Source organism: Psychrobacillus sp. FSL H8-0483, from assembly GCF_038637725.1.
Taxonomy (GTDB): domain Bacteria; phylum Bacillota; class Bacilli; order Bacillales_A; family Planococcaceae; genus Psychrobacillus.
In genome coordinates this window covers 994,216-1,109,558 of record NZ_CP152052.1, presented here as the reverse complement: position 1 = coordinate 1,109,558, position 115,343 = coordinate 994,216, and the positions used below count along the sequence as shown (strand labels likewise).

110 protein-coding genes, 2 pseudogenes, 1 riboswitch and 1 other annotated feature (2 of these 114 only partly in view) are annotated in these 115,343 nt (G+C 36.5%); of the genes and pseudogenes, 24 read left to right on the top strand and 88 right to left on the bottom strand.

Annotation, left to right across the window (positions count from 1 at the left end; translation table 11 throughout):
• Positions 1-366 carry the 3' portion of a thermonuclease family protein gene (locus tag MHB48_RS05065; protein WP_342600461.1) on the top strand. Its footprint begins 357 nt before the window's first position, so 366 of the gene's 723 nt are visible here — the last part of the coding sequence; its start codon lies beyond the left edge, outside the window; it ends in the stop codon at positions 364-366.
• Between the two features lie 391 nt (positions 367-757).
• On the opposite strand, the gene MHB48_RS05060 is transcribed toward MHB48_RS05065, so the two are convergent.
• Positions 758-1,342: a phosphatidylglycerophosphatase A gene (locus MHB48_RS05060; protein ID WP_342600460.1), complete on the bottom strand. Its 585-nt coding sequence runs from the start codon at positions 1,340-1,342 to the stop codon at positions 758-760.
• A 217-nt stretch (positions 1,343-1,559) separates the two neighbouring features.
• Here MHB48_RS05060 and MHB48_RS05055 point away from each other — a divergent pair, with 217 nt between their 5' ends.
• The 3 genes from MHB48_RS05055 to MHB48_RS05045 are packed head-to-tail and all read left to right on the top strand — an operon-like array spanning position 1,560 to position 3,293.
• Complete coding sequence (locus MHB48_RS05055; RefSeq protein ID WP_342600459.1) at positions 1,560-2,282, top strand: esterase family protein; 723 nt, start codon at positions 1,560-1,562, stop codon at positions 2,280-2,282.
• Between the two features lie 60 nt (positions 2,283-2,342).
• Positions 2,343-2,858: a YjcG family protein gene (locus tag MHB48_RS05050; protein ID WP_342600458.1), complete on the top strand. Its 516-nt coding sequence runs from the start codon at positions 2,343-2,345 to the stop codon at positions 2,856-2,858.
• Positions 2,859-2,861: 3 nt separating this feature from the next.
• Positions 2,862-3,293 (top strand): GNAT family N-acetyltransferase, encoded by a 432-nt coding sequence (locus MHB48_RS05045; RefSeq protein WP_342600457.1) that lies wholly within the window; start codon positions 2,862-2,864, stop codon positions 3,291-3,293.
• Positions 3,294-3,350: 57 nt separating this feature from the next.
• On the opposite strand, the gene MHB48_RS05040 is transcribed toward MHB48_RS05045, so the two are convergent.
• The 7 genes and pseudogenes from MHB48_RS05040 to MHB48_RS05010 form a co-directional block, all read right to left on the bottom strand.
• Entirely contained in the window at positions 3,351-3,635 is a 285-nt protein-coding gene (locus tag MHB48_RS05040; RefSeq protein ID WP_342600456.1) for a hypothetical protein, read from the bottom strand.
• A gap of 102 nt (positions 3,636-3,737) precedes the next feature.
• Complete coding sequence (locus tag MHB48_RS05035) at positions 3,738-3,983, bottom strand: stage VI sporulation protein F (RefSeq protein WP_342600455.1); 246 nt, start codon at positions 3,981-3,983, stop codon at positions 3,738-3,740.
• A 32-nt stretch (positions 3,984-4,015) separates the two neighbouring features.
• A pseudogene (locus tag MHB48_RS05030) lies at positions 4,016-4,117 on the bottom strand (YjcZ family sporulation protein); the annotation flags it as partial.
• Positions 4,118-4,216: 99 nt separating this feature from the next.
• Entirely contained in the window at positions 4,217-4,582 is a 366-nt protein-coding gene (gene spoVAE / locus MHB48_RS05025) for a stage V sporulation protein AE (RefSeq protein ID WP_340918523.1), read from the bottom strand.
• Position 4,583: 1 nt separating this feature from the next.
• On the bottom strand, positions 4,584-5,591 hold the full coding sequence (locus MHB48_RS05020; protein WP_342600454.1) for a stage V sporulation protein AD: 1,008 nt from the start codon (positions 5,589-5,591) through the stop codon (positions 4,584-4,586).
• Positions 5,585-6,040: a stage V sporulation protein AC gene (gene spoVAC / locus MHB48_RS05015; RefSeq protein WP_342600453.1), complete on the bottom strand. Its 456-nt coding sequence runs from the start codon at positions 6,038-6,040 to the stop codon at positions 5,585-5,587. The genes MHB48_RS05020 and spoVAC overlap by 7 nt, the downstream gene beginning before the upstream one ends.
• Positions 6,040-6,435 (bottom strand): hypothetical protein, encoded by a 396-nt coding sequence (locus MHB48_RS05010; protein WP_342600452.1) that lies wholly within the window; start codon positions 6,433-6,435, stop codon positions 6,040-6,042. Before MHB48_RS05010 ends, spoVAC begins: the two co-directional genes overlap by 1 nt.
• A 131-nt stretch (positions 6,436-6,566) precedes the next feature.
• Between MHB48_RS05010 and MHB48_RS05005 the strand changes: the two genes are divergently transcribed.
• Complete coding sequence (locus MHB48_RS05005) at positions 6,567-7,079, top strand: CotY/CotZ family spore coat protein (protein ID WP_342600451.1); 513 nt, start codon at positions 6,567-6,569, stop codon at positions 7,077-7,079.
• A gap of 105 nt (positions 7,080-7,184) precedes the next feature.
• Here the strand turns inward: MHB48_RS05005 and MHB48_RS05000 are convergent, their stop codons facing one another.
• From MHB48_RS05000 to MHB48_RS04975, 6 genes are all read right to left on the bottom strand, one after another.
• A complete protein-coding gene (locus MHB48_RS05000; protein ID WP_342600450.1) occupies positions 7,185-7,574 on the bottom strand; it encodes a hypothetical protein in 390 nt (129 codons plus the stop codon).
• A gap of 63 nt (positions 7,575-7,637) precedes the next feature.
• Positions 7,638-8,990: a magnesium transporter gene (gene mgtE, locus MHB48_RS04995; RefSeq protein ID WP_342601299.1), complete on the bottom strand. Its 1,353-nt coding sequence runs from the start codon at positions 8,988-8,990 to the stop codon at positions 7,638-7,640.
• 167 nt (positions 8,991-9,157) lie between these two features.
• On the bottom strand, positions 9,158-10,078 hold the full coding sequence (locus MHB48_RS04990; RefSeq protein WP_342600449.1) for an RluA family pseudouridine synthase: 921 nt from the start codon (positions 10,076-10,078) through the stop codon (positions 9,158-9,160).
• A complete protein-coding gene (locus tag MHB48_RS04985) occupies positions 10,075-10,881 on the bottom strand; it encodes an NAD kinase (RefSeq protein WP_340918506.1) in 807 nt (268 codons plus the stop codon). The genes MHB48_RS04990 and MHB48_RS04985 overlap by 4 nt, the downstream gene beginning before the upstream one ends.
• Before the next feature lie 169 nt (positions 10,882-11,050).
• Positions 11,051-11,698, bottom strand: coding sequence for a GTP pyrophosphokinase family protein (locus MHB48_RS04980; RefSeq protein WP_340918504.1), 648 nt, complete (start codon positions 11,696-11,698; stop codon positions 11,051-11,053).
• A gap of 31 nt (positions 11,699-11,729) precedes the next feature.
• Positions 11,730-12,137, bottom strand: coding sequence for a hypothetical protein (locus MHB48_RS04975; RefSeq protein ID WP_342600448.1), 408 nt, complete (start codon positions 12,135-12,137; stop codon positions 11,730-11,732).
• A gap of 76 nt (positions 12,138-12,213) precedes the next feature.
• Here MHB48_RS04975 and MHB48_RS04970 point away from each other — a divergent pair, with 76 nt between their 5' ends.
• The 4 genes from MHB48_RS04970 to MHB48_RS04955 all read left to right on the top strand — a co-directional run bounded on the left by MHB48_RS04970 (position 12,214) and on the right by MHB48_RS04955 (position 14,786).
• Positions 12,214-12,789, top strand: a complete 576-nt coding sequence (locus MHB48_RS04970) for a CYTH domain-containing protein (protein WP_342600447.1) — start codon at positions 12,214-12,216, stop codon at positions 12,787-12,789.
• 48 nt (positions 12,790-12,837) lie between these two features.
• The gene (locus MHB48_RS04965) at positions 12,838-13,446 is read left to right on the top strand and encodes a lytic transglycosylase domain-containing protein (RefSeq protein ID WP_342600446.1); all 609 of its coding nucleotides are present in this window, start codon (positions 12,838-12,840) and stop codon (positions 13,444-13,446) included.
• Positions 13,447-13,569: 123 nt separating this feature from the next.
• Positions 13,570-13,968 carry a globin gene (locus MHB48_RS04960; RefSeq protein ID WP_340918495.1) on the top strand — a complete coding sequence of 133 codons (399 nt, stop codon included), beginning with the start codon at positions 13,570-13,572 and terminating at the stop codon, positions 13,966-13,968.
• Positions 13,965-14,786, top strand: coding sequence for a ClpXP adapter SpxH family protein (locus MHB48_RS04955; RefSeq protein ID WP_342600445.1), 822 nt, complete (start codon positions 13,965-13,967; stop codon positions 14,784-14,786). Before MHB48_RS04960 ends, MHB48_RS04955 begins: the two co-directional genes overlap by 4 nt.
• A 396-nt stretch (positions 14,787-15,182) precedes the next feature.
• On the opposite strand, the pseudogene MHB48_RS04950 reads toward MHB48_RS04955, so the two are convergent.
• The 11 genes and pseudogenes from MHB48_RS04950 to MHB48_RS04900 form a co-directional block, all read right to left on the bottom strand.
• A pseudogene (locus MHB48_RS04950) lies at positions 15,183-15,423 on the bottom strand (IS5/IS1182 family transposase); the annotation flags it as partial.
• Between the two features lie 736 nt (positions 15,424-16,159).
• The gene (gene pepF / locus MHB48_RS04945) at positions 16,160-17,980 is read right to left on the bottom strand and encodes an oligoendopeptidase F (RefSeq protein ID WP_342600444.1); all 1,821 of its coding nucleotides are present in this window, start codon (positions 17,978-17,980) and stop codon (positions 16,160-16,162) included.
• A 50-nt stretch (positions 17,981-18,030) separates the two neighbouring features.
• The gene (locus tag MHB48_RS04940) at positions 18,031-19,197 is read right to left on the bottom strand and encodes a competence protein CoiA family protein (RefSeq protein ID WP_342600443.1); all 1,167 of its coding nucleotides are present in this window, start codon (positions 19,195-19,197) and stop codon (positions 18,031-18,033) included.
• A 552-nt stretch (positions 19,198-19,749) separates the two neighbouring features.
• Complete coding sequence (gene mecA / locus MHB48_RS04935) at positions 19,750-20,415, bottom strand: adaptor protein MecA (protein WP_342600442.1); 666 nt, start codon at positions 20,413-20,415, stop codon at positions 19,750-19,752.
• Between the two features lie 216 nt (positions 20,416-20,631).
• The gene (gene spxA, locus MHB48_RS04930) at positions 20,632-21,027 is read right to left on the bottom strand and encodes a transcriptional regulator SpxA (RefSeq protein ID WP_340925117.1); all 396 of its coding nucleotides are present in this window, start codon (positions 21,025-21,027) and stop codon (positions 20,632-20,634) included.
• Between the two features lie 396 nt (positions 21,028-21,423).
• Positions 21,424-22,632, bottom strand: a complete 1,209-nt coding sequence (locus tag MHB48_RS04925) for a putative glycoside hydrolase (protein ID WP_342600441.1) — start codon at positions 22,630-22,632, stop codon at positions 21,424-21,426.
• A 113-nt stretch (positions 22,633-22,745) separates the two neighbouring features.
• Positions 22,746-23,687 (bottom strand): ATP-binding cassette domain-containing protein, encoded by a 942-nt coding sequence (locus tag MHB48_RS04920; RefSeq protein ID WP_340918481.1) that lies wholly within the window; start codon positions 23,685-23,687, stop codon positions 22,746-22,748.
• The gene (locus MHB48_RS04915) at positions 23,687-24,751 is read right to left on the bottom strand and encodes an ABC transporter ATP-binding protein (protein WP_342600440.1); all 1,065 of its coding nucleotides are present in this window, start codon (positions 24,749-24,751) and stop codon (positions 23,687-23,689) included. The genes MHB48_RS04920 and MHB48_RS04915 overlap by 1 nt, the downstream gene beginning before the upstream one ends.
• A 16-nt stretch (positions 24,752-24,767) precedes the next feature.
• On the bottom strand, positions 24,768-25,787 hold the full coding sequence (gene opp3C / locus MHB48_RS04910) for an oligopeptide ABC transporter permease (protein WP_342600439.1): 1,020 nt from the start codon (positions 25,785-25,787) through the stop codon (positions 24,768-24,770).
• The gene (opp3b, locus tag MHB48_RS04905) at positions 25,787-26,719 is read right to left on the bottom strand and encodes an oligopeptide ABC transporter permease (RefSeq protein WP_342600438.1); all 933 of its coding nucleotides are present in this window, start codon (positions 26,717-26,719) and stop codon (positions 25,787-25,789) included. The genes opp3C and opp3b overlap by 1 nt, the downstream gene beginning before the upstream one ends.
• A 191-nt stretch (positions 26,720-26,910) precedes the next feature.
• Positions 26,911-28,623: a peptide ABC transporter substrate-binding protein gene (locus tag MHB48_RS04900; RefSeq protein ID WP_342600437.1), complete on the bottom strand. Its 1,713-nt coding sequence runs from the start codon at positions 28,621-28,623 to the stop codon at positions 26,911-26,913.
• A 248-nt stretch (positions 28,624-28,871) separates the two neighbouring features.
• Between MHB48_RS04900 and MHB48_RS04895 the strand changes: the two genes are divergently transcribed.
• Both MHB48_RS04895 and trpS read left to right on the top strand, forming a co-directional pair.
• The gene (locus tag MHB48_RS04895; RefSeq protein ID WP_342600436.1) at positions 28,872-29,216 is read left to right on the top strand and encodes a DUF3899 domain-containing protein; all 345 of its coding nucleotides are present in this window, start codon (positions 28,872-28,874) and stop codon (positions 29,214-29,216) included.
• Between the two features lie 53 nt (positions 29,217-29,269).
• Positions 29,270-29,483: a binding site (T-box leader), on the top strand.
• Positions 29,484-29,527: 44 nt separating this feature from the next.
• Positions 29,528-30,514 carry a tryptophan--tRNA ligase gene (trpS, locus tag MHB48_RS04890; RefSeq protein WP_342600435.1) on the top strand — a complete coding sequence of 329 codons (987 nt, stop codon included), beginning with the start codon at positions 29,528-29,530 and terminating at the stop codon, positions 30,512-30,514.
• A 246-nt stretch (positions 30,515-30,760) separates the two neighbouring features.
• On the opposite strand, the gene MHB48_RS04885 is transcribed toward trpS, so the two are convergent.
• The 7 genes from MHB48_RS04885 to MHB48_RS04855 all read right to left on the bottom strand — a co-directional run bounded on the left by MHB48_RS04885 (position 30,761) and on the right by MHB48_RS04855 (position 39,156).
• On the bottom strand, positions 30,761-32,617 hold the full coding sequence (locus MHB48_RS04885; RefSeq protein ID WP_342600434.1) for an oligopeptide ABC transporter substrate-binding protein: 1,857 nt from the start codon (positions 32,615-32,617) through the stop codon (positions 30,761-30,763).
• Positions 32,618-32,677: 60 nt separating this feature from the next.
• Positions 32,678-33,595: an ABC transporter permease gene (locus MHB48_RS04880; RefSeq protein WP_342600433.1), complete on the bottom strand. Its 918-nt coding sequence runs from the start codon at positions 33,593-33,595 to the stop codon at positions 32,678-32,680.
• A gap of 29 nt (positions 33,596-33,624) precedes the next feature.
• Positions 33,625-34,587, bottom strand: coding sequence for an oligopeptide ABC transporter permease (gene opp4B / locus MHB48_RS04875; RefSeq protein ID WP_342600432.1), 963 nt, complete (start codon positions 34,585-34,587; stop codon positions 33,625-33,627).
• A 1-nt stretch (position 34,588) separates the two neighbouring features.
• Positions 34,589-35,536 carry an ATP-binding cassette domain-containing protein gene (locus tag MHB48_RS04870; protein ID WP_342600431.1) on the bottom strand — a complete coding sequence of 316 codons (948 nt, stop codon included), beginning with the start codon at positions 35,534-35,536 and terminating at the stop codon, positions 34,589-34,591.
• Entirely contained in the window at positions 35,533-36,546 is a 1,014-nt protein-coding gene (locus MHB48_RS04865; RefSeq protein WP_342600430.1) for an ABC transporter ATP-binding protein, read from the bottom strand. The genes MHB48_RS04870 and MHB48_RS04865 overlap by 4 nt, the downstream gene beginning before the upstream one ends.
• Before the next feature lie 411 nt (positions 36,547-36,957).
• Positions 36,958-38,193 (bottom strand): beta-ketoacyl-ACP synthase II, encoded by a 1,236-nt coding sequence (gene fabF, locus MHB48_RS04860; protein ID WP_340918447.1) that lies wholly within the window; start codon positions 38,191-38,193, stop codon positions 36,958-36,960.
• Positions 38,194-38,220: 27 nt separating this feature from the next.
• Positions 38,221-39,156, bottom strand: a complete 936-nt coding sequence (locus MHB48_RS04855; protein ID WP_342600429.1) for a beta-ketoacyl-ACP synthase III — start codon at positions 39,154-39,156, stop codon at positions 38,221-38,223.
• Between the two features lie 167 nt (positions 39,157-39,323).
• Between MHB48_RS04855 and MHB48_RS04850 the strand changes: the two genes are divergently transcribed.
• Positions 39,324-39,512 (top strand): YjzD family protein, encoded by a 189-nt coding sequence (locus MHB48_RS04850; RefSeq protein ID WP_342600428.1) that lies wholly within the window; start codon positions 39,324-39,326, stop codon positions 39,510-39,512.
• Between the two features lie 225 nt (positions 39,513-39,737).
• On the opposite strand, the gene MHB48_RS04845 is transcribed toward MHB48_RS04850, so the two are convergent.
• Positions 39,738-41,864 carry an AAA family ATPase gene (locus MHB48_RS04845; RefSeq protein ID WP_342600427.1) on the bottom strand — a complete coding sequence of 709 codons (2,127 nt, stop codon included), beginning with the start codon at positions 41,862-41,864 and terminating at the stop codon, positions 39,738-39,740.
• Between the two features lie 151 nt (positions 41,865-42,015).
• Here MHB48_RS04845 and MHB48_RS04840 point away from each other — a divergent pair, with 151 nt between their 5' ends.
• A complete protein-coding gene (locus MHB48_RS04840; RefSeq protein WP_342600426.1) occupies positions 42,016-42,711 on the top strand; it encodes a Crp/Fnr family transcriptional regulator in 696 nt (231 codons plus the stop codon).
• A 49-nt stretch (positions 42,712-42,760) separates the two neighbouring features.
• On the opposite strand, the gene MHB48_RS04835 is transcribed toward MHB48_RS04840, so the two are convergent.
• Together MHB48_RS04835 and MHB48_RS04830 are read right to left on the bottom strand one after the other, a co-directional pair.
• Positions 42,761-43,069, bottom strand: coding sequence for a metal-sulfur cluster assembly factor (locus MHB48_RS04835; RefSeq protein WP_340918433.1), 309 nt, complete (start codon positions 43,067-43,069; stop codon positions 42,761-42,763).
• A gap of 49 nt (positions 43,070-43,118) precedes the next feature.
• Positions 43,119-43,877 carry a prolyl oligopeptidase family serine peptidase gene (locus tag MHB48_RS04830; RefSeq protein ID WP_342600425.1) on the bottom strand — a complete coding sequence of 253 codons (759 nt, stop codon included), beginning with the start codon at positions 43,875-43,877 and terminating at the stop codon, positions 43,119-43,121.
• 132 nt (positions 43,878-44,009) lie between these two features.
• Here MHB48_RS04830 and MHB48_RS04825 point away from each other — a divergent pair, with 132 nt between their 5' ends.
• Positions 44,010-44,822 carry a Cof-type HAD-IIB family hydrolase gene (locus tag MHB48_RS04825; protein ID WP_342600424.1) on the top strand — a complete coding sequence of 271 codons (813 nt, stop codon included), beginning with the start codon at positions 44,010-44,012 and terminating at the stop codon, positions 44,820-44,822.
• Between the two features lie 21 nt (positions 44,823-44,843).
• Entirely contained in the window at positions 44,844-45,695 is an 852-nt protein-coding gene (locus MHB48_RS04820) for a DegV family protein (RefSeq protein ID WP_342600423.1), read from the top strand.
• Positions 45,696-46,118: 423 nt separating this feature from the next.
• Here the strand turns inward: MHB48_RS04820 and MHB48_RS04815 are convergent, their stop codons facing one another.
• The 8 genes from MHB48_RS04815 to MHB48_RS04780 all read right to left on the bottom strand — a co-directional run bounded on the left by MHB48_RS04815 (position 46,119) and on the right by MHB48_RS04780 (position 59,270).
• Positions 46,119-47,561, bottom strand: coding sequence for an alpha-amylase family glycosyl hydrolase (locus MHB48_RS04815; RefSeq protein WP_342600422.1), 1,443 nt, complete (start codon positions 47,559-47,561; stop codon positions 46,119-46,121).
• Between the two features lie 675 nt (positions 47,562-48,236).
• Positions 48,237-48,599 (bottom strand): YisL family protein, encoded by a 363-nt coding sequence (locus tag MHB48_RS04810; RefSeq protein ID WP_342600421.1) that lies wholly within the window; start codon positions 48,597-48,599, stop codon positions 48,237-48,239.
• Positions 48,600-48,658: 59 nt separating this feature from the next.
• A complete protein-coding gene (locus MHB48_RS04805) occupies positions 48,659-49,555 on the bottom strand; it encodes a fumarylacetoacetate hydrolase family protein (RefSeq protein WP_342600420.1) in 897 nt (298 codons plus the stop codon).
• A 46-nt stretch (positions 49,556-49,601) separates the two neighbouring features.
• Positions 49,602-50,792 (bottom strand): DUF418 domain-containing protein, encoded by a 1,191-nt coding sequence (locus tag MHB48_RS04800; protein ID WP_342601298.1) that lies wholly within the window; start codon positions 50,790-50,792, stop codon positions 49,602-49,604.
• 18 nt (positions 50,793-50,810) lie between these two features.
• Positions 50,811-54,524 (bottom strand): helicase-exonuclease AddAB subunit AddA, encoded by a 3,714-nt coding sequence (addA, locus tag MHB48_RS04795; protein ID WP_342600419.1) that lies wholly within the window; start codon positions 54,522-54,524, stop codon positions 50,811-50,813.
• Positions 54,511-58,005, bottom strand: coding sequence for a helicase-exonuclease AddAB subunit AddB (addB, locus tag MHB48_RS04790; RefSeq protein WP_342600418.1), 3,495 nt, complete (start codon positions 58,003-58,005; stop codon positions 54,511-54,513). The genes addA and addB overlap by 14 nt, the downstream gene beginning before the upstream one ends.
• 79 nt (positions 58,006-58,084) lie before the next feature.
• Positions 58,085-58,636 (bottom strand): signal peptidase I, encoded by a 552-nt coding sequence (gene lepB, locus MHB48_RS04785; protein ID WP_342600417.1) that lies wholly within the window; start codon positions 58,634-58,636, stop codon positions 58,085-58,087.
• A complete protein-coding gene (locus MHB48_RS04780) occupies positions 58,629-59,270 on the bottom strand; it encodes a TVP38/TMEM64 family protein (RefSeq protein ID WP_342600416.1) in 642 nt (213 codons plus the stop codon). The genes lepB and MHB48_RS04780 overlap by 8 nt, the downstream gene beginning before the upstream one ends.
• Positions 59,271-59,384: 114 nt before the next feature.
• On the opposite strand from MHB48_RS04780, the gene MHB48_RS04775 reads away from it, so the two are divergent.
• From MHB48_RS04775 to MHB48_RS04745, 7 genes are all read left to right on the top strand, one after another.
• Entirely contained in the window at positions 59,385-60,092 is a 708-nt protein-coding gene (locus tag MHB48_RS04775; RefSeq protein WP_342600415.1) for an AzlC family ABC transporter permease, read from the top strand.
• A gap of 4 nt (positions 60,093-60,096) precedes the next feature.
• The gene (locus tag MHB48_RS04770) at positions 60,097-60,405 is read left to right on the top strand and encodes an AzlD domain-containing protein (RefSeq protein WP_342600414.1); all 309 of its coding nucleotides are present in this window, start codon (positions 60,097-60,099) and stop codon (positions 60,403-60,405) included.
• Positions 60,406-60,504: 99 nt separating this feature from the next.
• A riboswitch (SAM riboswitch) is annotated at positions 60,505-60,611 on the top strand.
• A gap of 149 nt (positions 60,612-60,760) precedes the next feature.
• Positions 60,761-61,786 carry an ATP-binding cassette domain-containing protein gene (locus MHB48_RS04765; RefSeq protein WP_342600413.1) on the top strand — a complete coding sequence of 342 codons (1,026 nt, stop codon included), beginning with the start codon at positions 60,761-60,763 and terminating at the stop codon, positions 61,784-61,786.
• Positions 61,776-62,438 carry a methionine ABC transporter permease gene (locus MHB48_RS04760; protein ID WP_342600412.1) on the top strand — a complete coding sequence of 221 codons (663 nt, stop codon included), beginning with the start codon at positions 61,776-61,778 and terminating at the stop codon, positions 62,436-62,438. The genes MHB48_RS04765 and MHB48_RS04760 overlap by 11 nt, the downstream gene beginning before the upstream one ends.
• Positions 62,439-62,463: 25 nt before the next feature.
• Complete coding sequence (locus MHB48_RS04755) at positions 62,464-63,333, top strand: MetQ/NlpA family ABC transporter substrate-binding protein (protein ID WP_342600411.1); 870 nt, start codon at positions 62,464-62,466, stop codon at positions 63,331-63,333.
• A 15-nt stretch (positions 63,334-63,348) separates the two neighbouring features.
• Positions 63,349-64,554, top strand: coding sequence for a M20 family metallopeptidase (locus MHB48_RS04750; RefSeq protein WP_342600410.1), 1,206 nt, complete (start codon positions 63,349-63,351; stop codon positions 64,552-64,554).
• Between the two features lie 40 nt (positions 64,555-64,594).
• Positions 64,595-64,792 carry a hypothetical protein gene (locus tag MHB48_RS04745; protein WP_342600409.1) on the top strand — a complete coding sequence of 66 codons (198 nt, stop codon included), beginning with the start codon at positions 64,595-64,597 and terminating at the stop codon, positions 64,790-64,792.
• A 77-nt stretch (positions 64,793-64,869) separates the two neighbouring features.
• Here the strand turns inward: MHB48_RS04745 and MHB48_RS04740 are convergent, their stop codons facing one another.
• The 15 genes from MHB48_RS04740 to MHB48_RS04670 all read right to left on the bottom strand — a co-directional run bounded on the left by MHB48_RS04740 (position 64,870) and on the right by MHB48_RS04670 (position 82,054).
• Complete coding sequence (locus MHB48_RS04740) at positions 64,870-65,127, bottom strand: CsbA family protein (RefSeq protein WP_342600408.1); 258 nt, start codon at positions 65,125-65,127, stop codon at positions 64,870-64,872.
• A gap of 8 nt (positions 65,128-65,135) precedes the next feature.
• Complete coding sequence (locus tag MHB48_RS04735) at positions 65,136-66,308, bottom strand: PDZ domain-containing protein (protein WP_342600407.1); 1,173 nt, start codon at positions 66,306-66,308, stop codon at positions 65,136-65,138.
• An 82-nt stretch (positions 66,309-66,390) separates the two neighbouring features.
• The gene (locus MHB48_RS04730; protein ID WP_342600406.1) at positions 66,391-67,809 is read right to left on the bottom strand and encodes a S41 family peptidase; all 1,419 of its coding nucleotides are present in this window, start codon (positions 67,807-67,809) and stop codon (positions 66,391-66,393) included.
• A 71-nt stretch (positions 67,810-67,880) separates the two neighbouring features.
• Positions 67,881-68,459 carry a redoxin domain-containing protein gene (locus tag MHB48_RS04725; RefSeq protein WP_342600405.1) on the bottom strand — a complete coding sequence of 193 codons (579 nt, stop codon included), beginning with the start codon at positions 68,457-68,459 and terminating at the stop codon, positions 67,881-67,883.
• A gap of 161 nt (positions 68,460-68,620) precedes the next feature.
• Complete coding sequence (locus MHB48_RS04720; protein WP_342600404.1) at positions 68,621-69,925, bottom strand: peptidoglycan DD-metalloendopeptidase family protein; 1,305 nt, start codon at positions 69,923-69,925, stop codon at positions 68,621-68,623.
• Positions 69,926-70,089: 164 nt separating this feature from the next.
• Positions 70,090-70,977, bottom strand: coding sequence for a permease-like cell division protein FtsX (gene ftsX / locus MHB48_RS04715; protein WP_342600403.1), 888 nt, complete (start codon positions 70,975-70,977; stop codon positions 70,090-70,092).
• Positions 70,967-71,653 carry a cell division ATP-binding protein FtsE gene (gene ftsE / locus MHB48_RS04710; RefSeq protein ID WP_342600402.1) on the bottom strand — a complete coding sequence of 229 codons (687 nt, stop codon included), beginning with the start codon at positions 71,651-71,653 and terminating at the stop codon, positions 70,967-70,969. The genes ftsX and ftsE overlap by 11 nt, the downstream gene beginning before the upstream one ends.
• Positions 71,654-72,240: 587 nt before the next feature.
• Positions 72,241-72,579 carry a cytochrome c551 gene (gene cccB / locus MHB48_RS04705; RefSeq protein WP_342600401.1) on the bottom strand — a complete coding sequence of 113 codons (339 nt, stop codon included), beginning with the start codon at positions 72,577-72,579 and terminating at the stop codon, positions 72,241-72,243.
• A gap of 50 nt (positions 72,580-72,629) precedes the next feature.
• Complete coding sequence (locus MHB48_RS04700) at positions 72,630-73,499, bottom strand: YitT family protein (protein WP_342600400.1); 870 nt, start codon at positions 73,497-73,499, stop codon at positions 72,630-72,632.
• Between the two features lie 819 nt (positions 73,500-74,318).
• Positions 74,319-75,420 (bottom strand): peptide chain release factor 2 gene (gene prfB / locus MHB48_RS04695; RefSeq protein WP_340925115.1). Its coding sequence is split into 2 segments (ribosomal slippage): positions 74,319-75,347 and positions 75,349-75,420, totalling 1,101 coding nucleotides; the frame shifts between segments, so codons are not numbered across the junction.
• Positions 75,421-75,449: 29 nt separating this feature from the next.
• Positions 75,450-77,960 carry a preprotein translocase subunit SecA gene (gene secA / locus MHB48_RS04690; RefSeq protein ID WP_342600399.1) on the bottom strand — a complete coding sequence of 837 codons (2,511 nt, stop codon included), beginning with the start codon at positions 77,958-77,960 and terminating at the stop codon, positions 75,450-75,452.
• Between the two features lie 279 nt (positions 77,961-78,239).
• On the bottom strand, positions 78,240-78,797 hold the full coding sequence (gene raiA, locus MHB48_RS04685; protein WP_340918364.1) for a ribosome-associated translation inhibitor RaiA: 558 nt from the start codon (positions 78,795-78,797) through the stop codon (positions 78,240-78,242).
• Positions 78,798-78,903: 106 nt separating this feature from the next.
• Entirely contained in the window at positions 78,904-79,287 is a 384-nt protein-coding gene (locus tag MHB48_RS04680; RefSeq protein WP_342600398.1) for a PilZ domain-containing protein, read from the bottom strand.
• A 361-nt stretch (positions 79,288-79,648) separates the two neighbouring features.
• Positions 79,649-80,143, bottom strand: a complete 495-nt coding sequence (locus MHB48_RS04675; RefSeq protein ID WP_342600397.1) for a C40 family peptidase — start codon at positions 80,141-80,143, stop codon at positions 79,649-79,651.
• A gap of 222 nt (positions 80,144-80,365) precedes the next feature.
• A complete protein-coding gene (locus MHB48_RS04670) occupies positions 80,366-82,054 on the bottom strand; it encodes a methyl-accepting chemotaxis protein (RefSeq protein ID WP_342600396.1) in 1,689 nt (562 codons plus the stop codon).
• A 146-nt stretch (positions 82,055-82,200) separates the two neighbouring features.
• Between MHB48_RS04670 and MHB48_RS04665 the strand changes: the two genes are divergently transcribed.
• Positions 82,201-82,992 (top strand): SDR family oxidoreductase, encoded by a 792-nt coding sequence (locus tag MHB48_RS04665; protein WP_342600395.1) that lies wholly within the window; start codon positions 82,201-82,203, stop codon positions 82,990-82,992.
• 208 nt (positions 82,993-83,200) lie between these two features.
• On the opposite strand, the gene MHB48_RS04660 is transcribed toward MHB48_RS04665, so the two are convergent.
• From MHB48_RS04660 to MHB48_RS04580, 17 genes are all read right to left on the bottom strand, one after another.
• Positions 83,201-84,046, bottom strand: a complete 846-nt coding sequence (locus tag MHB48_RS04660; protein WP_342600394.1) for a VOC family protein — start codon at positions 84,044-84,046, stop codon at positions 83,201-83,203.
• Positions 84,047-84,433: 387 nt separating this feature from the next.
• Positions 84,434-85,498, bottom strand: coding sequence for a threonine/serine dehydratase (locus MHB48_RS04655; RefSeq protein ID WP_342600393.1), 1,065 nt, complete (start codon positions 85,496-85,498; stop codon positions 84,434-84,436).
• A gap of 174 nt (positions 85,499-85,672) precedes the next feature.
• Complete coding sequence (gene leuD / locus MHB48_RS04650) at positions 85,673-86,251, bottom strand: 3-isopropylmalate dehydratase small subunit (RefSeq protein ID WP_342600392.1); 579 nt, start codon at positions 86,249-86,251, stop codon at positions 85,673-85,675.
• A gap of 268 nt (positions 86,252-86,519) precedes the next feature.
• Positions 86,520-87,935, bottom strand: a complete 1,416-nt coding sequence (gene leuC / locus MHB48_RS04645; protein WP_342600391.1) for a 3-isopropylmalate dehydratase large subunit — start codon at positions 87,933-87,935, stop codon at positions 86,520-86,522.
• 19 nt (positions 87,936-87,954) lie between these two features.
• The gene (leuB, locus tag MHB48_RS04640; protein ID WP_342600390.1) at positions 87,955-89,055 is read right to left on the bottom strand and encodes a 3-isopropylmalate dehydrogenase; all 1,101 of its coding nucleotides are present in this window, start codon (positions 89,053-89,055) and stop codon (positions 87,955-87,957) included.
• 19 nt (positions 89,056-89,074) lie between these two features.
• On the bottom strand, positions 89,075-90,616 hold the full coding sequence (locus MHB48_RS04635) for a 2-isopropylmalate synthase (RefSeq protein ID WP_342600389.1): 1,542 nt from the start codon (positions 90,614-90,616) through the stop codon (positions 89,075-89,077).
• Positions 90,603-91,637, bottom strand: coding sequence for a ketol-acid reductoisomerase (ilvC, locus tag MHB48_RS04630; RefSeq protein ID WP_342600388.1), 1,035 nt, complete (start codon positions 91,635-91,637; stop codon positions 90,603-90,605). Before ilvC ends, MHB48_RS04635 begins: the two co-directional genes overlap by 14 nt.
• A 35-nt stretch (positions 91,638-91,672) precedes the next feature.
• Positions 91,673-92,185 (bottom strand): acetolactate synthase small subunit, encoded by a 513-nt coding sequence (ilvN, locus tag MHB48_RS04625; RefSeq protein ID WP_342600387.1) that lies wholly within the window; start codon positions 92,183-92,185, stop codon positions 91,673-91,675.
• Complete coding sequence (gene ilvB / locus MHB48_RS04620; protein WP_342601297.1) at positions 92,182-93,885, bottom strand: acetolactate synthase large subunit; 1,704 nt, start codon at positions 93,883-93,885, stop codon at positions 92,182-92,184. Before ilvB ends, ilvN begins: the two co-directional genes overlap by 4 nt.
• 444 nt (positions 93,886-94,329) lie before the next feature.
• Complete coding sequence (gene ilvD / locus MHB48_RS04615) at positions 94,330-95,997, bottom strand: dihydroxy-acid dehydratase (protein WP_342600386.1); 1,668 nt, start codon at positions 95,995-95,997, stop codon at positions 94,330-94,332.
• Positions 95,998-96,453: 456 nt separating this feature from the next.
• Positions 96,454-96,885 (bottom strand): hypothetical protein, encoded by a 432-nt coding sequence (locus tag MHB48_RS04610; RefSeq protein ID WP_342600385.1) that lies wholly within the window; start codon positions 96,883-96,885, stop codon positions 96,454-96,456.
• Between the two features lie 263 nt (positions 96,886-97,148).
• Positions 97,149-98,837, bottom strand: coding sequence for a methyl-accepting chemotaxis protein (locus MHB48_RS04605; protein ID WP_342600384.1), 1,689 nt, complete (start codon positions 98,835-98,837; stop codon positions 97,149-97,151).
• Positions 98,838-98,855: 18 nt separating this feature from the next.
• Positions 98,856-99,596 (bottom strand): NlpC/P60 family protein, encoded by a 741-nt coding sequence (locus MHB48_RS04600; protein WP_342600383.1) that lies wholly within the window; start codon positions 99,594-99,596, stop codon positions 98,856-98,858.
• 343 nt (positions 99,597-99,939) lie between these two features.
• A complete protein-coding gene (locus MHB48_RS04595; RefSeq protein WP_342600382.1) occupies positions 99,940-100,290 on the bottom strand; it encodes a flagellar protein FliT in 351 nt (116 codons plus the stop codon).
• Positions 100,290-100,688, bottom strand: a complete 399-nt coding sequence (gene fliS / locus MHB48_RS04590) for a flagellar export chaperone FliS (protein ID WP_342600381.1) — start codon at positions 100,686-100,688, stop codon at positions 100,290-100,292. The genes MHB48_RS04595 and fliS overlap by 1 nt, the downstream gene beginning before the upstream one ends.
• A 43-nt stretch (positions 100,689-100,731) precedes the next feature.
• Positions 100,732-102,252: a flagellar hook-associated protein 2 gene (locus MHB48_RS04585; RefSeq protein WP_342600380.1), complete on the bottom strand. Its 1,521-nt coding sequence runs from the start codon at positions 102,250-102,252 to the stop codon at positions 100,732-100,734.
• 17 nt (positions 102,253-102,269) lie between these two features.
• Positions 102,270-102,650, bottom strand: coding sequence for a flagellar protein FlaG (locus tag MHB48_RS04580; RefSeq protein ID WP_342600379.1), 381 nt, complete (start codon positions 102,648-102,650; stop codon positions 102,270-102,272).
• Between the two features lie 142 nt (positions 102,651-102,792).
• Between MHB48_RS04580 and MHB48_RS04575 the strand changes: the two genes are divergently transcribed.
• A complete protein-coding gene (locus MHB48_RS04575) occupies positions 102,793-103,602 on the top strand; it encodes a flagellin (RefSeq protein ID WP_342600378.1) in 810 nt (269 codons plus the stop codon).
• Between the two features lie 317 nt (positions 103,603-103,919).
• Here MHB48_RS04575 and MHB48_RS04570 read toward each other — a convergent pair whose 3' ends face one another.
• The 13 genes from MHB48_RS04570 to neuC form a co-directional block, all read right to left on the bottom strand.
• Complete coding sequence (locus MHB48_RS04570) at positions 103,920-104,276, bottom strand: hypothetical protein (RefSeq protein WP_342600377.1); 357 nt, start codon at positions 104,274-104,276, stop codon at positions 103,920-103,922.
• A 166-nt stretch (positions 104,277-104,442) separates the two neighbouring features.
• Positions 104,443-105,651, bottom strand: coding sequence for a flagellin lysine-N-methylase (fliB, locus tag MHB48_RS04565; protein WP_342600376.1), 1,209 nt, complete (start codon positions 105,649-105,651; stop codon positions 104,443-104,445).
• 228 nt (positions 105,652-105,879) lie between these two features.
• Entirely contained in the window at positions 105,880-106,773 is an 894-nt protein-coding gene (locus MHB48_RS04560) for an SGNH/GDSL hydrolase family protein (RefSeq protein WP_342600375.1), read from the bottom strand.
• A complete protein-coding gene (locus MHB48_RS04555; protein WP_342600374.1) occupies positions 106,770-107,723 on the bottom strand; it encodes a Gfo/Idh/MocA family oxidoreductase in 954 nt (317 codons plus the stop codon). Before MHB48_RS04555 ends, MHB48_RS04560 begins: the two co-directional genes overlap by 4 nt.
• Positions 107,720-108,655 (bottom strand): Gfo/Idh/MocA family oxidoreductase, encoded by a 936-nt coding sequence (locus tag MHB48_RS04550; RefSeq protein WP_342600373.1) that lies wholly within the window; start codon positions 108,653-108,655, stop codon positions 107,720-107,722. The genes MHB48_RS04555 and MHB48_RS04550 overlap by 4 nt, the downstream gene beginning before the upstream one ends.
• Before the next feature lie 366 nt (positions 108,656-109,021).
• Positions 109,022-109,846, bottom strand: coding sequence for an SDR family oxidoreductase (locus MHB48_RS04545; RefSeq protein ID WP_342600372.1), 825 nt, complete (start codon positions 109,844-109,846; stop codon positions 109,022-109,024).
• Positions 109,843-110,790, bottom strand: a complete 948-nt coding sequence (locus MHB48_RS04540; RefSeq protein WP_342600371.1) for a Gfo/Idh/MocA family oxidoreductase — start codon at positions 110,788-110,790, stop codon at positions 109,843-109,845. Before MHB48_RS04540 ends, MHB48_RS04545 begins: the two co-directional genes overlap by 4 nt.
• Positions 110,784-111,569 carry an SDR family oxidoreductase gene (locus tag MHB48_RS04535; protein ID WP_342600370.1) on the bottom strand — a complete coding sequence of 262 codons (786 nt, stop codon included), beginning with the start codon at positions 111,567-111,569 and terminating at the stop codon, positions 110,784-110,786. The genes MHB48_RS04540 and MHB48_RS04535 overlap by 7 nt, the downstream gene beginning before the upstream one ends.
• Complete coding sequence (locus tag MHB48_RS04530) at positions 111,566-112,282, bottom strand: acylneuraminate cytidylyltransferase family protein (protein ID WP_342600369.1); 717 nt, start codon at positions 112,280-112,282, stop codon at positions 111,566-111,568. Before MHB48_RS04530 ends, MHB48_RS04535 begins: the two co-directional genes overlap by 4 nt.
• Entirely contained in the window at positions 112,279-113,340 is a 1,062-nt protein-coding gene (locus tag MHB48_RS04525; RefSeq protein WP_342600368.1) for a nucleotidyltransferase family protein, read from the bottom strand. Before MHB48_RS04525 ends, MHB48_RS04530 begins: the two co-directional genes overlap by 4 nt.
• A gap of 3 nt (positions 113,341-113,343) precedes the next feature.
• Positions 113,344-113,967: an acetyltransferase gene (locus tag MHB48_RS04520; protein WP_342600367.1), complete on the bottom strand. Its 624-nt coding sequence runs from the start codon at positions 113,965-113,967 to the stop codon at positions 113,344-113,346.
• On the bottom strand, positions 113,960-115,039 hold the full coding sequence (gene neuB, locus MHB48_RS04515) for an N-acetylneuraminate synthase (protein ID WP_342600366.1): 1,080 nt from the start codon (positions 115,037-115,039) through the stop codon (positions 113,960-113,962). Before neuB ends, MHB48_RS04520 begins: the two co-directional genes overlap by 8 nt.
• Positions 115,036-115,343, bottom strand: partial view of a UDP-N-acetylglucosamine 2-epimerase gene (neuC, locus tag MHB48_RS04510; RefSeq protein WP_342600365.1) — the final stretch only. Its footprint extends 820 nt past the window's final position; only the last 308 of its 1,128 coding nucleotides appear in the window; the start codon falls outside the window, past its right edge; its stop codon occupies positions 115,036-115,038. Before neuC ends, neuB begins: the two co-directional genes overlap by 4 nt.

Below are 115,343 nucleotides of genomic sequence, written 5' to 3'. Positions count from 1 at the left end.
AGCGTTCAAGAAACGCTTTTGGAAGAAGGGTTAGCCCGTGTAGCCTACGTATTTCCTCCTAATACAAGATACTTAGACGTGTTTGAAAATGCTTCTGAATTTGCAAAGGATGCTCAAATCGGTGTATGGGAAACAAATAATTACGTTACTTCACGTGGTTTTAATGCCTCTGTTATTGAGGAGGATTTCAATGAACTGGTAACTGAGTCTCCTGGCAAATGTGAGATTAAGGGAAATATTAATCGACAAGGTAAGAAAATTTACCATATTCGAGGTGGGAAGTATTATGAACAAACTAATCCCGAAGAATGGTTCTGTTCCGAACAAGAAGCTCAAAATGCTGGATATAAAAAATCAGGGGAATAAGTAAAGTGCAAGCGCCTATGCCTACCCCGACTGGCAAACGGAGAATAGCGAGGAGTAGCTCCTCAGCCATCTGATTATAGAAAAGATTCGTGGACGTGACTGAGTCATGTCCACGAATCTAGAAAACCTGTATTGTTGTAGCAGTTGTCCAGCACACTGAAAAAGATAAAATATAAAGTGGATAAATGTATGCCCATTTTACTAAGTCTTGATAGTTATTGAGTAGAAAAGTATTTGTCTTCTTATTCCGTAAGTAAAGCGCAAAGTCCCTTAATAAAATTTACGGTTTTAAAAAGGAGCATTTAGCCCCGCATATAATCCATTAGAGGTTTTTGTGCATCAAACTACCATGAAAACTGGATCCATGGTAGTTTGATTTTATATACTATTTTTACGTTCTTGTACCTTCAATGTTGGATTCCGGTGCCGTTTCTTTTGGTGAAATGTCCGCAAATGTTTCATTTGCTTCTTCTAGATCTCTTGTGCGGTGTGCTAAACGAGAGGCAGCACATGCTGCAATACTTGCAACAAGATCATCTAAAAATGTATGAATACCTCCACCTATTTTTGTATCCAGTTTCGAAATTAAGCCAGTTTTATTTTTGTCTAAATGACCAAAAGTTGTAACTGCTATGCTCCCATAAGTATATACAGCACCTAATGCAATTGTTTCATCTACTCCAAATAAGCCTTCATCAGCTTCGACTATTTGTTGAAGTGGCGCTGATAACATTTTTTTCTCGGCAAGTTCATCCAGTTCAATGCCCACTAAAATTGCATGTTGCATTTCTCTCTTTTTTAACACACTTTTTATGGATTCGACACAATGCTCAATTGTTAGTCCTTTATTGTATGGAAATTGCATTTCATATACAATTGTAGCAATCTCATCGATTGTTACCCCTCTTCGTTTTAAAGCATCGTGTGTTGCTTGTTCAACTGTTCTTGAATGTACTCTTGAAGTTTGTTTATCCATCTTTGTAATCCCCTTTATCGTTTGGCTATCTCTTTAAAAAGGCTCTGTTATACGAATATGTTATTATGGACGAAATATATGCTTCTAAAAAACAACAGCGTACTTAAACAGAGCCTAAAAAAATGAAGAAAGGAACACCCTAATGCTTCTCTTATTATACCTCTAACGCAGTATATGATACAATTTCTGTATAACATGACATCTAGAGGAGGAACTTATGAACAGAGGAACACTGCAAGATATAACGATTTATAGCGAAGCACTTCAAGAAGAAATGCAATTGCTTATTTATTTACCACCAAATTATTCACCATTATACAAATATTCTGTTCTGATAGCTTCTGATGGGAAAGACTATTTTCAACTTGGTAGAATTTCTCGCATAGCAGACGAATTATATGAAAATGATGAAATTGAAAATTTAATAATTGTTGGTGTCCCCTACAAAAATGTAAAAGACCGTAGAGCAAAATACCACCCGGATGGTGAAAAGCATACTGCATATACCCGCTTTTTAGCACAAGAACTTGTACCATATATTGACGAGCACTACCCAACTTATCAAATTGGAATGGGGAGGGCCCTAATCGGGGATTCACTGGCTGCAACCGTATCGTTGCTTACTGCACTTAACTATCCTAATACATTTGGAAAAGTAATTATGCATTCCCCCCTTGTAAATGACTATGTATTAGAAAAAATAGAAAGCAATAAAGTAGTCCATGCTTTTTCTCTCTATCATGTCATAGGCAATGAAGAAACTGCAGTAAAAACTGGGGATGGATTATTAACCGATTTCATCACGCCAAATAGAAAATTGCATAAATTACTAATAAGTAAAGGATATTCGACGTTCTATGAAGAATTAAATGGAGACCATACTTGGAAGCTTTGGCAACCAGATGTAAAAAGATCACTAGTAAACAATTTCAGTTTATAACGATTTTATTGTTATAATTATTATGTGAGCTGAATAAAAATTACGAGGAGGGTATAAAAAATGAAATACGGTATTGTTGCTTTCCCATCAAAAAAGGTACAGGACTTTGCTAATTCTTACAGAAAGCGTTACGACCCTCATTATGCGTTAATTACACCTCATATGACGATTAAAGGTGTTTTTGAAGCAGATGAAAATGAAATCAAAACAATTGCTCAAAAAATTGCAGAGGTCGTAAAGGAACATAAACCATTTACATTGAAAACTGCTAAAGTGAGTTCATTTGCACCTGTTACAAATGCTATTTACTTTAAAGTCGAACCAACCGATGAGTTGTTATCATTGCATGAAGATTTACATTCTATCCGATTAAATGATTTAGAAAATTATGCCTTTGTACCTCATATTACAATTGCACAAAAAATGAATGCAAGTGAGCATGACGATATCTATCCGCAATTAAAAATGATTGGCGCAGAATTTGAGGAAGAAATTGATCGTCTTCACTTACTTTATCAATTAGAAGATGGTTCGTGGACTGTTTACGAAACATTTAGACTGTCTGGAGCTGAATAATCATTGGTTTTCGCAAAAATAGTAGAAACAGAAAAAGAATATAATGATGCGATATTAATAAGAAGAAAAGTATTTGTGGAAGAGCAAGATGTACCAGCTCATTTAGAACTAGACGAGTTCGATTCAGAAGCTGTACATTTTATTGCTTATGACGGAGAAACTCCCTTTGGTGCAGGTCGTATTCGCAAGATAGAGCCTTCTATTGGGAAAATAGAGCGAGTATGTATTCTTGAGAACTATCGAGGGAAAAATCTAGGGAACCTAATAATGCAATCTATGGAAGATTACGCAATTTCAAAACTCTTCCATAAGCTTAAATTAAATGCACAAAGCCATGCTTTACCCTTTTATGAAAAAAGAAATTATATTATGACATCACCAGAGTTTTTAGAGGCCGGTATACCACACCGTGCAATGGAGAAGAGCTTATCATAAGAAAAACCGCTAACTGAAAAATTTCGGTTAGCGGTTTTTGCTTGTTTTATACGATTGTTAAATATAAACGTTAACAATGTTACCTTTCCCATATATATCTGCAATAATTGGTGATAATTTTACTGGTTTCGGTTGGATAAAGCTTTTATATAATGGCAGTTGTTTAGATGGTTCTAGTTGTTCCGATAATTGCTTTTCTACTTGTTCCTCTAAATGATCCTGAAAGGATTTCATTTTCATACGAGAAACATTACTTATATAAGCAAAATTATATTCATCCATTAGCATCCGGTTCGCATAAATCTGCGCTTGTAATGGTTGAACTGGAATAATATAGCCCATTTTTTCAACCTCCATTTAAATATATATATACGCTATACCCATTTAAACTATTCAGTAAACCTAGCCTTTTTATTTACCAGAAATTTCTAATAAATAAACGAATTATAGCATTTTTTCTATATCAGATAAACTTAGCGAATTTCCTTTTTGTAAAATAGAATTCGTAAGTTGATCCTCTAATTCTTTGTTAACAGGTTTATTTGCTAGCTTGCCAACTTGACGTACTATTTTACGAACCTGACTTTCATCCGTAAAATCTGCATATGAGATGGCATTGGCAAGCGTAAAAAGATCTTCCATTGATACACCAGTTTTATTTTCAATCGCTCTAAAAAATGAATTTGACACTTAATTTTTCCCCCTCATCTATATATTTTGAATTAAGGGAGAAAGCTTGCTCCGACAATAATTAATAGAATGAATAAAACTACGATTAGTACAAATGTTGTGCTTTGTTTTCCACAATTATCGTAGCCATACCCTGGATTTACTCCACCACCACAGTAGCCGTACATATCTTTCCCTCCTTTCCTCTTCAAAGTATAATATGCAGGGGGTTCGAGGGAATAAGGGCGATTCAACTAGTACGTGGTTTTCTTCTTTTGAAAAATAAATGCACCAATGATACCAAATAATATAGCAGAACTAATTCCAGAGCTTGTTACTTCAAACATTCCGGTTAATACACCTATAAACCCATGCTTTTCGGCTTCAGCCATTGCACCATGAGTTAGTGAATTTCCAAACGATGTGATTGGAATAGTTGCTCCCGCCCCAGCAAAATCAATTAAAGGCTCATATAAACCAAAACCATCTAAAATGGCACCACATACAACTAGTGTACTTAAGGTATGTGCTGGAGTAAGCTTAAAGCCGTCCATTAATAGTTGTCCGATGACACAAATGAGACCACCGACAATAAATGCAGTAATTATTGATGAAATCATCTTATCCCCTCTTTTCCATTCGGCATTCTATGGCATGTGCTATACATGGGATTGTTTCCCCTTGTTGAAAAGTTAAAGGGGACAATAATGCTCCAGTAGCTACCAGTAATACTCGACTAAATACACCTTTTTTTAGTTGACCATAAATATGACTAAAAAATACGGCTGCTGAACAGCCGGCTCCACTAGCTCCTGCATTGAAAAAACTGTCTTCTCCATAAAATTGAGCACCTGCATCTTGTAAAATAACACCACTATCCTCATCTTGAAACATTTCCTTTAATATCGACAATCCAATTTTCCCTAAATCGCCTGTCATAATGATGTCATAATCAGCCATTTTACTATTAGTATTAGTTAAATGTCTTTCAATCGTATCCCTTGCAGCAGGTGCCATGGCTGCTCCCATATGTAGAGCATTCTTTTGTTTGCCATCCACCACTCTACCAATGGTTGCATGTGAAATAATTGGAGCATTCTTTGCTTGTTTCTGTAATAATGCAAAACCTGCCGCCGTAACCGTCCATTGAGCAGTTTTTGGTTTTTGTGCACCGTATTCAAGTGGATATCTAAATTGCCGTTCCACTGCTGGATGATGGCTTGAAGCCCCTGCTAAAATAGATTTTGCATTGCCTGATTCTAGTAGTAGACATCCCAAAATAATTGATTCCATAGAACTCGCACAAGCAGAAAAAACACCTAACAATGGAATAGATAGCTGCCTAGCAGCAAAATTGGTTGGGGACAGCTGATTAATCAGATCTCCACCTATAAATACATCGACGTTCTCTAGCTTTTCGTGTCCTTTCTTTACAGCTACCGAACAAGCTTTTTCAATAAAACGAGTATTGGCTTGTTCATATGTTTCATTAGGTTCATTTTCTAATGGAAGAATTTCATCAAACGAATCTGCAAATGGACTTTGTTTTTCCATTGGTCCTACAATTACACCTGTGCTTACTATACTTGGTTTGCCCATAAATTGAAGCGTTCCGGTTGTATTCACCATGAGATCACTCCCATTTTAACTAGAATAGTTTTAATTAGGGCTACAAAAAAGGCTGAAAGTACGCCAAATACAATTACAGAGCCAGCTAATTTGAACATATTTCCACCAACACCTAATACATAGCCTTCTGTCCTATGTTCCATGGAAGCAGAAATAACTGCATTTCCAAAACCGGTTACAGGTACTGCAGAACCCGCCCCACCAAACTGAGAAATTTTTTTATATAACCCTGTCCCTGTTAAAATCATAGCGATAAACACCATAGTTGCAACCGTTGGACCAGCAGCTGTTTTTTCTGTAAAGGAAAAAAAACGCATATAGAAAAAAGTGATAAGTTGCCCTATTGTACAAATAATTCCTCCAACTAAAAATGCTTTTAACGTATTTACAAATAATGGTACCTTCGGATTCTGTTCATCAACAATTTTTTCGAATTGCTTTTGATCCATTATGTCTCTTCCTTCGATAATGATTTTATTTTTTCAATCGCTTTTACCAGTTTATCTTCTTTTAATTGCTGATCGATTACTTTTTCAATCTCCCATTTAATTTTTAGATCTCCTGTGACCGTCACCTCTTTGTTTGGAAATTGCTCTTCTAATTCCTTCGTTATTTTAGTTGTTATTTTTTCCATTTGAAATCGTTTCATTCTTTTTATATCTAATGCAACAAGTAAATCATTTTTATCCATGAGACTTTTAAATCCATTTATTGATTCCTGTTTTTTTAGTACTTGTTCAACTTGTGTAGAATCACTCTCAGAATAGGTATTTTCCTTTTCTTCTGTATTTGAACACGCTGTGATGAATAGAAAAAGTAGAACTACGTACATTATTTTTTTCATGGAATACTTGCTCCTTTTAAAATAGTATGTACGCTGAAAAATGAAATATACAAGGTGTACTGAGGTATTTGCCCTTATCTAAATAGAGAAGCTACATAAATTAGAAAGAGGTAAGAAGGAGGTGAAATTTAATGGGTTGTGGAAGAGATGAAGATGTAAGAGATGGCAAAAGAAATGACCGCTGCGTTTGCGATGTGGTTCGTGCGATTAAAGACATTCAAGATCAAGCCACAGATGATTGTCCAGGTTGTCCTACTAGTTGCTTTTTAGAACCACTTGGAAGCCTTAGTCCTGCTCGTCGTAACCAAGCGGACACACGAGTTTTTATGTTATTAACGGAAGATGGTACACCATTTAAAGCATTTTTCAGGGATAGAGATATCTGTGATAACGATTGTATTTCTGTCTTTTTCAGAGTTGAAGATATCTTTGATAGATGTTGTGCAACTTTACGCGTATTAGAACCAATTGACAAAGATAGAAAAGAAGTAGATCTATTGAATGCTGATGGTACAAAAATTGATCTAAGAAAACTTTGTAAAGTACGAGATTTCAGATTAACAGGAAGTTGTGTCACAGTTGACTTAGATTGTTTCTGTGCAATTGAATGTGTAGCAGATGTATTTTTAGATGTATGTGACTGATCGTTTTAATACTGTAGTGTCTATTCCGTTCGGGTCATTGCCGAACGGTTTTTTCGATGCTTATTTTCAAAATAAAAAGCTACCCATGCTAAGGGTAGCCAATAATCATTTCATAATACTTCCACGCCAAACGATTTTTTTCACTTGATCCACTCGATAAGTGATTAGCTCTCCTGCACCAAGAAAAAATGTCACATGCTCGTCATCTACTTTTTCTACTTCCCCTTGCAGAATTACACCATCTTCCAGATGGAATAGGAGTGGTCTATATGCTTTACGTTGAAATGGTTTTGCTAAAAATTTCATCTTTTCTACTAGAGCAATTGTTTTAGCTGACATATTTTTTCGCATTTCGTATATCGATGTACTTTCATCTAGTACTTCCAAAGGTACTTCTAAAGGCACTTCAAAAGTCACTTCTACCCGCTCCCCAGGGGGTAGATGAAATACAGGAGGACCTGTTATAAAGAGTAAAGGGTCATTAAAAGAATTCACAGACACATCCTTTTTCCTTTACTTTATGCACCTATAATTAAAAATGTGAAAATTGCCTAATACTTATAAGGATGATATAAATAATGTTGCAAGACCGAGATATATTAAAATACTTACGACATCATTGATTGTTGTGATAAAAGGCCCCGATGCAACAGCAGGGTCGATTTTCATCCGATGAATTAGTAAAGGTATAAAAGATCCTCCTAGTGTCGCAATAAAAATAGATGCAAAAATAGCCGTCCCCACTAAAATACCAATTAATAAGTCATGCTTCCAAAAGAAAACGACTCCTATCACTAACAATCCGCAAATTAAACCAGTAATAAGCCCCGTTCCTGCTTCTCTAAATAATAATTTCATTTTACTTTCTTCTTCAATATCACCAGTTGCGATACCACGAACTGCAACCGCCAATGCCTGCGTCCCACTATTACCAGCCATACCAGCGATTAAAGGAATAAAAACTGCAAGTAGCGCGACTTTATCTAGAGTTTGCTCAAAAATACTCATTAAATTCGCTGTCATCATGCCTAAAAATAATAAGATAACAAGCCAAGGAAGTCTTTTCTTTGCAGCTTGTAAAGGACTTTTATCAAAAGTATCCATATCTGAAACAGCCGCTAGCTTGGAATAGTCGTCGGATGCTTCTTCATCTAAAACATCTATAATATCATCCACCGTAACAATACCAAGTAGATGCTGCTCAAAATCTACGACTGGAACTGCTAAGAAATTATAATCTTTAATGGTTCGTGCTACTTCTTCTTGATCTTCACTCACTAACACACTAACTACACGTTCGTTCATAATTTCTTTAATTAATGTATCTTCCTCCGCGATGATAAGGTTTCGAAGAGAAATAACACCTGTTAAGTGATGAGCCTCATTCACAACAAATAAATAATAAATTGTTTCTGCATTGGGTGCTTCACTTCTTAAAATCGTCATAGCTGATCGACAAGTGGAATTTTCAGGAATAGCAACATATTCCGTTGTCATAATAGATCCTGCAGTATATTCCTCATAATGTAACAAGTCTTTAATCTCTTGCGCAGATTCTTTATCCATTATGCTTAAATAACTAGCTACTTGATCTTTTCCTAACTCGTTAAGCACGTCTACTGCATTATCTGCATACATATAGGAAAGCATATCTGCTGCGTATATTGTGTCCATTTCTTTTAAGTAAAACTCGTAGCGCTCTTCATCAAATTTTGTGGCCTCAAACAACTCCGCCATTTCTTTAGGAGATAGGTAGTGAAAGATTTTCTGTCGTATTTCTTGGTCTACCTTTTCAAAAAATAGCGATTGGTCATACGGGTGAAGTTGCATAAAGCTCTCTCTAAATTCATGCATTAATCCATTACTTAAAAAATTTATTAGATTATTTTCCTCGATTAATAATTCATTCATTTCTTCTTTCACACTTATCCCTCCTCTCGGCGATTTTCATTATCTATTGTATGTTGTTAAAAATCAATAAGCAACAGCAATCTTACCACATTCATTATTTCCCGGGAAATTATAAAAAAACTATAATATTTAGTTAAATGAAAAAAACCACTAATTCCTCCTGAATTTCAGGTTCTATTAGTGGGAATAAATCGTATAATCTCCGTCATGTCTCTAGGAAAAGGGGCTTCCAATTTAAGAGGCTCTTTTGTAAATGGATGAATCAATGTCAATTCTTTTGCATGAAGAGCTTGCCGTTCTATCAACGTTAAGCTGCCCCCGTATAAATCGTCACCAATTAAAGGATGCCCAATGGACATCATATGTACACGTATTTGATGCGTTCGTCCAGTGTGCAAATTTAGCTTCACATGTGATAGCTCTTCTCCACTTATAGTAAACCTATTTAATACTTCAACAGACGTTTTAGCAAATTTACCCTCAGGAGAAATCATACGCTCAATGATACTACTATCTTTGCGACCAATAGGAGCATCGATCATAAATTTATCTTTTTCTACATGTCCATGAACAATTGCTTCATATGTTCTAGAGATGTCATTGGATTTTTGCATTTCACTTAATAGATGATGCGCATGACGATGCTTCGCCACACAAATAATGCCTGAAGTATCTTTATCCAATCTAGTAACAATATGAACCGTAGATGTTAGTCCATTTTCCTCTAAGTAGCCCGCTATTAGATTGGCAATAGTACCATTTGGATGCTCTCGCGATGGGATTGTACTTAATCCAGCTTCTTTTGTCAGCATTAATAGATGGTCATCTTCAAAAAGAATCGGAAATACACCTTTTTGTGCAACTAAACCTTCACTTTTCTTCTCATCCGGAAAAATAATCGTAACGATATCCCCTATTTGTAATGTATGGCGAACCGTTTTTTCTTCCCCGTTGACAAGTATCAAGCCGCCTTCATATTTAATACTGGTTAATGCTTTTTTTGAAATCCCGTATTGTCTAATTGCATCTCTTAATAAAATGGACGATTCCTTCATTTCAAAAGTAAGTTTTAAAGCGTGGCTTTTCATTTTTCAAGATCACTATCTATAAAAGAATCATGTACTCTTTGCCAAAACGGGAATGGTCTAAACCTCGCAAAACGAATTTTTTCATCTGCAACTCGGTATTTAATGGATTGCACATCCTTATGCAATAATTGTAAATGATCAACTGTTACCATAAAGTCAGGTCCCTTAACAGGTTTCAATAGACACGTATGGTGCTTTGGTAATACTAGAGAAGAACCTACTGTTCGGAAAACACGATTATTTATAGATGCTATTTCAGCAAGTTGCATTGTTTCTAATGATGGATGCACGATGGAACCTCCAAGTGCTTTGTTGTATGCTGTACTTCCAGAAGGAGTAGACATACATAACCCATCGCCTCTGAATCGCTCAAAATGATTCCCATTTAACTCCACATCCATTACTAAGGTAACATCAGGTGATTTTACGGTAGATTCATTCACTGCAAGATAAACAGAGCTATCTTCTCCATGACGATAATTAATCGTTACTTCCAAAAGAGGATATTCGATTACTTCAAACTCCTTTTTTGCAATACTTATAACTAATTTTTCAATTTCAGCTGGTTTCCAGTCTGCATAAAAACCTAAATGACCCGTGTGAATACCGACAAAAGCAACAGAACTTGTTAAATGCTTATACTTATGAAAAGCATGCAACAGCGTCCCATCTCCGCCTATAGATAACACGATATCTGGATTTTCTTCATCTAATATAAGCCCAAAATCAACTAAATACGTCTTTGCGCTTTCCATTAAATGATTGGATAGATCATCATTTCGAGACTGAATAAAAAATTTCATCTTTCACGTGACCTCTTTTCCGTTTAATTTTCATAGTTCTTACAGTACATAATGTGAAAATACAATCAGTGAGGAATCTTCCCACTAATTGTTTGTTGAACACCCTTTTACGTGTTCTATACCTTCTACTTACGCACCCAGATTTTATGGAATGCTTGTTGTGGAAGTTTTACTGCCCGTTAATGCGAGGTAGCTCTTTATTTTCACTAAAGTATTTCTGCGCTTCTTGTATTTCTCCTCGAATCAACGACATCTCTTCATCCAAACGAAAAGCAGCTTCTGCTGCATATTGTAGTCGTTTCTTAATTTCTTCTGGAAAAATACCCTTATACTTATAATTTAATGAATGTTCTATGGAAGCCCAAAAGTTCATGGCAAGAGTACGTATTTGTATTTCAGCTAAAATATTTATTTCGCCGTGTATTGTTTGAACGGGATACTCAATTATCATATGAAATGATCGATATCCACTTTGTTTTTTGTGAGAAATATAATCTCGCTCTTCAATGACCTTTATATCTTTTCTACTACGCAATATGTCTACTACGGTTTCAATATCATCTACGAATTGGCACATCATCCGCAAACCAGCTATATCAGGAATTTCTTTTGCCAATGTATCAGAAGGTTCAAATACAATACCTTTTTCAAGTGACTTGTCGTAGATACTAGCTAACGGTTTAACTCGACCCGTTACAAATTCAATTGGGGAATTCGTATTCTCAATTTCAAATTGTGTACGCATCCCCTTTAACTTAACTTTTAATTCGGAAACTGCTTGCTTGTACGGCTCTAAAAAACGTTCCCATTGCCCCATAAGCTCTACCTCCACTTCACTTGAACTTTTTCTATGCTTTTAGTATTTCCTTGAAAGCTTCTTCTACTGCTTTTGAAAAATCATTACCGTAGTTATTATTGCCTTCAATGTTAAAAATAAGCATTTCAAGTTCTTCTTTAAACATATGTAGAGTTAGTTCAACATTCCCATATTGTAATGTAGGATCTTGGGAAGCTTTTAAAGTGTTTACTAGCAATGGCCAAACATCTTGTCCAAATTTAACATAGTGATACCCAGTTTCATCCTCTAATAAGTAGACAAATGATAATGAATCGGAGTCCGTAATCATCTGTCCTCCCGCTTTTATATTTGGTCGGATTAATGTTTCTTCTATTGTAAATCTTATATCGTTTTCTAATTGCACTCCACTGTGCACATAATACGTAACAGGCAAAATAAATCGTTCCTTTCTGTCCATTCTACCCACTATTTTAACATATTGAAACTCATTGCAAACCGTCTATAATAGAAATAATACGAAAGGTAGTGAAAATGTGCATTCTGAACAAGAAATCGAATTTAAAAATTTACTAACAAAAGCAGAATTTGAACGATTCATCACATATTTTGAATTAAAGCCATCCGATTTTCATAAACAAACAAATTATTATTATGATACGGCAGATCAATATTTTAAAGAAAAGAAAATGGGTTTTCGTTTGAGGGTGTTATCTAATCGAAACGAATTAACATTAAAGATTCCTGTACAAGACCATGTAATGGAAGAAAAAACAAAATTATTGTCGAATGCAGAGAGAGAGGCCATTATACATCATCTTCATTTTCCTACGGTACCCTTTCTTGAGCCATTTGCGGATAAAGGTCCCTTAATTTGTATCGGGAGTATGCAAACAAACCGAGCAAAAATAGAGATGGATAACGGAATCCTTTTTTTAGATCACTCTCTTTATAGTCAAACGGAAGACTTTGAGGTAGAATATGAGAGTAAAGATGTCGAAAATGGTCAAAAATTCTTTCTTCATTTAATGAAGAAACACAGTATTCCTATTCGATATACGGACAAAAAAATTGCTCGTCTCGTAACATATATCAATTCGTTGAAAGGTTGATGCTTTATCGATATTCAATCTCTAAAAACTTTAATAGAAATAAATGCAATGCAATCTTTTGGGAGTGTCCAAAGTAATCAAAATGATTATTCTACTCCTTTGTTTTCTGAATTGCTAGGACAGATGTATCAAACTACGGGAAATAATTCAACTTTAGAGAATATGTCATCCATATTTTATAACGGCGATTCACCTGTATACTTACCATCTAATTTGTCCTATCAACCTGAAAGTTTGGTTAGCTCTTTTTCTACAAATGCACCAACTACTTCCAGCTCTTTATCTAATTATGATGAGATCATTAAACGCGCTTCCGAAGCATATAATGTCCCAGAAAAGCTTATATCATCTGTTATTAAGCAAGAGTCAAATTTTGATCCTTCTGCAACTAGTACTGCAGGAGCATCTGGTTTAATGCAGTTAATGCCAGGAACAGCTAAGTATTTGGGAGTGAAAAATATTTTTGACCCCGAACAAAATATTATGGGTGGAGCAAAATACTTGCGCCAAATGCTTAATCTGTTTGATGGAAATATGGAAACTGCCCTCGCTGCATACAATGCAGGCCCTGGTGCAGTGAAGAAATATGATGGGATTCCACCTTATAAAGAAACACAAGACTACGTGAAAAAAGTATTAAACAACTACCAAACGTAGTCAGAAACGGCCAATTCATAGGTCGTTTTTTTGTATACGAACTCTATAACAGTCTAATTGTTTGAGATATTTGGCGTGGATTGATAGAATGATTGTAGTGCTAAAGCAAAGGGGTAAAGAATAATGACACAGAAACCAATACTTCCTTTCGACGAGATCGGAGCAGAGAAATTATCACAGCTTGTCGATACGTTTTACAATAACGTTGCAAAACATCCAAAGCTGAAGCCAATCTTTCCAGACGATTTAACAGAAACCGCTAGAAAACAAAAACAATTTTTAACGCAATACCTTGGCGGACCTAATTTATATACAGAAGAGCATGGACATCCAATGCTAAAAATGCGTCATAATCCTTTTTCTATTACACCCGAAAGAGCTGAAGCTTGGCTATCCTGCATGAGTGATGCAATGGATACCGTCGGACTCGATGGAAAGCTTCGCCAAGATTTATATAGAAGACTTGTACTTACTGCCAACCACATGGTCAATCAAATGAGTCATGAGGAGGAAAAAATGTGACAATAATACAAATTCCGGCTGAAACGATCGCATCTCCTATTATAAACAAGCCTATTGAGATGTATGTTTTTCTTGATCCGCTTTGTTCAGCTTGTTGGGATTTGCAACCGATAATTCGGAAGTTGCAAGTGGAATACGGCCAGTATCTAGCTATTCGAACAGTACTAAGTACACAACTAAATAATTTAAATGCGGCTTTCCAAATGCCAAATGATAATAGTTCTAATACTAATTGCGAATTACAGCATATAGAGCACTCTGTTTTACCTTCTATCGCAGTGAAAGCAGCAGAATTTCAAGGGAAAAAAGCGGCTCTTCGTTTTTTTAATAAAATACAGGAACATCTATTTTTACAAACTAAAAATGTAACTTCTTTTTCAGTCCTTCAAGAACTTGCAAGTGAAGTCAAGTTAGATGTAGATGAATTTACACAGGATATACAATCAAAAGAGTGTGTCCGTTCCTTCCAAAGTGATTTATCCATTACTTGTGAAATGGAAGTAGATTCATTTCCAAGTATAGTATTCTTTAATGAAAACATAGAAGATGAAGGCATCAAATTATCTGGCATATATTCATATAATATTTACGTTCAAATATTACAAGAAATGTTATATGATGTCCCTAAGAAACAAGAAACGCCAGCTCTCGATAAGCTTTTTGATCGTTTTCATTCCTTAACGACAAATGAAATTGCAGACTACTATAATATCACCCAACAACAAGCGGAAAGAGAGTTAAAAAAACTCTTGTTACTTCAAAAAGTAGACCGAGTTGTTCTTCCTAATTCAGTCGTTTGGCGATTAAAAAATAAATAAATTAATAAATAAATAAATAAGTAGATTAATTGAAAGGCCTCTAATAATTTGGTGGCCACTGAAAAACTTACGTTTTTAAAACAGTTAATTCTTTTTAAACAAAAATCCGGCACTTCTTGTTCAAGTTTGAACAGGAAGTGCCAGATTTTTTTGTCTTTCACGGAATAAAGTATAGTTGATTTCCGCTATAGGCGGACGCTTTCCGCGGGGTGAGCGATAAGCCATCACCGCCGCTCAGCGGCATTTGTGACGTCTTATCTGTCTCACTCATCCCGCTGGAGTCGCCGCCTGTCGCTTCAATCAACGAAGTCATAAATGTTCGTATTTTAAATGATTGCTTTACTTGTAAGGATGCTCTTTTCTAGTGCTAAGAACTTATTTAAATGACATATCCTATTTCAAACGCTCTACTATCTAATACATCAAAAATCGCTTTCAATAATAGATATTTGAACATGCGAATCGGTGGAATCGCATTTCTTCCATTATCTAAGCAATATTTTGTTTCTAATTCTTCCAAGATAAAAGTAAAGTCCACCAGTTCATTGATTTGGCAAAGCATATTATCTTTTCGCACGATTAAATCGTACAGTGCCATGTACGGGCTTAAGTGGAGGAATTCTTGATTTGAAATCATTGGGCAAATCACCTAAATTAGTTCCTTTTATTAAAAGTAACACGCCTCTTTTTTAGCTTAAAGCGTATTTATTTTATGGTGATGGGAGTGGAAGGCGGCGACTCCAGCGGGAAAAGCGTGTCCAGGTGAGACCCCGCAGGAGCTCACATAGGAACAAAGGCTAAGAACGCCACCTCGTGTGGCAACGCCTTTGTGACCAACATCCTGTCGGCCTGAGGAGGCTCACGGACCGCCCGCGGAAAGCGTCCGCCTGCAACGTAATCACCTAGATGTTATATTTAATCAAAAAGCTCTATAACGATCATGTTTCATCATTAATTATATGTTTCAAAAAATAATAGCCTCATTTAACAGAGCCTCTTACAAAAAATAAACATAGAAAAACCCTTTCCTCAGTTAGGAAAGGGTTTTTCATTTTACAAAGGGGATGGGAGAAATGTTCACGTTCAAACAAAGGGGTGTATGTTATCTTGTGATTTATTTCACACTCTTACTTTAGCATGCCCCATTTAGAAATACAATGTATTAGAGCTACCTTTCACAAATTCGCCATACATTAGACGTCTAACCTTATCAAATGACAAAATACAACCTAAAAAAAGTGCAAGCTAAATCGAATCGCTTTGGACAAAGAGTAAGTGATTCCATTACCAATAGTCTAGCATGTAGAAAAGTAATACTTCTATTCCCTTCAAAAAATCAAGCTGACTTTTCGTCAGCTTGATCTCATCTTTATCTATTCAGCTAATAATAATTGTTCTAATTCATTTAATTTTTCTTCAAATACACGACATGCCTCTTCAATTGGAGCTGCTGTATTCATGTCTACTCCCGCTTTTTTCAATACTTCAATCGGATAATCAGAGCATCCCGCTTTCAAGAATTCATTAATGTAACGATCTACGGCAGGTTTCCCTTCTGTTAATATCTGATTGCTTAGTGCAGTAGCAGCACTTAGACCTGTGGCATATTGATATACATAGTAATTATAGTAGAAATGAGGAATTCTTGACCATTCCAATCCTATTTGTTCATCAATAACAATGTCATCACCAAAGTATTTTTTATTTAAATCATAGTATACTTCTGTTAATTTATCCGCTGTTAAGGCTTCTCCATCTTGATCTAACTGATGAATTACATGCTCGAACTCAGCAAACATGGTTTGACGGAAAACAGTTCCACGGAATCCTTCTAACCAATGATTTAATAGGTAAATACGTTTCTTTGGATCATCAATTGTTTTCAATAAGTAATCGTTCAGTAAAGCTTCGTTACAAGTAGAGGCTACTTCAGCTACGAAAATGGAATAATCTCCGTACACATAAGGTTGATTTGCACGCGTGTAGTAACTATGGATACTATGTCCAAATTCATGAGCTAGCGTAAATAGGTTATTCACGTTATTTTGCCAGTTCATCAAAATATAAGGGTTTGTACCATACGTTCCTGAAGAATACGCTCCCGAGCGCTTTCCTTTCGTTTCTACAACGTCTACCCAGCGATTTTCTAGTCCTTGCTTCACAATGGATACATATTCTTCACCAAGTGGTTCAAAACTATTTAGCATCGCCTCACACGCTTGGTCATACGTATATTCCATATCCAGCTCTTTCACAAGTGGTGTATATAAATCATACATATGCAGCTCGTCTACGCCTAATACTTTTTTACGCAAGCTAACATATTTATGAAGCAAATGAACGTTTTTATTAATGGTCCCTATTAAATTATCATATACACTTTCTGGAATATGATTTTCAGACATTGCTGCTTCACGTGCAGAGGTATAATTTCTAATTTTAGCGTTCACATTATCCCCTTTAACATTTCCACTTAAAGTAGAGGCAAATGTATTGCGAAACTTGCCATATGTGTCATACATAGCTTTAAATGCGTCTTCTCGCACGCGTCTATCTTCGCTTTCTAAGAAGCGTGAAAAACGGCCATGTGTTAATTGTACTTCATTTCCATCAGCATCTGTGATGTTCGGAAACTCTAAATCTGCATTGTTTAACTTCCCAAACGTATCTGATGAAGCTCCTGCTACTTCGGAAAATTGTGCTAACAATGCTTCTTGTTCTTTTGGAAGCACATGTGGACGTTCTTTATTGATTTCTTCTAAAAGTTGACGATATACTTGAAGTTCTTTATTTTCATCAAGATAAGATGATAGAGTAGATTCATCTAATGATAAAATTTCCGGTACTAAAAATGATAACTCTGTTGAAACTTTTACATATAATGATTTTATACGGCTCTCCATTGCCTGATATGTGCTATTTGCTGTATCCTGATCGGAGCGCATATGCGCGTAAGTATACAGCTTTCGCAAGCGACTTGTAAGTTCATCACGATAAATCAATACGTCTAATAAGGCATTTGGACCATTTCCTATTGTCCCTTGAAAAGAGGACGCTTTTTTAGCTAGTGCAGAAACATCTTGAAATTCTTTTTCCCATGCATCATTAGAAGCAAAAATGTCTTCTAATCTCCATGTTAAATGTTCCGCAACTTCATCACGTGTTAAGATTTTATTATTTGTTTCAGCTGACAAGATGAGCTCCCCTTCCATTTGTTTCGATATTCGAATCACCTATTATTTTCTCAATTTTCTGGGCACTTTGCAAGGAATTGCCTATAAAGTAGTTGATTCATTTTAGAAATGCTGTACTTGCTTTTATAAACGACATTTTCTGATTGAATTATACATTTTTTTAATACAAATAAATATGACTTTACTGCTTCTAGCTTGAGTTCTGATTGAATGGGTCCTATTGGTCTATTGATGAGAAAAGATTTACATTGTAGGAGAGACGCTTGATGAATGGGGATATTTAAGGAATATAAATAATCGATAAATTGAGTTTGCCACTCCACAGCATGTACATGAAATGACTCTGCAAAGATAGTTGGAATCCCTATAAATGGAGGAAGCTTTTTAGGTTGTAGTTGCCATCTATAGCAGACTTGTAAAAAGGCTGATTGAACTCCTTTTTTATTGTAATAGTAAAGATTGTCTATATGCTTGAACCGATGCTCTATATACATGCTTAAATACTTTTCAAATTCCTCCAAAGAAATATGTTTTACGATTGCAAATGGCCAGGTTTGGTTTGTAATAGGTAACTTTTTTACTTTGACGATATATAGGTTTGCTTTTATATGCAATAGGTTTGAAATATAATGAAAGTATTTTGTTTGGGGACAGTAGGTGATAATCATTTTTCCGTATGTGGGGGATACGAGGAAAAATTGTTGGCGAAATGAGGATAGTTGCATCAGCCCTATTTCTTGATTCGGGAACTCTAAGATGGAAGGTGTTCTTAATATCCAAAGTGGGATTATTTGCTGCATTTTATATCCTGCATTACGTTCAATAATTGTAGAGGGTAGTATTTGGCTGCATTGAAATTCAATTGCTACTTGTTCTTCATTCTTTTGCAGCAAAATATCTGGTCTCTGCTTGAGCGTTTGAATAAATGGCTCTAGTTGACAATTTAGGTTCAATTGATGAAAAAAAGCATAGAGTTGTAGTTTACCATTTAAATGATCTTCACTTTCTCCTTCTGAAAATAACTGTGCGCATTCGACATTTCGCTTATGAGCAAAATGAGGAATATTAATGGTACCATTCTTCAAAATGACCTCCTCTTGGCATTGCATGCATAGAAAAGCACTTCTTTCCTTTAGTTCTTTCAAACTATCCTGTGAATAATTGGCCGGAATAATAATTTCTCCTTGTTTTGTAATAGCCGTTAGTATGATAAACACCTCCTATTTAAAATGTACAAACTCTCAGCAATTAAATCAAGTGATAAGAGAATAGTAGGCAAAAAAAAAAGGGGGGCTGTCCCAAAAGTCATATAGTGACTGAGAGATAGTCCCTTTTCCAATGTATTGATTTCCGTTCCAGACGGACGCTTTCCGAGGCATGGCTTCAGTCTCCTCTGGCCAACACGATATTGGTCACGAAGGCATTGTGGCCCACAGGATGTGGGTCATGCAATCGTTGCCGCAAAAGTTCTTTTGCGACGAGCTTTGCGCAGGAGCACAGTTCTTTTGCGACGAGCTTTGCGCAGGAGCATAGAACTTTTGCGACGAGCTTTGCGCAGGAGCAGGACACGGCGATCTTAGATTGCCTTGCATTTGAAGTGGCGTTCATAGCCTTTGTTCCTTTGTTCGCTCCTGCGGGGCCTTCAGCTCACGCTATTCTCGCTGGAGTCGCCTTCTTCCACTACAATCAATTGCCTACAAAAAACAGGTGTAGAAAAAGACTCGTTTTTCTACACCTGCTTCAATTTATGGGCTTATTGGACAGCCCCTTTAAAAATGTTTATTTAATTCTTTCAAGACATCATTTGCAATTATTTCTTTACCGTATTCTTGAATCATATGAATGGTTGTTTTTGTACTAAGACCAAATTCAGAAATCACGCTTAGTGTATTTAATACTGTTTCAAATTCAACCACCTCTATATTAAAGCTTACATGTAAATAATACTTTTCCTCGTAGTGGTACAGAGATGTTTTGAAATTTACTTTCTCTAGTTTTTTTGCTAGACCAAGTACATCATCAAAGTTCTCAAACTTAAATGTATACTCAGAAGGTATTTCATCTAAATCATCCATATAATTCGAAAAATCATCAAACTCATGAGGTCCTATGGAACTAGAGACACCATTTTTAAATATTTTGTTTGATACATCTTCCATTTCATCACTATCATCTGATCGTTCATCCTTGGCCATTTCCGTTCGAGTGACAATAACTTCCAAACCTTTTTCCATCGCATGAACTTGTATCCATAGTGGGCCATCCAACTCATCAAAATGGTCGTCATCATGAACCTCATCCATCATCTCCCAAAAAAGCTGCTCGCTCTTATCTTTATTAAACCATATTTCATCTCGGCTGAAGCCTCTTTCTTCAATGTCGATGTATGAAATGTATACTTTGAAAGTGTTATCATTGATACGCTCGATATCCATTTAACACATCTCCTTTCGCTTCTTACCGTCTCATTATTGTAGTGTCTTTTACTATTGTATGTTGTTTAAGAAAAAAAGAAAAGGATTCCTGCTTCTCTTTTTAAATTATTAACTAAACTATATGCATTTTAAGAAAATTTAATCATGAAGGCAAGCGAAAAAAGAAAAGCTGATTATTTTTCAAAAGTTCTTGAAAAACAACCAGCTCTGTTTGTTCTAGTTAACAAGTCGTTGTGCTTCAAGTAATTGATAAGCACGAACTTTTCGAGGTAAAAATCTACGTATTTCGTCTTCGTTATACCCAACTTGCAGACGTTTTTCGTCCAGTATAATTGGTCTACGCAATAATCCAGGATGCTCTTGGATCAATTCGTATAAACGTTGTAATGGAAGGCTTTCCACATCTACATTGAGCTTTTGAAAAATTTTAGAGCGAGTAGAGATAATTTCATCTGTTCCGTCTTCTGTCATTCGTAAAATTTCTTTTATTTCACTTATGCTAAGAGGTTCAGAAAAAATATTACGTTCAGTATATGGAATTTCATGTTCTTCTAGCCACGCTTTTGCTTTTCTACAAGAAGTACAGCTTGGTGAAGTAAATAGTGTAACCATCATTAAAATACACTTCCTTTCATATTTCGTTGTGTTATATAAAGTAGATTATAATTAATTTAATGTAGTATTTTACTTTTATAGTATACACCAATTATTAGTGAAATAAAATACGTTTAAAAGAAAAATTTTACTTTTAATTAATGCTGTCACAATTCTGTTGATTACATAAGCTATCTAGATTTTTAAATCTAGATGATCTACAATTAATTTATACCCGTCTAATTTATTGTTTAAACATAAAAATAAATTATTTTTAGTTCTATTCTCAATTAGATGCGAATGATTGAAAATAACTGTTATACTTTATAATACGTTTTTCATGAAATAAGGTTTCAATAAATATAAAAAAAAGCAAGAATTTTTAAATTCTGCTTTTTAATACATTCCTCTTTATTAAGGGGTATAGTCGACACCTGGAGAATACTTATTTCCAGCATTCCAGAGTAAATATTCCTTAATACCAGCTTCGTTAAGTGCTTTAATTTGCGCTTCAACTTCCTCTTTACCATATGTTAGATAGTTACCTGCCCCTAAATAAGAAGCTGTAAAATCTTGTATCCATGGTCGTGAAATTGGAGGATTCTCTAATTCTGCTAACTTAGCATTTTCTACTTTTGCATATTCTTGTACTAAGCGGTAAGGCTCTAAATCAGGCTTCGCTATCCCGAAGTAAGAAGTCCAATGACTTGGATAGATCATGGAGGAAATAACGTCCACATTTTCCGATATTTTGGAGAAGTTTTGTCCGATTCCAGGTGCTTCCGGTAAAGTTGCTGAATATCCAAAAATATCCACGGATAATTGTGCACCATATGGTTTTAATTTTTCTCTAGCATATGCCACAAAATCTGTGACTGCAGATACCCTTCTTTGAACTGCATCTAACTCAGATGACTCATATGTTCCCAATGAATACTTTAGTGTGTCATCTCTATTTTCAAATCCTTCTGGAAATCGTACATAATCAAATTGAATTTCCTTAAAGCCCATTTTGGCAGCTTCTATTGCGATTTCAATATTATAATCCCACACTTCTTGCAAGAAAGGATTAACAAAAGCCTCTCCCCGTCCATTTTTCCAAACAGTCGACCCGTCAACGAATGACCATTCAGGCTTTCGCTCTGCAAGTTCTGTATCTTTAAAAATAACGATACGTGCAATTGGATATATTTCTTTCTGTTCCATTGTTTTTAGAGTAGCTTTAAGATCTTTTATGTATGGTCTACCAATATCGTACTTTGTAAGTGGAGATTCTTCACTTGGTTTATATGTTAAATTTCCAAAATCATCTTTAATATCAATTACCATCGTATTTAGTTCAGTTTCGTCCATTAAGGTTACTAAATCATTAAACCTAGACCCACCTGCAGAATGTCCTGTTACATACACACCTCTTACTGCATCTGGATATTTAAATGTAAATCCAGAGTCATAGATGAATAATTTAGAAGAAGAAACAATCGTTTCGTCAATAGTTCCAAAACTGTACTCTTTCCCAGCAAAGTTATTGACAAATAGATTGGATTCAGCAGAAGCAGTACTTGGTATTAATACAGCTGCTGCAATTGTAAAAGAGGCAAGCAATTTAAACGTGTACTTCATAATAGTTGTTCTTCCTTTCTTCTTTATGTCTTTATTCTAACAATTTAATAGTTGGAAAGAAAGGGGAAATTGACCAAAATAAACGGTCATTCTAATAAGAATGACCGTTTGTTTTATAGTCGTGAATTGGAGATGGCCTTCAGTGATTCAGATTCCTTTTCAGAACAGAAAACAAAGTGCCCAGGAGTAATTTCACGCATCGCAATTTCTTCTCCATCTTGGTAATTATGAACCGAAGGATCGTATGATTTACGCACACGAGTACGTTCATAATTTGGATCTGGAAGTGGAATTGCAGATAATAGTGACTGTGTATATGGATGTAACGGGTTATTATATAAATCTTCCGCAGGAGCAAGCTCTACTAGCTTCCCAAAATACATTACGCCAATACGGTCAGAAATGTATTTAACCATTGATAAATCATGGGCGATGAATAAATAGGTTAACCCTTTTTCTTCTTGTAATTCTTTTAGTAAGTTTACAACTTGTGCTTGGATAGATACGTCTAGAGCAGAGATAGGCTCATCTGCAATGATGAATTCAGGTTCTACAGCGAGTGCTCTAGCAATACCTAAGCGCTGACGTTGACCACCTGAAAACTCATGTGCATATCGATCGGCATGCTCACGATTTAAACCAACAGTCTCTAAAAGCTCTACAACACGTTCTTTACGTTCTTTTGGATTTTTCACAAGACCATGAATATCTAGTCCTTCTGCAATAATATCCAATACTTTCATACGAGGATTTAAAGATGCGTATGGATCTTGGAAAATCATTTGCATTTTACGATTAAATGTTTTTAAATCTTTTTTCGATTTTTTATCATGTACATCTACACCGTCATAAATTACTTGTCCATCAGTCGCGTTATATAAGCGGATAATTGTACGACCAGTTGTAGATTTACCACAGCCTGACTCTCCAACTAGTCCTAGAGTTTCCCCTTTATAAATATCGAAGCTTACGTCATCTACTGCACGAACCTCATTCGGCTTACCTTGATTGAAATATTGCTTTAAATTTCTAATTTCTAGTAATTTTTCAGCCATCAGTAACTACCTCCTTTAGTTCCTTCATAATAACGACTTCCAGGATACTTTTTCATGCGCTCAATAATAGATAAAGGTGGTTCTACTTGTGGAGCGTTTGGATGTAATAACCAAGTTGCTGCATAATGCGTATCACTCACTTTAAAGAATGGTGGAGCTTCCTCTAAATCGATTTTCAAAGCATATTCACTTCGAAGAGCAAATGCATCTCCTTTTGGAGGAAACAATAAATCAGGAGGAGTTCCTGGTATTGCATATAATTTTTCTTCTGCTGTATCTAATGAAGGCATAGAGCTTAATAATCCCCATGTATATGGATGTTGTGGATTATAGAAAATTTCATCTACCGTACCAACCTCCACAATTTTACCACCATACATTACAGCTACTCTGTCCGCTACGTTTGCCACAACACCAAGATCATGTGTAATAAAGATAATAGAAGTATCAATTTTCTTTTGAAGATCCTTCATTAGCTCTAAAATTTGAGCTTGAATTGTAACGTCAAGTGCAGTAGTCGGCTCATCCGCAATTAGAATCTGAGGATTACATGCAAGCGCAATTGCAATTACAATACGTTGGCGTTGACCACCAGAGAACTGGTGTGGATATTGCTTTATACGAGCTTCAGGTTTTGGCAGACCAACTAAACGTAACAAATCGACAGCTACTTTACGTGCTTCTGATTTACTCACCTTACGATGTTTTAAAATTGGTTCCATAATTTGATTACCAATTGTCATTGTTGGATTTAAAGAAGTCATTGGATCTTGGAAAATCATTGATATATCTTTTCCACGAATCTTCTGCATTTCTTTATCCGTTAATTTCGTTAAGTCTTTCCCGTTAAACAGGATTTGACCATTTTTAAACTCAGAACTTGATTCAGGCAACAGTCGCATAATCGCCTTTGTCGTAACCGACTTACCAGAACCAGACTCTCCAACGATTGCAAGAGTTTCCCCTTTTAATAAGTCAAAATTAACGCCACGAATGGCCTTAACTTCTCCTGCAAAAGTATGGAAGGAAAGCTCTAGGTCTTTAACCTCTAAAATCTTTTCCATTTTGGCTTTCCTCCTTTTAGTCTTTCATCTTTGGATCTAGTGCGTCACGTAAGCCATCACCTAGTAAGTTAAATGCAATCATTAACAAACTTAAAACGAGGGATGGGTACAGTAAAATATGTGGTTGGAATTTAATTAATTTGTAACCATCATTAATAAGTGTACCTAATGACGCATTAGGTGGTTGTAAGCCCAATCCAATAAAGCTTAAAAATGCTTCGAAGAAAATTGCACCTGGAATTGTAAACATTGTATTAATAATGATAACACTTAAAATATTTGGCAAAATATGCTTCGTTATTATTCGGCCATTTGATGCTCCTAATGTACGAGATGCCAATACAAATTCTTGGTTTTTGAATTTCAATACTTGACCACGAACAATACGCGACATACCAATCCAGCCGGTTATTGTAATAGCAATAATAATCGCCGTGACACCTGGTTCCATGAATAAACTCATAAGAATTACTATAACTAATGTTGGAATTCCATAAAGTATTTCAACAATGCGCTGCAATATATCATCTACACGCCCACCGTAATATCCAGAAATACCACCGTATGCTACACCAATAACCATATCAATTAGTGCTGCCATAAAAGCGATAAATAATGAGATTTGCGTACCTTCCCAAACTCGTGAGAACATATCACGACCAAGACCATCCGTACCAAACCAATAATACGTATCTACTTTTTTCAATTCATATAAATCTACTTCTTTTCCAGCTAATGTACCGACCCCATCGAAAATACCTAACTTTTCAAGTCCAGGTACTTTAGGTGGTAAGTTTGCATGTGTAATTGTTTGAGTATCTGCATCATGTGGACTGATCATTGGTCCAACAAAAGCCATGATGACGATAAATGCCAAAATAAACATACTCACAATAGCTGCTTTATTTTTACGTATACGTAACCAGGCATCTTGCCAAAAACTAATACTTGGTTTTGAAATTCTTTCCGCTTGTGTGCTATCAATGTGAACTCTTTCAAAAGATCCAGCAGGTAATTTTTTTAAATCTTGACTCATTAATTATTACCTCCTGATAAACGAATACGCGGGTCAATAATTCCATAAAGAATATCAACTACGAATATTACGACAATTAAGAACGCAGAGAAGAATAATGTAGTTCCCATAATAATTGAGAAGTCATTTGAGAAAATGGATTTTACAAACTGTTCTCCGATTCCTGGAATAGCAAAAATCTGTTCAATTACAAGTGAACCAGTAAGTAAACCTGCAGCAAGCGGTCCTAAAACCGTCACAAGTGGGATTAACGCATTACGAAAAGCATGTTTAAACGCAATTTCAAATCCAGTTGCACCTTTAGATTTAGCTAAAGTAATATAATCTGAACTTAATACTTCAATCATTTCTGTACGAATAAAACGTGAAGCAGTCGCAAGTGGCCCCATTGCTAATGCAATAGATGGAAGTACGCTTGACATCCAACCATCTTTCCAAAGAGCTACCGGGAATAATTCCCACTTAACTGCTAGCCAATATTGAAGAAATGTAGCAAAAACGAATGCCGGAATAGAAATACCGATTATAGAAATAACCGTACTACCATAATCCCATATTGTATTCTGTTTTAATGCGGCAATCATACCTAAAATGATCCCTAATGTTACACCAAGTATTAAACCTTGAGTTCCAAGGATAAAAGATGGACCTAATCGATTGATAATCAATTCTGTTACACTTGCATTTTTAAATTGGAATGAGTTTCCTAAATCACCTTGAGCCAGGTTTAGCATATACTTTGCATATTGTACTGGGACTGGTTGATCTAATCCGTATTTCGCTTCCACTATCGCAAGTTGTGAAGGGGATAGTTTTGAAGCAGAGCTAATCGGGGATCCTGGAAGCGCCTTCATCAAGAAGAAGGTTGCTGTCGCAATCAGGAAAAATGTTATAAACATATAAATCACACGACGAATAATGTATTTTGCCATCTTTGCACCTCCTAATGTAATCTAAAAAAATAATCTATTATTCTATATAAACAGATTACTATACTAATTGTCAAAATAACATCAAATAATAAAATATTTTGTGAATTCTGATTCATTTAAAAAGAGAGTATATGGTCCTATAGGATACCATATACTCTCTAAATATGAGATTTTTAATCTACTAAAATCGCTTAGTTTTTACCTTCGATATAAGCCCATTTGTAGCTATAGTCTCCACCGAATGGGTGAGCAATAATACCTTTAACATATGGTTTTTGCAGGAACATTGCACCACGTTGGTAAATAGGTCCGATACCGAAATCTTGCTCGATAAGCATTTTTTCTGCATCAGCCATTGCTTGCCAACGAGCAGCAGGATCTAGAGCTAATTCGTTGTTAGCAGAGTTTACTAATTTATCATATTCTGGGTTAGAGTATGACATTTGGTTATTACCGCCACCTGTTAACCATAAGTTCATGAATGTGTAAGGATCTTGGAAGTCAGGACCCCATCCAGCAACTTGAATCTCGTAGTCTTGGTTTGTATCAAGATCTAAACGAACGTTAAATGGTACTTCTTTAAGAGTAATAGTTAAACCAGGTAAGTTAGTTTCTAATTGAGATTTGAAGTACTCAGACATTTTCTTAGAAACTTCAGTGTCTCCTCCAAGAATTTCAATTGAAAGCTCAGTAACACCTAGCTCAGCTTTACCTTTTTCCCATGCAGCTTGAGCTTCTTCTACATTGTAAGTAGCCATATCGCCATTTACATCACGGAAGTCAGTTGCATTTTCATCGAAAGTGAAGTCTTTTGGTACTAGGTAGTTAGCTGGTACAGAACCATTTGCTAATACTACATCTACTAAGTCTTGTTTGTTGAAAGCTTTTGTAATTGCTTCACGAATATTTACGTTCGCAAGTGGAGTTTTTTCTCCAGTACGTTCTTGGTTATATTTGAAATAGAATACAGAAGTTTCCATTTCTTTTACCATTTCTGGGTCAGCAGCATATTGCATTGCATATTCACCTGAAAGACCTGCACGATCTTTTTCACCATTTGTATAAAGGTTAACTGCAGTAGCAGGTTCTTTAACTACATCATAGTTAATTTCAGTAAGTTTTACAGTATCTTTATCCCAGTATTGGTCATTTTTAACTAATTGCCAAGATAAGCCTGTTCCGTCCCATGCAGTAAGTGAGAATGGTCCGTTGTATAATAAAGATTCAGAATTTTTCGCATAGTTTTCACCTTGCGCTGTAACAAATTCTTCTTTTTGTGGTAAGAATGTTCCAAATGACATAAGAGATAAGAAATAAGGAACTGGTTTTTCAAGTGTTACTTCTAAAGTTTTTTCATCGATTGCTTTAACACCTAATTCAGTGTATTCAACCTTACCTTCAGAAATTTCAGTAGCATTTTTAATAACTCCAGACATCATGTATGGACCGTATTCAGAACCAGTATCTGGGTTCATAGCACGTTTCCATGAAAATTCAAAGTCATTAGCAGTTACTGGAGAACCATCAGACCAGTTAGCATCACGTAAAGTGAATGTGTAAACTAATCCATCTTCAGAAACTGTTGGTTCACCTTCAGAGATTGCAGGAACTGCAACATTTTCTTGATTTAAACGGTATAAACCTTCGTTTACATTGTTCAGTAAATCAAAACCAACTTGGTCAGTTACTAAAGCAGAGTCCATTGTTGGAATCTCAGCACTCATAATTAAGTTAAGTACCTGTTCTTCGTCAGTTACTACTACTTCTTCTTCAGGTGTAGCTTCTTCTTTATCTCCTGGTTCTGTAGTTGTTTTAGTACCTTCTTCTTTACCGCCACATGCAGCTAAGAAAAGAGCAACAACTAACAGTAGGCTTAAAAGCCATGCAAACTTACTATTCTTCATTTTTTTAACCTCCCTAATATTCAGAAAAATTCATTACATTACTTATTATACATTTTACTTTTAACTTGTACAGACCTTTTTTATAATATTTTTACATTGTTGTAACAAAATCATTACATTGTCCTAACAATTGAGAATCATTGGTAAAGAAAATGTTTCTTTTTTGATATTCACATTTACTAATATCTTAATTACTTTTTGATTATTTTTAATTTATCTTCTATAATTTACTTTGATAGAGGTGAATTATGAAAAAGAAAGTTATATATTTTTTAAGTGTCCAGTTACTTATTTTGATTCTTATGGTTCTCACTTATGGAAATGCTGAACTCGTTTATTACGCAAATATGTCTTTTTATGTTGGTGGAACCATAACATTTTTCGGATTAATGACATATGTAGTTTCAGGTGGTTTTTTTGATTTCTTTACTGAAAGTACACGCAAAGTGTTCACACCCAAACATATGAAAGCAGAGGCTAACAAAATGCGATTGCCTTCGGAAGTTTTTTCATTTCCACACAAGCCAATAATCGCTTTAGGCTTATCCAGTTTACTTTGTATGTGCATCGCTTTATTTGTCTATTATAGTTAATTTTTTCGCTTGATTTTGGAGTTTCTTCTAATATATAATAGTCAAAACTAAATAATTGAGCTTTGACGAAGAAAAGTACATTTAATATCGTATGCTTAGAGATTCTGTGGTCGGTGTAAACAGAACATACTTTAAATGGAATGGGCTTCTGAGCAGTGTATGTGAATTTTTAGTAGCATATACCGTATCCTTCACGTTATGAAGAAGAGTGGCTAATTATTTTAGCAAGCTGGGTGGTACCACGGATTTACATCATTCGTCCCTTTTTTGGGATGCATGATGTTTTTTTTATTTTAAGGAGGAGTATTCAAATGAAAAAATTATTTTCAGGTGTACAACCAACAGGAACCATCACTCTAGGCAATTATATTGGAGCATTTAGACAGTTTATTTCATTACAAGATGACAATGAATGTGTATTTTGTATCGTAGATCAGCATGCAATTACTATCGCTCAAGACCCTCAAGAACTTCGTAATCACATTCGCTCACTTGCAGCATTATATATCGCTGTAGGGATAGATCCAGAGAAATCTACTTTATTTATACAATCTGAAGTTCCAGCACATGCGCAAGCTGGATGGATTATGCAATGTATATCCTATATCGGCGAACTAGAAAGAATGACACAATTTAAGGATAAATCAGATGGAAAAGATGCTGTTTCAGCTGCATTACTAACGTATCCACCTTTAATGGCTGCAGATATCCTGTTATACCAATCCGATATTGTACCTGTTGGGGATGACCAAAAACAACATGTAGAATTAACGCGTGATTTAGCAGAAAGATTTAATAAACGCTATGGTAAAGTTCTTACAATTCCTGAAATCCAGCTACCTAAAAATGGAGCACGAATTAAATCTCTACAAGACCCTTTAAAGAAAATGAGTAAATCTGATCCAAATCAGAAGGCCACTATTCGTATTTTAGATACACCTAAACAAATTGAAAAGAAAATAAAAAGTTCTGTTACCGATTCAGAAGGTATTGTAGCATTTGACCCTGAAAACAAACCAGGTGTTTCCAATCTTCTTACAATTGAATCTGCTTTAACTAATCTATCGATAGATGCACTTGTTCAAAAGTATCAAGGAGCAGGGTACGGAGATTTTAAAGCATCTGTAGCACAAGTTATAGTAGACCATTTCGCTCCAATTCAAGCACGTTATGAAGAGTTAATAAACTCGTCCGAGCTAGATGAAATATTAGATAAAGGTGCAGAGAAAGCGAATGCAATGGCAATAACTACTTTATCTAAGATGGAAGCCGCAATGGGCCTTGGAAGAAGACGATAAGAGTTAGACTTAAAATCGAAAGACAAAAAACGGTGAAATCATTGGAGTTCAACATGTACACTAAAACGGAATTCCACGAATAGCCAAGAGATAAAAAGTTCAATGAAAGCACTAAATGGGAGCAGCTAATGACTGCTGTTCCATAACTGATTAAAAAGAGTAATAGTCTTATTACGATCACATCCTTCGTAAATAATATGAAAAACGCCATCCGTTTATCACGAATGGCGTTTTTCAATTTGAATATTATTTCGTTGACTTAACTGGTTCTTCAGCAAGTAATTCTACTTGACTTAAATCGAATTCTTCATTTGCACGATCAACATCGTAATTTTTTACACCTTTATTGATTGTGTAAATTGCAGTACGGAATTGAGTTGGAATAACTGGTGCATTTTCTTCCATGTATAATTGCCATTCACGGAATGCATTTGCACGGTAATTTGAATCGAATGCTTCTGGAGAATCGATTGCTTTAAGCAACTCATCTAACTCCGGAGTTGTGAAACGACTGAAGTTAAATGCTGCTTCTTTACCATATAAACCTGCTGGAGATGGGTTAGTACCTGTTCCCCATGCAGCCATATAAATATCGATTTCTGGATCATCCGCTTCTACTTTATCGTAGAAAGAGTTGAATTCGATTAAACGTCCTGTTGATAATACAACCTTTAGCCCAACATCCGCCCAGTTTTGAATCCAGAACGCTGCCATTTCTTCTGCGATTGCATCGCCAGCCATTCCTGCGAACTTAATTTCTAATTTTTCACCTTTTGGATTTTCGCGGAATCCGTCTCCATCTGTATCTTTGTAACCAGCTTCGTCTAACAATGCAATTGCTTGATCTTTGTTATACGTATAGCCTTTTAAAGAATCATCAAAGAATGTTGAAAATGCTGGTGGAATTAAAGATGTCGCACGAGAGCGTAGGTTATCGTAATAAACCTCATTCACTTGCTCTACATCAAGTGCATAACCCATTGCTTGACGTAATTTTACATCACTCATTTTAGCTGCTGGATCCATTGTAGAAAGTCCAGTTGCTGTATCATATTTACCTAATTTGAATCCTAAATAAGAATAAGAAAGCTCTGGTTGAGCCAAGATTGTAATGTTGTCAAAATCTTTTATTTCAGGATATTTTGTTGCTGGTAATGAGCCAGCTGTCATATGATATTCACCTGTTTGAATTGCTTTTGATATAGAAGCAGATGGTACTGCTTTCAAAAGAACTCCGTCCAGTTTAGGAGCACCTTTCCAGTAGTTTTCATTTCTTACGAATTGTACGGATTCACCAGGTACGATTTTATCATATTTGAAAGCACCTAATGTTACAGGGTTTTTACGAACTGCATCAGACTCTAAAAGCTGTCCTACTGGAATGTCTTTTAAGATATGACTTGGTTCCGCAGAACCCCATACTCCATCACCACCCGAGAAAATTGCAGGTGATAATTTGTTGAATGAAATTTCTAAAGTAGATTCATCCAATTTTTTTAATCCTGAGATTGTGTCTGCTTTTCCATCGTGGTACTCAACTGCACCAATAATGTTTTGGAAATCACCATCATAACGAATCCCTTGGTAATCAGGGTGACCGATAATTAAATATGGGTAAATTACATCTTCAATTTTAAGAGGTTCTCCGTCAGACCATTTAACGCCTTCACGAATTTTAATTATAGCCTTATTCGTTTTTGGATCTGCTTCTAATGATGCTATTCCTTTGTCAGTGATTAATAGGTCACCATCAGTAGCGAAGATTGAGTTATCTGCATATTCCATAATATCTGCATCATAGCCATCTTCATATAATACAAGTGAGAAAATTCCTTGGAATGGAGTATCTGTACCCAGTGCAACTTTTAACGTTCCACCTGTAATTGCATCTCCTTCATTGTTTACTGATAAAGGAAATTCTGATGAATCTCCTGGTTCTGTCGGCTCTGCTACTTCTTCTTTTTCTTCTTCTTTTTCTTCTGTTTTTTCAGGTTCTTTTACTTCTGTACCTGTAGTTCCTTCTTTGTCGTCATTGTTACATGCACCAAGCACAAGCATGAAAGCTATAAGTACTGCTAGTAATGCCCAAAGCTTTTTACTCATTCTTTTTCCTCCTTTTTATATCTTTCTATATATCAAACGAAAATCGTTTAATACCAATCGTTACCCCTGACGTTGTCTTGCATCGGCAGAACGACGAATTGCCTGACCAACATAGTTGATGGCTAGCATTAATACTAAAATTAATAAAGATGCTGGTAACCAAACCCACCACTTATCTTCTAAAATCAATGGATTATTCGCATAGCTTACAAGTGTCCCTAAACTTGGAACAGATTGTGGCAATCCAAATCCTAAATAAGATAATCCTGTTTCCAGTCCTACATTCCCCGCAAAACTAAGCGTTAATTCTACAATAAGGATGGAACTTAGATTTGGCATAATTTCTTTGAAAATGATTGTGGCGTCTCTTGTTCCCAATGTTTTTGACGCATTAACATAATCGCGTCTACTTTCCGTAAGCGACTTACTCCTTACAAGTCGTGCAGTACCGACCCACAAGAATGCACTCATAATTAATACAAAACTAGCTATTGTATATTTCGGGATAATTGTAACAAAAACGATAATAATCATTAGTGTAGGAATGGTGATAAAGAAATCAATAATACGCATAAAAATATTATCTATCCAACCACCAAAGTAACCTGTAATTAATCCTACGGCTACTCCTATAACTCCTGTAATAATCGTTACTGATAAAGCAATCGTAATGGAGTTTCGCGCACCGATGATTAATTGCCCTATAATGGAACGGCCACCTTGGTCAGCCCCAAGAAAAAACTTCTCCCCTGGTTCTCCAAACTTGTCACGAAGGCTCACTTTCATGAGAGCTTCTTGATCTATAAACATAGCCGCGATATAGATTCCTAAAATACCTAATACTAAAGCGAATAATGAGAACATAGCTAATTTATCTTTTTTAAACTCTCGTACAAGTACTTGAAAACCAGTAGGTGGAGAGCTATTAACTTCATCTATCAAATTTCCTGTTTTTTTAAATTCCAACGTTTTAGTCATTTTCCCTCTCTCCTTAACCCTTATTTTCGTCACTCTATCCTAATGCGAGGATCTACTATACTCATGATGATATCGGACAAGAGACTACCTAATAATGTTAAGAAGCCGAAAAGCATTACTAATGCAGTAATGACACTATAGTCTCGAGATGAGATGGATTGAATAAACAATTGACCCATCCCAGGATAACCGAAAATAGATTCGATAAAAATAGAGCCGGTAAGCAATCCAGTTATAGTGAAACCAAAAAAGGCAGCTATTGGTAATAAGGAATTTCTAAAAATATGCCGGCTGTAAACCTTTCGTACTGGAATTCCTTTACTTCGAGCAGTACGAACATAATCCATTGATTTCGCATCAATAATTTCTGAACGAAGATATTGAACAACTCCAGTGGTGCCTAATATTGCATACGTAATGGCTGGCAATATCATATGGTAAATTTTATTCCAAAAATAACCTAGAGTGCCTTCGTCATGTTTTATATCAACTGTTCCACTAGTTGGGAACCAATTAAGCTGATAGCCAAAAAAGAATAATAGTAGTAAACCTAATACAAAAGTAGGGATTGCGTAAGTAACAAAAGTATATAAAACGATCGATTTATCTAGGAACGTATCTTGATAACGTCCTGCTAAAACTCCTAAAGGAATAGCAAAACTATAAAGTAAAATTACACTCAATAAGGACAGCCAAAGTGTGTTCTTCGCACGATCACCGATTAAATCGGATACCGGCACTTTATATGTGTAACTTTTCCCAAAATCCCCTTGTGCAGCATTCACTATCCAGTTGTAATATTGTACATGCCAAGGATCATAAAACCCCGCAGCTTCTCGCATTTCTTCCAGTCTATTTGCATCTGTTTCTGGAGTAATTAATCCTGTAAATGGATCCCCAGGCATAAACTTAGCCATGATAAAGATAAGCAAACTTAAAACAAATAATTGTGGAATCATTGCTAATACTCGTCTTAAAATCGTTTTCCACATATTAGATGGCCTCCTTTTTTATAGCGGCCACCGCTACTTGATGTGTATCAGTAATCGTGTTTAAATTAAATACTCGTCCATTCTCATCAAAATACCTCTTATGATCTACAAGATAGTTTTGTTCCACTTCAATGCGTTCTCTTTTTCGAGCTTCCCGACCAAGCGGATTTACATCAGGTATAGCGGATAATAAGCGCTTTGTGTATATGTGTTGTGGGTTGTTGTAAATATCATGACGATTACCAACTTCTACGAATCGTCCTTTATACATTATTGAAATTTGGTCACACATATGTTTAACTACACCCAGATCATGTGAAATAAATAAATAACTAAGACCAAACTCATTTTGAATATCTTTCAAAAAGTTCAATACTTGTGCTTGAACGGATAAATCTAGTGCAGAAACTGGCTCGTCAGCAATAATTAATTTGGGATTGGTTGCAATTGCACGTGCAATACCAATACGTTGTTTCTGACCTCCAGAGAACTCGTGAGGGTATTTTAATTTTGCATCCTCGTTCATCCCAACAATCGCCAACAACTCATTAATTTTACGTTTTTCCTCATCTAGTGTTAGTTTCAAAAAGTTTCTAATTGGCTCTGCAATAATATCTTGAACTCGTTTCCTAGGATTCAGACTAGAATGAGCATCTTGGAAAATCATTTGGATATCACGATTATAAGAGGAATTGTTACTACGACGTTTATGCGTCACATTCTCTCCTTCATAAATGATTTCTCCAGACGTAATTTTTTCTAATCCAATAATAGATTTACCAGTTGTAGATTTTCCACATCCAGATTCTCCAACCAAACCATAAGTCTTCCCTTTTTCTATATCTAGACTAATTCCATCAACTGCATATACTTTGTCGACGACAGTATTGAAAAATCCTCCGCGAATAGGGTAATGGACGTGTAAATCTTTGATTTGCATAAAGCTCATAGTGCATTTCCTCCTTCTTCACTTTCCAAGTGAAAGTGCTGCCAGCAGGTGCATCTAACTAAATGACCTGGAGATATTTCGTGAAGTATCGGATTTTCTTCATGTGCAATATTTGGTATCCATGGAATACGTGCTGAGAAACGGCATCCTGTTCGTGGTAATTTCACGAGAGAAGGTACAATTCCTTGAATTACTTGTAATTTTTCATTTTCGCTATTCATTTGTGGGATAGAATTAAATAATGATCTTGTATATGGATGTTTTGGATTCGAGAATAATTCTTCTACTGGCGCTTCCTCAATAATTTGACCAGCGTACATAACTGCTACTCGGTCAGCTACTTCCGCTACAACGCCTAAATCATGTGTGATAAGAATTATCCCTGCACCTGTTTCAGCTTGTAAATCATTAAGTAAGTCTAAAATTTGGGCTTGGATTGTTACATCCAGTGCAGTAGTCGGTTCATCTGCAATGATTATATTCGGTTTACAGGAAATGGCAATGGCAATAATAACACGTTGGCGCATACCACCTGACAACTGATGAGGAAATTGCTTTTTAACGCGCATTGGATTAGGTATTCCAACTTGATTTAATAATTCTATTACACGCTTTTCCCTTTCACTTTTAGACATCTTGGTATGGAATATTAATGACTCTTCAATTTGTTCACCAATACGCATAAGTGGATTCAAAGCAGACAAAGGATCTTGGAAGATCATTCCGATTTCTTCCCCACGTACTTTGTTAAACTTTTCTTCATCCAGCTTCGCAAGATTTTTTCCATCGTAGATAATTTCTCCTTCTACACGGGTCCTATTATGATCGTGAAGCCCAATAATAGAAGTCGCTAATGTAGACTTGCCGCAACCAGACTCACCAACAATAGCTAGAATTTCATTTTTCTTTAAATTGATGGATACACCATCTACTGCATCAAAATATGTATCCTTGATACGAAAGCCAGTATGTAAATCTTTTATGGTTAGTAGTTGGTCAGTGATGTTCAAAGTAATGAACTCCTTTCAAGAATCAATCGCTAGCCTCTTTACATTCAGAAAATATTTAACTAATTCAATATTTACACTTTTCTGTTTTTTAACTATCTTATTTGTAAAGTCTATTACAGTATTGTTACAATCGCAATACAAATTTTCTATCTTTTCCTTTTATTTACTCTATTCCGAAAATTGAAAAATCATAATAAGGTCAATAATACCAACAGTTTTATTAATCTTTACATTGTTCAAAAAATTAATTAATAACACAAAAAAAGCATCATTTTTTGAAGTTTCACATCAATAAAATATCATTTAGTGCTTTAAATCGATAATATAATAGTATTTTAATTGACTAAATTTACATGCAACAAAAAAAAGCATTTCCAATTTTTAAATTGGAAATGCTTTTATAAAATTTAGTTAAATTTTCTTAAACAAGATACTCGCGTTATGCCCACCAAATCCTAATGAATTGCTCATTGAATATTGAATATCAGCTTTTCTAGCAATATTCGGTACATAATCTAAATCACAAATCGGGTCAGGATTTTCTAAATTGATTGTTGGAGGTAAAATACCTTCTTTCAACGCTAGAACACTAAAAATAGCTTCAATTCCCCCAGCTGCACCAAGTAAATGTCCCGTCATTGATTTAGTAGAGCTCATTGCCAAATTATATGCGTGTTCTGCAAAAACAGTTTTCACTGCCAATGTTTCAAATTGGTCATTGTATGGGGTACTTGTACCATGTGCATTAATATAGTCTACTTGTTCCGGACTGATACCTGCATCTTCAATTGCTTGTTGCATCGCACGAGCTGCACCTTCCCCTTCAGGAGCTGGAGCAGTAATATGATGTGCATCACCAGTGGAACCATATCCAACGATTTCCGCATAGATTTTTGCTCCGCGGGCTACTGCATGTTCATATTCCTCTAATATAAGAATTCCTGCACCTTCTCCAATAACAAACCCATCACGATTTGCATCAAACGGTCTTGATGCTTTTTGAGGATCTGTATTTAAAGTTAATGCAGTGTTTGAACAGAATCCAGCTACTGACATATGTGTGATAGGTGATTCAGCTCCACCTGTGATCATTACATCAGCATCTCCGCGCTCAATCACTTTAAATGCATCCCCAATGGAGTTAGTACCAGATGCACAAGCCGTAACCGTACATGAGTTAATTGCTTTTGCTCCAAAATGAATAGACACTTGGCCAGCAGCCATATCAGGAATCATCATTGGTACAAAAAATGGACTAACTCGACGAGCACCCTTTTCTAAAAAGATTCGGAATTGCGCTTCATACGTCTCCATCCCACCAATACCAGAACCGATCCATACACCCGTTCGAAGCCCAAGTTCTTCCGTAATAGTTAAGTTAGCATCTTCCACGGCCATGATAGATGCAGCTAGTGCATAATGTGTAAAACGGTCCATCTTACGAGCATCTTTTTTTTCAATATATTTTTCAATATCAAAATCTTTGACTTCTGCCGCAACTTTTGCTGCAAATTGACTAGCATCTAGTCGTGTCAGCATGCCTACTCCAGATTTTCCTTCTTTAATACCAGCCCATGTTGTTTCGATATCGTTACCAAGTGGTGTAATAGCTCCAACTCCAGTAACCACAACTCTACGTTTTGTCATTTATATTCATCCCTTCGTATTTATAAATTATCTTCCCCATTTTAACGCAATTGCACCCCATGTTAATCCTCCACCGAATCCAACCATCACAATAACGTCATCGTCATTCACTTTACCATTCATTACTTCTTCCTTTAAAGAAAGTGGAATAGAAGCAGAAGAAGTGTTTCCGTATTTATGAATTGTCTTAGACATTTTTTCTATTGGTAGCTCTAGTCTCTCTCTCGCTGCTTCCATTATTCGAATATTTGCTTGATGCGGGATTAACATATCTACATCTTCTTTATTTAATCCAGCTTTCTCTATTACATTAACCGCAGACTCTCCCATTTGTCTAACAGCAAACTTAAAAACTTCTCTGCCATTCATCGTTAGATATGGACCATCTTGCTGTAAATACTTACCGCCGCTTCCGTTTGCACCAAGCTCGAACGATAATATACCACGTCCCTCGGATACTTTACTAACGATTACAGCACCCGCTCCATCACCAAATAGCACGGCTGTATTGCGATCTTCCCAGTTTGTTATTTTAGAGAGCTTTTCTACGCCTACTACTAGTACATGAGAATACGTATCGGTTTCAACGAATTGCTTTGCAGTAACTATTCCATACATAAATCCTGCACATGCAGCTGATACGTCCATTGCTGCAGCGTTTGACGCTCCTAGTTGTTCTTGTAACATCGTTGCTACACTTGGGAAAGGATTATCGGGTGTAACAGTTGCTACTAAAATTAAACCAATTTGTTCTGGATTTATTCCTGCATCCTTAATCGCTTCTTGTGCTGCTTTAAACGCCATATGAGAAGTATTTTCTTCTGGTGCGGCAATTCTTCTTTCTTCTATACCAGTTCTAGTTCGAATCCATTCATCAGATGTATCTATTTTTTTTTCAAGGTCTTCATTTGTCAAAATTTGATCAGGTGCATATGAACCTAAACCGATTATTCCTGCATTCATGAAAGTTCCTCTTTTCTTATAATCTATTATTAGTACCTGGTATTAATAATAACGAATATATGAACATTTTTCAACAACATAGTTAGATGTATTAAATATTCTTTTGAAAAGAAGCTCCGTATGGTATGATGATACATATAGGTAAATTCAATATGAGGTGAAAACAAATGAAATATATTATGACGTTAATATGGTCAGTTATTTTAGTTTCAATGTTAAATTACGTAGTAAGCTCTGTACAGAACGTACCATTTGAAGTGGTTAATGGATTAATCATGTCAGTTCCAGTTGCAATTATGATTTTTATTATCTCTGCAATTATTCCAAACGACCCAGTAGCTTCAGAACATCACTAAAAAACAGCTCCCCCCTTGTTGGGAGCTGTTTTTATTTTGAAATGTGAGGATTCCACATTATATTGCGAGTAATCCACTCTATCTTGCGAATATGCTTCGAAATGTTGCGAGTAACGCTCGTTATATTGCGCATAGCTTAAATATTGCTAGTATTCCTCATAATGTTGCGAAAAATCCAACCTATCTTGCGAATATGCTTCCTAATATTGCGAGTAACATAGATAGTTATTTTACAATCAATTGTCCATCTTCTACACTCGCTCCAATAGTGCCTCCTGGAAGAACATTTCCACCAATTAGCAGTTTAGCTACAGCGGTTTCTAGATTACGTTGGATGAATCGTCTTAAAGGTCTTGCACCATATGCTGCATCCGTTCCTTCATTTACAATCCACTTAAAGACATTATCTTGCACTTCCAATGTAACTTCTTGTTCTTGCAATCTTTTTTGTAGCTGCTTCACATATTTCTCTGCGATTTTTTCAAAATGTTGTGTCGTCAATGAATGGAACATAATGATGTCATCCATACGATTTAAAAGCTCGGGCTTAAAGTGCGCTCGAAGTGCAGACATGACAAGAGTCTCTTCCTCTTCCCCTACTTTACCAGTCGTATTTCCAAGATATTGCGAACCAATATTAGATGTTAAGATGACAACTGTATTTGTGAAATTAACGATCCTTCCTTGGCTATCCGTAATTCGTCCATCATCCATTAATTGCAATAAAATATTCGCAACATCAGGGTGAGCTTTTTCAATTTCATCTAATAAAACAACGGAATAAGGATTTCTGCGTACCGCTTCCGTCAGCTGACCACCTTCTTCATATCCAATATAGCCAGGAGGAGCGCCTACTAGTCGCGATACACTATGTTTTTCCATATACTCTGACATGTCGATACGAATAAAATGCTCTTCCGAATCAAATAAGTTGGCAGCCAATGATTTGGCAAGTTCTGTTTTTCCAACACCAGTAGGTCCTAAAAATAGGAAGGATCCAATCGGTTTTTGTGGATCTTTTATACCTGCTCTAGCTCTCCAAACAGCTTCCGTCACTAATTGAACCGCTTGATCCTGTCCAACTACTCGTTCTCCAAGCGTTTCTTTTAATCGCAAAAGTTTTTCTCTTTCGCCTTCGACAAGTTTTGTGACTGGGATGCCAGTCCATCTTGAAATAATCGAAGCAATTTCATCGACAGTTACTTCTTCTCGTAGTAAGCGCGTGTCTGTATCATTGTTTACTTCTTGCTCATAGACTAGTAATTCTTTTTCTAGCGTAGGTATCTTTCCATGACGAAGTTCTGCTGCTTTATTTAAATCGTACTTATTTTCAGCTTCCTCCAATTCTCTACGATATCGATCCAACTCTTCTCTTTTTTGCTGAATTACTTGAATCGCTTCTTTTTCCTGCCCCCATTTGTTTCTCATTTCACTGGTTGATTGCTCTAGTTCTGCTAAGTCTTGACGTAATTGTTCTAATCTTTTTTGACTAGCAGCATCTTTTTCTTTTATTAACGCTTGTTCTTCTATTTGCAGCTGCATCATTTTTCTCGTAACTTCGTCTAACTCCTGCGGCATGGAATCTATTTCTGTTCGAATCATTGCACATGCCTCGTCTACTAAATCAATTGCCTTGTCTGGAAGAAAGCGTTCTGTCATATAACGATTAGAAAGCTGCGCTGCAGCGACAATCGCTCTATCATGTATACGTACACCATGATGCAATTCAAATCTTTCTTTCAACCCGCGTAAAATAGAAACTGTATCTTCAACAGATGGCTCTCGTACGAGTACTTGTTGAAATCTTCTCTCTAACGCAGGATCCTTTTCAATATACATACGATATTCATCTAATGTCGTTGCACCAATACAATGTAATTCTCCTCGAGCTAGCATCGGTTTTAACATATTACCAGCATCCATGGCACCGTCTGATTTTCCAGCTCCTACAATTGTATGGATTTCATCGATAAATAAGATAATCTGTCCTTCGCTCTCTTTTACTTGCTTCAATACCGCTTGTAATCGTTCTTCAAATTCTCCTCGATATTTCGCCCCTGCAATGAGGGAGCTCATATCTAATTCAAATATTTCTTTCTCTTTCAAGCCCTCCGGTACATCTTTTCGGACAATACGTTGTGCTAATCCTTCTACAATGGCTGTTTTCCCTACACCAGGTTCTCCAATTAAAACCGGATTATTTTTTGTTTTTCTAGACAAAATCCGAATAACATCTCGAATCTCTTGATCACGACCGATAACGGGATCCATCTTTCCTTCTCTCACTGCAGTAATTAGATTACGACCGTACGTTTCTAAAGGACTTTTTTGATCTTGTTGATTCATTTGCATAACCAAACATCTCCCCCAAAATAGTTTGACCTTTTTTGACTAATGTAATTATAATATCTTCTCTTATTATTTGTAAAGAAAAGTGATTTTTCCTAAAGACGTTAGGTTTATATGCTATGATTGTTATATACACGGAAAGGTTGTGTTATTAATGAGCGAGTATATTTCTGATACAACAGGTATTTATTCTCTATTTAAACAATATGGTTCCATAATAAAATTAGAAAAAGATCGACCCGTTTTTCAAGAGGGTGAGCGCTCTGAAGAGATTTATTTCATCGTCTCTGGATCTGTAGGTATTAATAAAGACACAGAAAGCGGTAAACTTTTAACACTTCGAGTAGTCGGACCAAATGATTACATTGGTGAAACTGCTGTTTTTTGTGATATTGTATACCACTCCTTTTCTGCTATTACGTTAGAATCTACCCAATTATTATCGCTTCACCGAAGCAAACTAGAGAATTTTTTAATGGAATCAACAGAGCTAATGGTAGAATGGACAAAATTTATTCAACTAGTTTATATAAAGAATCAAACTCGGTTTAGAGACTTAATGTTACATGGCAAAAAAGGAGCACTTTTCTCCACGTTGATTCGTCTATCTAATACATATGGTCAAGTACAACCGGATGGAAGTATTATCATCGAGTACACACTAACCAATCAAAAGCTAGCAAATTTATGTGCCATGAGTAGAGAAGTTGTGAATAGAATGTTAAATGATATTAAAAGTGAAGGAATTGTGTCCTTTCAAAAAGGAATCATTACCATTCACGATATTGAATTCTTGAAAAGAGAAAATGAGTGTGAGAATTGTCCCTTATCTATTTGCCGAATTGATTAAAAAAAGCGACCTCTTTCTATTTTTGTAATAGAAAGAGGTCGCTTTTATATTAACGTATGCCTAAGGCAATTTTAGCGTATCTAGACATATTATCTTTTGACCATGGTGGATTCCAGACGATGTTAACCTCAGTTTCTTTGACTTCTGGTAATTCCATAAGTGCTGTATTCACTTGATCTACAATCATCGGTCCCATTGGGCATCCCATGGATGTTAAAGTCATCGTAACTGTTCCAACACCCTCATCTGACAATTCAACATCGTATACTAAACCTAAATTGACAATATCTACGCCTAGTTCAGGGTCAATGACATTTTCAAGAGCTGCCATCATACTATCTTTCATATCTTGGTCCATTTATATAACCTCCCTACCTCATTATTCCATCATAACAAAACATCTATACTTATGCCAAATTGTTTGAAAGCCATTTTGTTGCGCTTAACATTCCCTTGCGAGATACTGCATGACCTGCAGATTTTTCTTTCATAAACACAATATCATTCTCTCCATATTCATGTTTCAACGCTTCGATAAAATGTGCTGTCGGTTCAAATGGAACAACTGGATCTTTTTCTCCATGCCAGAAAAACAACGGTTTATCAGCAAGCTTGTGCATTTGTTTTGAAGCATCAAAAGAAGCTAACGTATCAAACATATTCTTTCTTTCTTCACTATTTAGCGGAATATTAAACCCTTTTTGTTCTACTGAAGCAATTTGTGCTTTTGCAAGTTCAACATAACCCGGAGTCCCCATCATAATAGCAGCCGCGTCAATCCAAGGATAAGCAGTTAAACAGCCTAAAGTCGTGATACCACCCATGGAAGTTCCTGCAAGACCAATTTTCTGATCAATTAAATACCCCCGTTCGATAAGTTCTTCCTTTAATTTACCGACTTCTTCGATGGAGGTTAATACTATTTCCCAAAACCGAAGGCTAATTTCTACTTGGTCTAGTTTCTCCGCTCGGTCACCATGTAAAAGAGCGTCGGGTAATATTACTCTGCACCCTTGGTTAACTAGTTGATAAGCATAATGTAAATTATGTTCCTTCGCACTTTCAAACCCATGTAAGAATAGAACAATAGGTGCGTTATTACTTATTTCTTCATCAAATATATGTAATACAGGAATATTACCCCATAATTCAGATTGTGAAATCATTTCTTAAGCCACCTCCGTATTTATTATTATTCTAACAAAGCATTTCAATATTTACAAAAAAGCTAAACTATACATTTTGACGTTCCTACTTGAACACGATAAACTTTAATAATAAAGAGGGGAGTTTTTCATATGCAACGTCACTTAATAGTTTTGGATTTAGATGGAACTTTATTGACCGATGAAAAAGTTATTTCGCAAAAGACAAAAAATACACTATTACAAGCAAAAGATGAAGGCCATGAAGTAATGATTGCAACTGGAAGACCTTATCGATCAAGTGAAATGTATTATAAAGAACTTGGACTAACGACACCAATTGTTAATTTTAATGGAGCATTTGTCCATCATCCAATGAGTAACACGTGGAATACATGGCATAAGCCGATAGAATTAAAGGTAGTAAAAGAAGTAGTTGAAGCGGTTCAAAGTTTTTCCATAAAAAATATGCTAGCAGAAGTGTTGGATGACGTATACTTACATTACCATGATGAAAAAATGATCTCGGCATTCGCTTTAGGTAATCCACATATTACAACTGGTGATTTACGTACTTTCTTAAAAACAGATCCTACAAGCCTTCTGATACATGCAGAAGAGGAATCAGTTGACTTAGTTCGCAAACATTTACGGGATGTACATGCCGAAGTAATCGATCATCGCCGTTGGGGTGCTCCATGGGATGTTATTGAAATTGTACGGAGCGGCTTAAACAAAGCGGTTGGTTTAGCGCAAGTTTCCGAGTATTTAAATATACCGAAAGAACGCATCATTGCATTTGGAGACGAAGACAATGATTTAGAAATGATTGAATATGCAGGAGTTGGGGTTGCAATGGGCAATGCAATTGCACCACTCCAAAATATCGCCAACGAAATTACTTTATCTAATAATTCGGATGGTATTGCCGAATTCTTAATAGAAAGATTACAATTAAACAAATAAGGATAATTAAGGAGGATGAAAATGAAATTATTCGCTGATAGTGCTAGTGACTTACCAAAATCTTTCTTTGAAGCACATGATGTTGAATTAGTACCACTTAAAGTTCATATTGACGAAAACGAGTATGATGATATTGTTGGTATTGATTCAAAAGAAGTATACGCAGCAATACGAGCTGGCAAACAACCAAAAACCTCACAAGCATCTCCAGAACTTTTTTTAAGACTGTTTGAGGACCTTGCAAAATCAGGAGAAGAAGGTTTGTACATTGCACTCTCTTCTGCACTTTCCGGAACATATAGTACCGCTGTCATGATGCGCGAGCAGCTGCTTGAAACATATCCCGAACTAAAATTAACGATCATTGATTCGAAATGTGCATCACTAGGGATTGGGCTTCTCGTAAAAGAAGCAGTAAAGTTAAAAGACGAAGGTTTAGACTTACCAACTATTGAAGAAAAAATACGATTTAATGCCGAGCATATGGAGCACCTATTCACGGTGGAAGACTTAGATTATCTGGCTCGTGGTGGAAGAGTTTCTAAAGCAAGTGCATTTATTGGTGGATTACTAAATATTAAACCACTTTTACATGTAGAAGATGGAAAACTAGTTCCAATTGAAAAAATTCGAGGTCGCAAAAAAGTAATTAAACGAATGATGGATATGATGGAGGAACGAGGAAGTCAATTAAATGAACAAATAATCGCAATAAGTCATAGCGATGATGAAGCGACGGCGCTTGAAATGAAAAAAGTAATCGAAGAACGTTTTCAACCAAAGGGTATAGAAATACATCTGATCGGTTCGACTGTAGGGGCACATGTAGGTCCAGGAACTATGGCATTATTCTTTTTAAATAAGCTCTCATAAATTAATAATAGATAGTAAATAAATAGAATTGTTAAAAGGCGAAACTTTAGAAATATAGATTTCGCCCTTTCCATAATAAATTCGCGAGACCCCTACAGAAAAACGGACTTCCAAGACCCGCAACGAGCTTATAGGAACAAATCCTACGTTCGCCACATCCTTGTTGCTACGTATTTTCGGCAGGTAACAACATGTTCGTTTAACATTCGTAAATAGAAAAAGACTGTTTCCAAGTCCATTTTATGACTTGGAGACAGTCTTCTTTTTATTTGGCGCTGTTATATTTTACTGTTGTTTTTTAGCAAATAATTTGAGGTAGAATCCGAGCAGACTACTGCGGGAAAGCGACCAATCCTGCTTAGCCGAGGAGGCTTGTCGGTTCCCCAGCAGAAAGTAAGCGGATGCTACCATTAACAACACCTTTTATTTATTATCCGCGTCGCGTCTTCGTTGCTTTCCTTTCTTCCAAACAACAACTAAGAAAACGATAAATAGTAAGTAAGCAACTGCCATGGCAATTATATAGGAAGTATTTAAGCCTTTACGATCAGTTACTTGAAACACCTCCACAATTTCTCGATCCATTACTAATCGGTAAGTACCATCATCGGAAGGTCGTATTAAATCGGATTCAAATAATCCTCGTAGTTCCTTATCTTCACCCACGACGTCACTTGATAAATCGATTCGTTGCGTTCCACTTGTATTATTAACTACAACAATAAATGTTTCATCCTCAGAATATCGTTTGTAAACCATGTAACCATTTTCATTTTTCAAAACTTCCATTTTCCCAGAACGCATAGTTTCGGATTTATTTCGAATAGAATTTATATCCTTAATATATTCGATTAATTCTTCATCTACTCGAAAGTTCATGACTTGGTGACTTTCTTGAGGAGTTTGTCCATTCATTGCAATTTCTGTACCGTACGTCATATAAGGTACGCCAGGCATTGTTAGCATCGCACCTATCGCTGTTCTAATACGAGTAGGAGGAAACATATTTTCAAGTGCACTATAATAAGTAAATCTTTCCGTAGTTAAATCATCAATCATTAGTAAATCATTGTAGTTCGTAGAACCAATACCAGCTGTTGGATAATCCGTATTTTTAAAGGCATCTCGAAAGTTTACTTGTAATTCTTCAGAATATTTTACATCAAAATCTGCATCCGATTCTTCTAGGGCAATGACATACATTGGATCACGTACTTCTTTTACACTTGCAATGATTTCATTAATAAAAGCTGTAGGAGCAGTATCTAATTCAGAAAGTTTTACACCATCAATTTCATATTTACTTGCAAAACTAACGACTTCTTCTGTTAAAGCTTTCTGCACTTCATCATTTGAAAGATCTAATTGCAGGACACCATTTTCAGTAGAAATAATCCAATCTTTCTTTTCATTGTCTACATTCCAAACATGATTGACACTATAATTATTTAAAGGAAACTCGATCATTATTTTTAGATTTTGTTTATGCGCTTCATCAATAAGTTTTTGGAATTCTTCTGGAGTACCAAAACGCTTTTCAATCTCATTAAAATCTAAAATCCTCTTACCATCATAGGTTTCAGTTGCGAATACAGGTCCAATAGAAATAGTCGTAAAGCCCATATCTTTAATATGTGCCATCTTATCAATAATCCCAACAAAATCCCCACCTGCAAAAGCATTTGGATCTTTTGCATTTACGTCATAATCATTGGAAATAACTTTATTAAAATAACGATCTACATATAAATCGTATATACTTTCGTTATGTATAGAAGCGTTTTCTTCTGCATTGGTAGTTTGAGTCGTTGTCACCCAAAGACCACTAATCAATAAACCGGTTACAAGCCATTTTTTTAATTTCAAGGTAAATCCTCCTTTATCTAGAACAGCAGAAGCGCAAGTCACTAGATCTAACAATTTGTTCAACACATCAACGTTATTTTAACAAAGCTACGTTTTAATCGCTATCGTTTAAACAGGAATGTCCTAAAAATAACCGATAATTCGTCCAAACTGTGTCATAAATAAAAAGTTACTTCGATAAAACAAGTTGTTTCTTACAAGTAAATGGCTAGATGAAACCCATATTCCCCTTAATCGGATGGTTGAGCCGAATAATCGGATGGCATAACCACATAATCGGGTGGTTTACCCGAATAATCGGATGGTTCAACTAAATAATCGGGTGGCTTTACCATATAATCGGATGGCTGGCAGCCTAATCGGACGACTCCCCGATTAATCTAGATTAACTGTTAAATCCATTAACAAAAGCCACCAATTAATTCGGTGGCTTTGACGTGTTATGCATACTCATTTCAATGTTGATCATCTAGTCAGGATCGTATGTTTTTTTGTTAACTTTAGAAACAATAAAGGAAGCAACAACAAAGATCATCATCAATAGGATGACGAATATTAGTAAGGATACCCCTAGCATTTGTTATATCACTCCTTTTCATTCATTACTCCCAAAAATATCATACTTGTTCTCAAATGAAAAGGAGCTTCCACTACTGGAAAGCCCCTTCCGATTAATTAAGCTAAGAAATTTATGCCCATTGGTAGTTTGAATCCAAGGAAAAGAGCGATGAAGAAGAAAACAAAAACCAAAACTAAAAATGTTGTATAGGCTTTGCCTTTTTTCTTTTTCACTAATGTCATTTCCATCATACCAATAACTAAAATACCTGCTAAAAATTTCATGCCATAAAGCATACCCTCGCCATAGTCCATCCCTTTCATGAACAATGCTATACCAGTTGCAATAATCAATAGATAGTCTAATCGTAAAATCATTTGAACAACTTTTGGATTAGCCATAGCTAATGCAACAAAAAATAGAATTAATGCTACTACCCAAGTTGTAATGTGTAAATGTGTACTTGCTAAAAAATCCATTTGTCTCACCTCGACGTTATTTTATTATATAAATATACTATAACACTTTTATCCAAATATTACTCGAACTTGTTAACCAACGTACCGATTCCTTCAATAGACACTTTCACAATATCGCCTGATTTCAGAAACTTAGGAGGATTAAAACCCTTCCCTACCCCAGCAGGAGTTCCTGTTAAAATTACATCACCTGGCTCTAAGGTAACAACTCTAGAAATTTCCGAAATAATTTGTTCCACCGAATAAATCATATCAGAAGTTAGTCCATTTTGACGAATTTCATCATTTACTTTTGTCACAATCGCAAGTTCTTGCGGGTTTGGCAGTTCATCTTTAGTCACAACATAAGGACCTAGTGGACATGAGCCATTTAAACTTTTTCCAAGGAAATATTGTTGGTGCTTCGTTTGTAAATCACGTGCTGTTAAATCATTTGCAATAGTATAACCAAACACATAGTCATATGCTAATTTCGTTGGTATATTTTTCCCTTCTTTTCCTATAACAACTGCCAGTTCCCCTTCATAATCATAAGAGGATGTTATATCTGCATGAACGGTAAGCGTTTGTTCGTCTGCAGCAATAGTAGTTGGAGCCTTTGTAAATACGACAAAATCATTCGCTACACCTCCCATTTCTTTTGCATGGTCAGCGTAGTTTTTACCAATAGCCATGATATTTTTCGGAGTGCGAGGAATTGGGGATAGCCATTCGATTTCCGTAAAGGAACGTTTAAAACTATTTGCATTTTCCTCTTTCGAAGCTACTTCTACAAGTTTACGAATCTGCTCGATAAAATCCATCCCAAAACTTACACCTTGAACAATGGATGTCGGAAAACTAGGTAAAACCTGGAGTGTCTCTTGTATGCTTAGTACATCCCATACTGCCTCTTCTTTTTTCACTTTTGGTCCGAAGTAAATTTTATCATTTAATCGGTATGATAATAGTTTCATCGTGTCGACTCTCCTTCAAATAGTTTTGAATCTAGTCTCTAGTCTATTACAAATTGATTTTGTTTTCATCCTTTTTAGATAAAATATTTGAATAAGTCAGTTTTCTCCACAATGCTTCTACTGGTCCTTGCTCAAATCGTATAAACCATATCTCCGCAAATACTAGTTGTAAAACATATATGCCTACCGCCATCCATGTTCCTGTTACAATATCAATCTTTCCATACAATCCAAATCCATATGCATAAAATATAGTAGTAGCAATAATAGATTGCATTAAATAGATTGTCATCGACATTCTTCCAGCTTTTGCAACCGGTGATAAGATTTTAGGTACAACAGGAATTGTACATAGTAAGGCAATTATTCCTGCATATGCCATTGCTTGTAGCGGTCCCCCAAATGTATCCTGTGCAGTTATGGTAAACACATTATCTCCCATCACATAAGGGATCCATTTAATGGCAGTACCAGCTGCCAATCCAATAATAATTGTGATAATCCAAAACACTTTTAACTCTCGCGCTCTTTCGATTAACTTTAACTTTGCAGCTGCTGCACCAATTAATAAAAACGGAACGATCATAATTATCATCATAATAACAATTGCTCCACCTCCTGTCACATATAACCAATCATCTAATCTTTGCCAAAATACATCTACCCAAGAGCCTTGAGAATACGCGACGATTGATGCTTCTACTTCTTGAATGCCGGTATATAATATTGCATTATTCGGATCAACCTTAGCTAAAACAAACAATAATCCGCTTAATAACCCATTTGGAATTAAAAATAAAAGAGCACTTATTAACAATAACCAAAAAGGCTTTAGCTTCATCATTGTTATTAATACTAATCCTGCTAGTGCATAAGTGATTAAAATATCACCTGACCAAATAAGAAACGCATGTATGCATCCTATTAGTAACAAAACTAACAACCTTCTAACAGCTAGCTTTGTAAAGGAAGTTCCTTTTTCTTGCGTCTTCATAAATTGCATCGCAAGCCCATACCCAAATAGCATAGAAAATAACGGATAAACACTGCCTTGTACAAAGATATCTATCCACTTATATGTTTCATAATCCCCTGGAGCTTGGTACCAACTATATGGATTTACATAAATATATGGCGAATGAAAAAATAACATATTGACGACAAAAATCCCTAATAACGCAAACCCTCTCATAACGTCAATGGATATTACTCGTTCTTTCTCTCCTGTTGGACGCATCAACAATCTTATTCCCCCTTATAATGACACAGTTTTATTTCCATCAAATAAATACAGTGTTTTTTCTTTAATCTCCACTTGCATAATCGCTTCAATCGCTTGAGCATAAAGAGATAGCTGAATCTGGTAACGATTTTTCATTTCCTGTTGTAGTAAAGAATCATTATTTAATAAATGCTGGACCCGATCCGTTTTATAATCGAGTAAAACCCAGCGGCCATCATCTTCTAAAAACAAGCAGTCGACAACCCCTTGAATTATTTGCTTATCTCCATCTTGATCACGTAAGGCGTATGTGAATGGAAATTCTCGCATCACTTCTTTTGCAGCTCGCAATCGTGCCGCTATGTCGGAATGGAAGAAAGGCACTATTTTGTCTGGATGAATCGAAAGTTGTTCTGCTTTTGTTAAGATTTCTCGTTCTGCAAGCTTATCTGCAAATGCGATTACTTGCTCTACTGTTTTCACTTCTGCCAAATCAACATTTTGCATAAATGCATGTACTGCTGTACCGACTTCTGCTCCAGTCAATTTTTCTTCTTGCTGAAGAAAGAATGGACGCTTCGCGATTTTGGTGAGACTACTAGTATTCCTGTTTGCTTGGAAATAGTCTTCTTCTCGCTCCATTAATTGTTGGATTTTTTTCATTTCGCTTACCGATTGTTTCGATCGTTTATGCGTAGCATATTCAAAGGCATATGGTGTATCAAATCGAGCCTGTATATCCGAAAGTAGGTCGGACTTCTCCTGATCTATAAGCATGTCTAACGTAATTTTCTCTTTTACTATTGCTTCTGTCTGAATTTTTAAGTCATCGATAGGTTTCGCAACAATTGTCCACCTCGATTCACTCGCGACGATGTTGGCTTCCACTACGTTGGATATTTGCGTATAATCTGCATGTCTTGCAAGTGCAGGACCAATCCAATCTAAATATCCCTTCGCTTTAGCACGAATATAGTCAGGTAGCATCTCATCGCTCATAAGTGCTTGAGCGTCTTCCCATTTCTCCAGTGTTTTCGCAAGGTCTTTCACAGATGCAAGGAGAAATAAATGCTCTTTTGCACGAGTCATAGCCACATATAGGACACGCATTTCTTCCGCTTTTAACTCCATTTGTTTCTTTTCTTTCATAGATAAGAATGGCAAGGAAGTAAAGGAAATACGTTTGTCAGGATCGATTGCTTTTACAGCAAGTCCAAACGATTGGTCGAATAAATACGGTTCATTAAAGTCCATTTGGTTAAATGGTCTACCCATTCCTCCCAAAAATACAATTGGGAACTCCAAGCCTTTGGAAGAGTGAATCGTCATCAGCCGGACAACATTTTCTTTTTCACTAATCGCACGTGCTGTTCCTAAATCATCTCCACGTTTTCGCATGCGATCGATAAAACGTAAAAAGCGGAATAAGCCTCGGAAGGAGGTCTTTTCATAATCGACAGCTCGGTCATGTAAAACACGTAAATTCGCTTGTCGCTGCTTTCCATTTGGCATCGACCCAACTATTTCATAATAATGGGTATCTAAATAGATTCGCCAAATTAAATCGGCTAGCGACCCTCTACGACTTAGATTCCGCCAATCTTCAAACTGTAATAAAAAACGCTGTAGTTTCTCACTCGTATCTGCAGAAATCCCGGCTCCCCCACTCGATACAAAGGATTTTAAAGCATCATAAAAAGGTTCTTTCGGTGCAGAAAGACGTATAAGGGCTAGCTCCGACTCTGTTAATCCAACAAAAGGAGAACGGAGGACGGACGCAAGGGAAATATCTTGGTAAGGATTATCAATGGTTCGAAGTGTATGAAGCATAATAAGCACTTCGATCGCTTCAAAATATCCTTTGGAAAGCTCTGCATATAACGGAATCCCAGCCTCTTTAAATTGGTCTGTTACTTCCTGAGACCAAGTCATGGAACGCATTAAGATGACCATGTCGCTATATTGAACTGGACGGGAAGTTTGCTTCCAAGGATCATAAACAGTAGCTCCTGTGTCTATCATTTCTTTTATTTTGGATATGATATACCGAGCTTCTGCTTGTGATTTCTTTAGCTCTTCCTCCGCATTTAATTCTACTTTTTCTGCGTCCTCTTCTACTATTTCTACGCTACCATCCTCTACTTCATAGAGAAGGGCAAGTTCAACAGCTGCTTCTGCCTCATCGTAGGGAGCTTGAGGTTTTAAAGAAGCCGCATCATCGTAATTTATTTCGCCTACTTTTTCTCCCATCACTTGCTGGAAAATATAATTTGTTGCGTGTAGCACTTCTTTTCGACTTCTGAAGTTTGCATTTAAATCGATCCTCACCCCAGAATTCTCGGGCATATCATTGAAAGTAAGATACTTTCCTAAAAACAGCATAGGCTCTGCTAACCGGAATCGATAAATGGATTGCTTCACGTCTCCTACCATGAACATATTGCCAGTACTTTCGTCCCTGCTTTTCACAAGTTGTAAGATAGTTTCCTGTAATCGGTTCGTATCCTGATATTCATCGACCAGTACTTCCTTGAAGCGATTTTGATATTCCTCTGCAATGGCGGACGGTACGAGCTGCCCATCCTCTTGACGCTCGGTTAAAATTTCCAACGCATAATGCTCTAAATCAGAAAAATCTACTAGCCCTTTTTCATTTTTAGCCACCGTATACCGTTCACCATAAGCAATTGCTAGTTCCACTAATGTTTGTAACTGAGGAGCCATTAAGCGCATTTCCTCTAGCAAACGTTCTGGTGTTCTAGTAAAATAATTTTCTTTTAGATCATTTACAATTTTTTTCACTTTATTTCTTTTACTTGTTGCCTGTTTCTTAAGTGCTTCGTCACAAGAATTTTTTTTTATCGATGCAGCTTTGACCCACGCCATGCTTTGGAAATAATAAAACACATCTTGCCAAGCACTCATTTTCATTAGACGTATTGCCTCTTGAATCACCTGTTCATCCTTCATAGCAGTTTCCGCCAGTGGAGCAGGTCCATTCGGAAGTGTTGCGAGCTTACGAATTTCTACTGTTACTGCAATTGCTTCTTCTAAGTGGTGAATAATGGCAAGCTTCAGTGGATCTATAAAAGAAAGCTCATCAATGGTAATTTCTTCGCTTAATGTGTAGGCTTCCGGAATAGCAAGTAACCATTTTTTCGGTTCAGGATGTACCCGAGCATATGTGTACAACTTGTCAATCATTACTTCAATGGACTGATCATCTCGGTCCGATGTGAAGCTATCAGAAAGTCGGTACATCGCCTCTGGATTTTCCATTTGATACGCTTCTTCTAGTACTTCAGCTAATATATCATCCCGCATTAGAGCTGCTTCTGTTTCATTCGCAATCCGGAAACCAGGATCAATTGTCAACATGTACGAATATTGTCGAACAATGTTTAAGCAGAAGGAATGAAGCGTCGATATTTGCGCTTTATTTAAGAGATTAAGTTGCTTTCGTAAATGACTCGATGATGGGTCGATAGCGATTGCTTTTTCTAAAGCTTCTCCCATTCGATGACGCATTTCTGCTGCAGATGCATTGGTGAAAGTCACCACTAGGAGTTCATCGACATTAATCGGATTTTCTTTTGCAATTACTTTTTGAATGAGCCGGTCGATGAGGACAGCTGTTTTTCCTGAGCCTGCTGCTGCAGACACAAGTACGTCTGCACCGGTTGCCCAAATAGCTTTCCATTGCGCAGGTGTCCAAGTTAGCTCTGCTGGCATATTAGGAATCTTCATTTTGTCCCATCTCCTCTCGAATTTTTTCTGTAACAACATCTGGTTGCTCTACTTTTAGTACACGTACTCCTTGTGCTGGATCTTGCGGATCAAATTGACACACACTTCGATACGAACAATACGTGCAAGGCATTTTGTCCTTTAAACGATACGGATACACGCGCGTATCTCCTGCATTCATGCCGTTACCTGCCTGCTCATGCTTTTTACGTACAAAGGACTGTAAAAGTTTCATTTGCTCTGGCTCTACTACTTTAGAGGAAGCTTTTGACAGGTTTCCATCTTTATTCATCCGAACAGGAATGACCTTCGAAAATCCTTCTATTTGTTCATCCATTTCCATAATGACCTCAGGATCATCGAGCAATAAGCCGTTCATTTTATAGGATTTATAGATAGCATCCTGCAGCTCGGCATCTTCCATTTCTTTTTGGGATTGAATAAATGGATTATGCATATGCACATATAAAACACCTGCTGGCTCCGCATCTTCATGTAACCATATTGGTGCATTCTCGATGGCAACATCTAGATAAGTTAACATTTGAAGGGATAAACCGTGATACACCTCGTTTAAATCAATGCCTTTTTTCGAAGATTTATAATCAACAATTCGCACGAACATATTGCCATTTACATTTGCAGCATCGACCCGGTCAATTCGCCCACGTAACTGCATGTTACGATGATGCTTTAACGGAATTTCAAGGGAAGGTAATTCTTCTCCAGGGCCAAATCCAGCTTCAATTGCAATCGGTACAAAACTGGATACTTTGGAATGTTTGCTAAGTGCTATAAGTGTTGACGCCACAATTTGCTCTAACTTACGCTGAATATAACGGTAGCGATTCGTACTAAGTAATAATTGATGGACAAATACAGGCACGATTTGATTTACCGCTTCTTTAGCCAGTTTCACGCATTGCTCTTTGGTAAGTTGGGCCCAAGTTAGATCTAACCGCTTCGTTTCATCCGCAATCCATTTAAGTGCTGCGTGAAATAAGTCGCCCATTGCTGGAGCTTCTAATCGATACTCTGCACGTTCCTCTAACTTTAAGCCATATGCAGCAAAGTGAGCAAATGGGCAGCTATAGTATTTCTCCACACGTGACACACTAGATGAAATTGTTTCCCCGTATAAAGCAGACGTCATTTCCTGAGATAGTCTTTCTGTTTTATTCCCTTGGATTAATGGTTTAATAATGCGATTTAACAATTTGGACCAATACGGATCATCCATATAATAGTGATACACCGATTGCCATACTTCTGATAGATTTCCAGTTTCCATCGCTTCCCGTAATTGCATAACCACGTAAGGTAATGTCGTTCTAGGGTGACTGATTGCAGACATATCAACTATTTCTTTCGAAAAATCCGTCGGGTCCATCACAGCGAATTCTACGGAAATTCCACTAACCATTTGTTGCAGTTTCTTTATATACATGGATGCAAGCAAAGCTTTCCCTTCACTATCCGCAATAGGATAGGACACGAATAAATAGTTAGAGGCAGTAGTAAATGCTTTATAGGTCAAATAATTTTCATCCAGGAGACGCATTTTAGATGTTGGAGCAAGTTCAAAACCGATTTGTGTAAACCACTCACGCTCGGAATCCGATAATAATCCTTCATGGTCCATCCGTTTAGGAAATACACCATCATTTACCCCAATAACAAAAACAGCTTGCATATTAGACAATCGGGCAATGTCAACACTTGCGACGATTACTTGATCGACTGTCGGAGGAATCCGAGAAAAGGTTAATTGATCATACCCTTCCTCTAATATTTTCGCTGCTTCCTCTATTGTCATTTCTTTTTCGCCAAACATTAATACAAATTGGTCTAATACATTAACCCACTCGTTCCATGCCTGCTCATGCTCTGAAGCGAGTAACAATTGACCATTTTCTTCTTCTATTTGCTTCAGGCTTTGTAGCTTGTCATACACTTGAAGAGACTCCATAAAGGTAAACAAAGCTGTCGCAATGTCCAAAGCCGTTTTACTTTTATCTAATTGCTTTGAAAGTTTTAATAAAGGATCAACGACAATATCTCGAACAGCATGAATATCTGCTTGGATACTTAATTCCTCATCTGTTTGCACTTTCGAATAAAATTCTAGTCCACGATACTTTTTGTAAATCCACCTGCGTGCTTCATGCCATCTATCCCCGTATATACCAAAGGACAGCACAAAATTTTCTAACCTGTCCGCACGCTCTCTCCACTTATTTTTTGGAGCGCCTGGAGGAAAGAATAAATCTGTTTTTATTGCCCGAAACATTGGCTCGTACTTCCAACCCGTACGAATAATTTCCAATACCGTTCGACTTAGCTCAATTAAAGGGTGATGTAGCATCGATTTCTTTTGGCTAATAAATACAGGAATATCATACTGCGGGAATATCGTTTCTATTAAACCTTCATATGTTTCTGCATCGCGATGTAAGATCGCCATTTCCTTGTAACGAACCTCTTTATGCTGCATCAGTTCCCGTATTTCCCTTGCCACAGCATGTATTTCAGCGCGACGATTGGACGCTTCCGTTATTCGTAAATATCCTTCTGTTTTCACCTCTAGCGGAGGTAACTGATCAAAGTTTTCTTCTATATGAGCAAGTTCCGTTACAGCAAAACGCTTTTGTTCTGCTAAGTGAACGATATTTTCAACTTCCAAATTTTCTACTTGTGCCATTTCTAATAATCTAGCACATGTATTTGCAGGTTGATAAAATAAGGACTGCTCGTCTAGGGAATCCGCTAAAGACTCCATCGGAAGGGCAACAGTAATTCGCTTCACTTTTTTCATTAACGCTAAAATAATTTCTAGTTCTCTCGTTGTGAATGATGTAAATCCATCAATATAGATTTCCGATTTCCCTAACAGTCCCGAGTCTTCAATTTTCGTTGCTAGTAATGTTAAAAAACCTTCTCCGTCAATATAGCTTGCTCCTAATTTTTGTTCCATCAAATCAAGCATCATCATAATGTCCGATGATTTATCGAGTAAGGTTTTAGGTGCATTTACTGTTTGCAAATCATTTAGAGCGTTGGACATTGTCGCACTGTCGAGACAGTAGCGACTAAACTCTTTCAATAGCACTTCTATTTGATCTGTAAATCCTCGTTTGGTTGCAGCTCTCTTAAATAATTTAAACTCTTCTTTATTGTCTTCCAACAAACTTCGGATCAGCATCCGGTACCCAAATCCACTTATTTCTTCTTTAGCAATTCCGCCAGTCTCTTGTAGCACACGCCAAGCCAATCGCTTAAATGTCGTCACCTGTGCTCGTATTAACCCTTCAAGTCCTGAACCAGCAGCAAGATCATACTCACTAGAAAAAGACATTTGGTCTGGAACAATATAAAATAACGGATCTCCTAATGGAGCCGCTTTTAGTGTATTAACTATTTCTCTTTGCATGAAATTTGTCTTGCCTGATCCAGATCGACCAGTAACTATTCGTAATGACAAAATAACCTAGCCCCTCTCCATAAAAAAATCCGAATAATCCCTTACTTCTATTGTACAAAACATACGATAGAGAGGGAAATTATTCGGAATAAAAGTTAAATGTAAAACTAGAAATTGGCCAATATCTCACTTTTACTTCACCAATAATCTCATCTTTTTCAATAAAGTGAAAGTATCGACTATCTAGACTAGACATACGATTATCACCCAATACAAAATACCTATTCGGAGGAACCGTCATACTACCAGTTACCTCGGATAACTCAAAATCCTCCGTAAAATTTTCTTCCGGATGTTTATAAGCTTCATACGTTTCTAGAAATGGCTCTTCTACTTTTTTATTGTTAATAAATAACTCATCGTTTTCGTATTTAATCGTATCTCCTGGAATCCCAATCACTCTTTTTACATAATCTTCATTTTGTGCTCCATGAAATATAATAATATCCATCCGATTGATCGGTGAAAGCTTGTTCACAATCACTTTATCATGATCAGAAACTGTTGGCATCATGGATTTCCCAACAACTTCGTAATTAGTTGCAATAAACATACGAACTATCGTAACGATAACTACCCCAATGATGATTGCTGCTAACCATTCTACTACTTCTTTTTTCGTTTTACTCAAGATTTTCTCCTCTTTTAAGTTTACTTTCATTACTAATTTTTTGAAGATCAGCTTCCACTTTTGTATTAATTCGTTTTTCGATCCATTTCCCGACAAACCAAAGATTGGCAATTACAAGCACAACAATAGCCGTTCGCAATGGTTGCGTTACAAATGATTTAATATCAGATCCAATGAAACTCACGACGGATATCATGATGAATTTCCCAAGCGTAACTGTCCATAGATATGTATTCTTTTTCATATTAGACAAACCAGCAACAATATTGATAATCGCAGATGGAGTGAACGGAAAACAAATGAGCAAAAATAGTGGACCGAAACCATTTCTCTCTACCCATAATATTAATTTTTGAATCTTTTCATGCCTCGTAATAAAACCAAGAACCCGAGCTCGTCCATATTTACGAATGACTAGAAATACGGTATATGCACCTGCAACAGATCCTATCCAAGAAAGAAGAAATCCAAAAAGTAATCCGTATGCGGTTACGTTCGCTACGATAAATACTACTAACGGCAAAAACGGTAAAAAGGCCTCTAAGAAGGGCAGAAGGATACCGATTATTGGTCCGAGAGCACGATACTCATTCGTTAAATTAGATAATGTCTCCAATGAAAACCAATCAGGCATGTTGCTTTCCTCCACTACTATGTATATTTATACTATTCCCTATTATTGTATACATAAAACTATTTTCTTATAGTATAATTTGTTCATTATGTTTTTTAGGGGGTTAAATTCTAATTGAAAAATTCATTATTTGGACAAGGTTTAAAGGCTGGAGTTAGTATTGCAATTGGCTATTTTCCAGTTGCTTTGACATTTGGTTTACTTGCCAAAACATCTGGTCTATCCATTCTAGAAGCTACAGCTATGAGTATTTTTGTGTATGCTGGAGCAGCCCAATACATGTCCTTGACGCTAATATCGAAAGGTGTCGATCCTATTTTAATCGTTTTAAACACTTTTGTCGTCAATATACGTCACTTTTTAATGACGGCTGCACTTAATGAAAAGATGCAGAGTGAGAAAAGATGGATTAAAGGAATCTATGCTTTTGGTATTACGGACGAATCGTTTTCGGTGCTTGCAACGCAAAAGGAAGAAAAGATAGCTACCTCCTTTGCGTTTGGAGTCGCATTGATCGCGTATAGTAGCTGGGTTATTTTTACTGCAATTGGTCATGTAATCGGAGCAAATCTCCCCGCTTTCTTACAGGCGGCCATGTCAATTGCTTTGTATGCTATGTTCGTCGGTCTCCTTGTCCCTTCTATGCGAGGAAATCGTAAAGTTGTCATGCTTGCGTTAATCGCTGCAACTATCAATGGATTTTTTTATTGGTCACATCTATTATCGACAGGTTGGTCCATTTTAATCGCTACACTGGCATCTTCTATTTTTGTCGAAATAATTTATGCACGGCGTGGTCGTGGTTTGCCGAAAGGAGTTTAAGTAAATGGGTGCATGGTATTGGTGGACACTACTTGGAATGACGCTTGTTACATATATCCCTCGAGCTTTTCCACTCACCTTCTTAGAGGGTAAAGAATTACCACCAGTCGTTTCTGGTGTATTACGAAATATTCCCTATGCTGTTTTAGGTGCATTAATATTTCCTGCTATTTTATACGTGCAAGAAGGTCATTTACTATTTGGCATAATAGGTACAGTTGTTGCATTTTCTTTAGCTTTTATTTTCGAGAATGTAATGGTTGTAGTGCTAGGTACTATCGGAGTTTTAGCTCTATACAGTTTTATATTTTAATTATTCAGAATTATTTTATTTTAATAATACACTTGACGTCTAAGTTCTTAATGTTTAAAGTTTAAAACAATTCTTACAACAATTAAATAGCACATCACTTTCTTATCCAGAGAAACCGAGGGGCAGGCCCTATGACGTTTCGGCAGCAGGTTCAATTTGAACACTGTGCCAATTCCTGCAAGCGAATTTCGCTTGAAAGATGAGAAGAGATGGTTTTTCGTATATTCGAAGAGCTTTCTTTTTCTTATCTAACTTTAGATAAGATCAAGAAAGCTTTTTTTGTTCTCTTGATAGAAAGTTAGATGATTGCAAATCTTTGTCTGTTAAGAATGAATGAACATCAGGAGGTTTTCACATGATTGAATTTAAAAATGTTTCCAAGACATTTCGTCTTGGCAAACGGGAGGTGCATGCAGTCAAGAATGTTTCTCTAAAAGTAAGCAAAGGAGAAATATTCGGCATTATCGGATTTAGTGGAGCTGGAAAAAGTACACTGTTACGACTTGTCAATATGCTCGAGCGTCCCTCATCTGGGTCCGTATTAATCCAAGACATTGACGTTAACTCACTATCTTCCAAAGACTTACGAACGAGACGCCGCAACATTGGAATGATCTTTCAGAACTTTAACTTGTTTAACTCTCGTACAGTAGCAGGAAATATTGCGTATCCACTCAAGCTTGCTGGTTTATCCAAAAAAGAGATTAATACGCGAGTAGAAGAGCTATTACAATTTGTTGGTTTAGCAGATAAAGCAAAAGATTATCCGGATCAATTATCTGGAGGTCAAAAACAACGCGTCGGCATTGCAAGAGCATTAGCTACTTCACCAGACATACTTATTTGTGATGAAGCGACATCTGCACTCGATCCTGAAACAACAGCAGACATTTTACGCTTACTAAAAAAAGTAAACAAAGAGTTTGGCATAACAATCTTGCTCATCACGCACGAAATGCATGTTATCCAATCGATTTGTCACAAAGTTGCTGTAATGGAGAATGGAGAAGTTATCGAATCTGGTGATGTGTTCGATGTATTCACAGATCCACAGCATTTGACTTCGCAACGTTTTATCCAATCCGTGCAACAAGACTTACCTTCTGAAAATATTTTAGAAGATTGGCGCACAAAAGGCGGCAAAAAATTATACCGTGTTATTTTCAAAGGGGAGATTACGAATAATGCCGTACTCTCCCAAGTCACTCAAAAGCATCAGGTTCATTTCAACATTGTGTATGGTTCCATTCGAGAGCTACAAGAAAAACTCTTCGGAAATTTACTTATCTCATTCGAGGGTAAAACAGAAGCTATACAAAATGCATTAGAAGAATTAAAGACAATTGTCAATTTGGAGGAGGTGGCACACCATGAAAGTTGATTGGAGTACATTTTGGCCACGAATTTTAGAATCGACTGGCGAAACAATTATTATGGTGATTGCTACACTCATATTCGGTTCCATTCTTGGAGTTACTATTGGTCTATTACTATTTGTCACAAGAGAAAAAAATATTTTAGAAAACAAAGTTGTTTTTCAAGTGCTAAATATTTTAATTAATATTATTCGACCTATTCCATTCATTATTTTCCTAGTAGCTATTTCACAGTTAACTAGATTAGTTGTTGGTACAACAATCGGTACTGCAGCTGCTATCTTCCCAATGACGGTAGTTGCAAGTTTTTCAATCGCCCGAGTAGTGGAAAACAACTTAGTAAGTATTGATCCAGGAGTAATCGAAGCTGCGCAAGCAATGGGCGCTAGCCCCCTTCGCATCATTTTTACTGTATTAATTCCGGAAGCGCTTGGGCCCCTAATTTTAGGGCTAACGTTTATCACAGTTAGTTTAATCGATTTCTCAGCGGTTGCCGGTACGGTCGGTGGTGGCGGCTTAGGTCATGTCGCGATGACTTACGGATATCAACGATTTGACGGTAGTGTCATGCTCGTTACAGTCATTATTTTAATCGTTCTTGTGCAGCTCGCACAATGGTTAGGAAATACTTTATCTAAAAAATTTATGAGGCGTTAATTTAATTTAAAGGAGAGATTTATTGATGAAAAAGTTAAGTTTATTCGTACTAGCAATTATTACTGCTTTGGTATTATCCGCGTGTGGGAGTTCTTCGGCATCTACTACAGAAGGTAAAGAAACAGTAAAAGTAAAAATTGGTGTGAATGGTTCTGATGGTATTCAATGGCCTATTCTTCAAGAAAAAGCTGCAAAAGAAGGTATTGAAATTGAATTAGTAGAGTTTGCTGATTACACATTACCGAACAATGCACTTGCACAAGGGGACATTGATTTAAATGCATTCCAACATCTTTCGTTCTTATCGCAATATGTAAAAGAAAGTGGTAACGATCTTATTCCAATTGGTTCTACAATGTTCGCACCATTAGGTGTTTATTCTGAAAAAATTAAAGACATTTCAGAAATTAAAGAAGGCGATAAAATCGCTATTCCTGATGATCCAACTAACCAAGCACGTGCACTTCGTTTATTAGAAGCTGGAAAATTAATTACACTAGCAGATGACTTCGGACTAGCTGGTGATCCTTCTCAAATTACAGAAAATCCGTTGAACCTTGAAATTATTCCGATGGTTGCTCAGCAAACACCTCGTGTATTACCAGATGTAACTGCAGCTATCATTAACAATGGTGTTGCTGGTCAAGCAGGCTTCTCTCCTGGTGAAGATCCTATTTTCAAAGAAGCTGGAGATAACGAATCTATCTACCCTTATGTAAACTTAATTGCAGCTCGGGCGGAAGATAAAGACAATGAGACATTTAAACGCATTGTTGAACTTTACCAAGAAGATGATATTAAACAAGCTGTAGCAGAAGATACAAAAGGTGGTTCTTCTTTAGTCATTTTAACGCAAGAACAATTGGATGAAACATTTTCAAACCTATTAAAGTAAGGGAGGAAAACAAACATGAGTATTGTAAAAGAACGCAGAGAACTACTATCAAAATCTATCGATGATAAGAGAGAGTTATACATTCAAACGAGTCAAGATATTCATGCAAATCCAGAGATCGGAAATCAAGAATTCTATGCAAGTGCGAAACATGTAGAATTACTAAAGATTGCAGGGTTTGATGTAACAACTGCAGTTGCAGGTCACGAGACTGCTTTTTATGCAGTAAAAGATAGTGGTAAAGAAGGAGCTACCATTGCATATCTAGCTGAATACGACGCACTACCTGGTATCGGCCATGCCTGCGGCCATAATATTATTGGGACTACAAGTGTTGCAGCGGGCATTGCATTAGCGGAAGCTATTTCTGAAACAGGCGGACGCGTCGTTGTGCTTGGTACCCCTGCCGAGGAAGGTGGACCTAATGGAAGTGCAAAAGGTAGTTTTGTCAGACATGGCTATTTAAAGGATGTGGATGTTGCCTTAATGATTCATCCAGCTGGTAAAACTTCATTGACCAGTGAAACGCTTGCTGTCGATCCTTTAGATTTTCATTTCTATGGAAAAGCTGCTCATGCATCAGGCTCGCCTGAACAAGGGATTAACGCATTAGATGCAGTAATTCAACTGTTCAATGGAATCAATGCACTTCGTCAGCAACTCCCTTCTGATGTCCGTATTCACGGCATTATTACACATGGTGGAGATGCACCGAATATAATTCCTGACTTTGCGTCTGCACGTTTTTATATTCGCGCAGAGACATGGAAGAAAACAGAAGAAGTTGCAGAAAAAGTGCGAGCTATTGCAAACGGAGCTGCTTTAGCAACAGGCGCAGCGGTGAAAATCGAACGTTTCCAAAACGAGGTGCAAGACTTTGTGTTAAATTCGGTATTGGATGAAGTACTCCATTGCGAATTAGAAGCTGTCGGAGAAGTTGTGCATACCGAAAAACGAAAAGGTAAAGGTTCAACCGATGCCGGTAACATAAGCTATGCTGTGCCAACTGCGCATCCTCACATTAAAATTGGACCAGACGATTTAATTGGGCATACAATTGAATTCCGTGAAGCAGCAAAATCAGAGGTTGGAAACGAAGCTCTGATTAAAGGAGCTAAAGCTTTAGCTTCAACAGGTTATCGAATCTTGACGGACGCTCAGCTTCTTCACAGTATACGAAAAGAGTATGATGCTTCACTTGCAAGAAAACAAGTGGAGTGAGTAATTAGAGGATGAATTCGTGAGTCTGGGGATGGAACTTATGATTACACATAGTAATGTTGCCCGGAATCACTTGAATGTTGCGAGTACGCATAGTAATATTGCGAGTAAGCACTTGAATGTTGCGTGTAAGCAATTCTATCTTGCGAGTAAGCATAGTAATCTTGCGAGTAAGCAATTCTATCTTGCGAGTACACATCGTAATGTTGCGAGTAAGCAATTCTATCTTGCGAAGTAACGGTTATCTTGCAATTAGGATCACACCATTTGCTATTCCCTTGATCATCTTTCATTCCAAAGAAAAATCCGCTCTCTTTAAGAGGCGGATTTTTTCTTCTTATCATTAGTTTTCATATTGGTTGCGTACCAAAATCCTGCTGTTAAGGACGCCGCATCTAGAATATATATCCACCATCGATGCGTGTAACCCGCGTAAACCGAAGCTGCGAACAATGCGACCGTCAATATTAACGCAACATAATGATTGAACGTAATACGTGTAAATAACACGACTAGTAGTGCAGGAGCAAAGATGGCCATTAGTATTTGTGTTGATAAAGATATCGTTTCCATATGTTCTCCTATCTTATTAAGATCAAGCCTAATCGGTAATGATCATGTCTAAACAAAATATGCTGACGTAAACGAAGCTCTCCGTTGGAATCCAGTACTTCCAATTTGCAATGTGCTGCATTTATTTGTACCGCTTCGTAAAGCTCTTGCTCGTCCGTCACCTTTTGTCCATTCACTTTTACAATACGCTCTCCGATTTGTAAACCCATCTTTTCAGCGGGCGAATCGATAAGAACTCCTGCTATCATAACACCATTCGGCTGAGGAGACACTGCAAATGTGCCACTCGTTTCCTTTTTGTATTCCATATAGGAAATTACTAATCTCGCGAGTACAGCTAGTAGAATAACAACTGCACTAATAATTGGCATTACATAACCAATTGCAGCTGCAACAGTTACGATAATGCCCAACTGCCAGACCATTTTTCCGTAACGTTTATAAAACTGAACTGCCAGTGTTCGTCTACTTTTTTGTTGAAACCCAATAACAAATGGAAATAATATCAAGGAAAACGTAGACTCTCCTATTGGAAATTGTGGCCAAAATGGAATATAGGCACTAATAACATCACCAGGAATGACTAACAAGACGGGTAATAGCCACAGTCGCTTCGTTACATATTCCATCGCTTGGATGCCTCTTGATGTTTTCACTAATTTAGGTGAAGCATAAGTAGCTCCGTGTTTTTGAATAAGGGCCCCTTCTACAATCAATAACAATCCTGCTAAAATGGCAATTGGAACAATAGCTTCATTTAATACATTTAGACCAGTGAATTCTTCCCACGAAAATACTTGAAAAGACCAGTTATACGCATACATCACGTACAAAGTAGTGGCGCCTAGAGCAATGGCGTAAATTGCTGAACCTAGCTGATACATGAACAATAAAACAAATAATATCATCCAAGCACTATAGATAAATAACCACGTAGTTGGTACAACAAAGCCAATTCCAACACTAATAACCGATAAGATAATGGACCAAACGTAACCATCTAACAAAACATGCTTTGTTTCTGTCCAACCCCATAAGATTCTTGCGCGAAATTGCTTTCTTTCTCTTTTCACACGAACATAGCCAATTAATACAGAGAAAAGTAGCGAAATATATACTGCTGGATGAAGGAAAAACCGTCCAATTCCTTTAGCCAACTCGATTAATAATTCTTGCACCATACGCATCCTCCTCGCTCGCAACTATCTTTCCTATCATTGTAACAAACGTGGAGTCCTTTGCGTATAGGATTTTCATATAATCTTACTTTTTAATAGCGTGAATTAAATAACTAATACCCATTTGAAGCTGCTTATCATTTTCTTTTCTCACTTTATAGTCCGATATTGTTTTCGTTAAGGATTGAAATAATGTATCGTCTAGTCCCTCTTTAGCCGTTAGTTTATTTTTCTCTCGGTACATTTCTAATGCATCTCTTGTATCTTCATCAAAATAACCATCTTTTCGTGAAATACTATAACCTAAAGCTCCTAATACTTGTTGAACATATTTAATTTCTTCTCCGAAATCTCCAACTTTAAATTCTCCACGATAAGATTTTAGATCCATCATATAGAGCTCATCTTGCTCGACTTTTAAATCTGCCTCAATACCTTTATGATGAATCCACTCTTGTTTTGGAGTAAGCCATTTATGGGTTGAAATTTTTAATTTACCTCCATTGGAAAGGTCTTTTGTTTCCTGCACAGTTCCTTTCCCGAAGCTTGTTTCTCCTATGATCATGGCACGATTATTATCCTTTAATGCTCCCGCTAACACTTCACTTGCTGAAGCACTTCCCCCATTTTGTAATAAAACAACAGGTATTTTATTTAAATAAGTCTTATCTTTATTTTCCGTTTTCAGTATTTCCAAAACACCTTTCGAATCTTGCATGTACGCGAAAGTACTGCCATTTTGCAACAAAGTTCCGATAATAGAAGATACGCTAAATAAGTATCCGCCAGGATTTCCTCTGACATCAACCAGGAGACCATCAATACCACGTTCAACTAAAGCTTTCGTTTGTTTCTCCCACTCTTCTCCTGTCTTTTCCCCAAATATAGAAATCGTTACAAGTCCGATTGAGTAATTATCCACTTCGTATACTTCACTAGAAACAGTATGCATCGCAATCGTATCTCGTTTCATATGTAACTCCACGTGTCGATCTTCGCTTGCACGATATACCGTCAGTTTTACACTAGTTCCTTTATCACCACTTAATAACCGAACAAGTTCCGTCATCTTTTTACCTTCTAGTCGTTCTCCATTAACACGGACAATCTCATCCTGCGGTTTCACTCCTGCTTTAAATGCAGGAGAATCCTTTATCGGTGCAACAACTATAAATTTCCCAGCGGAGAGCATAATTTCTACTCCAATTCCAACACGTTCTTCTGCTAGTGATGCTTCTTGAGCTAACGCTTCTTCTTTTGTCAAATAAGTACTATGCGGATCTTCTAACGCATCTGCCATTCCGCGAATGGCCCCTTCAACCAACAGTTTTTCGTTTTTCGAAAACACAGCTTCTTTTTTAATTAATTTAAACGCTTCATCGATTACTTGACTATTACTAACGTTTGTTTGCCCTGTACTCGATGTTGTCCCAAACCAAATGTACCCAAACCCAAGAATTATTACACCTAGAAAACCATATAAAAAAATCCGACTTTTGCGCAAGTTCAACCTCCTACTTTTCCACTAATATATGTGAGGAAAATGAAGTTTAATACTTGCCCAAAAATCGGGTTTTATTTTAAATTACTAACATACTCATTAAGCATTTGTTCATCCATCGGACCAACTATTTTATTTTGAATCTTACCAGTTGTATCAATCATATATGTAGTTGGTATTGTGATTGCTTGATATGTCTCTCCAAGTATACCTTCCTCATCTAAAGGAATTGGAAAGCTTAACGCGTAATCTTCTTGAAATGCTTTTACTTTATCTAGACCAACATCGGAGCTTGTCAAATTAACCGCTAAAATTTCCACGTTTTCCTTTTCTGCCATATCTTCGTAGTAGTTTTGCATATGAGGCATCTCTGCTTTACAAGGTGGACACCAAGTTGCCCAAAAGTTTAAAACAACCTTTTTCCCCCGATAATCTGCAAGGGTCACTTCTTCCCCATCTAGCGTTGTCAGCGTGAAATTAGGTGCAGTATCCCCTTTACCAATACCTTCATTAGCAGGATTCATTGCTAAATCTGTTCCCATTTGTTCCCCAGCAAACGCATCTTTTTCATCAATATTATTTTTTACAAATGAAATGGTTGCGATTGCCACTAAACAACCAACGATTAATAAACCGACTATCTTTTTCTTCACAGTCTACCTCCAATTAACACATCATTGTTTATTCCCATCGCTATTATTATAAGCATAATTGGATGGAGAATACCAATTTAATCTATTGGCAAGTTTGTAAATATGTCCAAAATAAAAAGATGCTCAATCACTTACTAAGGTGAGTAATTGAGCATCTTTTTTTAAATAGAAATATATCTTAATGGATTTACTGAGTTTTTCGCCATGCCTTCCCAGTTTCCAACGTGAATTTCAAAATGGAGATGCGGGCCAGTAGAGTTCCCAGTGGTTCCGATTGCTCCTATTAGTTGTCCTTTTGAAACAACTTGTCCAACACTTACTTTGATACTACTTAAATGCGCATATAAGGAAGTAAAGGTTTGACCATCAATCGAATGTGTTACCATAATAACATTTCCATATGTGCTCAGTGGAGATGCATAGGATACGACCCCATCTGCTGCTGATACAACAGGAGTTCCAGTACTGTTCGCAAAGTCTACTCCGTAGTGCATTTTCCCAGTACCATAAATAGGATGCACTCTATATCCGTAACCTGATGTCAATCTTCCTGAAGCAGGTTTTGTCCATGCACCGGGAGAGACGTCTGGAATTGTAGTGGATCCGCCAGCTGCTTCTTGGCGTTTTCGTTCTTCCTCTTCTTTACGCTTTTTCTCTTCTGCTATTTTTCTTGCTACTTCTTCAAGACGTTTTTGTTCTGATACAATTTTATCTTGCACGTCTTGGCTTAAATTAAGCACTTCTTCATATTCTGTTTCCATTACTTCTTTTTGTTCTTGCAACTTACTTTGTTCTACCTCTAGCTGGTCTATTAAGTCGCCTTTGGAAGCTTTTTGACTATCTAGCGAAGCTTTCAAACTAACAAGTTTATTTTTGCTCTCTTCTTGTTCTTTTAACTTATTTTCTAAACTTGCTTTTTGTTCTTCTAACTGTTTTTTATCATCTGCTTGTTCTTTTAAAATTTTACGATCTGCTTCCATTAATGTATTAACGGCAGAGAAGCGATCGATAAAATCAATAAAACTATTTGCCCCGAGTAAAACGTCTACATAACTAACCGAACCTCCACTCACTTGGACAGCACGAATTCGTTCTTTTAACAGCTTATCTCGTTCCTCGATTTTACGTTCCAATTCTGCAATGGAAGCATGCAATTTTTCTATTTCCGTAGTGGTTAATTTTATTGCATTTAACACCTTCGAAATATTATTTTCAGTTGCAATAATTTCTGAATCTAGCGCTTGAATTTGAGCCATAATTTTATCAATTTTCGACTCATTTTCATTTATTTTACCTTCTGTTTCTTTAATGTTCGAGTTAATTGAATTTTTCTTCTGTTCTAATTTTTTTTGTTCACTTTTTAAATCATTTAATGAATTGGCAAGGGCACTTGGACCAGTTAATAAAAGTGCTCCAGTTGTTGCCACTGCAATAATACGTAGCACCCATTTAGACTGTTTTCTCAAAATTTATTGCTCCTTTCAAACTATTACTATCATATATGCCTTGGCGTATTGGTGCCCAGATTTTCCACCAGGTTTGGCAGGTGAACTACTAACAAAATCTGTGGCTATAAACTTAATCAGCAGAAAAAACATATGCTTCCACAGAAGTCATTTGCTGCAAAAGCTTATACTCGTAGGAATTTACGTACAGACATGAAACTACCCCAGATACCTATCAATACTCCCATTAATAAAATCAAGGCATTCACTTGATAGATGAAAGGCGAAAATTCCAGCAGTTCAAACAAGTTCCCTTGTTCCAACTTAGGTGCTAGCATTTTGTGAATATTATAATAGAGTACTGTTACTAAAGTTATCGGAATGATTGCTCCTAATATCCCAAGCCACATTCCTTCTAATATGAAAGGAATACGAATAAACCAATTCGTTGCTCCAACAAGTTTCATAATTTCAATATCACGTCGTCTTGCAACAATAGTGATACGAATCGTATTAGAAATTAAAAACATTGCCGTAAATAGCAACGCCAAAATTAATACTAGCCCTACATTTCTACTTGTGTTTAAGAAAGAGAATAGTTTTTCTATTTTTCCTTCGCCATATTTTACTTCGAACGTATTATCTAAACGATCGATTTTTTGTGCAATCTTCGCTGTTTCTTGTGGGTTGACAGCTTTTATATAATACACATTATGTAGAGGGTTTTGTTGTTCAAACAAACGTAAATCTTCTCCAAAATCTACTACTAACTTACTTAATTCATCTTCTTTTGGAGAATACACCACTTCAGCTACTCCTGATGTGTTTTTAATCTCTTCTTCTAATTTCAATCTAGCTTCTTCATCCGCGGTAAGTTCTACATAGACTTTAACTTCTACATCTCTTTCTAAATCATCCGCAACCTTGTTTAAGTTCATCATTATCATAAAGAAAACACCAACAAGTAGTAAAGTTACTGTTACTGCACTAACCGAAGCAAAAGTCATCCAGCCATTACGACTGATGCTTTTCAGGCTATCTCTGAAGTGTCGTCCTGCTGTTCTAGCTTTCATAACCATATTCTCCTCCGTATTCGTCTCGAGTGATTAATCCACCCTCCACTGCAATAACACGGTGTCTAATAGTATTTACAATTTCTCTATTATGTGTTGCCATTACAATCGTAGTTCCTCGGGCATTAATCTCTTCGAAAATATTCATAATTTCCCATGAAGTATCTGGATCTAAGTTTCCTGTAGGCTCGTCCGCAATAACAAGTTTAGGAGTATTTACAATAGATCGTGCAATGGATACTCGTTGTTGCTCTCCTCCAGAAAGCTCTGTTGGAAACATTCTTGCCTTATGTTTTAACCCAACTAATTCTAAAACTTCCATGACACGCTTACGTATAATTTTAGGAGACTCTTCAATAACTTCTAACGCAAAAGCTATATTTTCATACACATTAAGGCGAGGAAGTAATTTAAAGTCCTGAAAGACTACCCCAATTTGTCTTCTTAAATAGGGTACGTTTTTATTTTTTAATGTGCTTAAATCACTACCGTTAATCTTAATAGTTCCTGAAGTTGGTCGTTCTTCTCGATACATCATTTTGATAAATGTCGATTTTCCTGCACCACTCGGACCTACGACATAAACAAACTCACCTTGCTTTATTTCTACATCAATCCCGTTTGCAGCAACTATTCCATTCGGATATTTTTTGTAGACGTTTATCATTTCTATCATTCTATATACCACCTAGTTAATTTCGTTTAATAAAATACAACATGCCTATTATAACACTAGACGACCACTCGATTGTTACAGTTTCATTTCAATTTGTAGGTAATAAGTGAGAGCATAATAAATATTATCCTATTGCTTTATACTAAATAGTTATAAATTCATACCGACAATTGTACTACAATATCTAATTTCTACATCCTTCGTCCATAATCCTTCTTTATTGAATCAATTTCATAATTCCAATTTACATGAAAAAACACGAACAATACTAAAGGAAACTAAAGAAATATATATTTCACATGGAATAAAGTATAGTTGATTTCCACTATAGGCGGACGCTTTCCGCGGGGTGAGCGATAAGCCATCACCATAGCTCACGCGTCGTTTGTGATGGCTTATCTGTCTCACTCATCCCGCAGGAGTCGCCGCCTGCCGCTTCAATCAAAGAAGTGATTAATGTTGGTATTTCAATGACAAAGTACTATTTATGAAATAAACTCTATTAAAAAAAAGTGTCGAGCGTACATAAAAAAACAGCTGCCTAAAGTACGCAACTGTTTTTTCGTAAGTAACATGTAGTTTAAGACTTACTTCTTAGCAGCTAACCATGCAGCAACTGCTTGAGCTTCTTCACCAGTAATAATTCCAGCTGGCATTGCATTTCGACCATTTTCAATAACATTTAAGATTTCATCTTGAGATAGGCGTGCACCAACATCCGCTAGTGATGGGAAGTTACCTTGACCTTCTAAATTACCACCGTGACAGCTAATGCATTTAGAAGTAACGATTTTTTCTGCATCTACTTTAACATTTTCTGTAGTAGTGCCATTAGAAGGTTCAGCAGGTTCTGCTTCCTTATTTCCACCACAAGCAGCTAAAATTAAGCCAGTTCCAAATATTACAGCTAATAGTTTTTTGTTCATTGCTATTGCCTCCCCAAAAATAGTGGTATTACTTTCTTATTATACCATTTTTAGTACTTTTTAAAACCTTCTCCAAGAACTTCATATGCATCTGATACTATGACAAAAGCAGCAGGATCAATGACTCGGACAATATGTTTCAATTTTGTGAACTCGGTTTGATAAGCAACAACCATTATAATAGGTCGTTCTTTATTCGTATAACCCCCAAATGCTGGAAGTTTTGTCACCCCGCGATCTATCTCTTTATATATAGCATCCCTAATTTCGTCTTGTTTATTCGTAATAATATAAATCATTTTGGATTGACTAAAACCTAACTGTACAATATCGATCGTTTTAGTCGTCACAAAAAGACCTATTAATGCATAAAGTGCCTTTTCAATATCAAAAACAAATGCTGCACTTATAACAATTAAGCCATCGATCAATAATACACTTGTACCAAGAGATAAACCTGTATACTTTGTAATAATTTGCGCCGCTAAATCGGTTCCTCCGGTAGAAGCACCACCACGAAAAACGATGCCTAAACCAAGACCAACTGCAATTCCTCCAAACAACGCACCTAAAAGTGGATTGTCTGTCCAAGGTTCCCAGCTCGAAGTAGCTAATACAACCGCTGGAAGTGTTAATGTTCCAACTAATGATTTGATTCCAAATCGCGCGCCTAAGAAAAATAAACCTGCGATGAAGAGCGGAATATTAAATGCATATTGAACAATTCCTGGTTCCCATCCAAAGACACCTTTTAGAATGGTACTAATTCCGCTCACTCCACCAGAAGCAATTTGATTTGGCAATAAAAATACATTAAACCCAACCGCAATTATGGCGGCACCAATAATTACATATAAATAATCTCTTCCTTGCTCCAAAAACGGTGGCAATTCTTTATGTAGTCTGTGATTTGTTTCCATTAAATATCCTCTTTCGTTTCAAATACTTGTTATTGACTGAACTAGTATAACAACTGAAGGAAAGTTTGTGAACTTCAGTAAGATGGCACGATGAAGAAGTAAAGCAACAGAGAAGTAAAGGTTTTATATCGTCTTTATTGGTACTCGAAAAAGGAGAAAACATTAAAAAACGTGAATCGTGCTTAGAAGAAGGAAAACCATCTTAGTAGAAGTATTATCAGAGCAACTTGTTTTCAATCGTTTCCTGAGTGCATATTTAGAATCGAGGTATATAATCCATTGGAGTCTCTGATTATAAAAAAAGAACTACCCAAATAAGGATAGTTCTAATCTGTTATTTACTTATCGATTGCGCTTCATAATAAGTTTCATTAATATGGGCTGCAATTACTTTTAATATTCCGTAATAGTAGCGTTACTGTATCAGTGCTTTCTTCGATTATTGTTGCAAACTCATTTGACCTAATGTTTATTGCTTCACTATTTTCATAGATAGTGTCTACTTCTATTAAAAAAATGGGCCTGTCCCTAAAATCATATAGTGACTGAGAGATGGTCCTTTTTCCAATTTTTGTAGGCAATTGATTGTAGTGGAAGACGGCGACTCCAGCGGGAATAGCATGAGCTGAAGGCCCCGCAGGAGCGAAAGCGACGAGGAGACTGAAGCCATGCCCGCGGAAAGCGTCCGTCTGGAACGGAAATCAATACATTTAGTTTAATAAAAAGTATACAAAAAACAGGTGTAGAAAAGAAAAAGACTCGTTTTTCTACACCTGCTTCAATTTATGGGCTAAATGGACAGCCCCATTTTATCGTCTATTAATTTATTTTGGAGCGTAAGTAAGCGTGAATAAATGAATCAATTTCACCATCTACGACAGCATGAACATTTCCGCTTTCTTCATTTGTACGGTGATCTTTTACCATAGAATATGGGTGGAATACATATGAACGAATTTGACTTCCCCAGCCAATTTCCTTTTGTTCTCCACGGATTTCCGCAAGTTGCGCTTCTTGTTCCTCAATTTTTAATTGATATAACTTAGATTTTAATAGTTTCATAGCTTGCTCACGGTTTTTAATTTGTGAACGTTCGGTTTGACAAGTAACAACGCTATTCGTTGGTAAATGGGTAATACGAACAGCTGAGTCTGTCGTATTAATATGCTGACCACCTGCACCAGTTGCACGATATGTGTCTATTTTTAAATCTTCTGTTCGAATGTCGATTTGGATTTCATCGTTGAATTCCGGCATAACTTCACAAGATACGAATGATGTATGGCGGCGACCAGATGAATCGAAAGGCGAAATACGCACAAGACGATGTACCCCTTTTTCTGCTTTTAAATAGCCGTAAGCATTATGACCTTTAATCAGTAGAGTTACCGATTTAATACCAGCTTCATCTCCTGGTAAGTAATCAATTGTTTCAACCTTAAAGCCGCGTTTATCTGCCCATCGTTGGTACATACGAAGTAAGATAGAACCCCAGTCTTGGGACTCTGTTCCACCAGCACCTGGATGCAACTCTAAAATGGCATTATGCTTGTCATATTCTTCACTCAATAGTAATTGCAATTCAAATTCTCCTAGTTCAGAACTAAATTCTTTCAGTTCTGAACCAAGTTCTTCTTGTAATTCTTCGTCTGGTTCTTCTTTAATTAGCTCCAGAGTCATTTCTAAGTTTTCTTGTGTGGATACAAGACCATTATATTGTTCTACAATTCCTTTTAATCCGTTTAACTCATTAATTACTTTTTGTGCACCTTGTGCATCATCCCAAAAGTCTGGAAAAGTCATTAATTCCTCTAATTCTTGAATACGAACCTCTTTGTTTTCTAAGTCAAAGAGACCCCCTAAAGTCTTTTAACTTTCCAGCTGTTCGGTCTAATTCATTTCTTACTACTGAGATTTCTATCATGCTATTTGTTCCTCCGACTTTCTCATTTATTGCACGGCACCGTGACAATTTTTAAATTTTTCTCCGCTTCCACAAGGACATAGATCATTTCGACCAACAGAAGCTTGTTTGCGTACAGGCTTTTTCTTCACAGGCGCGCCGTCTTCTTTTGGATTTACCGCTTGGCCTTTTGCTACTTCTTCACGTTCCAGATTGTTTCGAATTTCTGCTTTCATCGCATATTTCGCAACATCTTCTTGGATGGAATCAACCATCGCTTCGAACATAGCAAATCCTTCACTTTGATATTCACGAAGAGGATCTGTTTGACCATAAGCACGTAAGTGAATACCTTGACGTAGTTGATCCATCGCATCAATATGATCAATCCATTTAGAATCGATAGAGCGAAGTAATACAACTTTCTCGAATTCACGCATGCGTTCAGAAGTCATTTCTTCTTCTTTTGCATCATAGAAACGGATGACTTCTTCTTTAATTTTCTCGGTCATTTCTTCCGGAGATAGATCCGCTAAAAGTCCTTGCGTAATAATGCCCTCTGGCAATAAATTCGCTTGTACGTAGTCTTCTATTCCTTTCAAACTCCAGTCCGCTTTATTCTCAGAGCTTGTATGGGATGCTACCAAACTTTCAATGGCACCGAATAGCATGGATTCCACTAGCGCACGCATGTTTTCTGTTTCTAACACTTCATTACGTTCTTTATAAATAATTTCACGTTGTTGACGTAAAACATCATCATATTGTAATAAACGTTTACGTGAATCGAAGTTATTTCCTTCTACACGTTTTTGTGCTGATTCTACTGCACGAGAAACCATTTTCGACTGAATTGGTTGGGAATCATCCATACCAAGTTTGGACATCATATTACGCATATTATCCGATCCAAAGCGACGCATTAATTCATCTTCCATTGAAAGATAGAATTGTGTAATCCCTGCATCTCCTTGACGACCAGATCGTCCACGTAACTGATTGTCAATACGACGTGACTCATGTCGTTCCGTACCAATTACCGCTAACCCTCCAACTTCTATAACACCTTCACCTAGTTTAATATCGGTACCACGACCAGCCATGTTTGTCGCAATTGTAACAGAACCAAGATGACCAGCAGTTGCAATTATTTCTGCCTCATGCTCATGGTTTTTCGCATTTAATACATTATGCTTAATACCGTGTTTTGTTAACAGCTTGGAAATGATTTCAGATGTTTCAATTGCTACTGTACCAATTAATACGGGTTGACCTTTTTTATGTCGCTCTGCAATATCAGCAGCAACAGCTTCAAATTTTCCAATCATCGATGCATAAATTAAATCCGCACGGTCATCTCTCATAATTGGACGGTTCGTTGGTATAGCAATAACGTTCATATTGTAAATATTACGGAATTCCTCTTCTTCCGTTTTCGCGGTACCAGTCATTCCGGATAGTTTATCGTACATACGGAAAAAGTTTTGGAACGTAATCGTAGCCATCGTCATGGACTCGTTTTGAATTTCCAAGCCTTCTTTTGCTTCAATCGCTTGATGTAATCCATCACTATAACGGCGGCCCTTCATAAGACGACCTGTAAATGAGTCAACAATAACAACTTCGCCATCTTGCACTACATAGTCCACATCTAAATGCATGGATACATGAGCTTTTAAGGATTGATTGACAGCGTGATTTAAACGTACATGTGTTAAATCAAATAAGTTCTCGATACCAAAAGCTTTTTCTACTTTTTCTACACCCGTATCTGTTAACGTAACACCCTTTGTAGATTCTTCGTACGTATAGTCTTCTTCTTTAGTTAATGTTCTTACAAAAGCATTTGCCTGTTTATACAAAGCTGCTGCCTTATTTGCTTGTCCTGAAATAATTAAAGGCGTTCTCGCTTCATCAATTAAAATAGAATCGACTTCATCAATAACAGCATAGTGAAGCGGACGTTGTACTTTATCTTCTTTGTACAACACCATGTTATCTCGTAAATAATCAAACCCAAGCTCATTATTTGTCGAATACGTAATATCCGCCGCATAAGCTTCGCGTTTTTCTTCTTTAGATAGTGAATTTAAATTTAATCCAACGGACAATCCTAAGAAGTTATATAGTTGTCCCATTTCTGCAGCATCACGAGCAGATAAATATTCATTTACCGTCACGACATGTGCGCCAAGGCCAGGAATTGCATTTAAATACATAGACATGGTAGAAGTTAACGTTTTCCCTTCCCCTGTCTTCATCTCTGCAATATTCCCTTCATGTAGAGCAGCTGCTCCCATAACTTGTACCCGGAATGGATACATGCCAAGTACACGTTTTGCTGCTTCACGAGCTACAGCAAACGCTTCAGGTAATAACTGATCTAAAGTTTCTCCATTCGCATATCGGCTGCGGAATTCATCGGTTTTCGCACGTAATGCTTCATCCGACTTAGCTTCCATTTCGCTAGCTAATGCTTCTACTTGATTGACCTTTTTTTCTAATCGTTTTAATTCACGTTTGTTTAAATCGAATACTTTATTGAGTACACCAAGCATCTATTTTCACTTCCCATTTAGTCTTACTCTCCATTTTACCATTCGTTACAAAGTCACGCAAATAAGGTAGTGCACAATGTAAAAAAAACTCTCCTCTTGCATAGAGGAGAGTTCGTATTGTCAAAATAATATCTAACGGATGAAACACACTGGTCATTGTAGCAACCTAAGTTCTCCATTAAAGGCGTTAGACCAACTTTTTTGGGGCTGCATCTGGCAGCACTAGCAGTACATCTTTAGGCTTAAAAAACAAACTGAAAACGTTCGCTCAAGATTAGTTTAGTTCGTTTCAATTAACCCGTATTTACCGTCACTTCGTTTGTAAACAATATTAGTACCATTCGAATCAGCATCTGTGAAGATGAAAAAATTATGGCCTAACATGTTCATTTGTAAAACAGCTTCTTCTTGATCCATTGGCTTTAAATCAAATTGTTTAGTACGTACAATATTAAATTCTTCTTCATCCGATTGCATTACAGGCGCATCAGGTCCTTCGATTGTTACAAAGTAAGAAGGTAAGCCTTCTCGCTCACGGGATTTTCGATTTACTCTTGTTTTATATTTGCGAATTTGACGTTCCAGCTTATCTATAATTAAATCAACCGCCGCATACATATCTGCGTGACGTTCTTCAGCACGCAATGTAAGATTTTTCATTGGAATTGTCACTTCAACTTTTGTTTGTCTGTCATTGTACACTTTTAAATTGACGTTAGCTGTAGCTTGTATTTCTTCGTTGAAGTAGCGATCCACTTTATCGATTTTTCCTTCGACGTATTCTCGAATTGCAGGAGTCACCTCAATGTTTTCTCCACGAATGTTAAAGTTTAGCATGTAAACTCCTCCTTTGATTTAACTCTATATATATATTTCAACATCCTATCTGAAATATCCTTCTTTAGATAAAAATTTATTTATTTTTTTGTCGAACTTTGACAAATTATTGTTTTTTTATTTCCATTTCTTTTCTTCGACGACTTTTAAGTTCACTAATGATTAATTGCTCGCTTTCAGTGTCCCCTAATAAGCGAACACCATACTCATAACCACTGAATTTTCCTTTGGACCATATAAATTCACCAATCATTGTAAGAGGTGCTTCATCTAAATTGAAATTTATTTCTACTTGTTTTAATTTATCAATAGAGATAAAAAGTTCTGAGTAAATTTTCAACCCATTCGGACTAATATCAATTATTTTACATGTCCCCTTATTTGATATTTCCTGTGGAGATGTTTCACTAGCATTTTTTATTAATCGAAAAGTTGCCTCACACGGTTCTCCGAAGGTATAACGAAAATATTCATTGCGTTTGTACTGCATGTTTTTCCCTCCCAGCATCCACACAAAGAAGCTGTGTCGACTTTCCTCCATTATGACTATGGACTTATTGTTTTTCAATATTTTTATAATTAAAAAACTGTATAAAAAATTTTGTTAGAATAAGGCTTTGTTAAATCTGGCTTTTGTTTTTTAGAATATATTTTGTGACAAAATCCGCGAGACTCCTGCGGAAAAACGGGCTGCCAAGACCCCACTACGAGCTTGCAAGTGAGGAGGCTTGGCAGTTCGTCCGCGGAAAGCGAGCGGATTTTTGGTAGGTTACAATAAGATCATTTAACAGTGCCAAGAATAAAAAAATGTTCTACCGTTAATTATACGATAGAACATTTTGTTATATGTTTTATTTGTTCACTGCAACTGTAACATCAGCAACTCGTTTAGCTCCAATATAACGATCACCCCAATAGTATGGGTCATTTAATTTATCAATTTTAACACCTTTTGAAGAGGAAGAATGGATAAACTTGCCCTCTCCTATATATATACCAACATGTGAGACACCTTTACCTGTCGTGTTAAAGAATACTAGATCTCCGGATATTAAATCATCTCGGTCGATTTTTGTTCCCGAGGCATGCATACCTGACGATGTTCTGGGAAGATTAATACCTACATCATCGAACACATATCCTACAAATCCAGAGCAATCAAATCCTGCTGTAGTCGTACCGCCACCACGATATTTTATTCCTACTAAATCTTTAGCAGTTGCAACTAATTCGTTTGAATTAACAGAGCTTGATGCTTCTGCATTTCCTACGAATGATGCCGTAGCTAATAGAATAGTTAATACAAATATAGTAATGACTTTTTGCGACATAGATTTAGTATTCATGTTGTTCCCCCAAGTAAAAAAAGTTTTCTGATAATTAACTAAATTCATCTTACCACGATTTAAACGTTTTTAACTTTACAGTTTTGTAACAATTATGTTACAAAACACGTCTAATTAAGCTATAAAATTTCAACCTTAAATATTGCATAAACCTTGATATATCAATGTTTACGAAATAAAAAAAAGCCCAAAAAGTCAATGAAATGACTTTTCAGGCTTTTGTTACATTATGAAACGTGATGTCGATGTTTCCAAATTGTTCGCTTGTTCGCTCACATTAGTGACTAGTTTAGACAAAGATTCAATCGTTTGGACATTTACGGAAAGTAATTGTACGGTTTGTTCCATATGTGCTGTATTTTCGTCAATAGATCTAGTCAATTCAAATATTAGCTTTTCTGATTCATTCTTTTCATGCTCAATTGTAAGGATAGACTCTGCCATATGATCGTTTTGATTTTTGGATTCATGAATAAAGGAAACAATAGCGTCCAATTTTTCATGCAGTAATTGAAACGTATTGGCGCTATTTTTAGAAGTGGACAGACCCTCAGCAAACACTTTCTCCATATCATTCCCTTGAAGCGTAATAGAGTTAGAAATTTCGCGAATGGTATTTGCAGTTAAGGAAACCTCGTCTGCCAACTTTTTCACTTCTTCTGCAACAACTGCAAAGCCTTTTCCATGTTCACCAGATCGAGCCGCTTCAATTCCAGCATTTAAAGCAAGCAAATTGGTTTGTTTCGATATAGATTGGACGATGGTCGTCATTCTGGCAATTTCTTCTGTTCGCTCTTGTAACAAAAGTCGTTCTTTATCCGCTGATTTAAATAAAGTCCGTAGTCGTGATGCTTCCAATGCTGCAATTTTCATAGCATCTGCACTTTCATCTGCAATTTTAACAGCACTTGTCGCATGATTATTTAAAGTTAATGCTTTTTCTGTCACTTCTCCAAAGGTACCTGAAAACTCCTCTAGAAAAGTTCGTATACCTATGGAAGCTTCTCTTTGCTCCATCATACTGGTACTAGATTCATTTATTGCCAGTTGCACAGTGTTTGTGCCAGCAACTGTATTGTTCGAGTATTGTTTTAATAATGTACTATCTTCATTTAATCTCTCTGCTGTTTCTTTAATCATTTGTACCATGCTTGTTAAACTAGTTTTCATTTCATTCATAGCTTGCGAGACTTCCCCAATTTCGTCTTTTGTCGAAATAGGGATAGGATTAACTAATAAATTCCCTTTTGATATTTCTTTCGCTGAAGCTGCGACGATAGAAAGCTGACCTTTAATTTGACGATTCGTTACTAATAACAAAGTAATTGAAAATAACCCAGAAATTAGAAAGGCTATAATAACAGTTACAATTGTTTGTTGCTGACTTTTGTTCATTTCTTCAATTATAAGTTGTCGATTTACAGACTCATCTTTTCTTGTTGCATCCAGCATAGCCGTTAACATATTATATTTCTCATTAATAGACTGAAGCTGTCTACGCTTTGCGACATTCTCTTTATTTACCACAGAGTCTTTTAAATTATTTTCATATGTTGTTTGAATACCATTTAATGTTTTCTGAAAGGTTTCCCATTCAACATGGGCCATACGTTGAGTAGCAGTAGTAACTAGTTGATTCAAACTCTCTTTTTTCATTTCATATTCTTTGTCGTATTCTTCTAACGGATCACCTGCAAAATGTGATATGGCTATGTATAAACTTGCAACTTCTGCTCGCATCATATCTGCACTTTCGACATTTTCAGAAGATATCTCTAATTTGTCGGAAAGCCGTTGATTCTGAATAACTTGCACAATTAATAAAATCGTCATAATACCAAATAAGATAAAAGAACTAAAAGTTGTTATTAAATACTTCATTCGCAGTGGAATACTAGACCATTTTTTCATAGGTATTGAGACCTCCTAAAAGGAAATATAGCATATGAAACAAGAGGAAAGAATGGATTTTGAGAAACTTTACATGAACTTTACAATTACGAATCAGAAAATTCAGTGTAATATAAAACTATCACATAATTGAAAGGAATTTTAAAATGAATTTAGGACTACAAAATAAACGCGTCATTGTGACTGCCTCAAGCAAAGGTCTAGGAAAAGCAACAGCTCTCCAATTTGCTATGGAAGGCGCAAAAATCCTCCTATCGAGTCGAAATGAGGAAGAACTGAAAACAACCGCTGAAGAAATTAAAGCAGCGAGTAACAATCAAGAAGTCTATTATGTAGTATGCGATGTGACAAAGGAAGATGACATTAATCGTCTATTTGAGACAGCAAGCGCGTTACTAGGTGGTGTCGATATTTTAGTGAATAACGCTGGCGGTCCTAGTCCTGGAGGCTTTTCACAGGTAACAGACGAAGATTGGAACACCGCATTCGAGAAAAATTTATTAAGCTATATACGTACGATTCGTTTAGCGCTCCCTTACATGAAAGAGCAAAATTTCGGGAGAATCGTCAACATTTCCTCTTCTTCTACAAAAGAAGTAATAGATGGTCTTATTTTGTCGAATACATTCCGTCTAGGGATGGTTGGACTTTCAAAAAGTATTGCTCGCGAGTATGCAGTTAATAACATACTAATAAATACTGTCGGACCAGGTCGAATTCAGACGGATCGTATTACAGAGCTTGATCAAATTGCAGCTGTAAAGAAAAACGTGTCGATTAACGAAATTCAAGCAGGAAATAAGCAAATGATTCCAGCTGGACGATATGGTGAGCCTGCTGAATTTGCGAATATTATTGCATTTTTGTGCTCGGAAGCTAACACGTATATGACTGGCCAAAACTTAGTAGTCGATGGCGGTATGTTGAAGGCCTTATAAAAGAGGGAGAAGACTAATAACTTTGGGTTTCAGTTTTTTTGATGCCGATTTTGCGAATTGGTCTTGGTTTGGAGGAGTAGGTCTCGGTTGAGGAGAAAATGGTCTCGAATTTGGCGATTTGGTCTCGGTTTGGAGGAATTGGTCTCGTTTATACATTATTTGTAAATTTTTATACAAAAAATGACTCCGATTGCTCGGAGTCATTTCATTATTTTACGATCAATTTGATTTTATTTTGAGATGGATCTTTTGTGATGTAGATCCCGTTTTCTTCTACTACAGATATATTGTTTGTATTCAAGTTTTCTAGTGCAGTACTTAGCACTTCATTGCTTGGATATACTAAATTAAATGCTTCAAGACCCAAAGCGTTTTCCCCAGCTGGTTGTGCTCCTACTCCAGCCCATGTGTTCAATCCGATATGGTGGTGATATTTACCCGTTGCCATAAATAAAGCACCTGGATATGGAGTGACAACTTCAAATCCTAATAAATTATAGAATTTCTCTGTAGCTGCTAAATCTGCAACTTGTAAATGAATATGACCCATTACAGTTCCTTCTGGTAAGCCAACCCATTTAGTATTTGCACCCTCTGCCAAAATGCTTTGTGCATCGATTTGAAGTGTATCCATTGCAACAAACTCACCATTCCATTTCCATTCTGTATCTGGACGGTCATTATAAATTTCGATGCCGTTCCCATCTGGATCATTTAAATATAATGCTTCACTTACTAAATGATCTCCTGCTCCAACGCGCGCATTAATTTCGATGAAATGCTTTAATACAGCTCCTAAATCTGCACGACTTGGTAATAGAAGTGCAAAGTGGTACAAGCCTGTTGTGTTTTGTGGCTTAGGCTTAGAATTTGCTGGTTGCTCTAAAGATAATAATGCTGTTTTTCCGTCAGCAGTCAAAAATACTTTGTTGTCTTTCTTTTCAAGTACTTTAAATCCGATTATCTCCTGATAATAGCTAAGAGAACGTTCTAAATCCGATACTTTTAATTCTACTAATTCCACGAAAGTATATGGTTTATTTTGATATTTCATTTATAATTCCTCCAATTTTTTTATCAGTTACTTATAGTAAGTTATTATATTTTAGTTACCTAATAAAGTCAAGTAACTAATTTGCAAATTAATCTGGTGAAATGTCATGAGGAGAGGCATACTTCTATTATTGTACCCATTACGCACAATATAGTACCTGGTACTCGCAATATATAGTGGCATACGCAAGATCGAACCATTTACTCGCAACATCGATTGGCTTACTCGCAATATTAACTCTGTTATTCGCAATATCACACTTCATACTCGCAATATTTTGGCCATTATTCGCAACATCCCCAGTACACACCTAGTCCAATCACTTCATCGCTTATACTCCACGCAAAATAAACCACCAGTCTCATCGACTAGTGGTCCATTCTTAATTTATTTTGCTAATGGAACTTGGATAGACATTTGTTGGCATTCCGATAGTTTGCCAACGTCGAAATTGCCTCCGCTTACGATAATACCTACGTTTTCAGCGATGGATGGAATGCGATTATTCAACACTGCTGCTACTGCGGCAGCTCCTGCACCTTCAATAAGTGTCTTTTCTCGTTCAAGCATGAAGATAATTGCCGAAGCAATTTCTTGCTCTGTCACTGTGATGATGTCGTCCACGAAGGAATGAATAATGTTCATCGTCAGCTTTCCTGGGATTTTCACGTTAATGCCTTCCGCAATCGTCTTACCTTGAAATGGAACCAATCCATCGTTCTTTCCTTTATAAGCAATCGCAATCGCAGCTGAGTTAATGGATTGAACGCCAATTACTCGGATATCTGGACGAATGGATTTCACTGCAAGTAAAGTACCCGCAAGAAGTCCTCCTCCACCGGCTGGCACGATAATCGTGTCAATCTCCGGCCGTTGCTGTAACATTTCCATCGCAACCGTTGCCTGGCCTTCGATTACGGCTAAGTCGTCGAATGGATGAATGAATGTTGCTCCTGTACGAAGTTGCTCTTCTCTAGCAGCAACATATGCTTCGTCAAAATTCTGTCCAACAAGTTTGACCGTTGCTCCGTAGCCTTTTGTTGCGTTCACTTTAGCAGCAGGTGTCCCGATTGGCATATAAATAGTGACTGGCACATTGCGGGCTTTTCCTGCGTAAGCGACACCTTGTGCGTGGTTCCCTGCGGATGCCGCGATTAAGCCTTTTGCGCATTCTGCTTCGGTCAGCTGTGAAACTTTATTCATTGCACCTCTAATTTTAAATGAACCCGTTTTTTGCAAGTTCTCCATTTTCAGAAATACTTTCTTTCCACAAAGTTCATTTATGGTAGACGAATTTTTACATGGTGTACGATGAACGAACTCCGCTACTTTTTCCGATGCTCGATATAAACCTACAGTGTCGTATGAATTCCCAACAAAACCATCTCCTAATTCACTATTTTTTTGTAAAGCATATGGGTGATGAAAAAACCCTCGTTGATTAGTGGCCACTTTAAAAGTGTCATTTTAATAAATTATCTATCAAATAGCCGCTAAGAGAATTTAGCGCCTTGGCATTCACTTTCCCGCAGGAGTCTCATGCGTCGCGCTAAATTCTCTTAAATTAAATACAGCAAATAGTTCTTACTAAAATACAAATTTCTAGATTTTCAGTGGCCTCGTTGATTATAGTTTCACTTTTTCTTCGTACGCTTTAATATGTTCTTCGTATTGGAATGTCAGTGAAATCTCATCCCATCCATTAAGAAGCATTTTCTTTTGGTACGGGTCAATGTCGAACGAATAAACTACTCCGTCCTCACCGATCACTTTTTGTTCCTCTAAATTAACTGCCACATTATATACTTCTTTGCTAAGAATCGCTTCTACTTCTTCTACGGACAATTTAATAGGAAGAATCCCATTTTTCATGCAATTATTATAGAAAATATCTGCGAAACTTGGTGCAATGACTACACGGAAACCATAGTCTAAAATCGACCAAGGTGCATGCTCACGAGACGATCCACAACCGAAGTTCTCATGCGCTACTAATATAGTGGAATCTTTAAATCGTTCGTCATTTAAGACGAAATCTTTTATTGGATTTCCTTCAGTATCGAAGCGCCAGTGATAAAACAAGTATTTACCGAATCCTGTACGCTCGATTCTTTTCAGAAATTCTTTCGAAATAATTTGGTCAGTATCAACATTTTTTTGATTTAATGGTGTAATGACACTTTTGATTTCATTAATAGGCTCCACGGGTTTTCCTCCTTGCGCATTTATTAAATCAATTTCGCCTTGGCGTAATTGCGTCCAGATTTTGAATTGAGCTAAGGCCTGCGTGATGCAGGTCAGTTAGCCATTGTCGCATGGATGCGACGGATTTAGGCTAACAACATACTTATTACTCCTTTATTATCTGTAACCTCCACCAAAGGATTTGGCCAACAGGATGTTGGTCACTCAGACGTTGCCGCAAAAGTTCTTTTGCAGCGATCTTAGCCGAGTTCCTCTAATCAGCAAGAGTTTAAACTCCTGCCAGATAAAGTTGAAATTTGCGAATATCTACAATATGACCTTCAATTGCTGCAGCCGCTGCCATTGCTGGGCTCATAAGATGTGTTCTAGATCCTGCACCTTGACGACCTTCGAAGTTACGGTTGGATGTAGATGCACAATGTTCGCCCGCTGGTACAATATCATCATTCATCGCTAGGCACATACTGCAACCAGATTCGCGCCATTCAAATCCTGCATCAAGGAATATTTTGTCTAAACCTTCTTGTTCTGCTTGTTTTTTCACGGCTTTAGATCCTGGAACGACGATTGCTTTTACATTTGGATGCACTTTGCAACCTTCTACAACGCTTGCAGCTGTTCGTAAATCGCTTAGACGTGCGTTCGTACAAGAACCAATAAATACATTGCTAATTTGAATATCTACTAAAGCCATGCCTTCTTCTAGACCCATATATGCTATTGCTTTTTCATGCGCTTGTTGATCGCTTATTTCAGTGAAATCTGAAGTATAAGGAATGTTTTGTGAAACTCCAGAACCCATCGAAGGATTTGTACCCCATGTAACAAACGGTTCGATTTCGTCAGCGGAAATCTCTACTGTTTTATCGTAAGTTGCACCTTCGTCTGACGCTAATGCTAACCAACGAGCTGCTTCTTGTTCAAAAGCCTCTCCTGCCGGAACATGCTCACGACCTCTTAGGAATTCAACCGTCGTTTCATCTGGACTAATCAAACCAGCACGAGCTCCTGCTTCGATCGACATATTACAAATCGTCATACGCTCTTCCATTGTCAACTTACGAATAGCTTCTCCCGTATATTCCACAATATATCCAGTACCCATATCGATACCGAATTTTGAAATGATCGCCAAAATAATATCTTTTGCCGCTACACCGTAACCAAGTTCGCCAGTTACTTTGATTTCCATTGTTTTCGGTTTAGCTTGCCATAGTGTTTGAGTGGAAAGAACATGTTCCACTTCACTTGTTCCAATACCAAAAGCGATTGCACCGAACGCACCGTGAGTAGATGTGTGACTATCTCCACACACAATTGTTTTTCCGGGTTGAGTTAGGCCAAGTTCTGGTCCGATTATATGTACAATCCCTTGATCTGGATGGTCCATATTCGCAAGTGGAACACCAAATTGTTCACAGTTTTCTTGAAGCGTGCTGATTTGTTTACGTGCAATCACATCTTTAATCTGTTCTCTATTGCGAGTTGGTACGTTATGGTCCATTGTTGCATAGCAAAGATCTGGACGACGAACCTTACGATTATTTAGTCGTAACCCTTCAAAAGCCTGAGGAGATGTTACTTCATGAAGCAAGTGAAGATCGATATAGAGAAGGTCTGGTTTACCTTCTTCCTCGTATACAATATGTTCATCCCAAATTTTCTCAATAATCGTTTTTGCCATTTAGTCCCTCTCCTTTTGGTTAGACATAAGAAAACATAATGCTATCAGATACAAATTCTGAGTCTAACTCTTCTAATACTTTTGATGTCCATTCCGTAGTAGATAGAGCTGGTTTTCCTTCTACTTGTAAATCACCTGTGAAATGGCCATCGTTTAATACATTAAACACCGCTGCTTCTACCGCTGCTGCTTCTGTTTCCAATTGGAAGGCTTCACGTAGCATCATAGCAACCGAAAGAATAGTTGCTGCTGGATTTGCTTTGTTTTGACCTGCAATATCAGGAGCAGAACCGTGGACAGGTTCATATAATCCGAAGCCATCTTCGCGAGTACTGGCAGATGGTAACATTCCTAGTGAACCAGTGATGACAGAAGCCTCATCACTTAAAATATCGCCAAACATATTTTCCGTTACGATAACATCAAATGCACTAGGTTTTGTAATCAATTTCATCGCAGTAGAATCAACAAGCATATGCTCTACTGCTACGTCTGGATAAGCATGTTTTTTCTCTTCTACGATTTCACGCCATAATTTACTTGTGTCCAATACATTCGCCTTATCAACAGAAGCCAGTTTTCCTCTGCGGCTTCTCGCAATCTGGAAAGCTGTATCGACAATACGTTCAATTTCAGTTCTCGAATAAATAAGCGTGTCTAATGCATGATCCTTCGTTTTCTCACGTGGTTCACTGAAATAAAGTCCTCCTGTAAGTTCACGAACGATTACCAAATCCACACTTTCCGCCACTTCCTTTTTAAGAGGAGAAGCGTCTAGTAATGCAGGGATAGCTTTAACAGGACGAATATTTGCATACAATCCAAAATGTTTACGAATTGCTAGCAACCCTTTTTCCGGGCGTAAATGAGATGGATTTTGATCCCATTTTGGCCCGCCAACTGCGCCTAAGAGAATGGCATCACTTTTACTACACACGTTTATTGTTTCTTCTGGAAGTGGATTTTCATAAGCATCGATAGCAGCTCCACCAATCAAAGCATATTGCAGATTAAACGTATGATTATATCGTTTTGCAATTGTTTGAAGTACCTTTACAGCAGCTTCCATTACTTCCGGACCAATTCCATCTCCGGGTAATACCGTAATCGTTTTTTCCATCTCATTCACTCCCGTTTGATTATTGATTAACTAGTACTTGTTCCTTATAATGAGCTGTCATTAATTGACGATTAATCGCATTAATATAAGCTCGAGCAGATGCTTTTAATACATCTTGTGAAGCATTACGACCCGAAGAAGTCACGCCATTGTATGCTAAGTTAATAACAGCCTCTCCTAATGCATCGCGGCCTTTTGATATAGAAGAAACACGGTAATCTAAAATACGAACTTCGCCTTGTACAAGCTTTTCAAGTGTATTAAAGATAGATTCAACTGCACCTGAACCAGCACAAGTTTCCACTACTCTTTCACCAGATGGTGCTTTTACTGTGATGGTCGATGTTGGTACGTTGTTTTCATAATGAATGACTAATTCTTCTAGTTCATATACTTCTACCTCTGCACTATTTACTTGCTGATCTGTCAATAAAGCAAATAAATCTTCGTCGGTAATTTCTTTCTTACGATCGGCAAGCTTTTTAAATGCCACAAATGCTGCATTTAATTTTTCCTCACTTAATTGGAAGCCCATTTGTGCTGCACGATCAAAAAATGCATGGCGACCAGAATGTTTTCCAAGGACTAGCTCTGTCACTACATCACCAATTAATTCAGGTGTAATAATTTCATACGTTTCAGGGTTTTTTAGCATCCCATCTTGGTGAATACCAGATTCATGTGCGAAAGCATTTTTACCAACCACTGCTTTGTTTGGTTGAATCACAACTCCTGTTAACTTGCTTACAAGCTGACTCGTACGTTTCGTTTCTTTTAACACAATACCGGATTCCGCTTGATAATAATCATTTCGAATATGAAGGGCTACCGCAATCTCTTCTAATGCTACATTTCCTGCACGCTCACCAATACCGTTGATCGTACCCTCTACTTGTCTCGCACCATTTTCAATTGCTGCAAGCGTATTTGCTGTTGCTAATCCTAAGTCATCATGACAGTGAGCAGAAAGTTTCACTTTTTCAATACCCGTCACGTTTTCACCTAAGTATTTGAATAAAGCACCGTATTCAATTGGAGTAGCATAACCCACTGTATCTGGGATATTAATCGTTGTTGCTCCAGCTTTAATCACTTCATTCATAATACGAACGAGAAAATCTTTGTCTGAACGAGTTGCATCCTCTGCAGACCATTGGACGAGTGGGAAATATTTTCGAGCTAGTTTCACCGATTCCACTGCAATTTCGATCACTTGTTCCGGTGTTTTATTTAGCTTATATTGCATATGGATGGGCGATGTTGCGATAAAAGTGTGAAGATGCGGCTGCACCCCACCTTTTAAAGCATCCCAAGAAGTTTCGATATCACTTTTAATCGCACGAGCTAAACCTGTAACAATCGAGTTTTTCACTGTGTCAGCAATTTGTTTGACCGCTTGAAAGTCTCCAGGAGAAGAAGCAGGAAATCCTGCTTCAATTATGGAAACTCCGTACTTTTCAAGCTGACGAGCAATTTCTAGCTTTTCTTGCGTGTTTAGGTTAATTCCTGCAGATTGTTCTCCATCTCGAAGAGTTGTGTCGAAAATATCAATTTTGCGCACTCGTCACCACTTCTTTCTTGACTTGTTTTTTCCCTTCATTAATGAATGGCATCATCTCACGAAGTTTTGCACCAACCACTTCGATTTGATGTTCAGATTCTGCTTTTTTGATTGCATTGTATTTTGGACGATCTGTTTCGTTTTCTTTAATCCATTCTCTTGCAAATGTACCGTCTTGAATGTCCGTTAATACGTCTTTCATACGATCTTTTACTGATGAGTCAATGATCCGTGGACCTGAAACGAAATCTCCCCACTCAGCTGTATCCGAGATAGAAGAACGCATTGTCGCCATTCCTCCTTCGTACATTAAGTCAACGATTAGTTTTAATTCGTGTAACGTTTCAAAATATGCAAGTTCTGGTTGGTATCCAGCCTCTACTAAAGTTTCGAAACCAGCTTTTACGATTGCAGTTGTACTACCACAAAGTACTGCTTGTTCTCCAAATAGATCAGTTTCTGTTTCTTCTTTGAAAGTTGTTTCTAGAACACCTGCACGAGCAGCACCGATACCTTTTGCATAAGCTAAAGCTAGATCTTTTGCTTGACCGGTTGAATCTTGGTAAACTGCGAATAAACCTGGTACTCCTGCGCCTGCTTCATATGTTCTACGTACTAAATGTCCTGGACCTTTAGGTGCTACTAAGAATACATCTACGTCTGTAGGAGGAACGATTTGATCGAAATGAATGTTAAATCCGTGTGCAAATACTAATGATTTCCCTGCAGTCAAAGCTGGTTCAATTTCAGCTTCATATACAGCTTTTTGTCTTTCGTCTGGTAATAAAATCATGATAACGTCTGCTTTTTCAGCAGCTTCTTTCACGGAATAAACGTCTAATCCATCTTCTTTCGCTTGATCAAACGATTTACCTGCACGAATACCTACAATTACGTTAAAGCCTGAATCCTTCAAGTTTTGAGCATGAGCGTGACCTTGTGAACCGTATCCGATTACCGCGATTGTTTTTTCTGTTAAGATTCCTTCGTTGATTTCTCCGTTATAATACATTTTAGCCATTGTTATTTCCTCCTCGAATTTGGGTTTTTATATTTTTATAAAATGGATAACTGTGGTGTAATTGCTTTCTGTGTTTCACGAACAAATGCCGTGACACCGGTTCTTGTAAGCTCTTTAATGCCATATGGCTTGAGCAAATCAATAAATGCATCGATTTTTTCAGGATTACCTGTCACTTGGAAAGTAACAACATTTTTACCAGTGTCTATGGTAGCAGCTCGGAAAGGTTCTACAATACTATTGATTTCCGCTCTCACAGCTGGTGGCGACACGACTTTCACCAGCGCCAACTCTCGTACGACAATCGATTTTTCGGTAATATCGTTTACTTTTAAAACATCTACTTGCTTTTGGAGTTGTTTTAATAGCTGCTCCAACTTTTGTTCATCCTCTACATTCACAACAAACGTCATTTTAGATATTTGCTTTTGCTCCGTATGCCCTACTGTAATACTTTCAATATTGAATTGACGCTTCATCAGAAGGCCAGTTACGCGGTTTAGTACGCCGCTTTGATTCATCACGGTTACCGTTATGATTCTTTTCATTCTGGCTTCACTCCAATCATTTCGTGTAGTCCTTTTCCTGGAGCAACCATTGGATAGACACTTTCTTTTTGAACCACTCGGCAATCAATTAATACTGGCTCATTCGATGCTAACGCTTCTTTTAATTGCACCTTCGCATCCTCGTATGTTTCGATTTTGTAGCCTTTAATATCGTAAGCTTCTGCTAATTTGACGAAATCTGGTTGTACCGGAATCAATGATTGAGAGAAACGCTCTCCGTGGAATGTTTCTTGCCACTGGCGAACCATTCCAAGTGCTTGATTGTTCAAAATGATTATTTTGACCGGAATTCGCATCTCTTGTAATAGAGATAATTCCTGAAGTGTCATTTGGAAACCAGCATCCCCAACGATAGAAACTACTTTAGCTTCTGGTTTTGCAAGCTGTGCACCAATTGCTGCTGGGAATCCAAATCCCATCGTGCCGAGTCCACCAGAAGTTACCCAGTTATGTGGATGATTGAATTTATAATACTGTGCTGTCCACATTTGATGTTGCCCAACGTCAGTAGTCACAACGGCATCTCCATTTGTATACTCGTGCACAAGCTCTAGAACTTGCTGTGGAAGAAGACCTCTTTCTTCACTTGCTTGGTAATGGAATGGATATTGTATCTTCGAAACATGTAAACTCTCTAACCAAGCTGTTGTGTTTCCATTAGGTACAGCCTGTGCTAGTAAAGCTTCTAACGCTTCCTTTGCATCTGCCACAATCGGAATTTCAGTTGGAACATTTTTTCCGATTTCTGCAGGATCTATATCGATGTGAACTACTTTTGCATTCGGAGCAAAGTAATTTAAATTTCCTGTCAAGCGATCATCAAATCTAGCTCCAACATTGATTAGTAAGTCACAAGTTTGAATCGCCATATTTGCTGTATACGTACCATGCATTCCTGCCATCCCTAAGAATAGTTCATGATCCCCTTCTATACTTCCGAGTCCTAGAAGTGTGTTTGTGACAGGAATTTGATATTTCTCTGCAAATGCTGCTAATTGATCTGATGCTTTTGCGAATAATACACCTGCACCAGCTAAGATCAATGGTTGTTTGGCAGTAGAAATAGCTTGAGCCGCTTTTTGAATTTGTAAAAAGTTAGGCGTTGTCGTTGGTTGATATCCTGGAAGATTGACTTCCTGATCGATATCATCTGTTGAAACAAACATGCCTGTTGCCATATTTTTTGGAATATCTACGACGACTGGTCCTGGACGACCTGTGGAAGCAATATGAAAAGCTTCGTTAATAATTCTTGGTAAATCAGCGATATCTTTGATTTGATAATTATGTTTCGTAATTGGTTGCGTAATACCGATAATATCCGCTTCTTGGAAAGCATCCGTACCAATAACAGTAGTAGCAACTTGCCCCGTTAATACAACCAGTGGAATGGAATCCATCATGGCATCTGCAATTCCTGTTACTAAGTTCGTTGCTCCAGGTCCTGAAGTAGCGAGAACCACTCCGACTTTTCCTGAAACTCTTGCATATCCTTCCGCTGCATGAATTGCACCTTGTTCGTGACGGGCTAAGATATGCTTAATTGGATTTTTGTATAATGCATCATAAATCGGTAAAACCGCCCCACCTGGATAACCAAATACTACTTCCACTTGATGCTTTTTCAGTGTTTCGATTAAAACATCCGCTCCGACTAATTGCTTGGGAGCAGCGGGCATTTCAGTATCTTCATAGGTTTGTTCTGCTTCTTCTACACTCAACTTCATCATAATTTCCTCCTTTTTGTTCAAATCGTCCAGTTTTAAAGAAAAGCTGCAGGTGCTGAAGTCTAGACAACACCTTGTTTTATAAAAAAAGAAAAGAACTTCTTCCCACACAAAGAAACCATCGTTCTTTTGTATAGGGATGAAATTCTTTTCATGGTACCACCCTAGTTCGCAGCGCAACCGCTACCTCCCAGACAACCGACGAACGCCAGCCATCCATTTATAACGAGAGTAGTCAGTTACTACACCCGGAAGTATCTAATAGGTTTCCCGTTCAACACTTCACTCCGAGGGGATGTCGCTAAAGGTTGTATTGCCGGCTTCCAGCTACACCAGCTCTCTGTGAATACAAGATTCCTTTAACTTTTGCCTCATCATAGATTTAAATATTTATCTTTAGATCTTCATAACTCCACCTGTGCTTGCAGATGTTACTAACTTTGAATATCTTGCTAAATAACCTTTTTTAATTTTGGGTTCAAAGGGATGTAAGTTTGCTTTTCTTGCAGCTAGTTCTTCATCACTAACGAGTAATTCTATTGTTCTATTAGTTAAATCAATAGCGATAATGTCATCATTTTTTATTAATGCAATCGGTCCACCATCTGCTGCTTCTGGAGAAATATGTCCAATGGAAATCCCTCTAGATGCGCCGGAGAATCGCCCGTCTGTAATGAGTGCCACTTTCGTTCCTAAACCGCGACCTTGAATCGCTGATGTCGGAGCAAGCATTTCTGGCATCCCTGGTCCACCTTTTGGCCCTTCGTAGCGAATAACAACTACATGGCCTTCTTGAACTGTACCGTTATCAATTGCTTCTTGAGAAGCTTCTTGTGATTCAAACACAATTGCTTTCCCAGTAAACTCTTTAATCGAAGGATCCACAGCACCAACCTTGATTACCCCTCCTTCAGGAGCAATATTCCCGAATAAAACGGACAAACCACCTACAGGACTATATGGGTTTTCTTTTCGGCGTATGACTTGATCATTTTTAATCTCTGACTCTTTTACATTTTCATAGAGCGTCTTACCTGTAATCGTCATACGATCCGGGTGAACAGCTCCTGGAATCTCGCAAAGCTCTTTTATAATGGCACTAACTCCTCCTGCTAGATGTACATCATGCATGGAGTAATCAGATGCTGGCATAATCTTCGATAAATAAGGAATACGTTTTGCCACTTCATTTATTTCTCTAACGTTATAATCAATTTCCGCTTCATGTGCAATTGCTAATGTGTGAAGTACTGTATTGGTAGAACCTCCCATTGCCATGTCTAACGCAAAAGCATCATCAATTGTTTCTTTCGTAATCAAATCTCTCGGCTTCACATCTTCTTTAATCATACGTACAAGATGTTTAGCAGCTTCTTTAATAAGTTGGTGACGTTCGTCTGACGTCGCAACAATTGTACCGTTACCTGGCAATGTCACACCTAGCATTTCCATTAAAGAGTTCATCGAGTTCGCTGTGAACATTCCCGAACAGGAACCGCATGTAGGACATGCATTTTGTTCAATATCAAGAAGTTGTTCTGCGGACATGTTACCGGATTTGTAAGAACCAACACCTTCGAAAACCGAAGTTAGAGAAAGTTGTTTCCCGTCAGCTGATACACCAGCCTCCATCGGTCCACCTGATACGAAAACAGATGGGACATTCGTTCTTACTGCCGCCATTAACATCCCCGGTGTGATTTTGTCACAGTTTGGAATGTAAAACACTCCATCGAACCAGTGTGCGTTAATAACTGTTTCGGCTGAGTCCGCTATTAGCTCACGACTCGGAAGTGAATATCTCATTCCGATGTGACCCATTGCAATTCCATCATCTACACCAATTGTGTTGAATTCGAATGGAATTCCTCCTGCCTCACGAATGGCTTCTTTTACAACCTCTGCAAACTTATTTAAATGCATGTGGCCTGGAATAATATCAATATAGGAGTTACAAACACCGATAAACGGTTTATCTAAATCTCTTGTCTTAACCCCTGTAGCATAAAGTAAGCTACGGTGAGGGGCACGATCGACGCCTTTTTTAATCATGTCACTTCTCAATTTTAATCCGCTCCTATACTTACCGCTTTTCTCGCGTTTAGCTTTGCAGCTTTACTTTTTTTCGATTGTGAATTTTCGCACAATATATTAATAGATTGTTGATATCATATCGCCTTTAAAATGCGACGTCAACACCCTTTTTGAAAATTATCAGTTAGTTTTGAATATTCACTTTTGTTGTAATCGCTTACATCTGCGATATATCGCATTTCATACGCAATTAAAATAATTGTGAACTTTTTGCAAAAATTTAATTAATTAACGCGAGGATGTATATGGACGAAGAGGTTATTTGTTAGATGTAAATTGCAACTCGAGGCTCGCTCAGTAAAGTCTCGAAATAAATAGCAGTACCCGATAAATTTTCATTGATTGCGTCTTTCTTAGGGGGAGATATGAGAAGTAGGATGAATCGCAAATTTAAAAAACCCTTTCTCACTTTCGAGAAAGAGTCCATTACCATAAATTTGGTTTTGCTACCATAAACCAGAGCATCATTAATAATAAGAAAATATATTTCCATACAGAGCGTCGTAATTTAAAAATAAGTGCATGTGAATCGATTTCGCCTGCATAGAATTGTCTAATCTTTGGCTTAAAGGCTTTTGCAAGAAACACAATGGAACTAATCATCACAACAATCGTCATGACTACCCACGATGTAGACCATGACCAGTTTCCTTGCCACATCAACAGAATTCCGGATGTTACTAATACATGCCCTGCATGCTTTACGATTCGGATCGCAGCTTGAAAAACTTCTATGTGCGAATCCAGCACGTCCCTATTTTTCTCTTTCATTCTATTTAAAACAGGGAAAAGAACAAAGAAAGGCCCAATAGAAAGAATCGCACTTATCACATGTGCAAAAAGAATGAATGTATACATAGCGTCATCACCTAGGTACATTATACGATATTTATTTTCACTAGAATGTGTCCAGTTCAGGAAATTTTACGACTAAGCATTAGAATCAAAGGTGAGGTTTTGTATTTTACAATATTACTATGCCTGCTCGCAATATAAAGAGCCATAACTGCAACATTCCGACCCATACGGCAATATTAGACATTTCCCCTACAAATAACTCTGTCCACCTAAAAATGCCCCTTATTCGCAGATCACGAATAGGGGGCGTTAACGATAATGTATTAAATTTTAAAATGACTTACTTCACTTTGTAGTTTTTCTGCTAGATTAGCTAACGATTGTGCGCTAGTTGAGATTTCCTCATTTACAGCTAATTGTTCCTCTGTAGCAGCACTTGTATCGCTTGCACCTGCAGATGCGCTACTTGCTAAAATTTGAACTTGTTGTGCGCTTTCTGTTACAGATTCGGCCATTGCTTGAATTTGCTCGATTGCAGCAGAAACGGATTCCACTTTAAATACTACTTCCCCTACACTTGATTCAATTTCATTAAATACATGAAGTGACTCCGTTGTTTTTGAAAGACCTTCTTCTACTTTATCTCCACCAACTGTAATTGCTTTAACTGCATCACCCGATGCTGATTGGATCAGTTGAACCATTGATTCAATTTCAGAAGCAGAGTTTTTTGATTGCTCCGCAAGCTTCCGCACTTCTTCCGCTACAACGGCAAAGCCTTTACCGTATTCTCCAGCTCGCGCTGCTTCAATAGCTGCATTTAGAGCAAGTAAATTGGTTTGTTCGGAGATATCTGTAATAAGTGCCGTTATGGACTGAATAGCATCCGAATGCTTCGCCATATTCTGCATTATTTCTGTCGTTTCTTTAAACGTCGAATGAATCGTATCCATCTGCGTAGCAACATCAGAGACAACAGTCGATCCTTTTGTCACAAGAACTCTTACTCCATCGGTCGCTTGCAGCATTTCTTCATTACTTATCGAAATTTGTCCAACTCCTTGTTTTAACTCCATCATTGAATTTACCGAGGTTTCTAAATGGTTCACTTGTTGTTCACTTGCGACCATTTGTCCTTCAGCAGATCTCGCAACCATTTGAGAAGAAGCTAGACTTTCCTCCGAGCTTGCAGAAAGTTCCTCTGCATTTGCGGCAAGCTGCATAGATGAATCACGTACACTGGATACAATTCTTTGTAAATCACTCGACATTTTATTAAAGGCTACTGCCATTACACCGACTTCATCTTTATTTTTAATCGTGATAGGATCTACTAATAAGTTACCATTAGAAATTTCCTCTAAACCAGCAGTAACCTTTTGAATCGGTTTGGAAATACTTTTACTAATGAAATACGCCAAAATAATCCCAACCAAAACTCCTATAATCGACAAGAAAATGACAAACATGGTAGCGTTAGATTCAAAACGAGTTAGCTCTGCTCTCGTTTTATCCATATCATTCTGCAAAAACTGCTCAATCTCTTCTAAAATTTTCAACATTTCCGCATTGATAGACTTAGACTTGGCCGTGAGTCTATTTATATTCATCGTGTCTTTTTTCTGTTTTGCAGCTATTATATCAGCATTATTAGTAGTAAAAGTTGTACTTTTCCTTTCAAATTCCTCGATCATTTTTAATGTTTCTGGAGAAAATAGGTTACTGTGTAGCTCAGTTGTTAAACTATTTGTTTTTTCTTCAAATTCCTTCACACTTTTTAGAGAAGCATCCGTGTTGAATAATAAGAAATCAAATAAACTTCGAGTAATATCCTTCTGAGCAATCTCAATTTCATTTACTAGATTCACTTTCACTGCGCGATCATCCAATAAGAATTTATATTCTTTACTGTTGTTAAACATTGTCCCTATAGTGGAAGCAGCAACAACGATTAATAATAATAGAATTGCAGAAAACCCAAACCACATCTTTTTACCGATCGTCCATTTCATAAAAAAACACCCTACTCTCTAATTCATACTTACCGTGTAAAATCGTTTAAACGATACAAAATGCTCTTTCCAATAAGAAGAATCTAAACTTGTTATCTCTACTCCTTTAGATCCAGCATGAATAAATTCATTATTACCTAGATAGATTCCCATATGGGAAATACCTTCTTTATATGTATTTTCAAAAAACGCCAAATCCCCAACTACTGGACTCGTAACAGTTGCACTTTGCGTAAAATAACCTTCACTACTCTGTCGAATAATACCTAAACCAGCTTGCGAATGAACGAAATAAATAAAGCCACTGCAATCAAAACCAGCCATTGTATTCCCTCCATATAAATATGGAATACTTTGCATTCTTGGTGCTATATCTTGAAGTAATACGTATATAGCTTGTCCACTTACAGACAGTTCTTTCGCTTCGTTAATAATTGTAGGAGGTTTAACAATTTGTTCCGACTTCACTTCACCTGATGGCACTTTTACTTCCGTTTTAGCAGAAGTCCCAGGCTTAACAGTTACTACATTTTGAGGAGCTTGACCAGCTTTTGGTTTTTGTACAATTAATTTTTGTTTCACATAAATACTATCCTTCGTAAGCTTATTCCAACTTTTAAGCTCGTTAACAGACACTTTATGTACCTTCGCAATTTTAGTTAATGAATCTCCTTTTTTCACTTCATATAAAGTGCTTGCACTCGCTGTCGTTGCAAATAATAAAAGGATAATGGTAATTAGTAGTACTTTATTCCTCATAAATAAAATCTCCCCTCTATAACTTTTAACTTAATTTTATCACTTATTTTTGATTATCTGAAGACATTTTTTAACAGTTTATTCAAATGAAAATAAATTTCATATATTTAGTCGAAATATGTGATGATTGAAATGAATAAGTATTCATTTTAGTAGGAACGAAGATTGCCCGTGACAAAAATTGAGTATTGTAAACAAGAATAAACACAGCACTTCTTCATTCACGTTCGGAGAACTGAAGGTAGATTCGAGCTTGAGAATGGCTTTGAAGTTGGAGGGGGTGTTGTTGTGTTAGAGGAGTAGATATAAAAAACGACTTTCGCTAGAGCAAAAGTCGTTTTTATCATTTCTTATTATCAAAATACATGCCATCAATTGTTTGTGTTGCAGCGTAGGGATTTGAATAAGAACCCTCATGACGTTTTTTTTGTTGAAGATCTTTAATGTCTCTCTTAACATCATTCATTACTTTGGATAAGCGTTTGTTGATGCCTTGATCAAGTTCCAGTAGATGGTCATATAAAGAATGTTCAGAAAGTACAGTGGAACCTAGCGCTTGAATAGATTCCTCTCGTTCATCCAGTAAAATGTTGATTTGATCAATAAACGCTGTGCGCTCTTCATCCAGAGGAATGTTCGTCAAATGGGAATATAGTCTTTCTGAAGTTTGTAAAAATTGCTCGACTTCGGCCATTAAGCCTGGCCTCCACTAAACTGCTTTTGGCGATTTATCTGAATAACCTGCTTCCATGTATCACGAAATTCAAGCGTATACCCCTCTACCTCTTCGATAGCTTGCACATCATTCGTGATGTTTGCTTCTATAAGTCGGTGATTCATATACTCATACATTTGCATCATTGACTTAGAAATTTCGATATCCATATTTAAGGTCACCATAAGCTCTTGAATAATTTTTTGTGCCTTTTGCAAATTAATGTTTTTCTCTTGAATGTTTTTTTCAACAATAGCAACCTTAGCTTTACCTAAAAACTTTAGACATCCATTATAGAGCATTAACGTTAACTCGCCCGGTGAAGCTGTGCTCACACTATTATTTTTATATGCTTGGTGAACCGATTGTGCTGCCAATACGATACATCTCCTTTTATGTTAAATCCAAAAAGCCATTAAGTTACTGCCCGCCACCCATTGCACCCATTAGTTGTGAAGATTGCGCATTGGCTTTGGAAATCGCTTTTTCCATTGCGGTGAATTGTCTCCAGTAGCGAGATTCTACATCCTTCAAGCGATCTTGGAAACGCGTAATTCGACTATTCGTATCGATTAAATTTTTTCCAATATCATATTGCTGGTCTGTGTAAGTTGCTTTACCAGCGCGTTTTTCAATGTTTCTAGTGACATCTGTAATTGAATTACGAAGACGGGTAACAATTCCACGAGTATCTCCTGATGCATCCGTTTTAGAACCTGATTGAGTAAGTGTTTGAACCACTTTTTCAGGATTTTCAGTTAATGCAGTTCGTAATTTTTCTTCGTCAATAATTAATTTACCACCGTCTGTATATACATTAGATGTAGTAATACCCATCTCAGAAATTGTATCTATCGTATTATCGCCGATTCCAGCAACTCGTCCATAAATAGCATTACGCATGTCACCTAAACCACTTCGTATAATAGAATCATTTTTTAATAGGCCACTTTTTGCTTTTTCATCCCAAAGTTCCTGCTCTTTTTCCGACATATCTTTACGCTGCTCAACCGATAATGGTGGAAAATCACGGTATTTCTTTTCTTTTAGCTGATCATTCATCCCAGAAATAAGCTCGTTATACTTAGAAACAAACTCTTTTACTTTATCGACCATTGAGTTGACGTCAGTTGTTGCTGTAATTGTTGTTGGAGCAGCACCAACGGCAGTAGTTTCTTTTAAAGTAATATTAAACCCAGCAATTGTGAAATTATTTGAGTTACGCTCTATTTTCGCACCATTAACTGTAAATGTTGCATTTTCACCGTTTGCAGCAAGTTTTTTGGAATCAACAAATCCTAATTTACTAAAAAAATCACTATCATCTCTATCAATGATTTCTGCACCTTCAGTACTTTTTCCACTTGCTTTTGTGCTTAAAGAAAACTGTCCAGATTTCTCATCGTAAAAGGCTGTTACTCCAGCACCCTTGTCATTAATCTGTTTAACAACATCGTTGATAGTATCAGTTGACTTAAAAGAGAATTCAAAATCTTTCATCGTACCATCAGCTTGCAGAACACCAAGTTTAACCTGTTGATCGCTCAATACACCTAACTCTGCCATAGTTGTTGTACTGGCTCTTTTAGTAATATCGTCTATTTGACCAACGCCATTGGAAGATGATGCGAGCTTTTCAATAGAATCAATTGTTATCGAACCACTTGCTGCTGATGTAGCTGTTGATGAAAGAACTTTTTCGTTTGAGATACTTACTGTCTTTTTATTGAAATTGCTAGAATATGTAAAGTTATCGCGTAAATACTCATCAAAACTCTTTAGCTTTGTATTAATAGAACGGTAAGAATCACGCTGCCACTCATATGTTGTTTTCTTTTGTACTAATTTATCAAGCGGGATCCGCTCTGCTTTCATTAAATCTCCAACAATCTGGTCAATATCCATTCCCGACGCTAAACCGCCAATTCTCAATCCTGCCATCAAAAAACCTCCTAGTATTATATCTTTTCGTCCACAATCATTCCTAAAAACTTTTGCATCGTGTAATATGCATCTAACAGTTTGCGAGGAGGAACTTCCCGAATAACCTCATCTGTTTTTGAATCGACTACCTGTACAAAATAACGCTCTAGTCCCTCATGCATAACAAATTTCGAACTATGATTTTGCAAAGTCATAAAATCATTTAATGCATCAACTGCTTTTTGCACTTTTTCTTTCGGCAAAGCTTCTTTTTCATTTGCCTTTTGTTCAGCTTGCATCATTTTTTTTAAAGAATTTTCCGTCCCATTTGTTTGTGTAGCTTCCACAACTGCATCCTTGCTAGGCTGTGCTGTTACAACAACATCTTTCATTTGTGACTGAGCTGAAATACGCATCCTTGCTATCCCTCCCACATGTAAAACTTCTTGTAATATATATCGGTATATTTTTGGGAACTTTCAGTGACTATCAAAATTTTTCAATGTAGTGCCGATAATAATAACGAAGCTAATAAAATTTCACATGGAGGTGACACAATTGAAGCTACAAAATCAGGCATGGATAGCCTTCTCTACAAATAGGTATCAAAAAAATGATTCTGCCATTACAAAGACGCTTGAAAAATTATCAGGTGGTGACAAGCTAACACGGGCTGCTGATAATGCTTCTGGCTTATCTATTTCGGAATCAATGCGAGGACAAATCCGCGGATTAGCTCGAGCACAACAAAACATACAAGATGGAATTTCTGTACTAGAATCCACAGATGCTGGACTTAAACATGTTAGCGGTGTTTTGCAACGTATACGAGAGTTAGCTTTACAAACTTCTACAGAAACAGTAACTGACAATGATCGTACTGCAGCGCAAAAAGAATTAGACCAATTACTTCAGTCCATTGATGACACTGCTGAAAAAATGGAATTTAACACGCAAAATATCCTTGGGGACGTGCGACCACTTTACATACATGTTGGCGCGAATACAGGACAAACTTTACGTATCGACACGGTAGACGTCAGCACGGCTACGTTAGGTATTGAAATTGCAAAACTATCTACTAGAAAAGAAGCAGAAGAACTGATCACAAAAGTAGATAAAGCTCAATCGATCATTTCTAAACACTTAGCAAACACTGGATCGGACTATGAAGCACTCACGCACCACAAAGAAAACGTCTCCAATATTGAAGTAAGTTTGCAAAAGACAGAATCTCTCATAAGAGATCCTGATATGGCGCTAGAGATGATGGAATTTGTAAAACAGGGTATACGCCAAAAAGGGGACGAGCTCCTTATTCAGCAAACAAACAAAAATGTAAGCGATGTATTGCAATTATTTAAGTAATTGAAAACCACGTACTTATTGCCATAGTTACAATAAGCACGTGGTTTTTAAATACTAAAGATCATGAACTTCTTACGTCCAGAAATAATTGATGAAAGTCTTACTCTGACAACGGTTTGCTGTAATAATATCTTTGTGCAAAGTTTACTTTTAATTCTTCCATCAAACTCATTTGTTCCTTTGTTTCGACGCCCTCCGCAACTACTTGAAATAAGGTTATGCGCTAAGTTAATGATTGATTTGAAAATCGACTAAACATGCTCGTCTTCATTTGCCCAATCCATACACTTCCAGTTTCGTCACTTTCTAATTGCTTTTTAGTAAGCATAGCTTGGTATCCATTCATAACTTTCATGTGCAGAAATTCTTTTTCTCGACACATTCGAAGCCAAAAATTCCTTAATTATAGGGTTGCTGGAAAGCTGCCGTACAACCTCTCCTTCTTGCACAAAAATAGATGTGATTTCCATCACTATGTTCTTACTTTCTAATCTAAGTTCCTTTTCAAATTGAGAGAGTAGCAAATTTTTCGACTGATGAAAGGAGTAATATCCAACAAGAAGCATGATCGATATAACAACAGTGACCATAGCGAAAACAACTTTTCCAGAAATCCCAATTCTAAGTTGCCTCTCACAGCCCCGTACTTGCGGGTCATCGCATACGGCTTCCATATTATCTCCTTTGGGGATGCAGGTCTAATACTTTTCCGCCACTACGGTCTATTAGAGACTCTCACCCATTAGAGAAAAGCGCTGCCAAACGCACAAAATATACCCTCCCGTTTAATATTCCATCATAAAATATAATTACCAAAATTACGGAATAAAACAGTATTTTTTAACTTTTTAGTAGCACTACCATATGAGCCATCGTAGAATATCCACTCTCTTTTAAAATATCTCGAACATTGACTAAATAGCTTGCATTGTGATCAATTGTTTTGGAATACGATTGGACAAGCTTAAGGACAATATCAGTTGTTAGTCCTTTGTGTGTGTTAGCCATGCCAATGAGATGTAATTTAATCAGTGCCATATTGACAATTAGCATTACATAGCTATCAAATAATCTTGGTTGATCGTTAGGAAATAGACTTTTGAACACATAATTCACTAAGTAATTTTCTAGAATGTATTCGTGCTCTTTCATATATGGAAAATAATATATTTCATTTGAATTGGTATATTTCTCAATAACCTTTTCCATTGCAGTCTCTTCCTCTAAGGAAAGTCCGCTAATCATATCCTGGAGGCAATCTAAATAGCGCTTACTAGTTAAACCATCCGTTATGCGGTATTCAATTAGTGATTTCCCCATATTCACTTGAAAGGATAGATTGGATGGTAGTTGTGAGATAGATTCTAAAAACTCATCATCCCCTAGTCTCTCCAGGTATTCTGTCATAATATAAGATAAATGTTCGGACATCTCTTTCTGAGACAATGCATCGATTCTTTGAAAAAACAATCCTAACACTATTAATCGGGTTTCAATGGATCGTCGACGATCTTGTAAAAGTTGTATTGTAAAAATGCGTAGATTCCAAAAATATGAATGTTTTGGACTCGTTTGAAAATCTCGATTCATAAAACCTGGTGTATTAGCAGGTTCCTCTTCTTCCAGAAAGTCAATTCCATTTGGATTAAGCAATGCAAGACGTGTCGCTTCTGGACATGAAAGAGTCAAGCTTTTCTCAACAGTTTCATCTACACGATTTAGCATTCTTGGATAGATTGCGCAAGTATTTGATAACATCTCTGGTCCAAGTAAAGCTTGCACTTTACACAAACCTTCATCATCTAAAAGGGAGCAAGCACCGTCCTCATTCATTTGAATTTTGGCATAAGAATCTTTAGAAGTATTAGGTCGATTACGACTCACACTTTTCTTAAGTAATTCTTTCATCAGAGGATGCTTCGTTTCACGATACTTTTGAAAGGTTTCTTTATCTACAATTACTTTCCAACCAGCACAACACGTATCTTCACAATCAGAGCCAATACATTGGAAGTTCTTCATATACGAGGGAACTAACACGTGTCTCATTTTCTCCTGCATTATTATCATCCCTTTGCTTAGACATGATACCTTCACTAATTATCTGTATAGTGATATCATTCTTCCCTATTCAAAAATTTAAATATATTAAACATGAAACTTCAAATAAACTATCTATCTCAGAAAGTAAGAGGTCGTTCTTAGATTTAGAAATAAGATTTAAGTACACTTATATTATTGATTACTTCATTTATTACGAAATACCATTTACAGTATCTAGAATGAATTATTATTTTCCATTTCAAAAACACTAATAATTCCCGAAATTTCTTTATCCTTTATGTTATTATCTTTTACATAGTCTATTAAAAGATTCATTTCTACTTTATCTTTTATTTCATAATATATGATCAATAAATTACATATATTATCGGTATTCATAGGATACTCTTTAAAAGATTTAGTGAAATAGTTCAAAGCTTCTCTTGACTTACCTTTATTATGTTTCTGTATTCCTAGATTAGTGAAGATGAAACCTTTTAGTATACAGATTAATTGTTCTGCAACTAATTTATTCCCATCCCGATTTAAATGATGATCATCAGGAAGTAGGTATCTTTGCGTTTGTTCAGAATCTACGTGTTTCTCCATGTCTACATAAAAAACATTTTTATTATCAACATGAGCTTTTAAAATTTCATTATATAGTCTAATTTCACTATTAATTCCAACAAATTTCTTTTCCATTTTCTTAGAGGTTGGAGATATTCCAATTATAATTAACTTACAAAGAGGTCTCATATTTAGTAACATTAGTATATTTGATAAATATTTTTCAAAACTCACTTTATCTACCATTTGTTTACCATTTAAACTTTCACGAAACCAACAATCAACTATGCCTACTTGTATAATAATCACATCAGGCTCATAGAAAAATAGATGATCTGTAAATTCCTCATAAACATTCTTCATAGTTTGAAATCTACGAGATCTATTTATCATCTCTATAAAGGGGTCCATTTTAAAATGTTCTAATAAATTCTTGTTAACAATTGAAGAATACGTATTTTCATATGCAACTGCCAACTCAGTTTCATCAGGAGAATAATTATTGATTCTGTTTGGCCGTGGTAAACCTAATGAATCCCCTGCTACTAATATTCTCATCTTTCTACCCCATTCATTCTTTCATAAATCTCTACCATTTCTAAACCTGTATTGATATCTAAAAGATTGGAAGACAATGATGTATTAAATAAAAAAGCGTTTGTTTGTTCATATAAACCTGGCTTATATTTACTATCAAGCTCATCGCTTATACAAATCTCTTCTATTGAGATCTGTCCTAAACGCTGAACATGTAATTTTTCAAAAGGTCTAAATATATATCGATTTTTATGCGTTAACAACTCAAGCTTCCAACTCCCAGGTGCCTGCCAATTAGCATGATAAGAAAATGGAATATCCTGTTCTGTTACTCCAGCACCTACGAATATGCTGCCTTTTGGGTGCCAATCCAGTTTACTTTGAACAAAGCTTTTTATTTCTTTTGGCCTTCCACCAATATAAAAAGCAGTATCTAATACATGAGTAGAGTTACCAATAAACCAATTATTCAATTGAAAGGTTGTTTTATTTAGGTTTTCTACCACATGACTCCATTCTGTAAATTCAAATGAAAATGATTGTAGTCCTCCATCTTTTTCTATCAATTTCTCCGCTTTCATAACAGATGCATAGAATCGTCTATTATATGCAATATAAACTTTAGCATGATACTTTTCAGCAGCAGTCCCAATTTTTTGCATACCTTCATAAGTGACTGAAGCGGGTTTTTCAACTAATATATTTCTAATTCCTTTTTGAAGTAGATACAATGTATTTTCTTCTAGACTTTCAAGACTAGTTGCAATAATAGCATGAGTTGGATTAAGAAAATTAGCTTCAAAAACCGTTTCCAATCCCCCTATTAACACAGACTTTCCCGTCTCTGCTTCAAAATTCTTTCCAGACTCTTTACTTCGCCCTACTACCGAATAATTAACATTTAAAGCATCCAATACTTTAACATACTCTTTTGCCATATAGCCGGCACCAACTAGTAAAACATCCATCATGTTATCTCTCCTACTCGATCACCTTGAAAATCATTAAAAGCCTTCAATAGAATTAGATGGTCCTGAACTGCTCTTTCAAATGGAACAAGAGAGCATGCTCCCGTTTGAATCAACTGTTCAAAAACCTTATTGGTCAATTCACTCTGATAATACACTGGAAATTTATTAATCGTCCCATCTATATTAATTTCTTGCTTTTGTTCACTAATATTAATAACGCGTTCATTCCATTGAATTTTAATTTTTGATTCTAAAGAGCTATTAATTACTGATGTAAGGTTTAACTGATGACCTGATTCTGAAATTACTTTTAGTGTGCCAGAAAATTCTATGTAGCCAGGTCTTTTATTTTCTAGAATGTCATCATCTAATCCTGAGATATCGATATTTACATTACTTTCGCCTGTTAAATAAAAGAACAGATCTAGAAAATGAATAGAATTACTTCCTAAGTTCCAATTACTCCCTTGCACCTCGAGTTTAATATTCTTTTCATTAAATAGAACATCTCTTAATTCTTGATAATTCGGCCACATTCTTCTTGCACAGTTTACATAAGTATTAACTCCATTTTCTCTTATTAATGAGAGAGCCTCATCATATTCATCAATTAATGGAAATAAAAATTTTTCCAACAATAAATATTTAACATGAGAATTGTTTAATAACTCTCTTAAAGCTTGCAAACGTTGCTTAGAATTTGTTGATATTATTACGAAATCTAATTCTTGTGGTAATCCTACAATTGACTGCAAACTAATAAGTCTTTTATTCTCATGACTATTTACCTCTAAAAACCTTTGTTTACTTATTTCAAGTGATTCCTCAAAAGGATCGACTATATATATATTTAATTCATTTTTATACTTTGTAATACCTTGAAGATGTCGACTTCCTAATTGTCCAGCCCCTATAATTGCTACGGATTTCATACTAATACTTCCTTTAATGTTTTTATTTATCCATACAATTTTCTATCATGAAATTTAACTATATAATCTATTTACCACGATATAGAGTGAATAATAAAACCAATTGTTTATATTACTTTAAATACATGTGATTTATTGTATAATTATGGACACCACATCAGATTAAGACATCCTTTTCAATAGTTATATTTCAATCGACATTAAACATTAGCCATTCGCATAATCTTAGGTCTAATATCTACACTCCCACTAATATAAATATTTGAATGCCTTACAGCATGTGCTCTATTTTAGATTCTAGATTCTCATCAAAATAAAGAAACTTCTCTATATATTTTTTTCTGTAAAGTGGCTAAACGAAAAATGTCACCAAGCACTCAATCCACCATCCACAATGATATTTTGTCCCGTTACGTAGCTTGATGCATCAGAAGCTAGATAAACTAATGCACCGGTCATTTCCTCTGGTTGTGCCATTCTACCTAATGGGATACGATTACTGTAGTTTTGTTTGAATGTATCATTTTGACCACTTTCTACTCCACCTGGGGTAATCGTATTTACTCGAATACCATCTTTTGCCCAATAAGTTGCTAAGTATTTAGTGAGGCCTACTACTCCCGCTTTCGAAGTTGCATATATAGCTGGTGTATTTATCTGTCTATCTAAATAATAGGACCCTTCATAAATACGATTATCAGGACCCATAACTCCATAAATGGAGGATGTTTGGATAATAGATCCACCTTTACCTTGTTCCTTCATCACTTTTCCAACATGTTTGGCAACAAGAAACATACTATCCAAGTTGGTGTTCATAATTTCTTTCCACTGATCCAAATCATAATCTTCAAATGGAGCGAAAAAAGCGTTTAAGTCACTTGATTTTCCTGCTGCATTATTATGTAAAATATTTATTTCGCCAAATTCATCTACAACTGCTTGTACCATTTGTTTAACAGATTCCTCCGAAGTTAAATCACAATAAAAAGGTATTGCTTTTCCACGATAATTATCATTTATTTGTTTCACAACTGATTGTGCAGCTTCAATATTTATGTCAATTACAGCTACATCTGCACCTGCATCGGCGAGACCCATACAAAAATGACTACCTAGGATACCCGCCCCACCTGTCACAATTGCTGTTTTTCCAGTTAAATTAAATAAATCATAAAATGATTTTTTCACAACGACCCCTCAAATTCTATGTCTGAATATATTTCAGTTAGCTCTACAATTCTCTTTTCTGTTTTAGATATCCTACCTGCTATTAATAGTGCTATAGAGATAAAAGTATTATTGGGATTGTAAAGTACTTCTTCTTCCTCTACAAGCTTGACAAAACGATACAACATTCTTCTAAACATTGTAAAATTATCTTCAATTTCTACACTACAACGTTTATTAGTTCCCCAAACTTCTATATTAAAAGTTTTAGGTGCATCTTCAAGAATATTAATAGTCCAAACTAAACCGCTTTTGAATGTAACCACATATAAATTTGCAGCTGAATTTATAAATTCAATTGAAATTGGTTGTTCATCTAATAATCCTAATACCCCGTCTATTATATGTATACCGTATTTCTCCCAATTAATAATTATTGAAGATTGAATTACCTTTAGATTTCCGAATTCACTAATTCCTGCTCTTGTGTCGTCTAATTCTTTTGCAAAACGTAAACCAGCAACTGACATCAATTGTCCATTTAAAAGGTATTTCTTAAAATACTTTAATTCTTCCATGTCTAAAGTTAATGGCTTGTCTATAAAAACTTTAATACCTGACTCTAGAAATGGTCTGGCCATCTTATAGTGGTTTTCATAATCATCTCTTGCAATTATTACACCATCTATCTTACCAATCATATCCTCGTAATTAGAAACTACAGTTTCAATTTTACAAGATATCGCAATGTTCTTACTAAGAACTTCATTTTGTGTCCAAATATGTGTTACTTTCGCATTACTTATTCCAAACTCTGAAATATCACGCTTTTTGACATAGTTATAGATTACATCCCAACCAGATTTTCCAAATCCTACTTCATCAAATCCATTTATGATGGCACTAAATGAATAAGGATGACCGTTTCCCTCTGATAAGCCTAAAAGACCTATTCGAGTTACCAAGCTCCCCATCCTCCATCAACACAAATATTTTGCCCAGTCATATAAGATGACGCATCAGAGCATAAAAGGGCAACTACGCCTTTTAGTTCATGTGGTTGTCCAATTCTATTCAACGGATTTTTTGAGCTTAATCTTTTTATAAATTCCTCATCCTTTTGTGTTTCTGGAAATGGGAATGGTCCTGGACTTATACAATTAACGCGAATATTATAAGGTGCTAAAAAACTTGATAGATATTTACTAAATTGAATTACTCCAGCTTTTGCAGCCCCATAACTAGGTGGATTTGTATACTTTTCTTCATTGTACAATCTATAATCTGGTGCAACATGACCATACATTGATGCAGTATTTAAAATTACACCTTGAGAATCTTTTAATAAATGTTGAGTAGCCTTCACCAATCTAAATACCGAATTCAAACTCATATCAATATCGTATTCCCAATCTTCATCAGAAATAGAGTCAAATGAATTTTTATTACCTGACCAAGCATTGTTAACTAAAATATCCAACTTATCTATTTTCTCTACACACGACTTAATAGACTCCTTATCTAACAAATCTAACTCCATTGCATTAAACTTTTGATTTGGATACTGTTCACTTAATTCGAGAACTAACTGATTACATTTTTGAAAATCTCTACTCGCAATAATAATATCTGCCCCTTGTTCTGCTAAAGCTTCACACATTGCTGTGCCAAGGTAACCTGCTCCTCCTGTTATCAATGCGGTTTTTCCTGTTAAGCTAAATAGTGTTTTTAAAGAAATACTCATAAAAAATTACCTCTCTCCTCATTTTTTTTCATAATGGTCTCTGCAATTATAAAATCTATTGAATCATCAATGTCAACTGATCTTTCTTTTGGCATTATTATAGCGCCTTTTTTACCAAGAACTAACTCTCTACTAGATTGCATAAGTTCTTTCACTTTTACCACGTAAACTGCTCCATTTAATTGATATGCTTTGGGTAATTTTTGACGTGGTAACCACGGAATTACTCCCTCAATAAATGTATTCGGTATACCATCTTCAATCTTCCACGCTCTATGAGGATTCAAATCAGCCTCCTTATATGTAGCAATTGAATCTAATTTATCTATTTCGATTTTCTGAATACATTTACTTACATCTTCTGGTAATCTAAGGGGTGAAGTGGCTTCAAGTAATACAATATAATCGAATTGTTCATTTGATTTTTTTAATTCTTCTAAAACATATTTAATTGTTTCAATTACTAGAGCATCGTCACTTGCCAATTTACTAGGTCTAATTTGGACTTCTGCACCATGCTTAGTAGAAACATTTGCAATTTCTGAACAATCTGTAGAAACAATTACTTTATCAATTTCATTTGTTTTCAGTGCTGTTTCTATTGTCCATGCAATTAAAGGTTTCCCATTAAATTGCACAATATTTTTCTTTGGTATAGATTTACTACCTCCGCGTGCAGGTATTATAGCTAAAACTTTTTTATTTTCTATCAAAATGTAAACCTACTTTCATTTTCAAAAAACTCATTATTTGCTTTTTCAAAATCATCCATACGACCAATATCTAACCAATACTCACGAATTGGAAATGACGAAACATTTTCGCCCTTGTCCATTAATCGCTTAAACAATTCCGGCATGTCATAAAATTCATCTTTAGGTATTAAATCAAACGCTTCTGGACTAATCACGTAAATCCCTGCATTTACAAAACTTCTATGTACTGGTTTTTCTTTAATTGAAGTCAACCGCTGTCCATCGATTTCAATAACGCCATATGGAATTTGGTATTCATATTCTCGCACACACATTGTTGCCACTGCTTCTGTATCCTCGTGAAAGTATAAAAGCTGTTCAAAATTGACTTGTGTTAGCAAATCACCATTCATTACAAAAATAGGGCTAGTAGGTTTTTCTTTTAACAATGACAAAGCTCCTGCCGTTCCCATTCTTTTATTTTCTTCTATATAAGATATCGACACTCCGAAAGCAGCCCCATCTAGAAAATAATCTTGAATAACTTCCTTTTTGTAATTGACGGATATTATAAAATTAGTAAAGCCATATTGCTTAAAACCTTCAATAATTGTTTCTAAAATTGGTTTATTTCCTACGTTTAGCATTGGCTTTGGAATATTTTCTGTTAATGGGCGCAAGCGTGTGCCAAGACCACCTGCCATTAAAATTACCGTATTTTCATTATTTTTTGTAGCTGGATCGTCATCTGCAAAAATAATATCAATAATTTTATTATCTTCACTAAGAATCGGAATTTGCTTTAATTTATGCTTTTTTAGTAAATTTAAGCAATCCCTATATGTATTTTCAATGGAAGCACAAATAGGAGAAGGATTCATGATTTGTCTAATCGGAACATCCAATCCTTCTCCTCTTAATATCCCTCTACGAATATCTCCATCCGTTACGGTTCCAAGTAAACTTTGGTTCTTATCTACAACTGCCGCAAATTGCATGGTGGAGTCATCGATGATTTTCATCGTTTCTAAAAGTGTGCTATTTTCATTGACTAAGATGCTTCTCCAATTTTTCATCGACTACACTTCCTTTGCAGGTACTCCATAAGCTTTTTTGCTCGTACCTATATTTGAAATAACAACAGAACCTGCACCAATAAGCGTTTTTTTCCCAATTTCAACACCTTGGATAATAGAACTTCCCGTTCCTATATGCGACTCGTTCCCTATAATAACTCCTCCAGAAAGAGTCGTACCTGGTGCTATATGAACATGCGCACCAATTAAACAATCATGTTCAATAATTACCCCTGTATTAATAATCGTATTTTCTCCAATTTGTGCATGCGGTTGTATAATAGCACCAGCCATTACTTGTGTTCCCTCAGCTAGTATAGCAGTTAGCGAGACGATTGACTTTGGATGGATACAAGTAACAAATGTAAAACCTAATTTTTTCATTTTCACAAAAATGGTATGACGAACAGTAGAAATATGTACTGTTCCTAGTCCTAAAACAAGCTCCACTTCTTCTGGGCTATATGTTTCGATTATCTTATCTGTACCAAGATACTTTACACGGTATGAATTCGCTTCTTGGCTAGGTGCTGTATAACCAAGAATATCCCGTTGTTGAAGTAATAATATCTCTGTCAAAACAGATGCATGTCCGCCATTTCCTATTATAATTATCGGCTTATTCATCGATTTGTTCATCCTCAAGATAAAACTTAGTCGCTTTTTTACTTATTAATGACCAGTATTTTGATGGTGGTATACCATTACCAGGTCTTTTTATACTCATATTGGAAGCTTCTAATGTTTCTCCTTGTTTAATATCGCCACTTGCTACAATACTTTTTCTCGCTGCGATGCGATTTTTCATCTCCATTGCTGTTGGCTCTTTTATACCCGTTCCTTGCGCACGCTCTATTTGACGGATGCCTTCGATCATTGAAACTAATTCGGATGGCTCCAATGACGCCACATGATCTGGTCCTGGTAATCCTTTATCTAATGTAAAATGCTTTTCAATCACAGTCGCTCCCATAGCAGTTGCTGCGATTGGAACTGCAATACCTTGTGAATGATCTGAAAAACCAATAAATAGTTTAAGTTCTTTTTCCAACTGATTCATAGCTTTTAAATTAATTGTCTCAAAAGGAGCTGGATATTCCGTTGTACAATGAAGAACTGTTACGTATTTTTGTAAAACTTCTTTCGCTTCATTTGTTTGATAAAATGAACTAACACTATTAATTGAAACATCAACATTTGGTCTTGCTAAGCCATAGGCTACAAATGAAAGAGCTTCATGTATTTCATCAATAGTTGCCATACCTGTTGAAATAATCATTTTCTTTTGCTTAGTTGCAATATAGTGTATAAATGGTGAATTTGTTAATTCCCCAGAAGGAATTTTAACGGTCTGCATTTGTAATTCATCAACTAAAAAATCCACGCTATCGTAGTCAAACGGCGTAGATAAAAACTCAATTCCTATTTCATCGCAATAGTATTTCAGCGATTTAAATTGTTCAAACGATAATTCTAGCTTTTTCAACATTTCATATTGTGACGTTGCTTCGCCTAAATTTTCTACTTGATAATTTGCTTGCTGAGCCTCTTTTGTCACTAAATTCTCTGCACGAAACGTTTGAAATTTAACAGCATCTGCTCCTGCTTCCTTTGCAACATCTACTAATTTTTTCGCCATTTCAAAGGAGCCATTATGATTGACTCCTGCTTCGGCAATTATATACGTTGATTGACTCATATATCATAAAACTCCTTTTGTATCGCAAATGATAGAATTTTCTTTAATTCGGTCATGATTTTTTCTACCACATGTCCATCACCAAAAACTTGATCATAGGGACCTTTATACATTAAAGCACTTTTTATAGCATTCTCAATTGATTGAACTTCTAATGTACAATCAAATACTGAACTCGGTTTCTCACGTCCCGCTTGTCGTTCTCCACAATTAGCGGTCGGTGTTTCTAAATAAGGGACTTCAATCAAACCACTTGAAGAGTTACCTATAACTACGGTTGCCTCTTTCACTGCACTTAAATACC

Excerpts from the sequence above, each read along its gene's own strand:
- MHB48_RS05060 (WP_342600460.1), bottom strand. The coding sequence starts at position 1,342 with ATGGATAAACAAACTTCAAGAGTACATTCAAGAACAGTTGAACAAGCA.
- MHB48_RS05055 (WP_342600459.1), top strand. The coding sequence starts at position 1,560 with ATGAACAGAGGAACACTGCAAGATATAACGATTTATAGCGAAGCACTT.
- MHB48_RS05050 (WP_342600458.1), top strand. The coding sequence starts at position 2,343 with ATGAAATACGGTATTGTTGCTTTCCCATCAAAAAAGGTACAGGACTTT.
- MHB48_RS05040 (WP_342600456.1), bottom strand. The coding sequence starts at position 3,635 with ATGGGCTATATTATTCCAGTTCAACCATTACAAGCGCAGATTTATGCG.
- spoVAE (WP_340918523.1), bottom strand. The coding sequence starts at position 4,582 with ATGATTTCATCAATAATTACTGCATTTATTGTCGGTGGTCTCATTTGT.
- MHB48_RS05020 (WP_342600454.1), bottom strand. The coding sequence starts at position 5,591 with ATGGTGAATACAACCGGAACGCTTCAATTTATGGGCAAACCAAGTATA.
- spoVAC (WP_342600453.1), bottom strand. The coding sequence starts at position 6,040 with ATGGATCAAAAGCAATTCGAAAAAATTGTTGATGAACAGAATCCGAAG.
- MHB48_RS05010 (WP_342600452.1), bottom strand. The coding sequence starts at position 6,435 with ATGAAAAAAATAATGTACGTAGTTCTACTTTTTCTATTCATCACAGCG.
- MHB48_RS05005 (WP_342600451.1), top strand. The coding sequence starts at position 6,567 with ATGGGTTGTGGAAGAGATGAAGATGTAAGAGATGGCAAAAGAAATGAC.
- mgtE (WP_342601299.1), bottom strand. The coding sequence starts at position 8,990 with ATGAATGAATTATTAATCGAGGAAAATAATCTAATAAATTTTTTAAGT.
- MHB48_RS04990 (WP_342600449.1), bottom strand. The coding sequence starts at position 10,078 with ATGAAAAGCCACGCTTTAAAACTTACTTTTGAAATGAAGGAATCGTCC.
- MHB48_RS04985 (WP_340918506.1), bottom strand. The coding sequence starts at position 10,881 with ATGAAATTTTTTATTCAGTCTCGAAATGATGATCTATCCAATCATTTA.
- MHB48_RS04980 (WP_340918504.1), bottom strand. The coding sequence starts at position 11,698 with ATGGGGCAATGGGAACGTTTTTTAGAGCCGTACAAGCAAGCAGTTTCC.
- MHB48_RS04975 (WP_342600448.1), bottom strand. The coding sequence starts at position 12,137 with ATGGACAGAAAGGAACGATTTATTTTGCCTGTTACGTATTATGTGCAC.
- MHB48_RS04965 (WP_342600446.1), top strand. The coding sequence starts at position 12,838 with ATGCAATCTTTTGGGAGTGTCCAAAGTAATCAAAATGATTATTCTACT.
- MHB48_RS04960 (WP_340918495.1), top strand. The coding sequence starts at position 13,570 with ATGACACAGAAACCAATACTTCCTTTCGACGAGATCGGAGCAGAGAAA.
- mecA (WP_342600442.1), bottom strand. The coding sequence starts at position 20,415 with ATGGATATCGAGCGTATCAATGATAACACTTTCAAAGTATACATTTCA.
- spxA (WP_340925117.1), bottom strand. The coding sequence starts at position 21,027 with ATGGTTACACTATTTACTTCACCAAGCTGTACTTCTTGTAGAAAAGCA.
- MHB48_RS04925 (WP_342600441.1), bottom strand. The coding sequence starts at position 22,632 with ATGAAGTACACGTTTAAATTGCTTGCCTCTTTTACAATTGCAGCAGCT.
- MHB48_RS04920 (WP_340918481.1), bottom strand. The coding sequence starts at position 23,687 with ATGGCTGAAAAATTACTAGAAATTAGAAATTTAAAGCAATATTTCAAT.
- MHB48_RS04915 (WP_342600440.1), bottom strand. The coding sequence starts at position 24,751 with ATGGAAAAGATTTTAGAGGTTAAAGACCTAGAGCTTTCCTTCCATACT.
- opp3C (WP_342600439.1), bottom strand. The coding sequence starts at position 25,787 with ATGAGTCAAGATTTAAAAAAATTACCTGCTGGATCTTTTGAAAGAGTT.
- opp3b (WP_342600438.1), bottom strand. The coding sequence starts at position 26,719 with ATGGCAAAATACATTATTCGTCGTGTGATTTATATGTTTATAACATTT.
- MHB48_RS04900 (WP_342600437.1), bottom strand. The coding sequence starts at position 28,623 with ATGAAGAATAGTAAGTTTGCATGGCTTTTAAGCCTACTGTTAGTTGTT.
- MHB48_RS04895 (WP_342600436.1), top strand. The coding sequence starts at position 28,872 with ATGAAAAAGAAAGTTATATATTTTTTAAGTGTCCAGTTACTTATTTTG.
- trpS (WP_342600435.1), top strand. The coding sequence starts at position 29,528 with ATGAAAAAATTATTTTCAGGTGTACAACCAACAGGAACCATCACTCTA.
- MHB48_RS04885 (WP_342600434.1), bottom strand. The coding sequence starts at position 32,617 with ATGAGTAAAAAGCTTTGGGCATTACTAGCAGTACTTATAGCTTTCATG.
- MHB48_RS04880 (WP_342600433.1), bottom strand. The coding sequence starts at position 33,595 with ATGACTAAAACGTTGGAATTTAAAAAAACAGGAAATTTGATAGATGAA.
- opp4B (WP_342600432.1), bottom strand. The coding sequence starts at position 34,587 with ATGTGGAAAACGATTTTAAGACGAGTATTAGCAATGATTCCACAATTA.
- MHB48_RS04870 (WP_342600431.1), bottom strand. The coding sequence starts at position 35,536 with ATGAGCTTTATGCAAATCAAAGATTTACACGTCCATTACCCTATTCGC.
- fabF (WP_340918447.1), bottom strand. The coding sequence starts at position 38,193 with ATGACAAAACGTAGAGTTGTGGTTACTGGAGTTGGAGCTATTACACCA.
- MHB48_RS04855 (WP_342600429.1), bottom strand. The coding sequence starts at position 39,156 with ATGAATGCAGGAATAATCGGTTTAGGTTCATATGCACCTGATCAAATT.
- MHB48_RS04850 (WP_342600428.1), top strand. The coding sequence starts at position 39,324 with ATGAAATATATTATGACGTTAATATGGTCAGTTATTTTAGTTTCAATG.
- MHB48_RS04845 (WP_342600427.1), bottom strand. The coding sequence starts at position 41,864 with ATGCAAATGAATCAACAAGATCAAAAAAGTCCTTTAGAAACGTACGGT.
- MHB48_RS04840 (WP_342600426.1), top strand. The coding sequence starts at position 42,016 with ATGAGCGAGTATATTTCTGATACAACAGGTATTTATTCTCTATTTAAA.
- MHB48_RS04835 (WP_340918433.1), bottom strand. The coding sequence starts at position 43,069 with ATGGACCAAGATATGAAAGATAGTATGATGGCAGCTCTTGAAAATGTC.
- MHB48_RS04830 (WP_342600425.1), bottom strand. The coding sequence starts at position 43,877 with ATGATTTCACAATCTGAATTATGGGGTAATATTCCTGTATTACATATA.
- MHB48_RS04825 (WP_342600424.1), top strand. The coding sequence starts at position 44,010 with ATGCAACGTCACTTAATAGTTTTGGATTTAGATGGAACTTTATTGACC.
- MHB48_RS04820 (WP_342600423.1), top strand. The coding sequence starts at position 44,844 with ATGAAATTATTCGCTGATAGTGCTAGTGACTTACCAAAATCTTTCTTT.
- MHB48_RS04810 (WP_342600421.1), bottom strand. The coding sequence starts at position 48,599 with ATGGATTTTTTAGCAAGTACACATTTACACATTACAACTTGGGTAGTA.
- MHB48_RS04805 (WP_342600420.1), bottom strand. The coding sequence starts at position 49,555 with ATGAAACTATTATCATACCGATTAAATGATAAAATTTACTTCGGACCA.
- MHB48_RS04800 (WP_342601298.1), bottom strand. The coding sequence starts at position 50,792 with ATGCGTCCAACAGGAGAGAAAGAACGAGTAATATCCATTGACGTTATG.
- addA (WP_342600419.1), bottom strand. The coding sequence starts at position 54,524 with ATGAAGATTCCTAATATGCCAGCAGAGCTAACTTGGACACCTGCGCAA.
- MHB48_RS04780 (WP_342600416.1), bottom strand. The coding sequence starts at position 59,270 with ATGCCTGATTGGTTTTCATTGGAGACATTATCTAATTTAACGAATGAG.
- MHB48_RS04770 (WP_342600414.1), top strand. The coding sequence starts at position 60,097 with ATGGGTGCATGGTATTGGTGGACACTACTTGGAATGACGCTTGTTACA.
- MHB48_RS04765 (WP_342600413.1), top strand. The coding sequence starts at position 60,761 with ATGATTGAATTTAAAAATGTTTCCAAGACATTTCGTCTTGGCAAACGG.
- MHB48_RS04760 (WP_342600412.1), top strand. The coding sequence starts at position 61,776 with ATGAAAGTTGATTGGAGTACATTTTGGCCACGAATTTTAGAATCGACT.
- MHB48_RS04755 (WP_342600411.1), top strand. The coding sequence starts at position 62,464 with ATGAAAAAGTTAAGTTTATTCGTACTAGCAATTATTACTGCTTTGGTA.
- MHB48_RS04750 (WP_342600410.1), top strand. The coding sequence starts at position 63,349 with ATGAGTATTGTAAAAGAACGCAGAGAACTACTATCAAAATCTATCGAT.
- MHB48_RS04745 (WP_342600409.1), top strand. The coding sequence starts at position 64,595 with ATGATTACACATAGTAATGTTGCCCGGAATCACTTGAATGTTGCGAGT.
- MHB48_RS04740 (WP_342600408.1), bottom strand. The coding sequence starts at position 65,127 with ATGGAAACGATATCTTTATCAACACAAATACTAATGGCCATCTTTGCT.
- MHB48_RS04735 (WP_342600407.1), bottom strand. The coding sequence starts at position 66,308 with ATGGTGCAAGAATTATTAATCGAGTTGGCTAAAGGAATTGGACGGTTT.
- ftsX (WP_342600403.1), bottom strand. The coding sequence starts at position 70,977 with ATGAAAGCTAGAACAGCAGGACGACACTTCAGAGATAGCCTGAAAAGC.
- ftsE (WP_342600402.1), bottom strand. The coding sequence starts at position 71,653 with ATGATAGAAATGATAAACGTCTACAAAAAATATCCGAATGGAATAGTT.
- cccB (WP_342600401.1), bottom strand. The coding sequence starts at position 72,579 with ATGAACAAAAAACTATTAGCTGTAATATTTGGAACTGGCTTAATTTTA.
- MHB48_RS04700 (WP_342600400.1), bottom strand. The coding sequence starts at position 73,499 with ATGGAAACAAATCACAGACTACATAAAGAATTGCCACCGTTTTTGGAG.
- secA (WP_342600399.1), bottom strand. The coding sequence starts at position 77,960 with ATGCTTGGTGTACTCAATAAAGTATTCGATTTAAACAAACGTGAATTA.
- raiA (WP_340918364.1), bottom strand. The coding sequence starts at position 78,797 with ATGCTAAACTTTAACATTCGTGGAGAAAACATTGAGGTGACTCCTGCA.
- MHB48_RS04680 (WP_342600398.1), bottom strand. The coding sequence starts at position 79,287 with ATGCAGTACAAACGCAATGAATATTTTCGTTATACCTTCGGAGAACCG.
- MHB48_RS04675 (WP_342600397.1), bottom strand. The coding sequence starts at position 80,143 with ATGAATACTAAATCTATGTCGCAAAAAGTCATTACTATATTTGTATTA.
- MHB48_RS04670 (WP_342600396.1), bottom strand. The coding sequence starts at position 82,054 with ATGAAAAAATGGTCTAGTATTCCACTGCGAATGAAGTATTTAATAACA.
- MHB48_RS04665 (WP_342600395.1), top strand. The coding sequence starts at position 82,201 with ATGAATTTAGGACTACAAAATAAACGCGTCATTGTGACTGCCTCAAGC.
- MHB48_RS04660 (WP_342600394.1), bottom strand. The coding sequence starts at position 84,046 with ATGAAATATCAAAATAAACCATATACTTTCGTGGAATTAGTAGAATTA.
- leuC (WP_342600391.1), bottom strand. The coding sequence starts at position 87,935 with ATGGCAAAAACGATTATTGAGAAAATTTGGGATGAACATATTGTATAC.
- leuB (WP_342600390.1), bottom strand. The coding sequence starts at position 89,055 with ATGGAAAAAACGATTACGGTATTACCCGGAGATGGAATTGGTCCGGAA.
- ilvC (WP_342600388.1), bottom strand. The coding sequence starts at position 91,637 with ATGGCTAAAATGTATTATAACGGAGAAATCAACGAAGGAATCTTAACA.
- ilvN (WP_342600387.1), bottom strand. The coding sequence starts at position 92,185 with ATGAAAAGAATCATAACGGTAACCGTGATGAATCAAAGCGGCGTACTA.
- ilvB (WP_342601297.1), bottom strand. The coding sequence starts at position 93,885 with ATGCCCGCTGCTCCCAAGCAATTAGTCGGAGCGGATGTTTTAATCGAA.
- MHB48_RS04610 (WP_342600385.1), bottom strand. The coding sequence starts at position 96,885 with ATGTATACATTCATTCTTTTTGCACATGTGATAAGTGCGATTCTTTCT.
- MHB48_RS04605 (WP_342600384.1), bottom strand. The coding sequence starts at position 98,837 with ATGAAATGGACGATCGGTAAAAAGATGTGGTTTGGGTTTTCTGCAATT.
- MHB48_RS04600 (WP_342600383.1), bottom strand. The coding sequence starts at position 99,596 with ATGAGGAATAAAGTACTACTAATTACCATTATCCTTTTATTATTTGCA.
- MHB48_RS04595 (WP_342600382.1), bottom strand. The coding sequence starts at position 100,290 with ATGGCCGAAGTCGAGCAATTTTTACAAACTTCAGAAAGACTATATTCC.
- MHB48_RS04585 (WP_342600380.1), bottom strand. The coding sequence starts at position 102,252 with ATGGCAGGATTGAGAATTGGCGGTTTAGCGTCGGGAATGGATATTGAC.
- MHB48_RS04580 (WP_342600379.1), bottom strand. The coding sequence starts at position 102,650 with ATGCGTATTTCAGCTCAGTCACAAATGAAAGATGTTGTTGTAACAGCA.
- MHB48_RS04570 (WP_342600377.1), bottom strand. The coding sequence starts at position 104,276 with ATGGAAGCCGTATGCGATGACCCGCAAGTACGGGGCTGTGAGAGGCAA.
- fliB (WP_342600376.1), bottom strand. The coding sequence starts at position 105,651 with ATGAGACACGTGTTAGTTCCCTCGTATATGAAGAACTTCCAATGTATT.
- MHB48_RS04560 (WP_342600375.1), bottom strand. The coding sequence starts at position 106,773 with ATGAGAATATTAGTAGCAGGGGATTCATTAGGTTTACCACGGCCAAAC.
- MHB48_RS04555 (WP_342600374.1), bottom strand. The coding sequence starts at position 107,723 with ATGATGGATGTTTTACTAGTTGGTGCCGGCTATATGGCAAAAGAGTAT.
- MHB48_RS04550 (WP_342600373.1), bottom strand. The coding sequence starts at position 108,655 with ATGAAATCCGTAGCAATTATAGGGGCTGGACAATTAGGAAGTCGACAT.
- MHB48_RS04535 (WP_342600370.1), bottom strand. The coding sequence starts at position 111,569 with ATGAGTATTTCTTTAAAAACACTATTTAGCTTAACAGGAAAAACCGCA.
- MHB48_RS04525 (WP_342600368.1), bottom strand. The coding sequence starts at position 113,340 with ATGAAAAATTGGAGAAGCATCTTAGTCAATGAAAATAGCACACTTTTA.
- MHB48_RS04520 (WP_342600367.1), bottom strand. The coding sequence starts at position 113,967 with ATGAATAAGCCGATAATTATAATAGGAAATGGCGGACATGCATCTGTT.
- neuB (WP_342600366.1), bottom strand. The coding sequence starts at position 115,039 with ATGAGTCAATCAACGTATATAATTGCCGAAGCAGGAGTCAATCATAAT.